The organism is Rhizobium sp. WYCCWR 11146 (assembly GCF_013591995.1).
Lineage (GTDB): Bacteria > Pseudomonadota > Alphaproteobacteria > Rhizobiales > Rhizobiaceae > Rhizobium > Rhizobium indicum.
This window is the reverse complement of record NZ_JACCEY010000016.1, coordinates 256,981-368,369: the sequence shown is the minus strand read 5'-3', so window position 1 is coordinate 368,369 and position 111,389 is coordinate 256,981. Positions and strand designations below refer to the sequence as shown.

The following is a 111,389-nucleotide window of genomic DNA, read 5'->3' as shown; positions in this document are numbered from 1 at the left end:
GCTGCAGCCGAAGTTGGGCGATGTGATAGCGACCGTGCTTCCACACCAAGTCTTTGTCGGTGACCCCGGGGAAATCCAGGCCTTCGAACTTCGTGGCATTGGCTTCGGTGTATCCGTCGTCATAGACGACGCGCTCATCGTTGAGATAGCCATTTTCCCGATTGATGAACGACACCCGGAAGCCGTGCGGCATGTCGACGTAAGCGCGAACAGACGAGAAGTTAGCTGAGTTCCGTGGCGAGAAGTGCTGAACGATCGTCGAGTCCGAGACATCCCACACTACGCCCCATCGCCCGTCACGGAACGAAACCGCGGCGCGGCCAGCGGCAGCAATCTCCGTCAGTCGGTCATAGACTGACTTCTGATCGGTCGCGACGAGATCGAAGGTGAACCCTTTCGCTTCGCAATATGCGTGCCAGTCCTGTAGGCTTTCGAGATCGATCGAGGCTCCATCGACGGGGCGCGCATTGCCGTTGCCCTGCAACACCTGTCGGAAGTGGTCAGCCGGGTTGCGCGTTACCTGCCCAGACGACCATGTCACGCCATTCCATGCCCTGATTTTGGGGCTGGCGATGCAGTTCAGAGTGTTGACGGTGCCGTTAAGCTGGCCCGTTGCCCTGATCCGCATTGCGATCACTGTCAGTGGCTTCGTAAAGCTGATGACAGGCTCATTGCGCCGGCCGCGGACTGCGGTCCAGTAGACCGTCTCGGCGACCGTGTCCTTGCCATCATAGTCCGGCGAAGACTTGCTCAGCCTGACATCGTATTTCCCTCGCGGCACAGACTTTGAAAGGGTCCGGCGAATCGCTTGCGGAGAATTCGATGTTAGGTCGAATGTGCCGAGCGACAACCACGTGCTGCTGCTTGTGAGTTTATACTGGGCATCGATCGTGACGGTGTAGTTGACACGAGAACCATCTTTCGCCTTCAGCCGATAAATCCCGTTCGGGGCGCTCACGTCGACCGATATTTCGTCGACATTGTCTGCGGTCGTCCGCTGTACCCACCCGGTAGCAGCGTCCGTCTCAACAGAGACGTCTTCTTGAAAAACTGGCTTCGTGTAGAGCGTCACTGGCGTGACGGTGTGATCCTGAATGACTTCATATTTGACGTCCTCGAATTTCGAGATCTCGGTCTCGCCGATCTTCAAATCCGAAACGGCGATCGGCCCGTAGCCGACCACGAAGAGCATGCGTAGATACTGGTCGTCCCCGACGAGCTCGGTGTACGCGCCAGCCGCATAGGGCGGCGAAATTCGGTGAGTTCCGAAGATTTCCGGAATGGCGCCGTATTGCGCCGCCTGGTTCTGCGCGCCGCCGATCGAATAAAGCGTTGTCGTGTTGGGCAGCGACGCGGGCTTGGCCACCGGAAACAGCGCGTTGAGGGCCATGGAGCCAGCAAGCGAGATGCCAGCGCCGATAAGGCCTGTCGCGACAGAAAATGCCGTCGTCCCGGCGGTTAGTCCAAAAAGCGCTCCTGCCAACCATGGAGCGGCGACTGCTGCTACAAGAGCCACGACCAAGCCGGCGATTGCTTTCAAAGCGCCCTTCCCCGGCACCTTGACGATGGTGACAGAAACGCCCGGCTTGACCCGAACGCGCGGCCAGTTCTTCGGCTCGATGACGTGGCCACCGATCGTGACGTGCAGGCGAACAGGCTTCAGATCGCAGAACGCGATGATTTCCTCGATCGACAGGCAGGCCGGAACTTCAAAGTGCTCGCGCTGCTTACGAAGAGGAGAGCGGCGCAGATAGACGTCCACCATCTCGTTCGGCCCGATGATCTGGGGCGTCACGTTTCGGGCTATCAACATGGATTGTCCTGTAGAACCCGGTGATCCGGTCGCGCCATCGCACGTCGGCCATCCGTTCAATTTGTGAGGGGTGAGGCCCTTCGGAGTGCAGCATGCGACCGCCGCCGAGAAACACCCCGACGTGGCTGTCGTGCCGCCCGGCGCGCATCAGGACGCAATCGCCAATGGCAGGAGTTTCGACTTGAACCCAATCACGGTCGCGCTCCGCCCTCATCAGCGGCCCGATGTCGCGACGGTCGAACCGCCTCACCTCCATCTCCGCCACATAGGTGGGCACAAGGATGCCAAGAATGTCACGGTAATAGAGGTAGAGAACGCCCCAGCAGTCCGCCCCGTCGTAGCCTCGGCCGTGCGGGACGTATGGTATCCCGATGAACCGCTCCATCAGAACAGTCCAGGGAATGAGCCTGGGGTAAACTGGCCGGCCGGGTGCGGCTCATTGATCAAAGCATCCGCAACCAGCGTTGCCGAAACAGTGTGATCGTCAATCGAGACGTCGGACATCTGTAGCGCTGGCATGGTGATCTCAACCATATCGAGATCCGACGCCAACACGATCTCCATCAGGACGCTGGCCGGTGTTGCGAAGCTGCGTAGAACGGCAACGAGCGACCGCTCGATATTGTCCATCTTCAACTGAACACGAGGCGGGTTGTCGCTTTGATCATCAGGAAGCGTGAATTCGAACGGCAGATAGAAATATTGTTCGCCGCGGCTCTCAGTCCCGTAGACGAGCGGGTCTTCGGAAAGGCGGGTCGTGGCGTTGCTGGAGAGGTAGATCGGCGCTTCGAGGTCTTCGTGTGTCACCGTTAGGAGACAAATGACAACCTCATCTGTCTCCTGCGCATTTGCCGCGGCGATGAATGTCGTCGAGACGTTACGGCTCACGGAAGCACCTCAAGAGTTATCGAGACCTGCCAAAGGTTCCCATCAAGGGAGGCCTTCGGCGGCTCTTTGACGCGCACGAGCAAATCGGGACCGCCAAGCCTATCTGGAAACCAAAAGGCTGCCGCGCCATCGCTGAGCGTTTCGGAGAGGAAGGCCAGGAACGAACGGTATTGGCCATAAGTCATGACCATCGTGCCGCTCTGATCCCAGACGTTTGATGTGGTGCGCCGGCGAGCCTTTGCAGGCCCGACCGACACATCAGAGTAAATGACGTTGTCCGGCCGCGTCTCCTGATAGGAGGGAACCGTGAAACGCTTCGGCAGGTCGTATGGCCAAAAAGCTGTCATCGTCTTGCCAATCCACCTTGAAGACCAAACTGCGACTGCACCGCCGATCTCGATCGAGATCCTGGCGTCGACATTTTGTCGGCGACCATGTCGTCGATGACCATTTCAATGGTCTGGCCAGAACTGGTCTTTCGCTTTGTCTGCGAAACCTTCGACCCGTTGTTGTTGATAATTTTGATCTCAACGTTGTCGTTGCCGTACGCGCGACCCGATGGAGCTAGCGACGGCCCGGCCAGTCCACCCTTCGCCAACTTGGCGACAGAGCCTGAGTTGATGGCGTCAAGTAGTCGGCGATGCTTTCGCGTCGCCGAAGCGTTGATGACGTACTCGCCGTTGGAAAGCATTGCTGGGATAGCATCGTCAGTCGGACCACCTGCGCCGGCTACTTGGCCGCCGTCGGCCAGCCCTAGGAACGCCCCAAATGTCGTGTTCGGCTTGAATGACGGGCTAAAAAGCGATGCCCAATCGAAGCCGCCAGCGCCGCCGGCAAGTTGCCCCCATCCGCCCCCGCCCGAGCTAAGGTTGCTGCCAAACTTGTTCAGACCATTGCCAAGCTGGCCGAGGCCATCGATCGCTGTGCGCGAAGAACTGGTGAGCCCACCTAGAGAAGCGGCGGATTCGGTTGCGCGCCGCGCCTGGACTTCCATGGCGCTGACCCACTCCTTGCCAACGCCATCGCTGAGGTTGCCGGAAAGCATCTCAAGCTGCTGCTGGCCGCCGGAATACCGGGTCGCGCCCGTGGCGAAGCCGACGTGCCCACCGGCCTGATTGGCGCCGAGCCCACGGTTCTGCACCAGCACGTCACCCTTGAGGATCTGGCTTGGATCTACCTTCGTACCCCAATCAAGGAAGCTGTTTGCAACCTGCGAACCGCTTCCTTTGATGCCGACCTGCTCGAGCGAAGAGTTGACGAACGCCGCGCACCACTTCGTTTGTGCCGCATTAAGATCAACGCCGCCCTGCTTCAGGAAGGAGTTGATCGAAGACGTATTCGTGTTTTCGTTGGCGCCGAATAACGTAAAAGCCTTGTCAACCGCAGATCCGGCGCTGGAAACCACAGCTTTGCTTGCTGCCACTGCATTACCGGTGGACGAACCGCCACCTATGGCGCCAGTTATTGCCGCGCTAATGCCGTTTGCAGCGCCGCCGGGTTGCCCCGTGACACTCCCGATGATCCCGTTGATGATCTGGTCAATGAACCGATCAGCAATTTTCGAAATCTGGTTCAGCGCAGCATTCTGGATGGCGTCGCCAAAGGCCTTGCCGATGTCACCGCCATTATTGAGCAGAGCACTCTTGAAGTCGGACGCAAAATCCATGAGGTCGCCACGCAGATCTTCGGCTTTGACCGATTGCCTGATCTGGCTGGCCTGATCGCTATTGAGATCTTCCGGCAACCCGTATTGACGGAGCGTCGTCGTGATCTTCTGGTCTTCTTTCGACAGCGAATTGTATCGCATGTCGTTCAGCAGATCCTGCGAGAGCTTCGCCTTTGAGAGCGTCTCAGAATACTGCTTGTAAAGATCGACCTTCTTCTGGATCTCGGCGCGTTGCGTAGCCGAGAGCGACCGCCCCTTGTCTTCCGCCTGCTGGAACAGATCCAACGAAAAGCGTGCAGCATCCGCCTCGATGCCGTATTTGCCAAGCAGGTCTATTTCCTGCTTAACCTGGCCAATGCGATCATCTGCAGCCTTCTGCAGGTCACGGTAGGCGTTGGCGGCTTTTTGGGCGGCGCTTTCAGCGCTCTTCATCGCCTTGTCGGCGCCCGGCAAGCCTTCGAGCTCGATGTTTGGTCGGCTCTGTGGTGTCGGTCCAATCTCCGGCGTCATAAAGCCAGGGTTTTGGATGTTTTGGTCCCATGGCTGGGCGTTGGTTCCCGGCTTCCCGGTTTGCGGGTCAAAACTGCGCCACGTTGACTCTGGGATCGCGCGCAACGCTTCGTTGGATTCTCCGACCTTTTTAGCGGCCGTCTCAGCGCTTGCGGATAGTTCGTCGAATGCTTTTTTGAACTCTGAGACGGCGGGTATGCCGGAACTATTTATCGCCGCAGCAAGGGCATCCTGAACACGCTGAACGTCAGCGGCTTCCAGTTTGCCCTCGTTTGCTGCCTTGGCAAACTGCTGGTAGGCATCCTCGAACTGCTTGATAACTTCCGGTTCTTCACCACCGACACGCAAGTCTGCGACAAACGCAGCGTATGTGGCGCGTGTGTCATCTATACCCTTGCGAACCGACTCGAGCGTTTTCTCATTGACGAGGCTGACGCCCTGCCTAATGTCGGCAGCATCTTTCGCGCGAGCAAGCTCATTGGCGTACTCGCGAAGGGCTGGGATTACATCGCCCCAGCGCGTCGCAAGATCCTGAATAAGCTGCGCCTGCTCCTTGAGCCTCTCGGCGCTTTGGTCTCCACCAGTTGCGATCGACGAAAAATATTGGATCGCCGCAGCGCCACCGGCTATCAGGCCGATCGTCACCAGGGAAACCGGGCTCACAAGACTGGCGAACGCCGCAGCCAGGCCGCCGATTACCTGCTTGCCGTTGCCCATCGTGGCGAGCACGGATGAAAGCTGCGTGCCCTGCTGTAGGGCGATCTGCAGCGGGTTCATGCCCATCGCAGATGTTACTGCGATGTCCTGAAACTGTGCCGCAATGTTTGCAGTCTGAAATCCACCGCCGTTGCGTTGCGATGGCGTCGCCGCCAAGGCTGCATTGCGACCCTTGATGGCAGCCGTCGACGCGAGTGCAGCCTGCCGCTCTCTGCTGATCGCAGTCGCCATCTCGTTGGCTGAAATTGCACCGAGCGCATGTGCCTGCTTAATGTCGGCAACAGCGGTCTTGTATTGGTTGATTGTCGCAAATAGCGGAGAATAGCGAGCACGAAGCCGATCAAGCTCCTTGCCCTGATCCGCAAGCGCGCCGGTCCATTCCTTGGATGCCGCCTTGCCGATACCAACCATGCCGTTGATGCGGTTTTGAAGCGTCGAGGAGACGGAGTTGTCGATCGATTTGCCGACAGCCGAGAACTGTTTCTGAACACTTCCGGCAAGCGTGCCGAGATCCTGCTCAATGCGCTTGATGCTGCGGCGGAGTGTGGCCTGATCAGTCGAGATACTGATAATCAGATCATCGGTATTGTCAGCCATGCTGCGCGCATCCTAGAATTGAAAAAGCCCGCATGGTTGCGGGCCTTGGGAGGGGTTTTCGTGCCAAATTGCAGCAGCTGTGGGAAAAGCTTTTATTTGGGGTCTGGGTCTGCAAATACCCTCTGCATGGACTGCAGGGATCTCGCGGAGCAAGAGGCGAGAGCGAAACAACTCGCGGCTATCGTCTTGACAACTTCGATCGACGTTCCGAACCGCAAGGTAGAAAGCGTGATATCTATCATCGCCGCAGAGGCTGCTCTCGGAATGAACATCTTCCGCGACATCGCCAATAACTGGCGAGACTTTGTCGGCGGTCGGTCAAACTCCTCTCAGAAGTCTCTGAGGGAAGCACGACTTGCATGCTTGGAAGAACTGCGTCGAGAAGCGGCCGCGGTTGGCGCCGATGCTGTGATTGCAGTCGATTTGGACTATAACGAGCTCTCTACGTCCGGCAGTGGTGGCATCCTGTTCGTGGCCGCCAGCGGCACGGCTGTTAAACTCGCGCCGATCTAGCCATACTTCGCGACCAGAGCCGCGACTTCATCTTCACTGGGTGCCGCCGCTTCTTGCTCGCCGCCCTGCGCCTCGTTGTGGCCGTTTATGGCCTCAAAGAACTCGGTCAGTGTGGCAGACCAGAAGTCTGCTGGCCGCCAGCCCAATCCTCCAAGACCTGTCCGCATCCATTGGCGGAAAGGCATTTCTTCATCCGACTTGTGGTCTACGCCGTCTCGCCGACGGCTTCCGCGTTTCCCTCGTCACCATCGAAGTGATGCGCCAGGATCGTTGAGAAGGTCGCGGCACACGCCGGGAAATGCTTCAATTTGATCTTGGTGATGGCCTCGAGCGCATTGCCCTTAACCGTCAGAAGCTCGATGCCGGCCAATGTGGCGGCTGCCTCGACGCCAGACAGGCGCATGAACAAGTCGTTCAGTGACTTGCACTGCAGACGGCTGGAAACAGCCGACAGGCGCCCCATTTCGGCGGCAAGAACGAGCTCTACGCCGTCGATAATGAGGCGCGCTTCTCCGCGCGCCTCATTGACTGCGTGTTTGTAGATGGCGTCAGCCATGGTCTTCTCCTCTTCAGCCATGATTAAACTTCGGCCGTGAACGACAGGACGTCAGCGGCAACGAAGGTCGCGCTGAACTCCATGTTGGGTTCGACGTCACCGCTGAACGAAAAGTCGGTAACCATCCATGAGCCAGTATATGTGCCGTCGCCGGGTACGATGACCTTGGCGTTGAATGCCTCGGCCGCGCGCACGTGGTTCATGAAGATGTCAGATGCCGAACTGGACACGAAGTTGCCAGAGCCGCTGAAAGTGCGGTTCGAAATGCCTGGCCGGCTGGTCTTCTGAACCGGGCCGCCGGGGTTGGAGCAGCTCGGGATCGTAGTGTCGATCTCGGATGCCGACATGTTGAAGCTGCGGGTTTTGAGACCGCAAAGGTTGGTGAAAATTTCCGTCGGGCTGCCGCCGTCGCCGATTTGAATCAGCAGGAGGCGTCCAAGCTGCTGGCCGTCTGCCATGTGCTAGTCTCCAATGTGGTGTGGTTGGTTGGTGGCCGGCGCGAAAGCTACGGCTTTTCGGTGTTGGCCACGAATTCGATAACCGCGTGGCTGGTCAGCCCGTCAGCATCGCGGAAAGTCCGCGTCTGTCGGTGCATGATTGAGATCAATCGATTGGTCGGCAGCGTGATCGGCGCCATATGCAAGCTTTCGACAACAGCATCGGCTATCGCCTTAACCTCCGGAAGGCCCGGCTTCGTCGACCAAGCGTGCAGCGTCAGGTAAACCTGCGCGCCGCTGACGCACGTTGCGTCGTCGCGTAGCGTCTGCGCCTCGCCGAGCGTCACGTACGGATAAACGACAGGCGACGGAGGCTGGTCGTACACCCTGCCCTGCACAAGCGCCGTCAGTGGCGAATCCGCCTTCAGGCGAGCAACAAGAGCACCCTGTAGTTCAAGTTCTGCGGAGGCCATCGGTTATTTCCCCATGGCCTCGCGAACGGCCTTATTGACTGCCGCACGTATCTTGGCGGAGGCTTTCTTTTTATAACTGCGCCAAGTTGGAAAGATGTGAGGCTGCGCAGCGGTGCCGGGGTGAATTCCCTTGCCGCTTGCGGCAGCAGTCTTCTTGCCAAGGACCGTGCCGCCGCCCTTTGCGGTACTGTGCGGAGCGGTCCCAAACTCCAAGAAACGCCAAATGTATTCGGCGAACACGCCAGCGGCCGACGGATCTTTCGTCTGCGAAAGTCCGACCTGCTTCTTGTTTGGATTATTGGCCAGTAGTTCGCCGCTGAAGCTCTCACGATATTCCAGCGTTGCGCCCGTGGGTGCTCGCTCGCGCATCATTTCGGCGGCCTCTTCAGCCACCTCTAATTTCGCCTGCGCGGCATACTTCTCGACGTTCGGCGCCAACTGGTTCAGCCGCCGCATCAGCGCGTCTCGCCCTTTGAGTTCAGCCATAACTGCCATCAGGTCGCAACTCCCTGCGTGGCCATGATATCAAGCCAGGCATTCTTATTGTCGGGATCGATAGCCGCCGTGATATTGAACGTTCTGCTCTGCTGCCGGGCATCAACCGCACGCCATGCTGGCGTCACTTCGCGCGCGGCAGCGCACGAGCGGATTCGGATGATGTATGGCTGCACGCCAGACAAACGCGCGGCCAGAACCGGCTCGCCGCCCTTTAGCGGGATTAGTTCGGCTGCCGCAGTGAAAACCGTAGCGAAGTCACCAGATTGCTCGTTTCCCATTCCGTCGTCGACGATCGCGCGGCGCTGGAAAAGCAGCTTTTCGCGCAACTTGCCTGCACCACGCGTATCGGTCATTTGCTGCTGTCCTTCGGACGTTGACACGCCTCGGCGTGGCCAGAGGCTTTCGCCGCAGCAGCGCATGGAGTGGTCACGTTGGCGACCGTATCGGCCTTGTAGGCGATAGTGACGGCGGGCGTGGCCCGCCAGTCATAGTCCGCCAGAAAGCGCACCCACATTAAAGCGCTACGCCGGGGTACTGGAAGCTCAGTTGGAGAACCGACGTCGACTTAGCGATGCCTATGAGAACGACGTATTCGCCGGAGCCGACGTCTGCGAGGGCACAGATGCCGCCGGGCGTGTCTGAGAGGTAATATGCCGTACCAGCGACAAGCGTGGCGCCGATCGTGATGTCGCCGGACTTCTGGAATGACACGGGCTGGCCAACCGAAGCGCCGTTGAGCGCAACCGCTTTTGGCTGCCGTGCTTCGGCTGTGGCCGAGTTGCTGTCTGCCAGCATCCATCGGTTTGTGGTGGAGGCCAGATAGATAGGTTTGCCGGCGACTAGAGTCTCTCCGGCGATACCGTTGTCGCGCTCAGCATTGCTGGCGGCGAGAACGGCGGTGGATGTAATTACGATGTCTGCCATGGAGTTTCTCCTGCGGGTTAGCCGCGTCTATGATTGCAAAGCAGCGCGTCAAACGCGGTCCAACTTGGAGGCGCGTCGTTTTCGCGCTTCTCGTAGGCTTCAGCGATCCAAAGCAGCATTGCGTGTTTGATGGATGGAGGCAGCGACTCGTATCCCACAACGGCTGTCATGGTGATGCGTGATCCGTTGCGAGGAACCGGCCACTGCTTGCCGTATTCCGGAACAACCGAAGCTTCGAAGCCGTCGAAGCGCTCCTCGATATCAGCGATGTCGACTTCGGCATCCGTGCCATCCGCGGCCACGTACGCAATCGATGTGACAGACTGGGCCGGCGCCAAAGGAAGTCGATCGAAGTCGCAAAAGGCATCGCACTTCAGCTCGACGGTCTGCGTTGCCAATGGCGTATTGCAGTACCGCTCAACGTGATCGCGGACGGCAGAAATCAAAGCTTCGAAAAGAGCGTCATCGTCATCGTGAAGCACGACACACTGACGCTTTGCTTCCTCTTTCGAGATTGGCTCACTCGGCGCCTGGGTTACCTTCGGTGGATACCACATTCGCCTTGCCTTTCTTGCGCTTCTCAGCCGGTGCCGCATCGGGCACGTCCGCCTTTTCGGCGAAGGCCGCCTCAATCAGGCGACCAGCTTCGTCGTCGTCAAATTCGTGCGTGTCGCCGGGGGCGAGATTGAAGTCGGGACCGGAAATGCCCGTTGTCATTTTCAAAAGCATGTCGCCTCCTGAGGCGGGCCAGCCCGAAGGCCAGCCCGCGCTTCACTACGCCTGGATGAGATGTTTGATCGCCGCAGTGTCAGCGAGCTCTCCGTCGAAGCGGATCAGGCCGGCAATGCCGAGATCCGGCCAGAAGCGTTCGCGCAGAACGCCGATCACCGGGGAACCGACCTTTCTGACGAAATACTTGTTGAAGTCACCGAAGAGAACCGTCTTCTGCCCCGTGGCAATATCGGCCATCGAGTCATTTACGTTCAGCTTGTAGCCGAGCAGCGTAGCCGGTCGGCCCTGGGTGACGTCGCCGGCCGACCAGATATAATCGCCGTCGGAATTTTTCAGCTTCCTCACCGCCTTGACCGTCAGATCGTTCATCATGAACGCTGCCTTCGGCGACTTGCGGTATGCTCGGTTCACCGAGTGCTCCAGATCAATCAGCTCGTCGCAGGTCAGTGCCGTGGCCGAAGCCGCGGTCTTGCCGAGCGTTGATGCGGTAACGACACCGTTGGGTGCCGACGAACCGGTGCCGGTCGTGAGCTGTGCGTTGGCAATGCGGCCAAGGCGTTCACCAAGCAGATCCGCCAGAAGAGCTTCCATGGAGAAGATCGAGTCGGATTCGAGTTCGAACGACCACCGGATGAACTCAGTGTCGAAGACGTATGCGTCGAGCGACTTCTGACCGAACGTAACGTCTTCAGAACCATCATCGGTCAGCGCGGCGCCTTCAGTATGTGCCCCAGCCGACTTCGCAGTGTCGTTGACCGTCGGCACCTTCATGGGGTTGCCGGCGGAGGACGTGATGACGCGTGCGACATCGCCGTCGTACATCGGACCCCAAGCCAGCATAGACTTGACTATCTCGTTCGCCAGCTCTGTCGGAACCGTGAAACCACCTGCAGTCGTCGTGCCGGCGGTCTGAGTACGCTGCTCGAACTTGGCGGCACCCTGCCTCAAAACTGTGCGCTCTTCAGCGCTCAGATCGTCGAGACCGCCGCAGACCACCTTCGCAAATACATGGCGGTAGGAAAGCTGGTCGTCAGCATCCTGGCCACGAGCTTCGCCGTCGCCGGATATCGGGCGTCGCTCTACGCGCCGCTCTTCGAAGCGCTTCTCGATCTCCGCGAGCTTCTGCTCTCTTTCGATCAGCTTTTCGACCCTGTCGAACTCAGCCATGATTGTGTCATGCCGGGTATCGAGCTCAGATGCGCGGGCTTGGTCGGTATTTGCCGTGATGGCGTCGAGTGCTTCGCGAGCGTCGTGGACGAGCTTGCTACGCTTCTCATTCAGGTCCTTAAGGGACATGCGTTTCTCCAATAAAAAAGCCCGCCGCGGCGAGCTGTAATCAGTTGTGGTGAATGGCAGGACGTGTTGTCCGGCCCTCCGGCTGGTGCCGGGTGACTACGAAGCGTCCTGCCGGATGCCCCGAATTCTCTGCTCCATCGCCGCGCGCTTCTCGGCTACACGCCTGGCGGCTGCGGTCGCGTTGCGGCTCGCCAAATCGCCATCAGCCCGAGCCGCATCAAGCGACCGGAGGCCAATCGTGGTGTCTTCGTATGCGGGCCACGCGACCGCGGAGACCTCGAAGAGCTCCACGGCTTGAATCGTGCGCACCGGAACATCGCCGGTTTCGTCCCAAGTTTCCTTGGTGACGCGGAACCCAAAGCTCATCCCGGAAATGTCGCCGCGTTCAACGAGTACCCAGAGATCATTGCCGTCAGTAGTGTCCGGCACATCGATCTCAACGCGCAGGCCGGTGCCGTCCTCGGACAGCCGGAGCGTGCCGCTCTTTGTTCGACCCACGACCCGGCCTGGGTCGTGATCGACCAGAGCCCGAATGTCGCCGCCGATCGCCGTGGAGAACGCGCCAGGCGCGATCTTCTCTTGGAAGTAGCTGCCGATCATGGCCAGCCGTTCGAACTTGGCGGCATAGCCAATAAGCGTGCGCTTGCCGTCGTCGGCACGGTGCTCGACTGCGCCGACGTAACTGCGCTTTTCAATGTTGGTTGTCATGCCGCAACGGCCTCATCATCGGTATTGTTGTCGTTGGCAGCCGCCGCAGCCGGTGATGTGCCGAGCGGCACCGTTGCGCCCTGAATGTAGAGCTTGTCAGCCGGCCCGCCTTCTGCTGGGAGGTTCTCCAAGGCACGGATCTCGTCGGGCTTTCGGATGCCATTTTGAATGGCAATTCCATAGCCTTCCATTCGGGTCTTAAAGTCTCCTCTAAGGAGACCATCGAGCGCATGCTCTATGTACCGGCCGCCGGACCGCCCGAAGAACTTCAGGTTCATCTCGTCCTCGAGCGCCTTTGCCCACTGGCTTATTAGGTGCTTGACTAGGTGCAGATCCTGCTGCTCGGCGTTGCTGAATGTGGCGCGCGTAAGATCCTGCAGAAATACCGGAGGCAACTGCCACGCACGGGCGATCTCCTCGACTTGGAACCGGCGTGCCTCGATCATCTGGCCTTTGGCAGGATCGATCCCGACGGGTGACAGTTTGTAGCCTGCCGGAATCGGGAAGATTGGCTCGTCCGCGTTCTTAGCCGCATCCACAGACCGCTTGATATCGGCCTGCGCTCGCTTCATCGCTTCGGCGCCAGCCGGCAACGGACCTTCCAAGGCGAGCGGAGGAACACCACCGCCGGCAAAGAAGTTGCTGCCGTAATCATTCATCGCGAGCGCAAGCTGGATGGCCTTCGACGCTTTGTTGATCGGGCCGTAATGCCGAAGCCCGCAAGGTTTCAGCATGAATGGCACGTCAATCACATCGGCCGCGTCGTAGGTCTTACCCTCGTATTCATAGGTGACTTTGAATCCGACACGCTTGATGTTGGTTTTCGTCGGATCCATCGGCCATAGCGAGTCGATGCCCTGCGGCGTACGCTCGATGTAGGCCAATCCGCGGCCGCCGGTGAAAACCTGCTGCCAGAACCATTGAAAGAACTTGAATGCGCCCACTGTGTCGTTTGGCGCGGAGTTCACAACTGTCTCAAGCCTGCCGCCGATACGCTCTCCGTTGCCCTTGCGCGTCCGATAGGCGTGCCGCGGCAAGGCCGCCAGCGTGCGGGACATGAACGCCACCGCCGCCATGACGGCCGGCACGTTCAGCGCATTGTCGATGGTGACGTGAGGCAGATTTGCGCTCTGCACGCCGAAGAATGCCATGAAATTTTCGGCACTCACCGGCACTGTCGGATTTTCGATACTCGCGCGCGTTTCGGGCGCCTTCACCGCATTCTGGCGGGAAAACCATTCTTTGATAGCCATTACGCCGCCATTAGTTGGAAGTTCGGGTCATCCCATGGGGACGCGATCGGTGCGATTTCAACGCCGCCGTCCGCTGCGGCTCCCGCCGCCATAGCGAGGGCCACAGCAGAATCTATACGAACCGAAGCCCGCGTCTTGACGAACCAGCGATTGCCGTGTGGGTCGGGTGGATGATTGAAGGTCGCACCCATGAGAGCCGACATGAGGACTGGACTGCTGCGAAGTCGGATGCGCCCATCGATGATGAGGTTTTCGAGTTCGGTGACAGAGCCGGGCATCCACAGGCCGAGCGGCGCTTTTTCGCCGGCGGCCTTAGCTGCCTCGACGCGCGCATCAGATGGCCTGGCCCTCACCTTCCCGCCTTGGGGATGTGGCAGGGTCTCAGCCTCTACGCCGAACGCATCTAGCTCATCTTTGAACTTGGCGAACGCGTAATTGTCATAGGCGATCGCCTTGATGTTGTAGGTGCTGTTGATCTCGGCCACTCGAGCCGCAATGATATCGAAGCGGATGCGTGGACCTGGTGGAGCGTTTAGAAAACCGTCACGAACCCAAAGATCATACGGCTGCTTGTCTGCCGCGGTCCTGGCCGCCAATGTATCGCCCGGCGTCCATGCCTCGATCCAAGCATCATAGGTCGGCAGAATTGCCAGGCTGCTGTCGGCTCGGACGACTTCGACCGTGCCAGTCGGCACGGCACACGCAACAACAGCCATGTCCTTGGTGCCGGCAAGGTCGATGCCCAGGTAGACATCCTTGCCTGCGTGTTCCTCTGGATCAAACGGTGCCATGACCGTCTCAACCGTTTCGCGGGACATCCACGCTTTGTCGGCGTCGGTCCAGACGCAGAAATGCAGGCGAAGAACGTTGTTCAGTTTGCCAGGGACTGCCCTTGCCTCGGCAACCACCCCAGCCAGGTAATCGGCCGTCAGAATGGTTCCGAGAAGCGGATTTGCCTTCACCCAGCAAGACGGATCCGTCATCGGATCATCGTCTTTATCGAGCCCGCAGATAAACGCGAAGACGCTGTCGCTACCCTCCCACGCCTCACCGACAAATGTAAAATCGTCGTCTGGCGTCTGAGTGCCGGCCACAACCTTGACCGCGCGCTCGCGCTCCTCCCAGCAGACAGAATTCCTGTCGCTGCCGGAGTTCGTGATCATCAGGAGCAGAGGGTTCTGCCGAAACTTGAAGCCGCGCTGCAGCATTTCCATGATGCTGCGGTCAGGATGTTCATGGACCTCATCGCAGAGCGCGAAGTGAGGCCGCGGGCCTGAGCCAGTCTTGCCGGCCTCCTTGGAGATCGGGCGGAAGAACGACTGCGACCGGTGATGGGCAATATTGAATTCCTTGCCCAGGCCGCCGCTGAATTTCAGCCGATCGTTCAAGGCTGGTGCCTGCCGGACCATCTTGCATGCGTCCTGAAACAGGATCTGCGCTTGGTCTTTCTTGGCGGCGGCCGCATAAATCTGCGCGCCTGGCTCAGCGTCTGCCATGAGACCATAGAGGCCAATGCCGCCGGCGAACGGTGACTTGCCGTTGCCTTTACCTTCCTCGATGTAGACCGTGCGATAACGCCTGGTGCCGTCTTCTCTCTTCCAGCCGAAGATGGAGCCCAGTTTGAAAGCCTGCGACGGATGCAGCTTGAACGGCTTTCCGTCGAACTGGCCGTCGCTCAGTCTCAGCCGCTCTTCAAAGAACCGGAAAACTCGTGTGGTAGCCGCGTCGTCCCAGTACAGCCCGCGCTCATGACCGTTGGTCAGATCAGCTAGGTGTCTGCGGCAGGCGTTTCGAACGTGAGGACCGGCAACTGTCTTGCCGTCTAGGACCGATCGCGCATAAGCGGACACGCGATCCAGCGCACTAGTCGAGGAGGTCGTCTTTCTCTTCGTCGCCATCCGGCACCGCAACCTTTGTGGCGTCAGCCGGGGTTGCCCCCATCTGGCCGAGGCATTGCCTGAGAAGGTTCATCGCCTGAACGCCAACATCTTGATTGGCCATGATTCGACCCTGAATGTTCGCGGCCATGCCGACGAGCATTCGGTGCGATTCCATCAGCCAAGGAATCTCTTTTTGGAAAAGGAGCCACGCCGAACGCTGCTTATTCGTTTCAGTATCAGTCAGCCATTTCGGCGGAGCCCCGAGCGGGCCATTGCCTTTGGGCTCTTTGCGTCCCTTGAACCGGCCCGCATTGATCGTTTCCCGCCCCTCGGCTTTGGCCTTGCCGAGCGGATTCCTCGGTCTTGCCATGGAAGTAAAATCCTCAGTCAGGGGTCATATTTTGAAATGCAGATGCGTACGCGATGCGGGGACACCGGTAAGGCGGCGGCGGTATTCCATAACAATGGACCACCCCCTGCCCGTCAGAGGGGCCAGCCGTCCGGCCCAAACCGGACCACGGTCTTGCCATTGTCCTCGAGCTGCCCTCGGGAAGCGTGACATGGCCGGCACGTCGAGATGAATGGACCCGACCAAAAGAGTTCAAGGTCGCCTCTGTGAGGCAAGGCATGGTGCACCTCGGTCGCCTCGGTGATGGTCTCCGATTCAAGACACCATTCGCAAAGGGGTTGGGTGGCTAGCTGGTGGTGACGGATGCGACGCCAGCGGGCTGATTGGTAGAGCCGCCGATACTGTTTCGCCTCTTCTGAGCGCCGATCTGGAACCGTGGATTCCGCCATGCGTTGTGGCCCATGCAATAGAGGAGATTACAGATGGCCGACGACAAATCGAAGCGTGGCGCAGCAGACCGCAATAAGGTCGCAGCAGGCGAACCATACGAAGTGAGCTACTTCGCGAAGAAGCACGGGATTAGCCCGGATCAGGCTCAGGAGATCATCGATAAGCACGGTCCGGATAGGGACGCGGCGAACAAGGCTGCGGAGCGCCTGAAATAGCAAAAGCGGCAGGGAGACGATGAAGCCTCAACCTGCCGCAGGACTACCGCGTCGCGAGAGGAGGCGCGCCGCGGTAATGGGGAATGAGGCTGTCCTGTCTGCACTCGCGAGTTAAAAACGTCCGCGGCTCGACAGCGCCTCAAATCAAAACGGCCGCACATGGCGGCCGCTGGGGAATTCATCCCTTCATAAATATACGCTGCGGCGCTAGCGCCGACCGGACATCAGGCGGCAATTTTCTGTTCTGATGGTGCGAATTCCCGCCGCGCAGTCTCGTCGACCTCGATTAGCGCGTCGATCGCCGCATCGATCACCGCCGTCCCGCGCTTCTCGGCATACGCTGGTGCAAGTCCCATAGCGACGCCGATATCCTTCGCAGAGGCATCAGTGATTGCCATGTCGAGAACCTTGGCGTTCCGACCAAGCCTGCTTCTGAGATGTTCGACATAGTCGATCGTCTCGACTAGGCGCACGAATTCAGGCTCTCGGCCGGCTGGCGCCGATATTTCGCCGGTCGGCTTCGGTTGCTTCACTCCTCCGATCCATTGTTCCCCAGCGATGAGGCCGTCTGGGCAGCGAGTAGCCTTGATTGGCAACTCATCAATGCGCACGCTCCCGTCGACACCGAACTGTTGCAGCAACTGGCGAGCTTCGGCGGTTCCGTACCGACCATGCCTGTCTTTCGCGTTTGGAGCCTCTCGCGGCAATGGTGAGTAGCAATCATGGATCGCTGGTTCACTTGATATGGGCTTGGCATACGGTATCGCGGTAAGTGGCGAAACGGCGCCACGCAGTTCAATGTAGGACCATATTGCGCTTTCCGACCGGGATGACTTGCCGCCGCCTTTGATGCCCCGAGAGCGTTCAACCGGCTGCAGGGCCGCACCCTTCCTCGTCGAGCCCCATTGCTTGAGATCGCCGTCCCGAAACAACAGATCGCCAAGACGCGCCTCCAGAGAGCCATTCCTGTTGGTGCGATATTTAGGCGAGACCTCCTGCGTCGGCTCATACGTATTGACCATCTCACCCGTGAAGGCCCAGCGCTCGCGATCGATAACTTTCCAGCCGGCCGCGCCAAGAAGCTCGGCCTCCGACGGCCGGATTTCAATTCCTGTCTCCGGATCGTATTGCCCTTCATCGGCAACCACGATTTCTCGCGGAAAGATCATGTCACGCCAATGCCGAAGAGCATACAGGCGGACGACGTCACCGCGATGAGCCAGGCGCTCGAATGCCGGCCAAGCCAGTAGCGCGCGGGCTGGCTTGTTGTCGTTGGCAGGGGCGACGAGTTTAGGCGCCTTCTTGGGTTTGGCGCTCACTGGGGCGGTGTGGGTCGCCAGGAGCTCAGAAAGTCGGGAAAGGTCGCGGTGCTTTTCGGGTGCTGACATCACTTGCTCCACTTCGGTTTCGGGTCGGGAATGCAGTCGATCTCCTCAGACAGCATGGTCGGTACGCCGTGCGGCCATTCGGCCAGGATTGCGGCCTTTCGTCGGGCAAGTCGGAAAGCATCTTGCCGAGCATCCTCAGCCGCTGTCCGGGTGACGCATAAGGAAAGATCGTATTCGCGAGCCTGCTTAATCTTATCCCGCTCCTGCTCCAGATCTGTGATCCGCAACTGCAGTATTTCGATCGTCCGGTGCGCATCGACCAAGTGCCTGCGATAATGATCGCCGCGCATCCGAGGGTCACGGGGCGCCGTGCTGTCAGCTAACAGCGTGTACATCGCCGACTTGGCTATTGCGCTCTCGCGGCGCGCGGATTCCTCCGCGGTTCGAATCCGTCTACTCATATGCTCTGCCAATTCGGATGTGGATCATGGCTGCGTACACCTATCAAGGATCAGCACTATATATAGTGGTTTTTCGCCAGAATCACAAAGGCGCACACTGCATATTGCGTCACCTCAGACCTTGATCATCAGCAAGTCTCGGCTGGATCTCGTGACCGCGCTATAAAGCCACCGCGATCGGTGGTCGCGAAAAACGTCGCTCTCGTCGAACACGCAGACCCTGCCCCACTCAGACCCCTGCGACTTGTGCGCGGTGATCGCCCATGACCATTGCGCGTATACTAGAGGCGCTGCCGCGTTCTTCTCAACGCGTTCGCGGGCCTCGAACTCGGCATGCCCCTCGAAGGGGAGCTTCCAAAGTGAAGCGCCACCGATGCGAACTGGCTTGCCGTCCAATGACGTGATCGTTACAGGGTGATCTATGGAGCGATCGTCTCGGCTGTATGGCTTAATCTCCCCTTCGCGCGTCCTGTCTTCTTCCACGCGAATTTCGGCGCCATTTGCGATGAAATGCTCGTCGATGAAAATGTTCCGATAGACAATCAGCTTCTCAACCCTTTCTCCGACGGGGAATATATGCCGGATGCCGTGCCTGCGCTTCATGTAATCGTTAATAGCAAAGCGGGTGACGTTCCTGCCGCATATGATCTGATCGAAATACTCGGGATATTCTACACCGGCCTTCTCGAATATCTTCTCGATGTTTCCCCGACACCCTCTTGCGTCCTTGTAAACAACGTGCTCGCCATCTCTCTTGGATTCACCGAACTCCGGAATCTCGCCCCGCCTAACTATTGTTGCTAACTCAAGTATCGACGAGTTGCCGTGCTGACGGACGACATTCTCCAGCATCACGTCCGCTTCATGGGTATCTGTGACAAGAGAAGGTGGCGGATTGCTGCCTTCGACTGCCGGAAGCTGACCAGGGTCGCCAACCAACATGATAGGCAACTCGAGCGACAGCAGATCACTATAAGTGTCGTTTCTTATCATGCTGCACTCGTCGATGATGACGATCTTCACGCCAGAGCCGATCGCTGTTGTCCCCCTGAAAGAAAACTGAGGTTTCGGTCGAGATGATGAATCGTTCATCTGAGCCTCAACTGCGGCGAGCCGCCGCAAATACGCGGAACGGTTTTCAAGCGAAATCGCCGTTAGCTTCGCGCGAATGCTGAGTGCCTCACGCTCAAGGGCTTCGTAGACAGAATCATCCTCGCCGGTCTGAGTGTAGAGGGCCTTGTGGATCGTTTTCGCGTCGTGACCCTTGCTGATCAGCACTGACGCCGCCTTACCAGTTGGCGCCAAGAACAGCACCTCTGATGGGTCGACATTGAGCTCTTGAAGGAGAGCCTGCTGGACGGTGGACTTTCCGGTGCCCGCATATCCGAATAGCCTGAATACCTGTTGTGTTTCTCGGCCCTTGACGAACCATGCCTTTGCCTTGGCGATGGCCGCCTTTTGATCCATCGATAGGACGATCGAATTTCTCACTACGCTCTCCCTCACTTGTTCGCTGTTTCCGAAGTTTCCCAATTTCCCACACAGTGTGGAAAGGGCTAGGATTTTGGTGGGTGAAAACTGGTTTTTCGAGAATTTGGGAATTTGGGAACTGAGAGAAAAAAACACATACATATAGGTATTATCTATATGATATTATTATGTATTTTCTCTAAATTTTCAGTTCCCAAAGTTTGGGAACTTGCCGTACACTTGGGAACTGAAAGGCCGTTTTATGCCACTTCAGTTCCCAAGTTCCCGTCACTCCTCGTTGCCTTGGGAACTGTTCAGCATCAGCTTTGAGCCGTCCCCATCCTCTGAAATGTCGATGACGTCGCCGGAGGCATACAGCCAAGCCATTGCCGAAGTGTAGTCTGACATAGTTGCGTGTTTAATATCCGCCAGCCTCATCAATCGGCTTCGGTACAGTACTCCGTTCTTTGCCTTTCCGAGCGCCGCCAGTATGGCGTTTCTCAGTTCCTCCTGTTCGGAGCCAGCCATGTTTTTGACCCCGGCTTCCATGATGCTTATCGACTTAAACACGATGGCCCAGCCCCACTGCACGTCTTCGACGGTTACGAAAGGTCTCCATGGATTGCGGCTGATGGCGCGCAGCGTGGCGAGACGGATTGTATTCTCCGCCGCACGACCGCGGATCTTGCTTTCCGTGTCATCCCATGCTCGGCTGTGCTGCCAGAGGAAGACCTCCTCCCAAGCCCTATGGGCGGTACTTCCAATGCCATCATCAAATGGGACACGGTGCTTCACCTTCGCTGACCTTCCGGGCATCTCTACTTTCACGGGAAAGCTCGTCACAGCTTTCTGTAGGTCATGGACAATCGAAGCCGGCGGCGAACTGTCGGCACTGAGGTCTGGTGGCTTTACACCGTCAGGGTGCAATGAGGACTCGACGAAGACGAACCGATTCAGGAACCCGTCACTGACGCTTTCCTTTGATACCCCCTTGTAGAGCGTTTCTGCCGTCGTCATGCTGAGCACGGTCAAAGCAGGGCCAATGATGGGTGTGTCGTCCTTTTTGGTGTCGGCTGAGGCATATGCCTTGCCGTCGAACACACCGTCGGCCTGATCGTAGACGCTGAGCAAGAACTTCCGTATTGATGAAGCCGCAGGGTCTTGCTTCTTGGAGTTGACGCCCTGGAGAGTGAGACCAAACTCGTCCATCACAGCCACAACGGATGAGTTCCTGCGCAGTATTCGTTCGAAGGCAGCGAATGACGTCGGATCAGAATTTGAAACAACACCTCCCGGAACAGCCTTATCCGCCAAAGCTCGGATGGCGCTCGGAGGCCTGCCCTTACCGCCAGCAGTCCTGACGATCGTTGTTGCAAAGATATTGACGCCCGAACGGGTTGGTGTAAGCGCGCGACTGCCAAAGATCCCAGCCATGAGTGCCACAGATGAGGCCAGGGATAGTTCCGCTACCTTCACGACCGACGTCGATGTTATCCACTTTGCAATATCAGCGATCAAGCCACCTGCGGCCGATGGATTGTAGGGATCTGGGTGCATCGCTGGCGTTGCTGGCAACAGACTGTTGTTGTCGTTTGCTGGCACCATCTCTCGCACCGGCGCCGCAGCCACCCCAGCCTCTGGGCGCTTGTGCTTGTTCCCACTGAGAGCCCTGGCTATGAGCCCTGAGTACCTTTGTGAATCTGCTGGCGGCCGCTCATCCCCTACCTTTGAACGCAGCCAGTCGGCCGCCTCCGTTGGGCTCACTCCGAGAGCGACGGCGGATATGTCGATCGGGTTGAAACCCTTGTTTCCGTCGGCGTAGTCGACGATGCCCTCAGGCGAAAAGCAAAGAGACAGACCGCGCTTGGAACCTGTTTTGCCAGTTGACGAGGTCGACGGCCGGAAGTCCGCGCGGGCCAAATATCCTTGCTCATATGTGCGCGTGCCAGACAGACCGAGTGCAGGCACCCAAACGCCAAGGTTGGCCATCGCCTTTGCCTTTAACTCTGCCCAGATCCCATCACCTGCGGGTGCACGCGGTTCCGTAGGCTGGTATTCGTGTTGAGTGGCCCCCTCCCTCGGCTGGATCAGCGGCACACCATGAGCGGCCAGATATTGGCCAGCCGCGGAAACAAAGGCGTCGATCGCCTCTGCCGTAATTTCGGGAAGGTCATCAATGTGAATATCGAGCGGCGATGAGCCGATCCACTGATATGGAAGGCCCGTTTCGGGGTGATCGCCAAACCCCAGTACCTGCTGACCATCGCCCATCACTTCGACTTGGCATTTTATCCCGTCCACCATGTACGCCTTCGTGGTGCACTTCTTCCTCACCTCGGTCGCGCGGAAAAACAGGCAGATTTTGGGAGCCTTGCCGACTCGGCGTAACGCGCGATCGGCGCCAGGAATAGCCTCGGCCATGGCCAGCAGGGCTGCGGCCGTTTCAGGATCTGGGGCGTCGATGTCCAGCGCAACTAGAGCGCCGCACAACAGGCCGGTGTTTTGATATGCCGGATTGGAAGCTGTAAGGGCCGCTATGTCTTTTACCGATGCAACTGGAGTTCTCCATCCGGTGACATCAGAGATCTTGCCTCTGGCGAGAACAGGGTGATAGCCGTTTTCGAACAGCGCTAGGCGAATTTCCAGGGGAGAAAGATCAGGCTGTCCGGCTGTAGAGATGCTGTTCACTATGAAGTTCCTTTACAACGAGATGAGCGATGGCCTGGCGGGCCGATGGGGCAAGCGCGGCCGTGAGCGATCCGTTGCCGGATTTCGGTGGATAGACGTTTAGACGTCCATCCACCGCCTCGATTAGTTGCAGGTCGAACAATTTGATTTCCGGATTTACTTCCAGGCTGAATGCTGCCAGGGCGCGAAATCCTTGGCGTGACGGCGGGCCATACAATCGGCGGATATCTGAGATTTTCACTTCGTCGCGCCTGTATTGCGTGCCGCAACAGCCAAGCGCTGCCACTCAGAAAAGATCCGATCGCCTCTCCCGTTTTCTGGCAGGTAGGAATGCCAGTCCTCGCCATCGGGAACCTTCAGTTGTTTTCTCAGGTCAGATACAAAGGCATCCAACGTTGCCTGTTCGTTATTGCGCAAAAAATCCTCCTTTCCGGCAAGAAGCCGGTCGGCAAAATGTTCAATTGTGATGCGTTCTGTATTGTCGGCAGATGCTCGACAAATGTCCAGAAATTGGGCTCAAATAACCGCCGTGGGCGGGGTTGGGTGCAAGCTGGCGCTGAAGCGCGGGGGCGGCAAGAAGGGTTCGGTGGGACTTTGGCGCCGAAAAACATAAGAAGCAGGCGGAGTAATTTCCGGTCCCACTTTCTGCCAACTCATTGATTTTCGGGATTAGTGGTTAGCCCTCCGGGCCCACCACTCCGCTGCAATGCCCTGTGTAGCCGGACGCGAAATTCCGGAATTTTGACACTAGGTTTCGGAATTTTGAGGTTTCAAAAGACGGGCATGGCGAGCGTTTGAAGCCCTGTCCTGAGCCGCACAAACCGCCCTTCGCCGGGCGTACTCATTTTTCGTGCAGATCTGGATGCGTCGTTCCCGGCACGCTCGTTCGCAAGGAATCCTGCAGAAACCCACAGGTCTTCTCAAACTTTCCCCGATGGTCGAAAGGATTGTCGGATGCACGCCATCCGCTTCCAGACTTCAGCTCCGAGTTCGGTGAACGATTCCACAAGTGCATTAGGCCTTCGGCGTCCGGCCCGGTAATCGCGAAGTCCATATATGTAAGTTTGTCGATCAACCTTGTCACGTCGGGATGGTCAAATGAATGTATCTCAAGCTTGTGGGCAAATTTGTTCCGGATCTGAGCTATTAGCTTCAAGGCTTTGCAGGCGCCCGATCCGACTATGCCCAATGCAAAAGCGATATCCACTCGTGCAGTGAAAGTGCTGAGCGGCCCATATCGCATCGGGTCGAATAGACGATCAATTGCCTGTGGATCAGAATGCATTCCAGGGAAATAACGTTCAATTGCTGATCGCAACTGCTCCTCGACGACGGTCACGTGAACAATGGCAATCGAGCGGTCCGCCTCGCGGCGAGCCTGCCTCACCGCTTCGCCTTGAGCGGTAACAGCATTGTATATTGCCTCTCCTCCGTAGGCCTCGATCATTGTGTTTCTTACTTTGGCTTGAAGTGCTTCAGACCAAGCTCTTTGCTCTTCGATCGACCAGGTTGGCGGCTGAGGCTGCTCGCTTTCTTCACCACGCGCTAAACGCTCTGCGTGCTCTAATAGACTGCCTGCAGGCGTACTATCTCATCGTCCAGTTCGGCAAGCCGTGCAGCGGTAACCTCTGTCATCTAAGCAACCCGAGCGACTTAGCTGTAGCCTTTGTGATCGTGCGCAGCGACGCGTTCGATTTCGCCATCAACGGCACACTTGTGCCAATGAACTGAGCATTCTGGTCGATATCGTAAGCGCAGGGATCAGCATAAGCGATGATCTGCACGAGGCCGCCAGCAAGTTCCTGTCCGTTAAGGTCCATATCGGCCGCTGCCTCACCGCCCCATACTGATAACGCGACGGCCAAAACCCCATATCCCGCGCAACGCATAATTACCCCCAACGATCAACGCTTTCGCGTTGGTACCAACTCCGCTGGAAATAGAATAGGTCAATTCGACGGGCGTAATTTGGCATCCGCTGAATAGCTGCCGAATTTCCCTGTCGCAGGTTGTTCTCCCCATAAACTTAAGTTCTCTACTGGTTGGAAGGACTTGCGACAGGACTTCTGCCTTGTTTTCCAAAGCCCTGTTCGTTGCCGCTTGCTGTTCTTTTGCCGTGGAACCCAAGCGTTTCAATGCGACCTGACCCGGTGTGCGCAGGATATGGCATCCGCGCCTCAAGGCGCCTTCTTCCAATGCAAGCTGCTGGCGCAGATGGCGGATGTCCTGGAGCAGTGTGCCTATTCGGCCGCCTTATCTCCTTTGCGAAAGGCTACCACCTCGGCGAATTCGTCGCCGACCGGGCTTGACCTTCGCTCTGGATTCATGGCCGCACCCATGAGCCTCCTACCTACTCCAGATCGGCAATCGAGCAGGGTAAATGGGACCTCTTCGACAGGCTGCGGCTCCCCATATCGTCGATGTCCAAACAAACATCTGTAGGCGTGGCCGTGGCAACCTTGATCGTGGCAGCGAGCGCTGGCGAAGGAGTTTTCAGCAAATAACAAAATCTTGATCGACAACGACAGTTATCAGGTCCCTCATCGGCACTACTTGCCAGGATTATAGGGACACTTTGGACAGTGAGGGGTGGGGAGATGCTTCAAACTCGCAAATTATCGGCAGCCATAGCAGCCGTCTTCGTCATTGCCATGTCGGCATCGGCCTGCACCACGAGCCCAAACGACTCAGTGCAGACGGGTTCGGTCGGCTATACCGCTCAGAGCGCCGACTTTGCCCTTCGGCCTGCCTGCCGCAATGGATTCGGCAACGATCGTCCGTGCAGCTATTAGCGCTGGAGAATTAGAAGTCTGATTGCCGCGATAGTTCGCCTCCGGCGATGGCCAGTATCACGCGACTTCGTCCGGCGGCATCATGCCCGATCGGCGCACATTCCTAATAGCTACAAGAGCGTCCATCGCTCGGCCTGAATCCACCCCCACACGCCGGATTAAGCGGCTGACGCTCATAATAACCGCCATAACCGCCGCCGATCGACGAGGTTTGATCGGGGCTTGTTGATGTGCAGGCCGAGATGATCGAGGCAAGGCTGATCAGCGTTCCGGTCGCGATAAATGCGAAAAATCGGTTCATCTGAGCTTCTCCTTCGGAGGGGATGGTTTTACCCCAAGCGGGCAATCTACCATGCCACGGCGAATACAGACGAGGATTTATAGCGGCCGACCGCTCTCGGCGGCCGCTTCTAACGCCAATGTGATCGCCCTTTAGGCCAGTTTCGCCCAAGCCATGCACCGTCACATAACTGTCATGCAAAATTGCCCATTGTTATGGCAGCCTGGGCAAAATATATGCTGCCGGCTAACAAAAAAAAGAATGAGTGAACTGCCATGAGTGCCATACATAAACTTTTCAACCGCAATCTCCTGACCCGCTTCGTCGCTGGTCTCGGTGCGGTTCCCCAGCGCATTCGCAACGCACGCGAAGAGCGCAAGCCCGCCATCCACCCATCCTTCATGGACGATTTCGGCGCCTAGTAGGACAATTCGCGAGTCAACCGACTCGTCTGCCCCCGCAATTACGTCCTCCAATGTCATTTCAGTTGATATCTGATGGGAAGCCGCCAGCGGCTTCTGATCAAGTTGCGGCGGAAAATTCCTTCCGGAACCAGATCCGGTCAACGGGCCGGCATCCCGCATGCCCGCTGACCCTGCCGAATTCGACATATCCGAGCTTCGGGTAAAAATCCGGGGCCTGGGTCGAGAGCGTGTCGACGCAGGCCGTGACGGCGGCGCGGCGGCGCCCTTCTTCTTCCGCCGCCGCCATCAGCTTCCTGCCGATGCCGCTCAGGCGCAGCGATTTTTCGACCCACAGATTGCCGATGAAAAGAACAGAGAAGGAAACGGACGCCGTTATTCCGGCGATAAGCCTTCCATTTTCCCGCCAGACGATGGCGAAGGCCTCGCGTCTGATCTCAGCGCTCTCGTTGAAGGCGTTCAGGCCATCGGAAATCGCGGTGGCGATCTCTGACGGGACGGGATCGAGCGTTTCGAACATTGCTTCCTCGTCGTCGATGATCGCCATATGATAGCGAGCCGTCGGTTCCGGTCCAGCCGTTTCGGCTCTTAAGGGTCGGCGGACGTCCTCCGGGTTCAGCTCCAACGCATGCGCCCCTTAGATTTTTTTCTCGCTACGCATGCGCCTGTCTTTTCCGCCGTAATAGCTTCACAATCAACCGACAGAAAGCTGTTCCGGGAAACGACAACCAAGGAATGAAAACATGGCGCCGATCTATACCAGAACTGTCCTGATGACCGCCCTTCTGGCCCTGCCGCTCGCCGCTGCAGCGCCCGTCTTCGCGCAGGATGCAAAGCCGCGCGAGCCGGTGATTTCGGTGACCGGCGATGGCGAATCCTCCGTCGCTCCCGATATGGCCATCGTCAATCTCGCCGTCGTCAAACAGGCGAAAACCGCCCGCGAAGCGCTCGACGAAAATAACAAGGCGATGAACGACGTGCTTGCCGCGCTGAAGAGCGGCGGCATCGCTGAGCGCGACCTGCAGACCTCCGGCTTTTCCATCCAGCCGCAGTACAATTATCCGCAGCCGGTCGACGGCCAGCAGCCGCCGCCGCAGCTGATCGGCTACCAGACCATCAATTCGGTCACCGTCAGGCTGCGCGATCTCGCCAAGCTCGGCGCGGTGATCGACCAGTCCGTCACCCTCGGCATCAACCAGGGCGGCGAAATCCAGTTCACCAACGACAAGCCGGACGCCGCGATCGAAGAGGCACGCAAGGCCGCGGTCGCCGATGCCGTCAAGAGGGCGAAGACGCTGAGCGAAGCCGCCGGCGTCAAGCTCGGCCGCATTCTTGAGATCAACGAGAATGTGCCGCGCGCAATGCCGCAGCCGGTCTATCGCGCCACGATGATGAAGGAGGCCTCCGACGCCGCCGTTCCCGTCCAGGGCGGCGAGAACAATTACAATGTCAGCGTCACCGTGACCTTCGCGATCGAACAGTAAAATGAAAGCGCCGCGCGTCTTTTCAGATGCGCGGCGCTGTAAAAAGATTTTCACAAAGAAAACCGCCCTTGCCGATCCGGGGAGACGGGCAAAGGCGGTTCTTGGCCGCCACATCGGGGAGACGGGGCGGCATTTTCTTCTAACGATTAGCGGCGCAGGGCGGGGCAACCGCGCACATTGCCGAAGCTCATTTCACCGGGACCGCGACGCGTCCAGCCCTGGACGATCACGCGGCGCGGCGTGATGTCGACGACGCGCGTGCGGCGAAAGCCGTAATCCCGGGCGAGGTTTTCGGCGAGCCGCGGATCGCAACCGCGCGACGGCCGGCCGTAGCCCTGCCCCGGAGGCGGGCGGCGGTAATCCTGCGGCGGACCACGGTCCGGCTCGCCAATAATGATATTCAACTGGGCGGCGGCCGGGACCACCGTGCCGGCAAGCGTACCGGCTGTCAGCATGACGGCAAGACCCGCCTTTGCCAGAAACTGCATCATCGAAAAACCTTTCGTTTGAAAGTCGGTGCGGTCGAGCCGCCCTCCCCATTGGTCCGCATCACGCCGAAGCGTCATTTGGGAATCACTCATACAGGTCAGAGAAGAGACGGCTGAAAGTGTCACCGTCAAGGCAAAACAGACCGGAAGCGCCGCTTCGGCGCCTCCGGCTGCAGTCCTCAGCGCCGGATCAGCGGGCAGCCGCGGACATTCGCGAAGGTGATCCTGTCCCAGCCGCGGCGGTCGCGCCCGGCAACGACGACGACGCGCGGCGACATGCGGGTGATGTGGGCTCTCCGCAGGCCGAAATCACGCGCCTTGCGCACCGCGTGCATCGGCGAGCAGCCGCGGATCGGACGATGATATTGCGCCTCGACGACAAAGCTCGTCTGCGGCCCTGCGGCTGCCGCCGTCGAAACAGTGGCCGGAATAGTGCAGAGGGCGAGCAGAGCGGCAAGCGAAGCCTTGGTCAGGAAATGCGTCATGTTGTGTCTCCGTCGATTGGTATTCCCAAGCTCTCCCTTCAGGGATTGTCTCGACAGTAAACGTTGCAAAATGAATGGTGTTCGAACCGGGCATTCAGTTTGCATTCACGAGCATGATGCCGAAAAGTGTCAGCGGTTTTCGGACGACATCATGCTCGCCTTCTTCGATTTAGATCCGGATGATCATCCGGATCTGGAATTAACCGATTTCAACCGCTGAGATGCAGCACGATTTCGCGCCGGTGCGGCCGGTCGCGATGTTCGAAAAGATAAAGGCCCTGCCAGGTGCCGAGCATCAACCGCCCATCGGCAACGGGAATGCTGATCGAGACCTGCGTCAGCACCGCCTTGATATGCGCCGGCATGTCGTCCGGCCCCTCGGCCCTGTGCACGACCCAGCCCATGTCAGGATCGGAGGCCGGCGGCACGAGGCGGCGGAAGAAGGCGAGGAGATCGGTGCGCACGTCAGGATCGGCATTTTCCTGGATCAGCAACGAGCAGGAGGTGTGGCGCACGAAAACGGTGAGAAGCCCCTCCTCCCGCCCCGACGCTCTGACGAAGGCCTCCGCCTGGTGGGTGAACTCGTAAAGGCCCTGTCCGCGTGTGGACAAGGTGAGGATCGTCTGGGGCAAGGCGCTCTCCTGCTTCGAGATGACATCTCTCGCGAGTTGGCGCGCTGCTTGGCACGAGTCAAGCTCGGGCAAAGTCAAGCTTGCCCGGGCAAGTCAATGCTTGCTTCGGGCGATCAGAGCTTGAGCAGCGTCTCAAAGCCGCCGTAGATCATCCGCTTGCCGTCGAACGGCATCTGCCACTGGTCGCCCTTGAGCCTGGCATCGGCCATCACCTTGGCATTGATATCGTCCCGCTCCTGGCGCGAGCCGTAGACGATCCAGGAAAACACCACCACCTCATCCTCCTTCGCCTGCACGGCGCGGGGAAAGGAGGTCAGCTCGCCATAGGGCACGTCATCGCCGATGCATTCGACATATTCGAGCGCGCCATATTCCTTCCAGATCGAGCCGGCGAAGGTCGAGAATTCCTTGTAGGCCTCGATATTCCCCTTCGGAACCGCCACGATGAAACCATCGACATAGGACATCTCGCTCCTCCTCTGCGCGTCTGCGCCTTGTTATGGCGGAGGAGATAGGACGGCGGCCAGGCAGGTCCAGGGACGAAGCGCTCAACCGCCTTTTCATCTCTGATTGCGCCGCTGTCGATCGTCCATTCGACTCGTGAGGTTTGACCCCGATCCGGTTTTCCGCTTTACCGGCTTTGCGGAACAATCCTTTGAGCGAGCATCGGGCGGGACACCATGATTAGAGCGGTCCTTTTTGATCTTGACGAAACCCTCATCGACAAGACCGCTACCGTCTTCACCTTCCTGCCGCTCCAATATCAGCGATTTCGTCTTGGCGAGCACGGTGTCGAGGAACAGCACTACATTGCTGAATTCCTGCAACTGGAGAAGGCCGGCCTGGTAAGAAAGCGCGATCTTTATCCGCGCCTGGCGGAGACATTCAGTCTTCCAAGCGAGCTTGCTGAGGCCCTCTTCCACGACTTCGAGACAGTGTATCCCGGCATGGCTGTTCCCATGTCAGGAGCAAAACAGACCATTTCGGCGCTGAAGCAATCCGGCGTTCTAGTCGGCGTCGTCAGCAATGGCGAAGGCAATGTGCAGCGACCGAAAATCGCGGCGGCGGGACTGAACGAAGGGCTCGACCTGGTGGTCATTTCAGGAGATATCGGCCTTCGTAAACCGGCACGGGAAATTTTCGAGCTGGCTGCTGGCCGTCTCGACCTGCCCGTCGACAACTGTCTCTTCGTCGGCGACAATCCCGAGGCCGATATTCTTGGAGCAGAGAACGCCGGCATACATGCCGTCTATTTCGGCCCGAAAAACGCCTGGCCCGCTTCGCTGCCCTCGCCGCGGTATCGAATAGAGCTGCTGCCGCACCTGATAGCCCTTGTCCGCGATCTGAACGCACCCACCGAGACTTGATAGGGACGAAGCGCCCGCTCCGAAAGGGGATGGCCATGCATCTGGCTGCGGCCTGATAGCCGCACCGGAGCTTTCTGGCTATACCGCTTTGAGAACGTCGCCCGTTATCCGCTTCGGCCCACTCAGGGCCCATTCACCAGCTTGAGGATGAGCTGCTGGATATTGCCGCCGTCACCCATTTCGATCTTGTCGAAGTCGCGGCCGCGCTGGCGCTGTCTTTGGGAGATCTCGCCGAGGCGCCGGGTCAGCTCGATCCTGATCTTCTTGCAATCGGGATCGTCGGCAACGGTGAGGCCGATGCTCGTCACCTCGATCTCCTTGACCATCTCCTTGATGGTCTCGCCATGCACCCGCTCATGCGCCTGCATGCCTGATATGAAGGCCTGCCAGCTGCTCTTCACGGCGGCTGGCAGCTCAGCAGATGGTTTCGGCAGCGTATAGGTGATGATGAGCTTCGGCCGGTTGGTCACGATAACGCAGGCATTGCCCTGCGGTTCGTATTTCCGGGTCCAGGTCAGCTTGAACGTGGTATGCGCGATTGCCCGGCCGAAGCCGCCCGCCTTCGGCCCACGCTCGCCGATCGATGCATAGAGCCCGGCCCCCGAGGTACCTGATATCGAATAGGGCCGCACCTCTTCGACCGCCTGCCACTCGGCCAGTGCCACGGCCGGCACTAAGGCGAAAAACGCGGCCAGCACGCAAGATAGAAAACTTTTCGTCACGCCGATCCCCACCGAATGATGTTTCGGGCCGAACCTAACGGGAGCGGTCGCCGCTTTCAACGCGTCATGCATGTGCTAGCCCTGCAGCGTCTTGACCTTGCTGAGATCGGGGAAGAGCCGCATCCACAGGAGCACGACGACGATCGTGCCGAGCCCGCCTACAACACCTGTGGCGACGGGTCCGAGGGCTGCCGCCATCATGCCGGATTCGAATTCGCCGAGCTGGTTGGAGGTGCCGATGAACAGCGAGTTGACGGCGCTGACGCGGCCACGCATCTCGTCCGGCGTCAAAAGCTGCACCAGCGAGCTGCGCACGACGACACTCACCGTATCGGACGCGCCGATGACGAACAGTGCCAGCACGGAAAGCGCGATATTGGTGGAGAGCGAGAAGATGATGGTGGCGACGCCGAACACGGCGACGGCGGCAAGCATCTTGCGGCCGACATTGCTGCTCAGTGGCCGGCGAGCGAGCATGATCGACATGGCAAGCGCGCCGACCGCCGGGGCCGCGCGGAGAAAACCGAGGCCCCAGGGACCGGCATGCAGGATATCGCTGGCAAACATCGGCAGCAGCGCAGTCGCGCCGCCGAGCAGCACTGCGAAGAGATCGAGCGAGATCGTCCCGAGCATCACCGGCCGGCTGCGGATGAAGGAGACGCCGGCAAAGACCGAGGCGAGCGTCACCGGCTCACGCTTGGCAGGGCTCCATTGCATCCGGATCGAGATGACGTTGAAGCTTGCGACGGCAAAGAGCAGCGCGGATATAGCAAAAGGCGCAACGGGGTGGAGGCCATAAAGCAGGCCGCCGAGCGAGGGGCCGATGATCATCGCCGTCTGCATCAACGAGGTCGAGGTTGCGACCGCCTTCTGCAGCATCGAGGCCGGCACGATGTTCGGCAGCAGCGCCGCCATGGTCGGACGCTCGAAGGCGACGACGGCGCCGAGCACGGTGACGGCGGCAAGGATGCCGGCCGGCGTCAGCCATTGCTGCCAGGTGGCAACCGCCAGCACCAGCGCCGTCACCGCCTCGATCAACTGGCAGACAAGTCCGATGCGCCGCCGATCGAACCGGTCGGCGACATGGCCGACGACGAAGGTCAGCACCGCCATCGGCAGAAACTGGCACAAGCCGACGAGGCCGAGCGCAAAGGCGCTATGCGTCTGGTCGTAGATCATCCACCCCATGGCGATGCCAATGGACTGGAAGGAAAGCGAGGAAAAGACGCGGGAGGCAGCGAAGTTCAGATAGCCGGGGTGGCGAAGAACGCTCCCCGGGCTTTGGGATATGTCCATTGCGATGTCACCGGCCGGCAGCGGTCGCCGGCCTTTAGGAGAGTTTTCAAGATCGGAGCGGTGTTCTGCCCGAATGGGCGAATTGTCAATCGCAATGAAGCGCCGTCACCGGATTGTGTGATGCCTCCAGCCCTGTCCTACCGCGGCTCCCTGAAGATGCTGAGATAGCCGGGATCGAATTCGGCGATTTCCTGCAGGCGTTCCCAGTCGACGATGGTGATCGTCCGGTTCTCCCAGGTGAACACGCCCTCGCGCCTCAGCGCCTGCAGCGTCTTGTTGAGGTGGACGACAGAAACGCCGAGCACGTCGGCCATCTCGATCTGCGTCAACGGAAACTGGAAGCTTGCGCCGCGCGTCCGCTTCACCACCTGCAGCCGCACGAAGAGTTCGCAGACGAGGTGAGCGATATGGGCACGCTTGGAGCGCCGGCCCATGGCGACGATCCACTCGCGGTGGATGGCGCCATCGACCAGCGTGTCGAGCCAGAGCAGCCGGGTCAGGTGCGGCATGCGTTCGGTGATAGCCTTGAGATCGGCATGATCGGCGAAGGCGACATGACAGGACGACAGCGCCACGATGCCGTGATCCATCTTCTTGATCGGGAAAGCATGCAGATCGACGAAATCGCCGGCAACATGCAGTGCGGTGATCTGGCGGCTGCCATCGGCCATCACCTTGTAGCGCGCCGCAAAACCATCGAGCAGCAGCGTGCTGTAGCCAGGCCTGCTTCCTTCGGAGACGAGATCCTCCCCGGCAGCAAAATACCTGTCTTTGACGATGATCGCTCTGAGATGGCTTTCCTCTTCGGCCGACAGCAGATCACGGCTTCCAAGGTTGAGCAGCAGGGATTCAATCACGGGCATGCCCACCGATATCGCTGGAAGCCGGCCCCATTTCGATGCGACCTATATTTTCTATAAGAATCAATGCCTAGCCTCGGGAACAATTGTCTTCATCTGTGATTTCTCCCTGTGACGCGCAGGAAAAAACATGGCTCGCTACTATTTCGATCTACACAACGGGGAAGGTCCCACGCGCGATGAGCACGGCACCGAGCTCAGATCTCGTGAAGACATTCCAAAAGAAGTGACCCGCATCCTGCTGGATGTGGCCCGTGACGAATTGCCTGCGGGTGATCGCATGACCATCGCCATCACCGTCCGCAACGAGAAGGGCGATCCGGTCACGGTTGCCAGTCTCGTCTTCAACAATGAATGGCTCGACGTCTTGCGATAGCGGCGGCCGTTAGGGGCTGCCGCCAGTCACACATACGCATCAATCCGACTCGGTCGATTGCGCGACGCTAAGACCCGCCTTCATAGCCGGCAATTAAATTTGACATAGTCGTTCGATTGCTTGGCGCGATCGACAGGCATTCAGGGCCGGGACGCCCGCGTGGCTATTTCGCAATTTCCTCGAGAATCAGCCGGATTTCCGCAAGCGGTCGCCGGCTTTCATCGAAGAGCTCCACCGACATCATATTCAACGGTGCAGTCGGCAGGCCTTCGGCGGCCATCTCCGCGAGAACGCGCCGCGCCTCCGCTTTGGCAGCCTCGATAGAGTCGAAATCATATCCCGTCTCGGTCGCCCCGGCACCATCCCGATCGAAGAGCTGAAAGTAGAATTTCGGCACGACACATCCCCCGCTAGATGACCCTAACGGCCCGGAAGCAAACATGTTCCGCCGGAACGGCTGCAATGCGTGTCGTCAGAAGGTGCCGGCTTCCGGAGAGGCCATTTCCTCGATGCCGTCGACGCGATCGGGATAGAAGGCGAGATGGTCTTTTATGTTGATGACCGCGGCGTTCGGCGCCTCGTAGGTCCAGACGGCATTCTTCGAGCGGTCGCCGCCCGCAATGATGCTGTAATAGGAGGCAACGCCCTTATAAGGGCAATGGCTGGTGTGGTCGGTGCGCTGAAGCAGCGACATATCCACATCCCTCCGCGGAATATACTGCACCGGCGGATAGGAGGCCTCGCGCAGCGTCAGTGCGTCATGGGTATCGGCGATGGTCTTGCCGCCAAGCGTGACGACGACACGGGAGGGATTGTGCTCGACCGTGATCGGATGGTCCGGCCCCGGAATCTTGATCGACTTGTCTGACATGGTGGTTCGTCTCCAGGAGATATCGGCCCCATGGAGATAGGGCGGCCATGCCGCCGGCCCAAGGCCTCGAATGCCACCTTCGTTTAGAATTCGAAACGCGGCGATTCCACGCTCAGCACCGCCGTTTTGGGTGCCACCGGCCAATGCCCCGCGAGCGCATCCGCAACTGTGGCGACCAGCTTCCCCATATCCTCATCGGCGGAAACATGCAGGGCCTCCGCAACAATCAGCACCGAGCGCGTCGTCTCCCGCACGGCCGAAAGCCCGCTCTGCCGGTTCGTCCAGCGCCGCGCATGCGCGTTTCCCGCACCGTCTGCGAAGATCACCTCGTCCGGCTCCGGATGTTCGATTTCGCCAGCGAAGGTCAGATAGGTCTCGTCACCCCTGGCTCGCCGGACTTCGAGATCGCCGGCGATCTTATCTGTGTCGAAGACGGCGACCGGAATGGCGAAGGCGAGTGAAACCGCATTGCAGAGATCGATGAGCGGATGCAGGCGCGGCAGCGCATGTTCCTGGCGGAAGCGGCGCAGCAGCGCCTCGGACGCGCAGCGATATTGTGTCGGCTTCAGCCCCATACGGGAAAAGCCGCGCCGCCAGGCCTGGATTTCGGGGAATTCGCCTTCCTGGGCTTTGGCCAGCCGGGCCTCGGCAATCGCGCTGAAGCCTGCGATCGCCGCCTCGACATCGGCATCCGCATCGATCCCTTCCGCATGAAGCGTGCCGGCGCGAAGCTCCGGAAAGGCCTGCCATATGGCATCGGAATGGCTGAACTGCATGGTCTATCTCCCTCCGGCAAGTTTCACGGTACGGCTCCCGGCAAAGGCAAGCCCGAGCACGGCCGCAAACACGCAGGCGATACCGGCGATCTGGCTGAACCCGACCGGCTCTCCAAGGATGATGAAGGCAAGGATGACGGCGGAAACCGGAGCCAGCGCCGTAAAGAGCGCGGCTTCCGTACCGCTCACCCTTTCTGCCCCCGCATACCACAGCAGAAATCCGCCCACGGTCGGCACGAGCGCATAATAGACGACGGCGGCGACAGCGCTTGCGGAAATACCATGTGCGAAAGGCGCTTCGAAAATAGCCGGGATGGCGGCAACGATGAAGCCGATGCCGGCCATCAGCGTCGACTGGGCAAGCGGCGCAATCTCCGTCTTCAGTCTTTTGTTGAGCAGGATGAACAACCCCTCGCAGACGACGGCCAGGAAGATCAGCGCATTGCCCGAGAGCGAGCCTCCGGCGGCATCCGGCGTGACGGCGATCGACAGCACACCTGCCGTCGCCAGCGCCACGGCAAGAAGCAGGGCACGCTGCGGCCGTTCGCGCAGCAGCAGGATGGAGATTGCCGCCGACACCACCGGCAGCGTGCCGATGATGACGCCGGCATCGGCCGCCGAGGTCAGGCTGAGGCCGGAGATCAGCAGCGTCGTGTAACCGACACTGCCGGCCCCCGCCTGAATGACAAGGATGAGGCGGTCTTGCCTGGAGAGTTTCGGCAGCCGCGCGCCGGTCGCCCACATCAGCAGAAGAAAGACGGGAAAGGCGATGGCGAAGCGCAATGCGGTGGCGCCGAACGGCGGCAGGCTTGAGGCGATGAGTTTGCTGGCAACGACCGTGCTTCCCACAGTCAGCATCGCCAGCGCCAGATAGACATAACCTTGAACCTGCCTCGACATTCAGCGTCTCCTGTTGGATGCGCCGAGAAAACAGCAGGAGCCTGTCAAGGTCTTGAACGAAATTGCAGGTGAGAGCAGCGGCTCAGAGAAAGGCGCCGGCATAGAGGCGCGGCGACAGACCGTATTTGCGCACGAAGACACGCGTCATGTGGCTCTGGTCGGCAAAGCCGCTCGCAAAGGCCGCTTCCGCAAGCGGCATGCCCTGAGCGATCAGCCGCCGTGCGATATGGATGCGGGCCTGGACGAGATAGGCATGCGGCGTCAATCCGGTCGCCTTGGCAAAACCGCGCAGCACCTGGAAACGGCTGAGCCCGCTTTCCCTGGAGAGATCGGCGAGCGAGACGGCAGCAAGCGGGTCGTCGTCGATCAGGTTTCGAGCCGCGCGGATCGACGCCGGCACCGGTGGTCTCTCTTCGGTACCACAGCGCTCCCGCATGACCTCGGCGACGAGTTGCAGAAGCAGTTCCTCGCAGAACAACCCATCCGCCGCCCTACCGCCGGTCACCGCGCCAAACAGCGTTTCGAAGCGGGCGGCGATCGCCGCATTGCGGATGACAGGATGCGGGATTTCCGATCGCCCTGCCCCACTTTCGCTGATCTCTCGCGACAGACCGGTGACGATGGCGGGATCGAAATAGAGGATGCGCCACGACCGCCCCTCGCCGATCGGCGCGCCGTCATGCACCTCGTTCGGATTGACCGTGATGATGTCGCCGGCCTCGGCCTCCACCATGCCGCGGCCGCTGAGCGATGACTGCGCACCGGCGGAAATCAAGCCGATGCCGAATTGCTCATGGGTGTGGCGCGCGAAGCTGTGATGCGTTTCCGCCGCCACCGCTTCGACGCCTGATAGCGCCGAGCGCAACATCCTGAACTGATTTCTCGCCATCACCTGTCCGCAGGTCCGATCGCCAGCCACTCTGCCAGCCGCAGTGAGATGACGCAATCGTGGCGGCGAGAATGCCTGCCTAGAAGAATTCGTCGAGCAGCTGATAATAATCGAGCCTTGCCGGATCTGGTGCCGTCAATCCGTAACGTTCGAGGAAGGGCTGCACCAGCGCCTCGCCGAAATTATGGGTGACGCTGCTGCAGGCGAGCGCGATATCCTGATAGCGGTCGGCGACGCCGAGACGACTGCAGTCGATATAGCCCGAAAATCCCCTTTCCGACGCGATGAAATTCGGCAGGCAGGCGTCGCCATGGGTGACGACGAGATCCTCGCCATCCGGCCTCTGGCGCTCAAGTTCGGCAAACAAGGCCTCAGCACTCTTTCCAAGCCGCGTCTCGTCAAAATCGGTCTCGTCGACGATGCCGGCCTGCATCCGCGCTTTTGCCGCCGCGATACGCCTCTCCAGCCGATGATCGAACGGGCAGGATGCGATCGGCAGGCGATGCAGGTCAAGAAGTGCCGCAGCCAGCAGTTCAACCCGCGCAAGCGGCGTCAGCACCGGTGCGCTGGCGAGATCACTTCCGGGCAGCGCGCTGATCAGCAACCGGTTGTGCACACTGTCACTATCCTCTGCAATGACACCAGGACAGGGCAGACCAGAAGCCTTGACCCAGCGAAGCCTGGCTGCTTCGTCAGCGAGTTCGCCGAAATCACCGACCTCTTCGACCTTCAGATAAAGCGTCGGCAATCCGAGAGCTTCCAGCCGGAAGACACTTGCGGCGGAGCGGCCGAGCGCATCGCGTTCGAACCGGTAACCGGCCAGACGGGCATCAAGCGCGCCCGCCGACGGCGGTTGATCCTCTTGGAAAATCGACATGATATCTAGAGCCATTGATGCTGGCGCATTATCCCGGCAAAACGGGACAGCGCAAGCGGCGCGATCGCTCTGCGCACATTGGCAGACCGAACGATCCTTCTGCGACCTCAGTGAACGGTTTCGGCTGGTGCGGCTTCGAGAAGGATTTCGAAAGCCTCTTCCAGAGCCGCCACCAGAATATCGGTCAGCTCGTCGCCTTTGTTTTCCAGGAACACCGCGCTCACGGCTTCGTCCTGACGCTCAAAGAAACGCTCGATCTCGTTCGACATATCATCTGTCCTCTACTTCACCGGAATCATCACGGCCATGAAAAGAGGCTAGGTGCGGTTCCTTGCGCGTGGCTTGTTCCCGATGAGACGCAATCCGGGATCGCTAGGACTAGTCACGAATTTCATATTTCGCATACTGACTGCGGGGGATCAATCCACCAACTTCGTAGGCAAACGACACGACTTTCGTGGCGTCCTCATCCAACTCGCAACGGAAGCGAACCTGGTACCAGCCTTTAGCTGTGCCAAAGGCTGCATCCGGCACATCAAGGACGGTCCCGCTTCGCAACCCGAAACTAGGCAATGCGGACGGGAAATAACTCGGCGAACCATGAACCAGTTGGCCCTGAAGTTCGGTAGTGCAAAGCGTGGCCACTCGCTCTTTGCGCGGAAGGCCATCGATCGCAGTCTGCGCAAGCAAATTACCATCTCCCATGCGCGAAAACAGCGTTTTTGCCTTGGGCAGGTCGTTGTTTTTAGCGACCGCTTTCGGCTTTTCAGCGGTCTTCTGCTCCGGCGGCTTGGCCTGCTCGATACTGGTCGTGGCTTCGCCAGACACGTCTGTCAGCGGCCCGTTGGGCTTCGGAGAAACGTCTGTTGTCGCAACCTCTGGAAGCTTCACATCATCTGGCACGGGCTTTGAAGCAGGCGTTTCAGTTTCAGGTTTTTCCGCAGCAGCCTGTGTCGGCATCTGCTCAGGTTCGGCATCGTGCTGCGGCGGAGTTGTTGCGGGTTTGGTTTCGCCTTGAGAAGAATTTCCCGCGAACGATTTTTCGGGGCCGCTATTCCTGTCACCAAACTCGATGACAGGGTTCAGGGTCGGCATAGGCCTCGGCTTAGCTTGCTCGGGAGTCTTGCTGGCCGGCGGAGGTGGCGGAGGTGGTGGTGGCGGCGGAGGCGGCTCCTTCTTGGCCTCTTCCGGTGGCTTCGGCTCCGGTGGCTTTTCCTTGGGCTTGGGCTCCGGCTTTTTCTCCTCCGGCGGCGGGACGAGTTCCACCTTCACGCTCTCGTCTTCGACAGGCTTCGGCTCGATCTTCGGCAGCCCGAAAATGAGAAGAGCAATGATAGGAATATGCGCAACAACGGACGCAACGACGCCCCAGCGGATTTCAGGCCGCTGCTTTCCCGTTTCGTGCTGCGCTTGCGCCGGTTCTACGTCTTCTTCTGTCACAGCAGCGATGTGGCCTCTAAAGCCGGCAGCATCAAGCCACAAAAGAAAAAAACCGCGTGATCGAGCAGCGATGAGGGTTATTGGTCGGCCGCGCCATCGTCGGCCACCAGATTGTGCTCCTGCCATTCACCTTGCGGAATGGCATCGCCGACGAGAAAGGCGAAGGACGCGACCTTGCCGGAGCCGGCATCGAGCTCGCATTTGAACTGGATGTTGTACCACTTGCGTTTGCTGCGGAAGGCGCCGCCCCTGACCTCGACGCTATTGCCGCTGACCTTCTCCGCCGCCATCGCATAGGGCGCAAGCGCATCCGGCGCCATGGCCGGCTGCGCCCGGCGGACCTGTTCCAGCGCCTCCAGGTCACAGAGCTGCAGATTGCGCTCGCTGCCAGCAAGGCCACGCAGCGACTCACGGGCGCGGCGGCTGCGCGGATCGGCAAGGATCTTGTCGGAAAACAGCTGCCTTGCCTCGATGAACTCCGCCGGCTTTGGCGCCGGCAGAGTGATCGGTGCCACAGAAGGCATTGCCGCAGCTGGCGGATTATTTGTCACCGGCGCCGCCGGCTCGGCTTCGGGTTTTGCCGCCTCAGCCTTTGCCTGTTCCGGCGAAGGTGTCTTGGCGGGCTCGGGCATTTTCAGCTGCTCCACGGCCTGCGGGACGATCTCCACCGAGAGACCGTCATCCGGCAATAGCAGCGGCGGCTCCGCCTTCGGCAGCAGTAGCAGCAGAAGCAGGATCGCGATGACATGCAGCGCGAACGACGCCGCAGCGCCTCGCCGGATCCCGTCATCCCATTTGTCCGCCGCCAGTTCCATCGGTCAGGAAGCGGCTGTCGAACGACCGGTGACGATCATGAAACTGAGGAGCGCTTTCATCATGAGCTTGCCGAAAAGTCGGGCCGGAGCCTGCCGCGGAAATTGAAGCACGCCACGACACTGCCAGCGCAGCGAGTGCTCCGCAACATCTAAGATCGACGATCTCCGGCTCCGGCTACCCGAGCGAGCCGATGAGATCCCGGTAGGCGGCCTCCGGGAATGCCTTCAGCGTCTCCGTGCGGACATTGCCGCCCATCGCCAGCGAAAGGGTAAAATGCGCCATGACGGCATCATCGGGCGCCTCGCAGACGGCGACCATGTCATGCCCGCCCATCGTCAGGTAGAATTGGTTGATGGAGCCTCCGACGCTGGTGAGCAATTTCTTCGCGGCATCGAGCCGTTTTGCCGAGTCGCGCACATTGCGGATGCCCTGATCCGTCCAATTGATCAAAAGAATGTAACTGGTCATGTCGCACCTCCTGACGGAGGATTGGCCCACGCAGGTAACGTCGACCCTCGCTCGCGCGTCGCGAGTGATCCCTTCCCCCGTGGCCGGATTATAATCCTGTCACCGCAGAGAGACAAGAAAGGCGCCGGGATCATTGGTATTAATCACGAAAAGCAAAAGCCGGGCATGGAGCCCGGCTTTTCCAATGAGAGCGGCGGCGAAGCCTTAGCTGTCGAGGAAGCTTCTAAGCTTCCTGGAGCGGCTCGGATGCTTCAGCTTGCGCAGCGCCTTCGCCTCGATCTGGCGGATACGTTCGCGAGTGACCGAGAACTGCTGGCCGACTTCTTCGAGCGTGTGGTCGGTGTTCATGCCGATGCCGAAGCGCATGCGCAGAACGCGTTCCTCGCGCGGCGTCAGCGAGGCGAGAACGCGGGTCGTCGTCTCGCGCAGGTTCGCCTGGATGGCGGCGTCGATCGGCAACAGCGCGTTCTTGTCCTCGATGAAATCGCCGAGATGCGAATCCTCTTCGTCACCGACAGGGGTTTCGAGCGAGATCGGCTCCTTGGCAATCTTCAGGACCTTGCGGACCTTTTCGAGCGGCATGGCGAGCTTTTCGGCCAGTTCTTCCGGCGTCGGCTCGCGGCCGATCTCGTGCAGCATCTGGCGCGATGTGCGGACGATCTTGTTGATCGTCTCGATCATGTGCACCGGAATGCGGATCGTGCGGGCCTGGTCGGCGATCGAACGGGTGATCGCCTGACGGATCCACCATGTCGCATAGGTCGAGAACTTGTAGCCGCGGCGGTATTCGAACTTGTCGACCGCTTTCATCAGGCCAATATTGCCTTCCTGAATGAGGTCGAGGAACTGCAGGCCACGGTTCGTGTACTTCTTGGCGATGGAGATGACCAGGCGAAGGTTTGCTTCGACCATTTCCTTCTTGGCGATGCGCGCTTCGCGCTCGCCCTTCTGCACCATATGGACGATGCGGCGGAATTCCGAGATCGAGATACCGGTTTCGGTCGCCAGATTCTGGATTTCCTGGCGAATGTCGCGGATCGTCGTGTTTTCGCCCCTGGCGAATTCCTTCCAGCCGCGAGCGGCCAGATTGCCGATCGACTTCATCCAGTTCGGATCGAGCTCAGCGCCCTGATACTGCTCCAGGAAGCTATCGCGCTTGACGCCGTAGGATTCGGCCAGACGCAGCAGGCGGCCCTCGTTGGAAACGAGGCGCTTGTTGATGTCGTAGAGCTGCTCGACGAGGGCGTCGATGCGGTTCTGGTTCAAGGACAGAGATTTGACGGCCTTGATGAGCTCATCTTTGAGTTCCTTGTAGCGGCGCTCCTGGGCAGTGGACAGCGTGCCGGAAGCCGACAGCCGCTGCTCGACCTGCTGGTCCTGCAGCTTGCGCAGCTTCTTGTAGGTCTCGGCGATCGTATCGAGCGTCTCCATCACCTGCGGGCGAAGCTCGGCTTCCATCGCCGCCAGCGAAAGGTTGGATTCGTCCTCGTCCTCTTCCTCCTCCTCGGGAGGCAGGCCTTCGCCGCCGACATCGGTGATGTCGTCGTCGCCGGAGCGGGCGCGACGGGTCTTTTCCTTCTCTTCTGCGAGCTTGCGATCGGCTTCGATCTTCTCGGGGCTCTGGAACTGCGGCGCAGCCTTGGCTTCAGGACCGGAATAGGTCGTTTCGAGATCGATGATCTCGCGCAGCAGCGTCGTGCCTTCGTTGAGTTCGTCGCGCCAGATGATCAGCGCCTGGAAGGTCAGCGGGCTCTCGCAGAGACCCGCGATCATCGTCTCGCGGCCGGCCTCGATGCGCTTGGCGATCGCGATTTCGCCCTCGCGGGAAAGAAGCTCCACCGAGCCCATCTCGCGCAGGTACATGCGAACCGGATCGTCGGTACGGTCGGTCGGTTCTTTTTTCTTGGCGGTCGCAAGCGCCGTGCCGCTCGAAGGCGCGAGTTCGCCGCCTTCGCTCTCCTCGTCGCTGCCGGCGTCGTCGTCATCGCTGCCGCCGGAAGCACCGGCTTCCTCGGCTTCCTCGTCTTCGATGACGTTGATGCCCATGTCGGACAGCATCGACATCGTGTCTTCGATCTGCTCGGACGTCACTTCTTCGGACGGCAGGACCGCGTTAAGCTCGTCCATGGTCACATAGCCGCGCTTCTTGGCGGCTTTGATCATCTTCTTGACCGCGTCGTCGGAAAGATCGAGAAGAGGGCCGTCGCTTGCGCCGTCGCGTTCGACTTCCGCGTCTTCGTTCTCTTTGACCTTGGTTGCCATTTATATCGTCGCCTTCCTGACGCTATCCAATCTCGCTACGGTGAACGGGTTGTCTCAGGGCCTGACGCGCCGCACGCGCCGCCCTCGAATCACCTTTGCCCACCTAACGGGATGACATTTAAAGCCTGATTAACCACGATTACCGGCACCGGACAGCAAAGCATTCTTGCTTTTGGATTTCCGGCCATGGTTGCGCGATCCGCCTTGACCCAGTTCACCATTCAACAAGTCGAACGGTGATTCCCACATTTTTTGTTCTCGTCAAGCTTTTCCCGAAAAAAAGCCCACAAAAATACGGAAAAAGCCTTATCCACAGGCTTTGAACCGCGGCAGCGATTGCGAACCCTTATTTAAGATGCGGCGAACAAAAGACAAGGGCAGCAAATATTTTGCCCGCCGCACCAGTCGTTTCCACCATTTTTGCAGTCACGCCGAGGAACTATTCGCCATTGCCTGACGGATATCGGCTAACGCGCCGCGCCGTCATACGCCTTCACCGTCAGCGCCCCGATATCGACCGCGGGAATGCAGCGCAGATTGATCGAAGCCATGGCCGCGCCGTTCGGACCCACGGCCTCGCCGAACGGCGCGATGCCGCAATTGGCGCAGAAGTGATGCTGAATGACATGCCGGTTGAAAGTATAGGTCGAGACATTGTCCTCCGGCGTTGTCAGCACCAGTTTCTCGCGCGGCACGAAGGCGAGAAGTCCGCCGCGCCTGCGGCAAAGCGAACAATTGCAGTCGAGCGCCTCGGTGAATTCGCCTTCGACCTCGAAAGCCACATTGCCGCAATGGCAGCTTCCTTCATAGAGCATGTCGTCTCCTCACATCCAATCCATCACAACCTTGCCGGAATTGCCCGACCGCATCGCCTCGAAGCCGTCGCGGAAATCGTCGATGCCGATCCGGTGGGTGATGATGGGCGCGAGATCGAGGCCGCCCTGAACGAAGGCGATCATCTTGTACCAGGTCTCGAACATCTCGCGGCCGTAGATGCCCTTGAGATTGAGCATCTTGAAGATCACCTTGTTCCAGTCGATTTCGAAGCCCGCAGGCGCGATGCCGAGGATGGCGATCTTGCCGCCATTGTTCATCTTGTCGATCATATCGCGGAAGGCAGGTGCGGCCCCTGACATTTCCAGCCCGACGTCGAAACCCTCCGTCATGCCGATCGCCTTCATCACGTCGGCGAGGTTTTCCTTCGATGCGTCGACGACGTGATCGATGCCGAGCTTGTGCGCCAGCTCCAGCCGGTGCGGATTGATATCGGTGATGACGACCTTGCGGGCGCCGGATCGCTTGGCGACCAGCGCGCCCATGATGCCGATCGGCCCGGCGCCGGTGACAAGCACGTCCTCGCCGACGAGATCGAAGGAGAGCGCGGTGTGCACGGCATTGCCGAACGGATCGAAGATCGCGGCGATCTCGTCGGAAATATCATCCGGGATCGGCACGACATTGCTTTCGGGAATGCAGACAAACTCGCCGAAGGAGCCCGGACGGTTGACGCCGACACCGAGCGTGTTGCGGCAGAGATGGCCCCTGCCCGCCCGGCAGTTGCGGCATTTGCCGCAGACGATATGCCCCTCGCCGGAAACCCGCTCGCCGACATGATAGCGGGTGACCGCCGAGCCGATCTCGGCAATCTCGCCGGAGAATTCATGGCCAACCACCATCGGCACCGGAATGGTCTTCTGCGCCCACTGGTCCCAGTTCCAGATATGGACGTCGGTGCCGCAGATCGCCGATTTCTTCACGCGGATCAGCACATCGTTCGGCCCGACCTCGGGCACCGGCACATTCTCCATCCAGAGCCCGACTTCCGGTTTCGCTTTGACCAGCGCCTTCATCATGTTCGACATCAACGATATCCCGCCCTTGTTCTGGTGCTCGACTTTGCTATCCCCTCTTCTCCCCAGCGGGGAGAAGGTGCCCGTAGGGCGGATGAGGGGGCGGCACGGCACGCCGTCAATCTCAAATCACACCCAATTCCCGCCCTGCCTCGGCAAAGGCCGCAATTGCCCGCTCCACATCCGCCCGCGAATGCGCCGCCGACATCTGCGTGCGGATGCGAGCCTGGCCTTTCGGCACGACGGGGAAGGAAAAGCCGATCACATAGATCCCTTTCTTCAGCATCAGACCGGCCATATCCTGGGCGAGTTTGGCATCGCCCAGCATGACGGGAATGATCGGGTGGCCTTCGCCGGCAAGCGTGAAGCCGAGCTTGGTCATTTCGGTGCGGAAGAGATCGGCATTGTCCGAAAGCCGCTTGCGCAGGGCATCGCCGTTTTCGATGAGGTCGAACACCTTGAGCGAGGCGGCGGTGATGACGGGCGCCAGCGTGTTCGAAAACAGATAGGGCCTCGAGCGCTGCCGCAGCCATTCGACGACCTCCGCCTTGGCGGAGGTATAGCCGCCCGAGGCGCCGCCGAGCGCCTTGCCGAGCGTGCCGGTAATGATGTCGATCCGGCCCTCGACGCCGCAATGTTCCGGCGACCCACGGCCGTTCTTGCCGACGAAGCCGACCGCGTGGCTGTCATCGACCATGACCATCGCGCCGTATTTCTCGGCAAGATCGCAGGCGCCGCCGAGATTGGCGATGATGCCGTCCATCGAGAAGACGCCGTCGGTGGCGACCAACTTGAAGCGGCTGCCTTCGGCCTTCTTCAGCTCCTCTTCGAGCGCTGCCATATCGTTGTTGGCGTAGCGGAAGCGCTTGGCCTTCGAAAGCCTGACGCCGTCGATGATCGAGGCGTGGTTCAGCGCGTCCGAGATGATCGCGTCCTCTTCCGACAGCAGCGTCTCGAACAGGCCGCCATTGGCGTCGAAGCAGGAGGAATAGAGGATCGTGTCTTCCATGCCGAGGAAGGAGGAGATGCGCGCTTCGAGCTGCTTGTGCTCTTCCTGCGTGCCGCAGATGAAGCGCACCGAGGCCATGCCGTAGCCGTATCGGTCGAGCGCCTGCTTGCCGGCCTCGGCCAGCTCCTCGTTGTCGGCAAGGCCGAGATAGTTGTTGGCGCAGAAATTCAGCACCCGCTCGCCGGTGGAAATCGCGATCTCGCCCGCCTGCTTGGAGCTGATGACGCGCTCGGATTTGTAGAGGCCGGCATCCTTCAGCGCTGAGATCTCGTTGCTGAGATGGGAGAGAAATTGCGAGGTCATGGACGGCCTTTCCCAGAGATTTCCGTTTGCCCGCCGGGTTAGCATATTGCCGCCGGCTTGTCTTCTCAGCGCTGTACCGAGATCAGCAGGAACATCGGCCGGTCCAGCTCCTCCGCCCAATCGGGATTGTCGCGCAATTCCTGATCGTTCGGGCTCCACTCCTCGACATAGTGAAGGGTAAAGCCCGCCGCAATCAAGGTGTTGAGCGTCGTGCCGAGCTTGCGGTGCTGCTTGACCACGCCCTTGGTGAGCCAGTCGGTGGTGCGCGGACCTTCGACGGAGTAGCGGTCGAGCGGCCAGATGCGCCGCCCCTCGGCATCGGCTGCCCAGGCGGGATTGGTCGGCGCCATGAAGACCGGATGCTCGATGGTGAAGACGAAATGCGATCCCGGCAAAAGCGCGCGATAGACCGTCGCGGCGAGACCGGCGAAATCCTCGATATAATGCAGCGCCAGCGAGCTGTAGGCGAAATCGAAGGAGGCTTGAGCAAGCGTGAGATGCTCGAGATCGGCGATCTCGTAAGTGATCGCTGCTTCAACTGTATCGGCCCTTGCTCTGGCGATCATCTTTTCCGAGATGTCGAGCGCCAGCACGCTTGCAGCACCCTGGCTCACGGCAAAACGCGAAAACCAGCCGAAACCGCAGCCGAGATCGACAACACGCTTGCCGGCAAGATCGGGCAGCAACGCGCGCACCGCCGGCCACTCCGATGCTCCGTCGAGCCCGTGCAAGGATCGTCTCATGCCGCTATATCCGGCGAAGAATTCCGGTCGGTCGTAGATATTCTGGGCCATCGGCGCTCCTCCCTTAAGAGCGGGAATACCATGCCCCCTCGCCCGATCTCAACGATCAGGCCGCGCAGCTCAGCCGTTGTCTTGCGCCAGGATAATATCCAGAAAGGCATCGCCGTAGCGTTCGAGCTTCGCCTGCCCGACACCTGATATGGCGAGCAATTCCTTGCGGCTGCGAGGCCGCTCCGTGGCGAAGGCGATCAGCGTCGTATCGGGAAAGACGACATAGGGCGGCACGCCGAGCGATTTCGCGATCGCCATGCGCTCGGCCCGCAGCGCCTCGAAGAGACTGCCGTCTGCGCCTGATAGTCCCGATTTGCGCTCGCTGCGCTCCGCCTTCTTCGTACGCCGTTCCGAGGCCGGCCGGTCCTTGCGGAAGAACACCTGCCGCTCGTGCTTGAAGACGGAGCGCGCCTCCGGCTCGAGCTTCAGCGCCCCGAAGGCCTCGTGGTCGACGCGGATCAGCCCCATGGCGAGCAGTTGGCGGAAGACCGACTGCCAGACGCGCGCTGGAATATCCTTGCCGGCCCCGAAGACCGGCATTTCGGCATGGCCGAAGCGTTCGGTCTTTTCGTTGACGTTGCCCAGGAGCACGTCGACGACATGGCCAGCGCCGAAACGCTCGCCGGTGCGGTAGACGGCGGCAAGCGCCTTGATCGCCGCCTCCGTGCCCTCCCAGGTCTCGACCGGCTTCAGGCAGGTGTCGCAATTGCCGCATTGTCCGGCATGCGCCTCGCCGAAATGGGCAAGGATTGCCTGGCGGCGGCAGGAGGCGGTCTCGCAGATCGCCAGCAAAGCGTTGAGCTTGGCGCGTTCGACCCGTTTGATCTCGGCGGCAGCATTGCCCTCGTCGATCATCCGGCCGCGCTGGATGACGTCGGCCATGCCATAGGCCATCCAGACCTCGGACGGCAGACCGTCGCGCCCGGCGCGCCCGGTCTCCTGATAGTAGGCTTCCACAGAACCCGGCAGGTCGAGATGGGCGACATACCGCACGTTCGGTTTGTCGATGCCCATGCCGAAGGCGACGGTGGCGACCAGGCAAAGATTCTCTTCTTTCAGGAAGGCATCCTGATTGGCGTCACGAACCGCCCTGTCCATGCCGGCATGGTAGGCACGCGCGCGAATACCCTGCCCGTTCAGCCATTCGGCCGTATCTTCGACCTTGGCGCGAGACAGGCAATAGACGATGCCGCTGTCGCCCTTGTGGCCGGACAGGAACCGCAATAGCTGCTGGCGCGGCTGGTCGCGCTCGACGATCTCATAGGCAATATTCGGTCGGTCGAAACTGGTGGTAAAGATCTCGGCAGTATCGAGCCCCAGCCGCTCGATCATGTCGTCGCGCGTATGCGGATCGGCCGTCGCCGTCAGTGCCACTCTGGGCACACCGGGATATTGCTCGCCGAGCCGCCCGAGTTCGCGATATTCCGGCCGGAAATCATGACCCCATTGCGAGACGCAATGGGCCTCGTCAATCGCAAACAGCGCAATCTTCTCGTTGGCGATCAGCTCGCGGAAACCATCGGTCAGAATACGCTCGGGCGTCACGTAGAGAAGATCGAGCTGGCCCGCCGAAAGCGCGCGGCGAACCTCGACGAATTCCTCGCGCGACAGAGACGAGTTGAGTGCTGCGGCGCGGATGCCGAGCTGCTTCATCGCCTCCACCTGATCGCGCATCAGCGCAATCAGCGGCGAAACGACGATACCGACACCGTCGCGGCAGAGCGCCGGGATCTGGAAGCACAGCGACTTGCCGGCGCCTGTGGGAAAGAGCACGACCGCATCGCCGCCGGAAACCACGTGCTCGACCACCTGCTGCTGCTTGCCGCGGAAGGAGGAATAGCCGTAGACCTGCTTGAGGATATCGAGCGGCGAGCGGCCGGAAGAAAATAGCGCGCCGGAAGCGGAAAAGCCCGGTTCGTTTCGTTCGGTCAGCGACATCAGTGGTTCGCCGCCCCTTTGACGCGGCCGGAAAGCACGCCGAAGCCATCGATGATGGCCTCCTGGTTCTCAAGGCGCACCCCTTCGAAATGCACTTCCTGCTGCGCTCGCATCAGCTGAACGATCGCCTCGCCGTCGCCGGCTTCGGTTGCCAGCGCGATCTCGCGCTCGAGCTCGATCTTCTGCCGGCGCAGCGCCTTCGCCCGCTTGTGGGAGGCCAGCGCCTGGCGGTATCCCTCACGCGCATCCTCCATCGCCGCCTGCTCGGTCGCGATCCACAGCCGGGCATTGCGCACCTGCTGGTCGAGGCTCTTGATGAGCGGGCCGAAGCCTTCGAATTCCAGCCTTTCGGTCAGATATTCGCGCGTCAGATGCGGGGCGGCGACGGAAGCCGCTGCTCCCAGCATCGCCGACCAGAGCCGCTGCAGCTCGCGGCTGTCATATTCGATCGCGGCAATCTCGTCATAATCGTCGATCATCAGCGAGGGGTGATTGACGACGGTCAGCGCCAGCACGCATTCGCGCAGCGCCGTATTGTTCTGGTGGCCGCGCACGGGACCCGAGCGGGCGAGCCTTTCTGAAATGACGCTGGGGCTTTTCGGCCCGGCCTTGCCGGCATTGTCGCGGCCCGTCCGGTAATTGCCATTGCCGTTGAAGCCGCCGCGGCGATCGCCATTGTTGCGGTTCTGGAACTGCGGCTGGAAGAAGGCGTTCAGCCGATCGCGAATATCCTGCTGGTAGTGACGGCGGACGTTTTCGTCGGCGATGACGGCGACCAGTTGCTTCAGCCGCGCCTCGAGCTCGGCGCGCGCCTCAGGCGTGTCGAACTTGCCGGTGTTGACCTCCCGACTCCAAAGCATCTCGGAGAGCGGCTTTGCCTGGCTCATCACCTTGTCGAAAGGCGCGCGCCCGTCATCGCGCACGAGATCGTCGGGATCCTTGCCGTCGGGCAGAAGCGCGAAGCGAACGGAACGGCCGGGCTTCAGATGCGGCAGCGCCAGTTCGGCGGCGCGATTGGCCGCGCGGATGCCGGCACCGTCGCCGTCGAAGCAGAGCACCGGCTGCGGCACCATTTTCCAGAGCAGCTCGAGCTGGTTTTCGGTGAGCGCCGTGCCGAGCGGCGCAACGGCATTCTCGATGCCCGCCTGATGCAGCGCGATCACGTCCATATAGCCTTCGACGGCAATAATGGTGCCGGTCGCATTGTCGTCCTGAGAATCACCGCGGCCAGGTCCCTGGATCGCCCGCCGCGCACGGGCAAAATTGTAAAGAACATTGCCCTTGTGGAAGAGTTCAGTCTCGTTGGAGTTCAGATATTTCGCCGGCGCGTCGGCCGACATGGCGCGTCCGCCGAAAGCGATCACCTTTTCCCGCGACGACAGGATCGGGAACATGATGCGGTCGCGGAAACGATCGTAGGAAACCGGCACGTTTTCATGGACGACCAGACCGCAGGCCTCGATCTGCTCCTTGAGTACGCCCTTGCCAGCGAGGAATTCCTTGAGCGCATTGCGGCTGTCGGGCGCATAGCCGAGACGGAAGGTCTCGATGGTGCGCCCCGTCAATCCGCGGTCGCGCAGATAGGCGCGCGCCCTCGCCCCATTCGCCGTCTGCAGCTGATCCTGAAAAAATTGTGTCGCCATTTCCATGACGTCGATCAGCGAGCCGCGCTCCTTCTCGCGCTTCTCCATCACAGGGTCGGCAAGCGGCATCGGCACGCCGGCCATATCGGCGATCTGCTGTACCGCCTCGGGAAAACTCAGACCTTCAAGTTCTGTCAGGAAACGGAAATGGTCTCCTGTCACCCCACAGCCGAAGCAGTGATAGCGGCCCTTTCGGTCCTCGCAATGGAAGCTCGGCGATTTCTCGCCGTGGAACGGGCAGCAGGCCCAGTAGTCGCCGCGGGACACGTTGGTCTTGCGCTTGTCCCAGCTCACGCGGCGCGCAATCACGTTCGAAATCGGAACGCGGTCGCGAATATCATCGAGAAAGGTGTTGGAAAAGCGCATTTATACCTCTTGGCCAGCTCCCATATAAGCTGCTTTTCCGCTCCATGCCACGAAACTTGTCATGAAAACCCGCTATTCACAGGCTATGCGGCCGTCATCGGCGGCTCCGGTTATCCAATCAACAACGCGTTATCGCCCCCTGCGACAGGGTGCGACATTATTGTCTCTTCGGAGCAGGAATTCCGCCGTCAGAAAAGCTTCCGCGAGAGCGTGGACCTCCAACACAGTTGAGAAAAAATCTTTTTGAAACAAATGGTTATTCCATCAGGTGATTGCGCCTCATCATCCCTCGCGCCACCTCCCGAGAAGCCGCCTAGGCGCCTCCCAAACCGCCGATTCCGGCAATTATTATTTTTTTGTAATTTGAATACGCCGCCGCACCGCAATAGGTTCGATCTCAACAAAGCGATCCCCGAGCGAAGCACCATCCCTACCCCCGGCGCCGCTTCGCAAGGGTGCCTTTGCAAATACCCTCCGGCTTGGGCTTCGGCCCTGCGTGCCGGAGGAAGCAAAGAGCAAGAAGGCAGGAGCGCCCCCAGCTCCTGCCTTCTTAAATTTTGGGCTCTGCTGCGACAACTCTCCCTTTGAAATTAACCGCTTATCGATAAAACCGTTGACAGGCGGCGCTCGCATGAAAGATGTATGCGCCGAACTCCCTGGACCTCTCCAAATGGCTTTTACCGCGGACAACCTTGCAGCAGACGATCGCTTTCTCGCTGCCATCCTGCATTGCGCCGATCAGATGCTCGCCATCTATCGCGAGAGCCCGCGCATCGCCTCCATCTTCGCCGCGCAGCAGCGCTGGCTGATGGCCCATGCCGGCTTCGCGCTTCATTACGGCTATTCCGACGACGGGAAGAGCGGCGGCCTCTATTCCGGCCGCTTCATCGATTTTGCGGTCAGGAACGACATCGCCAGCCGCAACACGGCCGCAGCCTTCATGCAGGAAATGCTGGCCTATCGCTTCCTGCGGCCGGTTCCCGGCCCCGACAAGCGCACACGCTACCTGGAGCCTACCGAAATCGCCGAGCAGCATTTTACCCGATGGCTCGTCGCCCATATGATGATCCTCGACGGTCTCGACGGCGGTGAGCGCGCCGATAAGATTGCCGCCGATCCCTCGGCAATGATGGCAGCGATCCAGCCGCTGATCGCAAGGGCGATCATCGGGAGTGAAGCGGTCCGCAATCCGGGCGCCACCTTCAACCTCTTCAACTGGGCGAATTCCGGCGGGCTGGTGATGGACTACCTGATCTCGCGCCTTCCCGAATTTCCAAGGACGGCCGAACGCGTCGTGCTCGGCCCTCTGTCGCTCAGGGAAATCCGCGAACAGTTCATGATCTCCAATACCCACCTGAAGCGGCTTCTGATGCAGGCAGCAACCATGGAGAGCATTGGCTGGACCGAACCCTCCCGCAAGGGCGACTTCTGGCTGTCGGCCCATTTCATCCGCGAATACTGGAATTATCAGGCGGCGAAATTCGCCATCATCGATGCCGCCGCCGAAGCGGTGCTCGGGCCTGCGGTCCGTGACGAACCGCAGGCAAGACAAGTTGTCTGAGGCTTATCCGTTCAACAGTTCCTTGACGGTCGCCGACGCCTTGGCGAAATCCATCTGGCCGGCATAACGCTCCTTCAGCGCCGCCATTACCTTGCCCATGTCCTTGCCGCCTGCGGCACCCGTTTCAGTGATGATCGCCGAGACGTTGGCGCGCACTTCGCCGTCCGAAAGCTGCTTCGGCATGAAATCCTGGATGACGATGATTTCGGCGCGCTCCTTGGCGGCAAGCTCCGGCCGGGAATTCTCCTCGTAGATCTTGGCCGATTCGTCACGCTGCTTCACCATTTTGGCGAGGATCTGCAGAATCTCGTCGTCGCTCGCCTGCTCCTTGCCGGTGCCGCGGTTGGCGATATCGCGGTCCTTGACCGCGGCCTGAATCAGCCGGACGGTGGAAAGCCGCTCCGCATTCTTGGCCTTCATCGCCTCTTTCAGCTGGGTGGCGAGTTGATCGCGCAGCATAGTCTTCACTCCTGTTTTGATGCCGCTTCATAAACCACGCTGATGCAGCGGATCAAATAAATTGCGCGGTCAGTGCGATAAAGCGCAGGAAAACGGCCGCGATCTCGGCTACAAAGATTGACGCTAAGCGATTGCGTGGCTATTTACCGCCACCTGCACCAAAATTCGTGATCAGGCCTGAAGCGCGCGGCATTGCCGTGTCCACACGCCTACGAAATCAAATGGCGACGAGCGCGGCAACGCGCCCACCTGCCGGAAACGGGATGAAGATGACCGCGACAGCACCCTGGACAATCGAAAAGCCGACCGCCCTGCTCGTTCTTGCCGACGGCACGGTCATCGAAGGCAAGGGCATCGGCGCCACCGGCAAGGTGCCGGCCGAAGTGGTCTTCAACACAGCGCTCACCGGCTATGAGGAGATCCTGACGGACCCCTCCTATCTCGGCCAGATCGTCACCTTCACCTTCCCGCATATCGGCAATATCGGCACCAATGATGAAGACATCGAGGACCTGACGCCTGCCGCCCGCCACGGCGCCGTTGGCGTCATCTTCAAGGCCGACATCACTGAGCCCTCGAACTACCGCGCCGCCAAGCACCTCGACCAATGGCTGAAGGCCCGCGGCGTCATCGGTCTCTGCGGCATCGACACGCGCGCACTGACCGCCTGGATCCGTGAGAACGGCGCTCCGAACGCGGTCATCGCCCACGATCCGAACGGCGTCTTCGACATCGAGACGCTGAAGGCCGAAGCCAAAGCCTGGAGCGGCCTCGAAGGTCTCGACCTCGCCAAGATCGCCTCGTCGGGCCAGTCCTCGCAATGGACCGAAACGCCGTGGGTGTGGAATGAAGGCTACGGTGAACTCCAGGCGACAGACGCGAAATACCACGTCGTCTGCCTCGATTACGGCGTCAAGCGCAACATCCTGCGCCTGTTTGCCGGCCTCGACTGCAAGGTGACTGTCGTGCCGGCAGCAACGAGCGCCGAAGACGTGCTCGCCATGCAGCCGGACGGCATCTTCCTGTCGAACGGCCCGGGCGATCCGGCGGCAACCGGTGACTATGCCGTGCCTGTGATCAAGACGCTGATCAATACCGATATCCCGGTCTTCGGCATCTGCCTCGGCCACCAGATGCTGGGCCTGGCACTCGGCGCGAAGACCGAGAAGATGCATCAGGGCCATCACGGCGCCAACCACCCCGTCAAGGACCATACAACCGGCAAGGTCGAGATCGTCTCGATGAACCACGGCTTCGCGGTCGACTCGAAGTCGCTGCCGGATGGCGTTGAAGAGACTCATATTTCGCTTTTCGACGGCACCAATTGCGGCCTGCGCGTCCTCGGCAAGCAGGTCTTCTCGGTCCAGCACCATCCGGAAGCCTCTCCGGGCCCGCAGGACAGCCACTATCTCTTCCGCCGCTTCATCAACATGGTGCGCGAAAAGAAGGGCGAACCGGCGCTCGCCGAACGCTGATTTCAAATAATGCACACTTCTGATCAAGGCTCATCTGATCAAGGCTCACACAGGTGGGCCTTTTTCTTCGTTCGTATATTGACCTCAACTTAACTTGAGGAATTACAGAGCTACCTGCAAACATATGATGCAGGAGAGAATGGATGAACGGCGTTTTCTACAGGATCGACAAATTCGCCGTGCCGCGCCCGGCGCGCGACGAGTTCCTGATGCATATGGTGTGCACACATACCTTGCTGCAGGCGCAGGAAGGCTTCACCCGTCACTCCGTCCTGGAACAGGTCGCCGGACCCGGCGAATTCAACTTCGTGGCGATCGCCGAATGGGAAAATGCCGAGGCGTTCGAGCAGTCGCAGGCAGCGGTCGCCGCCGCGCAGGCGACGGCGAACCTTAGTCCGCAGGAAATGTTCGAACGGCTCGGCATCCGCGCCGATATCGCCGGCTACAAGCCGGTCGCAGCCTGATCAGGAGATATCAGGCGCCGGCCGTCACTCCCTCCCGGCGAAGAAGAAGGTAGAAGCGCGCGCAGAGCATGACGGCAGCCGCCGCCAGCCCGACGAGGAAGCCGAACCAGATGCCGATGCCGCCGAAACCCAGCGGGAAGGCAAAGGCCCAGGCGAGGAAGAAGCCGATCGGCCAGTAGGCGATCAACGCCATGATCATCGGCACGCGGGCGTCCTTGAGGCCACGCAGCAATCCATTGGCGATCACCTGCAGCCCGTCGACCAGCTGGAAAAGGCCGGCAACGACGATCAGCGGCCCGGCATAGGCAAGCACCTCGGGCGCCTCGGGCGAGTTGACGTCGAGGAACCAGCTGCCGAGGAATTGCGGCATGGAGGCAAAGAGCACGCTGCCCACCGCCGAAATGGCGCAGGCGAGGACGAGCACGGTGATCGAAGCGCGCACCAGCCCCTGATAATCGCCCTGCCCGTGGGCGACACCGACGCGCACCGTTGCCGCCTGGCTGAGGCCGAGCGGAATCATGAAGGCGATCGAGGCCCATTGCAGGGCAATGCCATGAGCCGCAAGCTCGATGGTGCCGATATAGCCCATCAGCAGCGAAGCCACCGTGAACAGGCTGACCTCGGCAAGGATGGTGACGCTGATCGGGAAACCGAGCCGGATGACCTCCAGCAGCGCGTGCCAGTCGGGTTTCCAGAACCGCACGAAGATCTCGTAGCGCCGCGTCTCTTCCCGCCGCTGCACGAAAGCCAGGATGAAGAGGAAGCCGGCCGTCTGCACGGCGACCGAAACGATCGCCGCGCCCTCGAGCCCCATCGCCGGAAAGCCGAAATGGCCGAGCACGAGGATATAGGCAAAGATCGCGTTCATCACCAACGTGGCGATGGTGACGTTGAGGATGATGCCCGCCTTGCCGATGGCGCTGACGAGCGAGCGCATGACGTTGAAGAGCAGCGCCGGCAGCACGCCGAACTGACCGATCATGATGTAGCCGTGTGCGAGCTTGGCCACCTCGGGCTTCTGCTGCGCAAAAAGCAGGATCTGTTCCGCATTGAAGAAGGCCGGTTGCATGATGATCCAGAATCCGATCACCACCCAGAGACCCATGCGCAGCGATCGGCGCACCGAGACGACGTCGCCGCGGCCATAGGCCTGCGCCACCAGCGGAATGACGGCGATCGCAAAGCCCGAACCGAAGATCAGGATCGTGAAAAGGAACTGGGCCGACAGCACCATCGCCGCCAGCTGCTCGGCGCCGAGACGTCCGATGATCATCACATCGGTGGTGTGGATGCCGAGCTGAGCGAGCTGGGCGCCGATCAGCGGAATGCCGAGCGCCAGCGTGGCACGGAAATGTGCGCTCCAACGATTATCTTTTGTCGGCGCAAGCCTGCGCGCGTCGATCGGCGTGTCCATGACACCAGTCCTGTGATTGAAATATGCGTCGCCGCAGCTTGCGGCGAAATATAATCCGGGCTTAGATCAAAGCCCTGCAAAGAACTACCCCAAATGAGGCAGATGATGAAAAATTCATCATCGCATCAGCGTTTCTGATCGATCAACCAGCCGCTTCCAGCGCCTCGGCCGGCTCGCGGACCCGGACCCGCAGGAGGAACACGCCGGCGGCCACCAGGATGAACAGGGCGGCGGCAAGATAGGGCGCGCCGGCAAAAGTGACCGGCGCCTCGGGCCGCGTGAAGTAACCGAACATCTGCGTGAAGATCAGCGGTCCGGCGATGGTGGTGACGCTGCTGAGGCTGGTAAGCGCGCCCTGCAGCTCACCCTGCGCCGAAGGCGGCACCATGCCGGCGGCGATGCTGCGCAGCGGCGGATCGGCGACGTTTTCCATGACAGTCGCAACGATGATGACATAGACGACCCAGCCCTCCCAGGCGAAGGCATAGCCGGTGAGACCGACGGCCGAGAAGCACAGGCCGAGAAGAGCGGTCTTCCACTCGCCGAGCACCGGCACGATCCGCGGCAGAACCAGCCCCATGACGATCACGGCGCCGATGCCGTAAATGCCGAGCGACAGGCCGATCTGTCCCTCGCTCCAGCCGTAGCGATAGGTCGAGACGAACGACCAGACTGAGGGATAGACGGCATGCGCCAGGAAGAACAGGAACATGACGAGGCTGACCCAGCCGATGCCGGGATAATGGCGCATCTGGCGCAACGCGCCGAGTGGATTGGCGCGTTTCCACTCGAACCGGCGGCGGTTCTTCGCCTCCAGCGTCTCGGGCAAAAGGAAACAGGCGGCGATGAAATTCAGAAGCGACAGCGCAGCCGCGCCGAGGAACGGCACACGCGGGCCGAATTCGCCGAGGACACCGCCAACGACGGGGCCGATGGTGAAGCCGACGCCGAAGGCGATGCCGATCAGCCCGAAATTTTTCGCCCGGTTCTCCTCCGTGCTGATATCGGCGATATAGGCCGAGCAGGTGGCGAAACTGCCGCCACTGATACCAGCAAGCACGCGGCCGACGAACAGCATCCAGAAGCTGGTGGCGATGCCGCAGATAAAATTGTCGATCGCGAAGGTCAGCACCGAAAGCAAAAGGATCGGCCGGCGGCCGAAACGGTCGGACAGGTTTCCGAGCAGCGGCGCGAATAGGAATTGCATGCCGGCATAGACCAGCATCAGCCAGCCGCCGTCGATCGCCGCATCGCTGACGCTGCCGCCGGTCAGTTGCTCCAGATAGGCGGGCAGCACCGGCATGATGATGGCGATGCCGATAATGTCGAGGAAGAGGATGATGAAGACCAGGAAAAGGCCGCGACGAACGAATTTCGGGTCAAGCATGAGGCATCTCTACAGCGGTTGGTTCTGAAAAGACGATCTCGTCGCCGAGAAAGTGACATAGCTCAGAAAAGAAACCGAAACAATCCGTGAACATTTCAAAGTTTTTGATAATGCGCAACGGGAAATTTATGAGAGGCCTCAACCGGTGGGCGCGCGCCGTAGTCCCAGTTTCAGAAAATCGCCAGCCGCCCAGCGGATCGCCGGGCAATGCGTTCCCTTGCAATCGCCGCGACGGCATCCAGATCACCAGAGAAGACCGGTTCAACAGAAGACCGGTCATTGTGCATTTCCCCGCACAGCCTGTTCGATGTCGTCCGATTATCGCCCGAATGCGAAAGCGGTAAAACGGCGTCCGGCAACGCCGCCCGGCGCGGATGCTCGATCGCACCGCGCGGAGCAGAAATAGGAGAAAACTATGCAGACCTATCGTTTGGGAAAGACCGGACCCGATGTCTCGGCCATCGGCCTCGGCTGCATGGGCATGTCGGGCATGTACGGCCCCTCCGATCGCGCAGAAAGCATCGCAACGATCCATGCCGCGCTCGATGCCGGCATCAACCTGCTCGACACCGGCGATTTCTACGGCATGGGCCATAACGAAATGCTGATCGGCGAGGCATTGAAGGGTCGCAGGCGCGAAGACGCCGTCATCAGCGTCAAGTTCGGCGGCCTGCGCGATCCCGTCGGCGGCTGGAGCGGCATCGACGCCCGCCCGGTCGCGGTGAAGAACTTCCTCAGCTATACGCTGCAGCGCCTCGGCGTCGACTATATCGACATCTACCGTCCTGCCCGCCTCGATCCGAACGTGCCGATCGAGGACACGGTCGGCGCCATCGCCGACATGGTCAAGGCGGGTTATGTCAAGCATATCGGCCTGTCGGAAGTCGGCGCCGACACGATCCGCCGCGCCGCCACTGTGGCCCCGATCGTCGACTTGCAGATCGAATATTCGCTGATCTCGCGCGGCATCGAGGAGAAGATCCTGCCGACGACACGCGAACTCGGCATCTCGATCACCGCCTACGGTGTGCTCTCGCGCGGCCTGATCAGCGGCCATTGGCAGAAGGGCCAGGGCGGAACGGCCGGCGATTTCCGCGCCTACAGCCCGCGCTTCCAGGAAGGCAATATCGATCAGAACCTCGCTCTGGTGGAGAAGCTGCGCGAGATTGCCAAGTCAAAGAGCGTCTCGGTCGCCCAGATCGCCATCGCCTGGGTCGCCGCCAAAGGCAAGGACATCGTCCCGATCATCGGCGCTCGCCGCCGCGACCGGCTGACCGAGGCGCTCGGCTCACGCGCAGTCGATCTGTCGCCAGAAGACTTCGCCGTCATCGAACGCGCCGTGCCGAAAGACGCGGCGGCGGGTGGGCGTTATCCCGAGCATATGCTGCAGCATATGGACAGCGAGAAGTAAGCAAGGAGTGGAAGGGGCTGCGATGTGCTTCGTGCCATGCGCCCCTTCATCTCTCTTCAAACCGGTCCTGAGAAGGTATCGCAGGCCGACAGCTGGCCGCTGTCGAAGCCGCGCTTGAACCATTTGACCCGCTGCTCCGAGGTACCGTGGTTGAAGCTTTCCGGCACGACGTAACCCTGTGACCGCTTCTGCAGCGAATCGTCGCCGATCTGCTGGGCTGCGTTCAGCGCTTCCTCCAGATCGCCTGACTCGAGCAGGCCCTTCTGCTGGGTATATTTGCCCCAGATGCCCGCAAAGCAATCGGCCTGCAGCTCGACGCGCACCGACATCTTGTTGGCGTCGGCTTCGCTCATGCGCTGGCGGGCCTGGTTGAACTTCGGCAGGATGCCGAGCAGGTTCTGCACGTGATGACCGACCTCATGGGCAACGACATAGGCCTCGGCGAAATCGCCCGACGCGCCAAAGCGGTCGGAAAGCTCCTGGAAGAATTCGGTATCGAGATAGAGCTTGTGGTCACCGGGGCAGTAGAAAGGACCTGTTGCAGATGATGCGGAGCCGCAGGCCGATGCCGTCGAGCCCGAGAACAGCACGAGGCGCGGCTCCTCGTAATTTTGGCCCTGCGCCTGGAAGATGCCCTGCCAGGTATCCTCGGTCTCGGCAAGAACGGTGCGCATGAATGCAGTCATCTCGTCATTGGCGGGTGTGCGTGTTCCGCCGGACTGGCTCTGCTCGTAGCCCGGGCCACTCGTCGTGCCGCCGGTGTCGAGCACCTGCAGCAGATCGATGCCCATCATCTTGAAGATGAAATAGATGACGACGAGGAAGATGATCGTGCCGATGCTGAGGCCGCCGCCGGCGCGGCGAACGCCGCCGCCGGAAGGAAAGTTGAAGCCACCGCCGCGGCCGAAACCGCCGCCGGTCGGACCGCCACGGCGATCCTCGATATTGTCGGACTGACGCCGGCCTCTCCATTCCATCTTCGCTCTCCCCGGCAATGCCTGTGCTTGCACTCAAGGAATCTATATATCCGTCGGCGGCCGGAATTCCAGCGACTTCATCGAGCAATCAGGCGCCCGCGTCGGCGACGCAGCACGATTGCGATCAGGATCGAGCCGATCACCGCCGCAGCAAGGACAGCCGGCCATTCCGCGCCGGTGAAGATGACCGCATGCATGATCCGGCCAGGCACGAAAGTGAACAGGCCGGCAAGGACGATGCCGCCGAAATAAAGGCCGGCGACGATGCGCTTATGCAGACGGATATCGCCGCGACGAGCCGCAGCGATCGCATTCCAGCTGCCGAACAATGTTGCGATCGACAAAAGATGGATCGGGCTGAACCCGTAGAAGAGATCGAGCTCATGAATGAAGAAACTCGATATCGCCGTCACGACCATCAGCACCATCCAGATCCTGCCGAGCAGCCGGTGCAGCGACGTGCCCTTGGGGCGCAGCAGGATATAGGCGCCGAGAAGTGCCGCCGGCGTAACAGCAGTGACATGGATCTGAACGGCGAGCGGGGCGCCGAGGAGCGGTTCGAGGGTCATCGGCGACATCCGGTTGAATTCGGTCCTTCTTTCCGCCAAGACTTCATCCGCCTCAATCCGAACCGCGCGAACGGCAGGAAAACTTCGTGATTCACCTCTTCTTGCAATCCACGCTTCGCGAATTGCAGGTCTTTCTCCATTCCTGGCGCTTCTGGGGAACCTTTGCCGCGATCGTCCTGCTCTTTGCCGTCACCGGTCCCTACGGCACGATGGAAAGCATGGCCTTCGGCGAACGCCTCGCCTACTGGCTGACGCTGCATGCCGTTGCCTGGACGATCGCCATTCTCTGCGCAGTCACGGCCGAAAGACTGCTTCGCGGAACGATCGCCTCGATGTTCGCCCGCATGATGGCGGGCTCGCTCATAGCCGCCCTGCCGATCGGTTTTACCGTCGGCCTCGTCGACCATGTCTTCACCGGCGAAGCGAACACGCTTGAAAGCGGCCTGCAGCGCGCGCTTTTTGCGGTGCCGCTCTGCGCCCTCTTCTGCCTTTTGACCTACATGGCGATGAGCCAGAAAATCGCCGAAGCCGCAGCACCTCAGGAAACCAGCCCCGCAACCTCTATCCTCGACCGGCTGAAGCCTGAGAATCGCGGCGCGCTGCTGCGCCTTTCCGTCCAGGACCACTATACCGAGGTGGTGACCAGCCGCGGGCGCGAACTGGTGCTCTTGCGTTTCGCCGACGCGCTGAAGGAAACCGCCGCGACGCCAGGTCTTCGCGTCCATCGCTCGCACTGGGTGGCCGACGCCCATGTCGAAAGCCTGAAACGCGACAATGGCAGGCTGCTGATCCTCACCCGTGACGGCACGGAAATCCCGGTCAGCCGCAGCTATGCCGAGGATGTGCGCCACCGCTTCACGTAAAGAAGACGCGCGGCGCTGTAGGTGCTTGACGGGACTCCCGCTTTCGCTCTTCCTGAAGCAGCGCGGCGAAATTCGGGTGCTCGTCGTGCCTGGCGAGAAATAGCCCTTCGCGCCGTGTTGGATTCCTGTCGATTCCGCGATTTATGGGGTTCCGTTTGCAAATACATTTGCCTATAAGCCGCTTCTAGCCTGAAAAGACCCAGCATGCGCGACCCGACCCGGTGATTTCCCACCCTGGCCGGCTTTCTGCGCAGCCAGAAAACGGAAGCACTCATGCCGAAGCGCCAAGACATCAAATCGATCCTCATCATCGGCGCGGGACCGATCGTCATCGGCCAGGCTTGCGAGTTCGACTATTCCGGCACCCAGGCCTGCAAGGCGCTGAAGGAGGAAGGCTACCGCGTCATCCTCGTCAACTCCAACCCGGCGACGATCATGACCGATCCGGGCCTTGCCGACGCCACCTATGTCGAGCCGATTACCCCCGAAGTCGTCGCCAAGATCATCGCCAAGGAGCGCCCGGATGCGCTGCTGCCGACCATGGGCGGCCAGACGGCGCTGAACACCGCGCTTTCGCTGAAGCGCATGGGCGTGCTCGACCGCTACAATGTCGAGATGATCGGCGCCAAGCCCGCCGCCATCGACATGGCCGAAGACCGCGCGCTGTTTCGCGAGGCGATGGCCCGTATTGGGCTGGAAACGCCGCGCTCGATGCTGGCGAACGCCACCGACATCAAGGACCTCGACCGCAAGACGCACGAGGCCGAGCGCGTCAAGCTGCGTGAAAGCCTCTCGGGATCCGATCTCGACAAAGCGCTGGACGAGCTGGAAAACCAGTGGAACCTCGGCGAGAGCGACCGCAAGCAGCGTTACATGAGCCATGCCATGGCGATTGCCGCCCAGGCGATCGACCATGTCGGCCTTCCCGCGATTATCCGTCCCTCCTTCACGCTCGGCGGCACCGGCGGCGGCATCGCCTACAACCGCTCGGAATTCTTCGAGATCGTCGGCGGCGGCCTCGACGCCTCGCCGACCACCGAAGTACTGGTCGAGGAATCGGTGCTCGGCTGGAAGGAATATGAAATGGAGGTCGTCCGCGACAAGGCGGACAACTGCATTATCATCTGCTCGATCGAGAACATTGATCCGATGGGCGTCCATACCGGCGATTCGATCACCGTCGCGCCGGCGCTGACGCTGACGGACAAGGAATACCAGATCATGCGCAACGCCTCGATCGCGGTGCTGCGCGAGATCGGGGTAGAGACCGGCGGTTCGAACGTCCAGTTCGCCGTCAATCCGAAAGACGGCCGTCTCGTCGTCATCGAAATGAACCCGCGCGTGTCGCGCTCGTCGGCGCTCGCCTCCAAGGCCACCGGCTTCCCGATCGCCAAGATCGCCGCCAAGCTCGCGATCGGCTATACGCTCGACGAACTGGATAACGATATCACCGGCGGCGCAACGCCCGCCTCCTTCGAACCGTCGATTGACTACGTCGTCACCAAGATCCCGCGTTTCGCCTTCGAGAAATTCCCCGGCGCCTCGCCTGTTCTGACCACCGCTATGAAATCGGTCGGTGAAGTCATGGCGATCGGCCGCACCTTCGCCGAATCGCTGCAGAAGGCGCTGCGTGGCTTGGAAACCGGCCTGACCGGCCTCGACGAGATCGAGATCCCCGGCTTTGAAGAGGGCGAATCCAGCCAGAACGCTATCCGCGCCGCAATCGGCACACCGACGCCCGATCGCCTGCGCATGGTCGCCCAGGCGCTACGCCAGGGCATGAGCGAAGCCGAAGTCCACGAAGGCTGCAAGATCGATCCCTGGTTCATCGCCGAATTGAAGGCGATCGTCGAGATGGAGACTCGCATCCGCGAGCACGGCCTGCCGCAGGATGCCACAAACCTGCGCATGCTGAAGGCCATGGGCTTCTCCGACGCGCGTCTGGCGACGCTGACCGGCAAGCGCCCGAAGGAAGTCGCCGAATTCCGCAACAGCCTGAATGTCCGCCCTGTCTTCAAGCGCATCGATACCTGTGCGGCCGAGTTCGCCTCGCCGACCGCCTATATGTATTCGACTTATGAGACGCCTTTTGTCGGCGCCGCCCGCTCCGAGGCTGAGGTCTCCGACCGCAAGAAGGTCGTCATCCTCGGCGGCGGCCCGAACCGCATCGGCCAAGGCATCGAGTTCGACTATTGCTGCTGCCACGCCGCCTTCGCGCTGAAGGATGCGGGTTATGAAGCGATCATGATCAACTGCAACCCGGAAACCGTCTCGACCGATTACGACACGTCGGACCGCCTCTATTTCGAGCCGCTGACGGCCGAGGACGTGATCGAGATTCTGCGGGCAGAACAGGAAAAGGGCGAAGTCGTCGGCGTCATCGTCCAGTTCGGCGGCCAGACGCCGCTGAAGCTTGCCGAGGCGCTGGAAAAGAACGGCATCCCGATCCTCGGCACCGCGCCCGATATGATCGACCTTGCCGAGGACCGCGACCGCTTCCAGAAGCTCCTGATGAAGCTCGACCTCAACCAGCCGAACAACGGCATTGCTTATTCGGTCGAGCAGGCCCGCATGGTCGCCACCGAAATCGGCTTCCCGCTGGTCGTGCGTCCCTCTTACGTGCTTGGCGGCCGCGCCATGCAGATCCTGCATTCGGAAGGCCAGTTGCAGAGCTACCTGCTCGATACCGTGCCTGAACTGGTGCCTGAGGATATCAAGCAGCGCTATCCCAACGACAAGACCGGCCAGATCAACACTCTGCTCGGCAAGAACCCGCTGCTCTTCGACAGCTATCTCAGCCACGCCATCGAAGTCGACGTCGACTGCCTCTCGGACGGCACCGACGTCTATGTCGCCGGCATCATGGAGCATATCGAGGAAGCCGGCATCCATTCCGGCGATAGCGCCTGCTCGCTGCCGCCGCGCACGCTCTCCAACGAGATGCTCGACGAGCTGGAGCGCCAGGCCAAGGCGATGGCCAAGGCCCTCAATGTCGGCGGCCTGATGAACGTCCAGTTCGCCATCAAGGACGGCACCGTCTACGTTCTCGAAGTCAATCCGCGCGCCTCGCGAACCGTGCCCTTCGTCGCCAAGACCATCGGCGCGCCGATCGCCAAGATCGCCGCCCGCGTCATGGCCGGCGAAAAACTCGATGCGACCTTCGCCGCCTACGGCGAAAAGCCCGATCCGCGCAAGCTGAAGCACATCGCTGTCAAGGAAGCCGTCTTCCCCTTCGCCCGTTTCCCCGGCGTCGACACGCTGCTCGGCCCGGAAATGCGCTCGACCGGTGAAGTCATCGGCCTCGATACCGATTTTGCACTGGCCTTCGCCAAGTCGCAACTCGGCGCCGGCGTCGAGCTGCCGCGTGACGGCACGGTCTTCGTCTCCGTCCGCGACGCCGACAAGCCGCGCGTGCTGCCGGCGATCAGCATCCTCGTCGAACAGGGCTTCAAAGTGCTGGCGACCGGCGGCACCGCCCGCTTCCTCGCCGAAAACGGTATCACCGCCACCAAGATCAACAAGGTGCTGGAAGGCCGTCCGCACATCGAGGACGCGATCCGCAACCGCCAGGTCCAGCTCGTCATCAACACCACCGATGGCAACAAGGCGATCTCCGACTCCAAGTCGCTGCGCCGTGCGACGCTGATGCAGAAGGTGCCCTATTACACGACGATGGCAGGCGCCGAAGCCGCCGCCCAGGCAATCAAGGCGCTGAAGGCCGGCAATCTGGAAGTGCGGCCGCTGCAGAGCTATTTCGCCTGAGATACGGAACGCCATCGCTCGATGAGCGATGGCGCCAGCCTTGGCATTGGGGCACCACCGGAGGCTTCTGAATCAGTTTATGCAGCGGCCACCATAAGGCGCTGAACCATCAGCATATCTTCGCGAAATCGTGCCAGTTCCTCCGCTCTCAGCCGCTCATCGGGAATACGCAGCAGATAGGATGGATGCACCGTCACGAAGAGCGTTCGCTCCTCATCGATCGCGATCGCTTTCCCCCTGACATCCTGAAGCCGCTGTTTCGTATCGGTCAGCGCCGCGAGCGCCGTCGCCCCCATCGCAACGATGAGCTTCGGCTTGATCAGTGCCATCTCCAGATTGAGCCACCAGCGGCAATGCTTCACCTCGCCCATATTGGGCTTCTGATGGATGCGACGCTTGCCGCGCGGCTCATATTTGAAATGCTTGACGGCATTGGTGACGTAAAGCGTTGAGCGATCAATGCCCGCTTCAGTGATCACCTGATCCAGCAGCCTGCCGGCCGGACCGACGAAGGGGCGCCCGGCAATATCCTCCTGGTCGCCCGGCTGCTCGCCAACGAACATCACCTCGGCATCGCGTGGCCCCTCCCCGAATACGGTTTGCGTGGCCTTCGCATGAAGCGGACAGCGGGTGCAGGCGGCAGCTTCCGCGCGCAGTGCTTCCAGCGTGCCCGCCGGCGCTTCGGGCTCGGCCGGAATGCTGCGCGCGGCTTCCTGCAGGCGATCGTGAAAGGGCAGCGACTGGGTCGCCTCCCGTGCAGCCATGGCCCGCACCTGGCTCTCCGCCGATGCGATCAGCCCAGGGATGAGATCGGCTTCCGGCAGGTTCTTCCAGTATTTTTTCGGCATCTCCGCCTGCATCGCCTTCAGCTTCAACCGCGCCGGATTGAAAATGCTGGCGTAGTAGGTGCGCCAAAGTTCGTCGGTAGCATCGGTGAGATTGGGTTTTTCGCACGGCGCGTCGCTCATCGTCAGCCGCTCGCCGTCCCAGGCGGCCGATCCCTTGGGCGTCGCGATCAGCCAGTCCATGTCGGTGAAGCGCCGTTGAAAGAAGGGCGCTGTGCGCCTGACGATATGGTGATCCGGCTCGAACCAGGCGAGGAATTTTCGACGGCCCACCGACACCGCACCAACCTCCTTGAAGCGAACGAAGGCCGTCATCTTGTGCGCGTCGCGCCGAACGTTTTTCGCCATCAGCCCGGCACGGGCGACGTCCTCGTCGGAAGCCACTTCAAGCAGTTGGCGGTCCAGTTGCAGCCGCCAGAGCAGACGGTAAAGCAGGGAAAAACGCGCCGCGTCGGAATGGCAGAGAACTGTCTCCGCGAGATCGATGAAGGCGGGCGGCACCGTCATCGGCTTGCGTGCCATGATAGGCGCCGGCGGCATGGCGTCGCATTGAAACGCAAGGTCCGCCTCCTCGCTTTTTTCGCGCCAATCGATCTCTTCCGGCAGGATGCCGGCGACCGCGAAAGCGCGCGCGGCGTCACGCCATTCGGCAAGCTCCCCGCGTCCTGCAAGCACGACCCGGCGCATCACAACAACGACAATTGTTCGGGTTGCGGTTCGAACATGGCGCGAAGGTCGGGGCGCTCGATCAATCGGCGCGGCGACCAGCCTTCCGCCGAGATGAAAGACTGAACCTTCTTGATCGAAATGCCGAGCCGCTGGAGATCATCGAGCCGCAACCGGCGAAAACGCCGCGCCGAAACGATCGCTTTGACGGTCTTGGTGCCGAGACCGGGCACGCGCAGCAACCGCTCACGCTCGGCCTTGTTAATATCGACGGGAAATTCGGCCCGATTGGCGAGCGCCCAGGCAAGCTTGGGGTCGAGGCTGAGATCGAGCATGCCGCCCGCCTGGTTTGCGGTGATCTCGTCGATGCCGAAACCGTAGAATCGATAGAGCCAGTCGGCCTGATAGAGCCGGTGCTCGCGCATCAGCGGCGGCTTGATCAGCGGCAGGTTTTTCGACGAGTCCGGAATCGGGCTGAAGGCGGAATAATAGACGCGCTTCAGCCCGTAGCTGCTGTAAAGCCGGCCGCTGGTCGCAAGGATGGTCGCATCGTTCGCGCCATCGGCGCCGACGATCATCTGTGTGCTCTGGCCGGCCGGCACGAAACGCTGACGCTTCTTCGTCTGCAGCGTCGGTTCGCCGGCGGCCTCAATCTTCAGCCGCAGATCCCCCATCGATCGCCGGATATTGGCAGGCTTCTTTTCCGGCGCAAAGCGGGTGATGCCGTTATCCGTCGGCAACTCGATATTGAGCGACAGCCTGTCGGCATGAAGCCCCGCCTCCTCGATCAGACGCGGCGACGCCTCGGGGATCGATTTCAGATGGATATAGCCGCGGAAATTATGGGTCACACGCAGTTCGCGGACGATGCGGACCATCTCTTCCATCGTGTAATCGGACGAACGAATGATGCCGGAGGAAAGGAACAGGCCTTCGATATAGTTGCGGCGGTAGAATTCCAGCGTCAGCCAGATGACCTCTTCGGGCGTGAAGCGCGCCCGTTCGACATTGCTCGACGAGCGATTGACGCAATAGGCGCAGTCGTAGATGCAGAAATTGGTCAGCAGTATTTTCAGAAGCGAAATGCACCGCCCGTCCGGAGCATAGGCATGACAGATACCGGATCCCTCGGTCGAACCGAGCCCGCCACTAGCCCGAGAATCACGCTTCACCGTTCCACTGGAAGCACAGGAAGCATCATATTTCGCGGCATCGGAAAGGATGGCCAAGCGTTCTGTTAGCGACTTCTTCATTAGTATGTTCACTATATGTTCCGGCATGCAGAGTCAATCGGGACGATCCGATTTCTGCCCATTTTCAAGTCGCACCACCTGATATCGGGGCGGGCCGCGTTTCTTTTATGCGAATTTTCTGGAAATCGGCCTTGGCGATCTGCTATAAGCGTCCGACTAAGATTGTGGCACGGTTCCGAAGCTCCCCTTCGGGACCTGTTTTCTTTTGTGTTCGCCGCTAATTGTGCGGATACGAGGATTGAAGGACAGAAAAATGGTTGAAAAGGTACCGATGACACCGGGCGGTTTCGTCAAGCTGCAGGAAGAGCTGCGCTGGCGTCAGCAGGAGGAGCGCCCTCGAATCATCGAGGCGATCGCCGAAGCCCGTGCCCATGGCGACCTTTCCGAAAACGCCGAATACCACGCCGCCAAGGAAGCCCAGAGTCACAACGAAGGCCGCATCAGCGAGCTGGAAGACCTGACAGCGCGCGCCGAGGTCATCGACCTCACCAAGATGTCGGGCGACAAGATCAAGTTCGGCGCCAAGGTGAAACTCATCGACGAGGACACCGATGAAGAAAAGACCTACCAGATCGTCGGCGACCAGGAAGCCGACGTCAAGGCCGGCCGCATCTCCATCTCCTCGCCGATCGCCCGTGCTCTGATCGGCAAGGAAGTCGGAGATTCCATCGAGGTCAATGCGCCGGGCGGCTCCAAGGCCTACGAAATCCTCCAGGTTTCCTGGGGCTGATCGCCCGCCAGCCGCGAGACCCCTCCCTTGCCCGATATCCGTGACGTCGAGATCATTGCGCCCAATTTCAAGCGCCGGCTCTCCGGCGTCACATCGACTATCGTCCAGCTCATCCCATGCCAGATCCGGCTCGGCATCAAGATCGCGACACTCGGGCCCGGCCTGCCGGAGGACCTGCCGAAACTTAAGGGGCGGCAGCTCCTCGGCCTCTGGCGCCCGCCGGCGCGCCGGCGCCAGCGCGTCTGGCACGCTCGCCGCAACAACGAGATGGCGGTCGGCATCCTGCTGCGCCATCTGTTGCGCATGCCGCTGAAGCTTCTCTTCACCTCGGCCGCGCAACGCCGGCACACCGCCTATACGAAATGGCTGATCCGTCGCATGGACGCCGTCATCGCGACTAGCGATCGATCCGGCTCGTTCCTCGAGGTGCCGCACACGGTCATCCAGCACGGCGTCGACCTTGCTCTGTTCCATCCGCCGGAAACGGCGGAGGACGGCATCGCCGCCACCAGCCTGCCGGGCCGCCATCTCATCGGCTGCTTCGGCCGCGTGCGCCATCAGAAGGGCACCGATCTTTTCGTCCAGGCGATGATCGAACTGCTGCCGCAGCACCCCGACTGGACGGCGGTCGTCTCCGGCCGGGTGACGACCGAACACACGGCATTTGGCGACAAACTCAAGGCGGATGTCGCGGCCGCCGGGCTCAGCGACCGTATCCTCTTCCTCGGCGAAGTGCCTGACATCAAGGTCTGGTATCGCCGCCTGACGCTTTACGTCGCCCCTTCCCGCAACGAGGGTTTCGGCCTGACGCCGCTCGAAGCCATGGCCTCGCGCACTGCGGTGGTGGCATCGGACGCCGGCGCCTATGCCGAGCTCATCGTCACGGGCGAGACGGGCTCGGTCGTCGCCGCCGGCGATGTCGAGGCGCTGACGCGGGCAATCGCGCCCTATATCGCAGATCCCGCGCTGGCGATCGCGCATGGCGAGAATGCGCTGCGGCATGTCAGGGCGAATTTCGCGCTGGAGAAAGAAGCGAGCGCGATCGGCGCCATTTACAACAGCCTTTTCGGCGACAATCGCAGCTGAGGCAGAAAAGAGAAACGGCCCGCTGGATGACGGGCCGTTGAAAGAATTTTAGGACTGCGGACAGTTCGGTCAGTTATTCAGCCGGCTGCAGCCCGGCAGCGGGAGCACTCTCCCCGGTCTGGCCGCCCAGTGCGGCGGCGAGCTGCACCGTATCCAGCTCGTTTTCCCAACGTGCCACGACGATCGTCGCAACCGCATTGCCGACGAGGTTGGTCAGCGCCCGGCATTCCGACATGAATCGGTCGATGCCGAGGATGAGCGCCATGCCGGCGACCGGTACGGAGGGCACGACGGAGAGCGTCGCGGCAAGCGTGATGAAGCCGGCGCCGGTGATGCCTGCGGCACCCTTCGAGCTCAGCATCGCCACTAGCAGCAACAGGATCTGATCACCCCAGGAGAGATGGATGCCGGTTGCCTGAGCAATGAACAAGGCAGCCAGCGTCATGTAGATGTTGGTGCCGTCGAGATTGAAGGAATAGCCCGTGGGGATGACGAGGCCGACGACCGAGCGCTTGCAGCCGGCCTTTTCCATCTTGTTCATCAGTCCCGGAAGGGCAGCCTCCGAAGACGAGGTGCCGAGGACCAGCAGCAGTTCTTCCTTGATGTAGCGCAGCAGCGCCACAATCGAGAAGCCGTTGTAGCGGGCGACAGCGCCGAGAACGACGAGGACGAAGAGCAGAGAGGTGATGTAGAAGGTGCCGATCAGCATGGCGAGGTTGGCGATCGATCCGACGCCGTACTTGCCGATGGTGAATGCCATGGCGCCGAAGGCGCCGATCGGGGCAGCCTTCATAAGGATGGCGACGAGCTTGAACACGGGCGCCGTCAGGGCATTGAGGAAGTTGACGACCGGTTCGCTCTTTTCGCCGACCATGGCGAGCGCGATGCCGAAGAGCACCGAGAAGAATAGCACCTGCAGAATGTCGCCATCGGCGAAAGCGCCGACGATCGTCGTCGGGATGATGTTGGTCAGGAAACCGACGATGCTTTGCTCATGCGCCTTTGCGGCGTAGCCGGCGACGGCGGCCGGATCCAGCGAGGCCGGATCGATGTTCATGCCGGCGCCGGGCTGGACGACATTGGCGACGATCAGGCCGATGATGAGCGCCAATGTCGAGAATGTCAGGAAGTAGAGCATCGCCTTGCCGGCGACGCGGCCGACCTTCTGCAGGTCGCTCATGCCGGCAATGCCGGTCGCAACCGTCAGAAAGATGACCGGCGCGATGATCATCTTGACGAGCTTGATGAAGGCATCGCCGAGCGGCTTCAGCTGGGTGCCGAATTCAGGATAGAAATGGCCGAGAAGGATACCCGCAGCGATAGCCGCGAGAACCTGAACGTAAAGATGGCTATAAAAGGGCTTCTTGCCCTTGCTGCCTGCGATTGCATCGAGTGGTGCTGCGATCATGATGTCCTCCTAATGGCTCGTCCGGAACGAACTCCGGCCTCCCGAGCCGTTCGCTTCAAGTCCAACAGCTCAGCCGTTGTTGCCCCATTCTTCGCAATCGCCGTGCCAGTTTTGCGCCGACTAGCCAACAAGTTGAATTTATTAATGAAAAATTTATTTTGCTGCTGACGGGTCATTAAGTAATGCGGAAATCCGCACAAATCCATTTGCGTCTCGTGCAGAAAAATGCACAAATCCGCCATGTCCGTGTCGCAGAAATTGTGGCCTCCCCTACCCGTGCAACACCGCATCCGCCGGATGTGGTGGGCCTATGCCGTGCTCGCCCTTGTCGCTGTCGTCGCAAGCCTCTGGGCCAGCGGCGAGATCGGCCGGCACCGGGCGGAGGCTGCCCTCGAGGAACAGGCCCGCATGGATGCGAGGCTGAATGCGGCGTTGCTGCGCACGGTTCTTGAAAAATACCGGGCGCTTCCCTTCGTGCTGTCGCAGGATACCGCGATCGCCGCGGCACTGGCAGGCAGCGATGTCGGCACGTTCGAGCGGCTCAGTCAGAAGTTGGAAATGCTGGCAGCGGGCACCAAGGCCGCCGTCATCTATGTCATCGACAAGGACGGCATGGCGGTTTCGGCCAGCAACTGGCGCGAGCCGACGAGCTTCGTCGGCAATGACTACCGCTTCCGGGAGTATTTTCAGGGGGCCGTCGAACGAGGACAGGCTGAGCACTTTGCGCTCGGCACGGTCAGCAAGAAACCGGGTCTCTATATCTCCCAGCGGATTTCGGGCAGCAATGGCTTGCTGGGTGTCGTTGTCGTCAAGGTCGAATTCGACGATGTCGAGGCGGATTGGAACGCCTCGGGGACCCCGTCCTACGTCGTTGACGAGCGCGGCATTGTCCTCATAACCAGTCTTCCGTCATGGCGGTTCATGACGATCGGCCGGATCGCCGAAGACCGGCTGACAGCGATCCGCGAAAGCCTTCAATTCGGCGCTGCGCCACTTCAGCCTCTACCGCTCGACCCCATCAGGAACCTCGGCGACAGCCTTGATGTCGTTGAGATCGTCATGCCCGGCGATGCAGGGAAAACCAGGTTTCTCGATGTCGGGATGCCGGTTCCCGCAACTGGATGGCAGTTGCAGCATCTCGTGGCGCTCGGGCCATCCGTCGATGCGGGAATTCGCGAATCCCGCATGCTGGCATTGCTCATACTCCTGCCGCTGTTAGCCGGAGCAGCCTTCCTGTTGCGCCGTCGCCATGCGATCACCCTGCGAATCTCTCGAGAACAGCAAGCGCGGGAGGAACTGGAACGGCGTGTGAGCGAGCGCACACTGGATCTCAGCCAGGCGCGGGATCGGCTGCAGGCTGAAATCATCGGCCACAAGAGCACGGAGCAGAAGCTGCAGGCGGTGCAGCAGGATCTGGTGCAGGCCAATCGGCTGGCTATCCTGGGGCAGGTGGCCGCCGGTGTCGCCCATGAGATCAACCAGCCGGTGGCAACCATTCGTGCCTATGCGGATAACGCCCGCACCTTCCTCGAGCGCGGCCAGACGACGCCTGCCGGCGAAAATCTCGAGAGCATTGCGGCGCTCACGGAGCGCATAGGTTCGATCACCGAGGAGCTGAAGACCTTTGCCCGCAAAGGCCGCGGCAGCGCCGAACCAACCGGATTGAAGGACGTCATTGAGGGCGCGGTGATGCTGTTGCGCAGCCGGTTTGCCGGTCGCATGGATACGCTCGACATCGACCTGCCGCCCGACGAACTGCAGGTGATGGGAAACCGGATTCGTCTCGAGCAGGTGCTCATCAATCTGTTTCAAAACGCTCTGGAGGCGGTGGCGCCGAAGGCCGGAGACGGTCGCGTCGAGGTCAGAACATCCACCGATGCAGGGATGGTAACGGTGACGGTCGCCGACAACGGCCCCGGCATCCCGCCTGATATTCGCAAGGGCTTGTTCACGCCGTTCAACACCTCGAAGGAAAGCGGCCTCGGCCTTGGCCTCGTCATCTCCAAGGATATCATCGGCGACTACGGCGGCCGGATGGAGGTTGCAAGCGACAGCGACGGAACCCGGTTCATCGTTCAGCTGAGGAAGGCTTAAGGTCATGGACATACCGATGCCCGTTGCGCTGATCGATGACGACAAGGATCTGCGCCGCGCCACCACCCAGACGCTCGAACTCGCCGGATTTTCCGTTTCCGCCTATGACGGTGCAAAAGCCGCGCTGGCGGACCTGCCGGCGGACTTTGCCGGCCCCGTCGTCACCGATATCCGCATGCCGGAGATCGACGGACTGCAACTTTTCGCCACGCTGCAAGGCATGGATGCCGACCTCCCGGTGATATTGATGACCGGCCACGGCGATATCCCCATGGCCGTTCAGGCGATCCAGGATGGTGCCTATGATTTCATCGCCAAACCCTTCGCAGCCGATCGGCTCGTCCAGAGCGTGCGTCGCGCAAGCGAGAAGCGGCGGCTTGTTCTGGAAAACCGCATGCTGCGGAAGGCAGCCGAAGATGCGCAGGAGAATTTGCCGCTGATCGGCCAGACGCCTGTCATGGAAAACCTCAGAAACATTCTTCGCCATATTGCCGATACCGACGTGGACGTGCTCGTCGCCGGGGAAACGGGCAGCGGCAAAGAAGTGGTTGCCCAGCTCCTGCATCAATGGAGCCACCGCCGGAAGGGCAATTTCGTGGCGTTGAACTGTGGCGCGCTGCCCGAAACCGTCATCGAAAGCGAACTGTTCGGCCACGAGGCCGGCGCCTTTACCGGCGCCCAGAAGCGCCGCACGGGCCGCATCGAACATGCAAGCGGCGGCACGCTTTTCCTCGACGAAATCGAAAGCATGCCGGCCGCCACGCAGGTCAAGATGCTGAGGGTGCTGGAGATGCGCGAGATCACGCCGCTCGGCACCAACGAGGTGCGTCCGGTCGATCTTCGCGTCGTCGCGGCGGCCAAGATCGACCTCGGGGATCCCTCGGTGCGCGGCGATTTTCGCGAGGATCTCTATTACAGGCTGAATGTCGTGACGATCTCCATACCGCCGCTGAGAGAACGCCGCGACGATATTCCGCTGCTGTTTTCGCACTTCGCCGCGCGCGCCGCCGAGCGCTTCCGTCGCGATGTCCCACCGCTTTCACCTGATGTGCGGCGGCATCTCGCCTCGCACACATGGCCGGGCAATGTCCGCGAGCTCTCGCATTATGCCGAACGCGTGGTGCTTGGCGTGGAAGGCGGTGGAGCGGCAGCGGTCCCTCCGCAGCCGACGGATGCGACGCTTCCCGAACGGCTGGAACGCTACGAGGCGGAGATCATTCGCGACGCGCTGTCGGCCAATGACGGCGACGTCCGCCGCACCCTCGAGGCGCTCGGCATTCCGAGAAAGACGTTTTATGACAAACTTCAGCGCCACGGCATCAACCGGGGCGGCTATATCTCGCGCAAGTAGTTGGCGATGACGGTCTATCTGCCGAGTGGCTTTAGACTTCCACTAGGCCCAGCTTCTTCACCTGCCGGATCGTCAGCATGGTGCGCACGGTATCGACATGTTCGTTCGCCGTCAGCACCTCGATAACGAAATCCTGGAAGCGAGTGAGATTCTCCGCCACGCAATGCAGCAGGAAATCGCTGTCGCCGGAAACCATCCAGGCCTGGCGCACCAGCGGCCATTCGGCGGTGGCAGCGGCGAAGGCTTTGAGATTGCCTTCCGACTGGTGCTTGAGGCCGACCATGCAGAAAGCGACGAGGTCGAAGCCGAGCTTCGGGCTGTTCAGCATCGCGTGGTAGCCCTCAATGATGCCGGCTTCCTCGAGCTTGCGCACCCGGCGCAGGCAAGGCGGCGCCGAGATGCCGACGCGATCGGCGAGCTCCACATTGGTCATGCGGCCATCGGCCTGCAGTTCCCGGAGGATCTTTATATCGATGACGTCGAGTTCCGCACGACCCACATCATTGCCTTTCTTTAATTCTCCGCGGGGAGCTTCTATATAAAGCCGCGGAATACGCAAGAAAGTTTCACGCCGCTGACGGATTCTTGCACATCCGGGTGATTTGCCTTGTTGGTAACGCAAGGCTGCCCTTGAATAAAAGCATTGGACGTTCATAAATGGCGCAGGGACGCGAAGCGGCCGCAATTGCTATCTAGCTGCCGCCCTCCTGCCAGTCGAAAGGAAATGACATGCCCGCCCGCCATACGAAGGTGCTCATCATCGGTTCCGGACCTGCAGGCTATACCGCCGCGGTCTATGCCGCGCGCGCCATGCTGAAACCGGTTTTGATCGCCGGTCTCGAACAGGGCGGCCAGCTGATGATCACCACCGATGTCGAGAACTATCCGGGCTTTGCCGATCCGATCCAGGGTCCCTGGTTGATGGAACAGATGCTGCAGCAGGCAAAACATGTCGGCGCCGAGATCGTCAACGACTTGGTGACCGAAGTCGACATGAACCAGCGCCCCTTCGTCGCCCGCACCGACAGCGGCCAGGTCTGGACCGCCGATACGCTGATCATTGCCACCGGCGCCAAGGCCAAGTGGCTCGGCATTGAGAGCGAGCAGCATTTCCAGGGCTTCGGCGTTTCGGCCTGCGCCACTTGCGACGGTTTCTTCTATCGCAACAAGGATGTGATCGTGGTCGGCGGCGGCAACAGCGCCGTCGAGGAGGCGCTCTATCTCTCCAATATCGCGAAGTCGGTGACAGTAGTGCATCGCCGCGACTTTTTCCGAGCCGAGAAGATCCTGCAGGAACGCCTGTTCTCCAAGGAGAACATCAAGGTTCTGTGGAACACCGAAGTGGCTGAGATTACCGGCACGCCGGCCAAGCCGCCGATGCCGCAATCCGTATCCGGCGCGCGCCTGCGCGACGTCAGAACCGGCACGATCACGGACATGGTGATCGATGGCGTCTTCGTCGCCATCGGCCATGCTCCGGCAACCGAGCTCTTCAAGGACAAACTGAAGCTGAAGGACAATGGTTATCTCTGGACCGCGCCGGATTCGACTGCGACCAGCCTGGACGGCGTCTATGCTGCGGGCGACGTGACGGATGATACGTTCCGCCAGGCGATCACTGCCGCGGGCCTCGGGTGCATGGCAGCACTTGAAGCCGAGCGATATCTGACGGGCCACATGCCCGTCGCCGTGGCCGCGGAGTAAGATCGGCATGAGGGGTGGGGGAATGCCATTGGATTGGGACAAGCTGCGTATTTTTCACGCAGCTGCCGAGGCGGGTTCGTTCACGCATGCGGCGGATAAACTGCATCTGTCCCAATCCGCCATCAGCCGCCAGGTCAGCGCGCTGGAGCAGGATGTCGGCACCAAGCTGTTTCACCGCCATGCGCGTGGCCTGATTCTGACGGAACAGGGCGAACTGCTTTACCGCACCGCCCATGACGTGCTGCTGAAGCTCGAAACCGTGAAGATGCAGCTCACCGAGACGACCGAGACGCCATCCGGCAAGCTGCGCGTCACGACGACGGTCGGCCTCGGCCAGGGCTGGCTGACCGACAAGATCCAGGAGTTCCTGCAGCTCTATCCCGATGTGCAGATCCAGCTGATCCTCGACAATGAGGAAGTGGATGTGAACATGCGTCATGCCGACTGCGCGATCCGTCTGCGTCAGCCGCAGCAATCCGACCTCATCCAGCGCAAGCTCTTCACCGTGCACATGCACGTCTATGCGGCCCCGTCCTACATCAACCGTCACGGCGAGCCGCAGAAGGTCGAGGATCTCGACAATCACCGCATCATCACCTTCGGCGAACCGGCGCCGAGTTACCTGCTCGATGTCAACTGGCTTGAGGTCGCCGGCCGCTCCTCCGACAACAAGCGCATCCCGCATCTGCAAATCAACAGCCAGACCTCGATCAAGCGGGCCGCGCTGCTCGGCATCGGCGTCGCCTGCCTGCCGGATTACATCGTCGGCCGCGACCCAGGCCTGATCCAGCTGGCGATCAATGCCGACGTCCCCTCCTTCGACACGTATTTCTGCTATCCCGATGAGATCAAGAACGCCGCCAAGCTGAAAGCCTTCCGCGATTTCATCGTCAGCAAGGCCAGAAACTGGAACTTTTGAGCCCGGTTTTATTGATGAATTGCCGACTATGCAGAACACGCATGACTGGCATGCACAAATGAGGGTTGCCGTTTGCCCAATAAACCACCATATCGCTCATAGCTGATGCACATGGTGGCTTTTCCTCCCAGTTCCACCGCATTAGCTGTTCCCCTCTGGAGGTTTTTGACCTTCACACTTATAAGGGCCCTGGTTTTCCAGTGGCCCTCTTTTTTTGCCTTTCTTCCTCAGCGAAATGCCGCACCGCAAAAAATTTGTGCGGCGCATAGCAGACATGCACAAAAAAGCATTGAAACCTGCTCAAGGAAGCACCATATCCCTCTCAGCTGATGCATCTTGTGGTTTCTCTCCCAGTACCACCGCATTAGCTGTTCCCCTCTGGAGGTTTTTTGACCTTCACAATTATAAGGGCCCTGGTTTTCCGGTGGCCCTCTTTTTTTGCCCAAATTTTGCTCATTCAAGAAAATCCATCGCCTCACGCCTCCGTGATTTGCATATCGAAGCCTGACGATCGATATATCGGCCAGACACGATTTATAGTTCGGCGAACCACGATGGACAAAGACGAAATTATCAAGGCGCTCGCCCATCCCACCCGGATGGACATTCTGAACTGGCTGAAAAATCCCGAGGCGCATTTCCCCTCGCAGGAGCATCCTTTCGAAATGGGCGTCTGCGCCAGCCAGTTCGAGCGCTGCGGCCTGTCACAGTCGACGGTCTCGGCTCATCTCGGCACGCTGCATCGCGCCGGCCTCGTCACTACCAAACGCGTCGGCCAGTGGATCTTTTACAAGCGCAACGAAGAAACCATCGCCGCTTTCCTCAAGCAACTGACGCAGGACCTTTAGAATGCCCCTCGCCCTCCTCGTTCTTGCCTTGAGCTCGTTTGCGATAGGCACCACCGAATTCGTCATCATGGGTCTGTTGCCGGAGGTCGCCGCCGATCTCTCGGTCAGCATCCCGCAGGCCGGGTGGCTGGTGACCGGTTATGCCCTGGCGGTCGCGATCGGCGCACCTGTAATGGCGATTTCGACTGCGAAGCTGAAGCGCCGCACCGCCCTGATTGCGCTGATGGCCTTCTTCATCGCCGGCAACCTGCTGTGCGCTCTGGCGAGCGACTACTGGGTGCTGATGATCGCCCGTGTCGTGACAGCACTCTGCCACGGCGCCTTCTTCGGCATCGGCTCGGTGGTCGCCGCCGGCCTCGTTGCCGAAGACCGCAAGGCCCGCGCCATCGCGCTGATGTTTACCGGCCTGACACTTGCCAATGTTCTCGGCGTGCCGCTCGGCACTGCGATCGGCCAGGCTTATGGCTGGCGCGCCACCTTCGGCGTCGTCACCGTCATCGGTATCGTCACCATTCTCGGCCTGATCGCCATCCTGCCCAGGGACAAGCAGCAAGAAAACGGCAGCATCCTGCGCGAGATCGCAGCACTCAGGAATGGCGGCCTGTGGCTGGCACTTTCCACCACCGTCTTCTTCGCCGCCTCGATGTTTACCCTCTTCACCTATATCGCGCCGCTACTGCGCGACGTCACCGGCGTTTCGCCGGAAGGCGTCACCTGGACGCTGTTCCTGATCGGCCTCGGGCTGACCATCGGCAACCTCGTCGGCGGCAAGCTTGCCGATTGGCGGCTCGGCGCGACGCTTGCCGGCGTCTTCGCCGCGATCGCCATCACTTCGATCGCCTTCAGCTATACGAGCCGCTTCTTCATCCCGGCTGAAATCACCCTCTTCCTCTGGGCGATGGCAAGCTTTGCTGCCGTACCGGCGCTGCAAGTCGGCGTCGTCGGCTTCGGCAAGGGCGCCCCGAACCTCGTCTCGACGATCAATATCGGCGCCTTCAACACCGGCAATGCGCTCGGCGCCTGGGTGGGTGGCCTGGTCATCGACGCCGGCTTCGATCTCACCCGCGTTCCGCTCGCCGCAGCCTTGATGGCCCTGATCGGCCTTGGCGCGACAGCGCTCACCTATCTCTCCGCCAGGGGCCGGGCCGCCCTTGCCCCTGCCGAGTGATCCTCCGCAAAAGAAAGGACCATCATGGCCAAGCTTTTCGAACCCACGAAAGTCGGCGACATATCCGTCAAGAACCGCATCGTCATGGCGCCGCTCACCCGCAACCGCTCGCCGGGCGCAATCCCCAACGACCTCAACGTCGAATATTACCGTCAGCGCGCTACCGCTGGCCTGATCATCACCGAAGCAACCGCGATCACCCATCAGGGCCAGGGTTATGCCAACGTGCCTGGTCTCTACAGCAAAGAGGCTCTCGACGGCTGGAAGCGCGTGACCGACGCCGTTCACGCAGCCGGCGGCAAGATCGTCGTCCAGATGTGGCATGTCGGCCGCATCTCGCACACGACGCTGCAGCCGAATGACGGCAAGCCGGTTTCTTCGACCAACCGCGTCGCCAAGGCCAAGACCTATCTGGTCAATGCCGACGGCACGGGCAGCTTTGCCGACACCTCCGAGCCGCGCGCGCTCGAAACGGCCGAAATCCCCGGCATCATCGAGGATTACCGCAAGGCTGCCCGGGCGGCGATCGACGCCGGCTTCGACGGTGTCGAGATTCACGGCGCCAACGGTTACCTGCTCGACCAGTTCATCCGCGACGGCGTCAATGACCGTACTGATGCATATGGCGGTTCGATCGAAAATCGCACCCGTCTGACCTTCGAAGTCGTCGATGCCGTCGTGAAGGAAATTGGCGCCGGTCGCACGGCGATCCGCATCTCGCCGGTGACGCCGTCCGGCGAAAGCTACGATTCCAATCCGCAGGCGACCTTCGCAAATGTCGTCGAAGGACTGGCCAAATACGACCTCGCCTATATCCATATCGTCGAAGGCCAGACCGGCGGCGACCGCGACTACAAGCAGGGCGACAATCCCGCCTTCGATTACAAGGCACTTCGCCAGACTTATGAAAAGGCCGGCGGCAAAGCCGACTGGATGGTCAACAATGGCTACGATCGCGATCTGGCGATTGAAGCCGTCGAGGGCGGCCGCGCCGATCTCGTCGCCTTCGGCAAGCCTTTCATCGCCAATCCCGATCTCGTCGAGCGCCTGGTACACAATCTGCCGCTCAACACGCCCGAACAGTCGACCTTCTATGGCGGCACCGGCAAGGGCTATATCGACTATCCCATTCTCGAAAAGGTCGCCTGACCTTTCACACGCCAACGCGAATCCCGCCGAAAGGCGGGATTTCCATCTTCGACGCGTTTTTGTAGGGTGCCGCCATGTTTGCTCCCTATCTTGATCGCTGGTCGCTGATATCAGACGGCGACCCCATCATCACCCACTCCAGCCGCCTCCTGCCGGTCCTCTGGCAGGACAGGCCTGCCATGCTGAAAGTGGCGGCCGATATCGACGAACGATACGGCGCGCTTCTGATGCAGTGGTGGGACGGTGACGGCGCAGCCTATGTCTATGCCCATGAAGGTGATGCCGTGCTGCTCGAAAGGGCGACGGGAAAACGCTCGCTGCTTGCCATGGCCATGAACGGCGAGGACGACGAGGCAAGCCGCATCCTCTGCGGCACGGCGGCACGGCTGCATGCGCCTCGCGAAAAACCCCTTCCCGATCCCATCCCCCTTACCCGCTGGTTCCGCGATCTGGAGCCGGCAGCAGGCAAGCATGGCGGCACGCTTGCCGATTGCTCGGCGATCGCCAACATCCTCCTTGCCGATCAGCGTGATGTGACCATCCTCCACGGCGACATCCACCACGACAATATCCTCGATTTCGAGGCACGCGGCTGGCTGGCGATTGATCCGAAGCGGCTGTACGGCGAACGCGGCTTCGATTTCGCCAATATCTTCGCCAACGAGGAATTGCCTGTCATCACCGATCCCGCCCGTTTTCGCCGCCAGCTCGCCATCGTCTCAGCGGAGGCGAAGCTGGAGCCGAAGCGGCTGCTGCAATGGGTCGCCGCCTATTCCGGTCTTTCCGCCGCCTGGTTCCTCGGCGATCCGAATATTCAGCAGGCAGAAACGGCCCTGACGGTCGCCCGGATCGCGCTGGCCGAACTCGAGAGCTAACCCGCGTTCTGCGACGGGTGGCCGATAAAGGCAACTGCCGTGTCACGATGCGGTTCGGGCAGGCAGCCGAGCGCCACGAGCGAAGCCCTGACCGCCTCGTCGATCGGTGTCTGCGGTTCGCTGGCGAGTTCCGCCGTAAGCCTGGTATTCCGCATCCGCACCGGCACCTTCCAGAGATAGCGCATCTCCTTGATCTCCCGCATCACAGGAATAAAGGGCGCCGCCAGCGGCACGATCCACCAGGGAAAGCCACCGATCTTCGCCTTGCCGCCGGCGACGCGCTTGATTGCTTCGGCCATCTGCATACCGTCCGCATCCCAGAAGCCCTCCATGTGATAGACGGCGAAGGCCGGCAGCCGATCGGCCCGCTCGACGAGCTGGGCGATGGTTTCCGCCATGTCGGGCAGGTAGACCCATTGATGACCGATGCCGCGCCGACCCGGGTTCCTGATCGTGCCGACCGGCTTGCCTGGGGTCACGAGACCGGACGAAAACCAGCTATTGGCCGTCGTGCCTGGGCCGAAGAAATCCCCCGCCCTGACAATGATGACGCCGGCGCCGGACTGTGACGCCGCCTTCAGCCGCTTCTCCATTTCGACCCGGATCGCCCCCTTCTTCGTCACCGGATGCTGCGGGCTTTCTTCCGTCGGCGCCGGCAGAGCATCGGGCCCAAAATTATAGACGTTGCCCGGCAGCACGATGCGCACGCCGACAGCGCGAGCAGCGGCGATGGCATTGTCGAGCATCGGCAGCACCAGCGTTTCCCAGTCGCGGTAGCCGGGCGGATTGACGGCATGGACGATCAGGCCGACGCCTTCAGCCGCCCTCAGGACGTCACCGGCATTCATCGCATCGCCCTGCACCCATTCGAAAGCCGACTCGCTCCTCGACGCCTTGGCAGCATCACGGTTAAGCGCCCGAATGCGCCAGCCGCGCGCAAGCAGCTTGCGGGCAACCGCGCTGCCGATACCGCCGGTTGCGCCGAGAACCAGGGCCGTCGTCTTCATTTCACTGCTCATGACAATCATCTCCTTCGATCGGATGAGAGGATCATGCCATCAGAGCGGTATAAACGAAATTGACGAAAGAAATACATCTGCTATACAAAAATATATGAGCGAGGAACCGAGCTGGGATTTCTACCGCAGTTTTCTGACTGTGCTTCAGCAGGGGTCGCTTTCGGCCGCCGCCCGCGAACTGGGGCTGACCCAGCCGACCATAGGCCGCCATGTCGATGCACTGGAACTGGCGATCGGCGCCGAACTCTTCACCCGCTCACCGAATGGCCTGCTGCCGACCGACGCCGCACTGGCGCTGAAGCCCTATGCCGAAACGCTGGCGGCAACCACCGCCGCCCTTTTGCGCACCGCATCCGGCCAGCGCGAGCGCGTGGCGGGAACGGTCAGGGTCAGCGCCAGCGAAGTCATCGCCGTCGAAGTGCTGCCGGCGATTCTCGGACCGCTGCAGGAGACCTATCCCGAACTGCAGATCGAACTCTCGGCATCCGATATGATCGAGGATCTGGTGAACCGCGAGGCCGATATTGCCGTGCGCATGGCCGAGCCGCAGCAGGCTGCACTCGTCGTGCGCCGCATCGGCGATATCCCCCTCGGCTTTCATGCCCATCGCCGCTATCTCGAACGACACGGCATTCCGCAAACCCTGGCCGACCTCGCAAACCACCGGCTCATCGGCTTCGACCGGCAGACGGCCTATGTCCGCATGGCGATGAAACGCTATGCGGTGCCCGGCATCAATTTCTCCTACAGAACCGACAGCAATCTTGCCCAGCTTTCGGCGATCCGCGCCGGCGTCGGCATCGGTCTCTGCCAGATCGGACTTGCCCGAGGGAACCCTGACCTTGTCCACGTCCTGCCCGATGCCTTCGCCATTCCGCTCGGCACGTGGGTGGCGATGCATGAGAGCCTGAAGACTTCGCCGCGCTGCCGTGCCACCTTCGACGCGTTGGTCAAGGGCCTGCAGGACTATCATCGATATTCGACCTGGCGGGAACGAGATGGCAACGCACAATCCGGTTGAACTCGCGCCCTATGATCCGCAATGGCTGCAAGCCTTCCAGCGCATCCGCGGCAGGCTTCTGGCTTTGCTGCCGCAGGCGCTCGCCATCGATCACATCGGCAGCACGTCCATACCGGGCATGATGGCCAAGCCGCTTATCGATATCGACATCGTTCTTCCTGGCCTGGGGCATATCGAGGACGCCACACGCGTGCTTCTGGCCGAAGGCTACGAGCCGCGCGGCAACCGCTATGACGACGATGTCTGGGCTTTTCTATCGAAAGGTTCGGTGCCGGCAGAACGGGTCTACCTTTGCCCTTCCGGCAACGGCACGCATCGAAACAGGCTGGCTTTCCGGGATTATCTCATCGCGCATCCACATGCGGCGGCCGATTATGCCGCACTCAAACGCAGGCTGGCAGCCGAATTCCGGATGGACGGCGACGGCTATACTGCGCATAAGCGCGAATTCGTCGATGCGATCGTCACGCGGGCATTGGCGGGAGATGGTTAGCTTCCGATGCCTTGCGAGGCCTCGGCCGTGCGATCCTTCCACTGGCCGTCCACCACCTCGGTTTCCGGCCGGTCGCCGCCTTCGGCATATTCCTCATGCCACTTGCCGTTCTCGTCCTGCCAACTGATCTCGGCGGAATCGCCGCCGACCTGCTGTTCGGCCGCGACGATGCGCGCAGCTTCGAGCGCCTCGGCATGGGTCGGGAATGCCTCGGAATAGACACCTCCCAGCCTGTAGGCCCAGCCGCCGTCATGCGGCACGACTTCGTAGACCACCTTGATCATGCATCCGTCTCCTCATCTTCTTGTTGCGCATTCGCACGCTTCCGGAAAAGATCCGGATCATCGCGGCCGCTTGACGAGAATTCGAGGACGCCGCGATCTGCTTTTCGGCCCCGATGACGTTCAGTATTCCATTAAACGCCGAAGACTGCAAATGGCACTCGACCGGAGCTTTCTTGATATGCGAAATCAGTGACTTAGATAGAACGCATGAATCGGGACAGGAGCTAAGGCTTGGGGATCGCGTCACGCCTTAAAGAGGAAAAGTTTTTGGTCGCCGCACTTGTCGTTGCAGCGATCGCCTATTTCTTGGAACACGCGGTGATCGAGATGGGGCGCGGCGTCGCACTGATTGCCGCCGCTGGCCTGGTCGGCACCATCGTACTCGCCTCGATCCGCGTGGCCCATCATGCCGAGCTGCTCGCCGTCAAGGTCGGCGATCCCTATGGCACGATGATCCTGACGCTCTCAGCCGTCGCCGTCGAAGTCATCATCCTCGCCATCATGATGGGCAGCGAGAGCTCGCCGACGCTGGTGCGCGACACTATCTATTCGGCCTTGATGCTCGATATCAACGGCATTCTCGGCCTGGCCGCTCTGCTCGGCGGCCTCAAGCACGGCGAACAGCCCTACAACGACAATTCCGGCAAGACCTACGGCGTGATGATCCTCACCGCCATGGGCATTTCGATGATCGTGCCGGAATTCGTGCCCAGCGACAAATGGCACTATTATTCCGCCTTCACCATCGTCGCAATGATCGCGCTCTACGGCCTCTTCCTGCGCATGCAGGTTGGCCAGCACAGCTATTTCTTCAGCTACAGCTATCCGCGCTCCGAACGGAAGAAAGAAAGCCCGGATGCGCATGGCCCCGACGGGTCGGCCGCGATCTCGATCGCCACCATTCTCGCCGGCGTCGTCATCATCGGCCTGCTCGCGGAGTTCATGGCGGCCTTCATGACCGAAGGCCTGCGCGACAGCGGCGCGCCGATCGCCGTGACCGCCGTCGTCGTCGCAGCGATTTCGGCCGCCCCCGAGATCCTGACCGCGTTGAGAGCAGCACTCAGGAACCGCATGCAGGCGACGGTCAACATCGCCATGGGCGCCTCGCTGTCGACGGTCATTCTGACGGTGCCCGTCATGGAGGCGATCGCGCTCTATACCGGCCAGCCCTTCATCATGGCGATGACCCCGGTACAGACGGTGATGGTGGCGATCACGCTGATTGCCGCCGCGATCAACCTCAACGACGGCGAGACCAACGCCATCGAGGGCATGACGCATTTCATCCTCTTCGCCACCTTCGTCATGCTGACTGCGCTGGGGCTTTGAAGGCTGCGCCTCCCCGACAAGAGCAGCTATCCGTGCACGTAGCGTCAACTCACAGAGCGGCCTGCCAGCCCCACCTTTTGAGGAGAGCTTCGACAGTCATTCCTTCGACTTTTCGAGGAAACGCTGCTTGCGGGTTTTCGGCTTGAAGCGCCGGAAGAAACCCTCGATGGCGCGGATGGATTTGGTGACGGACATGAGCCTGTCGATCTGGCTATTTGCGTTGTGGAGCCGCTCCGACAGGACTTCGGCCGCCGTCATCGCGATCTCGATCGGCGGCACCTGTGGAAACCGTCTGGCAATTGCCGCATAGGGGCTAGCGTCCACGCCGCCCATCATCGAGATCGTGCCCATCCGTGCAAAGAGACGCAGGAAGATCTGCTCGAACGTCCAGTCGTGCACGTCGAAGACCTTCCACTTCTCGCTCCTCTTCGCCGAAAAGCCGGCAAGCAGGATCTTGCCCGGCAGTTGCAGCTCGGCGAGCCACAGCGCCACCGCAAAACCACTCGTCGCGATCTTGCCCACCGGGTAGAGATCGACGAGCATTTTCGTCAGATCAAGGTGACGGGTTTCAGCGCCTTCGAAGCGGCCCTCTTCGCTGAAGTTTTCCTCCGGGGAAACGCGAATGTTGACGACGCCCAAAAAATCGTCGCCGGCAAAGAAGCGCAGGACATCCGCCGCCTCGCGCCTGTGGACGATATTGGCGCCCATCACGCCGCTGCGGGCAAACAGCACCGCATGGCCGGCGAAGGGTTCGTCGAGCACCTTATAGACATTGTTGAAGAAGACGTAGAGCGCCGTCTCCGGCAATTCGCTTCGCAGCCGTTTGAAGTCGACGGCTTCGCTGTTTGCCACCAGCACGACGTGGGAATAATGCGACAACAGCGCCTTCCACGCCTCCGGCGTCAGAAAATTGAAGCCGCTATCCGGGGCGGCCATTGTCTGCGTGTCGCTGGGGATTGCTTCCATATCGGCTCACATGCACTTTCCAAGGACGATGCGCTTTGCCGCCCCACTAGCTGTTGCTGAAATAAGCGCGTGTCCGTGCCAGCCGCGCCAGCCCGCCGATCCGCTTTCCCAAATGCGAAAGGAACCCCGCGATCCGGCCCGTCATCGACGGCTGCCTGCAGAAGGAAGCCCATGGCGTATTGGCGAGATCCTCGGCATAACGCTTGGCCATCCGGCGATGCACCCACGGCACAGTCGCCTGCCACGGCTTTTTCCGGCCGGTGAAATGGATGATCGCCGGCTGGCCGACGAAAGGCAGGAGGCCGGTCTGCGTGTTCCAGCGCGGATCGAGCACCAGCCAGTCGCCATCGAAAGTGACGTTCAGCGCATCCTGGTCGTTATTCTCGAAAAGATGCGACCGCTCCTCGAAAATCTCCCGTGTCCTGGCAAAAAGCCCCCTCGACCGACAGGCCGACCAGTCGAACAGCAGCACGCCCGCATTGAAATAGCGGCCGCCCTCGCCCATGCCGATCTTCCGCTGCCGTGCGCCGGCCTTCTCGGGAAAGGCCATGACATAATCGTCTATGGCGGCAAGCGCCTTGCCCTGCAAATCCATGGCGAAGATGTCGTCGACCGGCGCAACCGCAAGCACATCGGCATCGAGATAAAGCAGGCGCTCGACATGATCGGGAATGTGCAGATCCATGTAGAGCCGCGCGAGCGTCGCGCCCGACCAGCGACCCCGCGCCTGCAGCGCCGTATCCGGCGTATTGTAGGGCAGCACCTTGATAGCCATGCCGTGCAGCCGAGCGAAATTTCCGACCTCGGCGATCTCGTTCGGCTTGAGGTCGATGCCGAGAAGCAGAAACTCAACAGTGGAACCTGAGAGATTGCGCTTGACGGAAAGCAGGGTGCAGCAGGCGGCCGGCAGCATGTTGACATCCGAACAGACGATCACGGCACTCTGCTGCAAAATCCCGGCCTCCCGAAGCGGCGACTTAAACTGATGCCGGATATCTAGTTGGTTTGATGCCAACCCGCAACCGCAGATCACCCGCCAAAACGTCCCTCTGCGTCACGTTTTGAATCGGAATTCAACGACTTGCGAGGTAAAGCGGATTCAGATGAGGAGCATATTGAATCGGAACGTGAACTTAGAGCCGCAGCGCCAATGGATGATCAACGAGCAGCCGGTCGACTGTTGCAAGCTGCAGCCCCTCGACCTTGCATTGCGCAAGCAGCAGGCGATCGAAGGGATCGCGCGTCTCCGGCTCGGAGTCGGCGGCGGTGATGACGTGCGCGATATCGATGGGCAGGATCGTCAGCCCGGTGCCCTGCAGGTAGGCTGGAATAACGTCCAGGGTTAGTCCCGGCTGCAACTTGCCAAGTCGTGTCTTGATCGCGATTTCCCAAAGGCTTGCGACGCTGACGAAACCTTCGGTCGCAGCGTTCAAAAGCACGCGTTGGACATCAGGAAAACGGTCCGTCAGCTTTCGTTGGACGATTGCGATGACCATATGCGTGTCGAGTAGCACACGCATGATCACGGCAGCGGCTTGAGAAGGAAATCTTCCGGCAACGGATCGTCGAAGTCGTCGGCGATATACATCTCCGTCCGCGTGATACCCTTGGAACGAAGATAGGCTTCGCCGGCCTCCAGGTTCAAACCGCCGCGTTTTTGATGCGGCACGAGATCGAACACCGGCCGGCCGTTGCGTGTCACGACAATGGTTTCACCTTCCTCGACCTCACGGGCGAGTTCGGTCAGGCGGTTCTTCGCATCACGGATCGAAACGGTCTTCATGAGGGTAAATGTAGCTACATGCAGCTACATCGTCAACGTCGCCGTAAAGAAAAAGGCCCGCCGTCGCCAGCAGGCCTTCGATTGGTGTTTTTGAGAACCGCTTACTTGCAGGCGCCGCAGAAGCGCTGGATGCGGCGGCAAGCTTCCTCGAGCAGCTCTTCCGAAGTCGCGTAGGAGATGCGGAAGTTCGGGCCGAGACCGAAGGCCGAACCGTGAACGACGGCGACGCCTTCCGTTTCCAGAAGCTCGGAAACGAAATCCTCGTCCGTCTCGATCACCTTGCCCGACGGAGCCGTCTTGCCGATCAGGCCCCTGCAGGACGGATAGACGTAGAAAGCGCCTTCCGGCACCGGGCAAACAATGCCCTTGGCCTGATTCAGCATGGAAACGACGAGATCGCGACGGCCCTCGAAGATCTTCTTGTTCGCAGGGATGAAGTCCTGCGTGCCATTCAGCGCTTCGACAGCCGCCCACTGGGCAATCGATGTCGCACCCGAAGTCTGCTGACCCTGGATCATGTCCATGGCCTTGATAAGCTGGATCGGACCGGCGGCATAGCCGATACGCCAGCCGGTCATCGCATAGGCCTTGGAGACACCATTCATCGTGAGCGTGCGGTCGTAGAGCTTCGGCTCGACTTCCACAGGCGTGACGAACTTGAAGTCGCCATAGGTCAGGTGCTCGTACATGTCGTCGGTCAGCACCCAGACCTGCGGATGTTTCATCAGCACATCCGTCAGCGCCTTCAGCTCGTCCTGCGTATAGGCCGCCCCCGTCGGGTTGGACGGTGAGTTGAAGATGAACCACTTGGTCTTCGGCGTGATCGCCTTTTCGAGATCGGCGGCCTGGAGCTTGAAGTTATGCTCCTGGGTGGCCGAAACGAAAACCGGTGTGCCGCCGCACAGCGCCACCATCTCAGGATAGGAAACCCAGTAAGGCGCCGGGATGACGACTTCGTCGCCGGGGTTCAGCGTCGCCATGAAGGCGTTGAAAAGGATTTGCTTGCCGCCGGTGCCGACGATCGTCTGCTCCCAGGAATATTCGAGGCCGTTCTCGCGCTTGAACTTGGCGGCGATCGCCTTGCGCAGTTCCGGGATACCGGAAACCGGCGTGTACTTCGTCTCGCCGCGGTTGATCGCGTCGATGGCGGCCGTCTTGATATTATCGGGCGTATCGAAATCCGGTTCACCCGCGCCAAGGCCGATGACATCACGTCCTTTTGCTTTCAGCTCGCGCGCTTTCTGGGAGACGGCGATGGTGGCTGAAGGCTTCACACGGGAAAGAGCATCGGCAAGGAAAGCCATGATAACGGTCCTAATGGTTGAAACGGGCAGAAAGCCGGGACCGGAGTTCTGCGGTTAGCTCTATGTCCAATGTATGACGGCATTTCAAGCGGAAAGGCGTCATGGTGGCATGATTCTTATTGATCGGTTCGCCACGCCGCCCACCCGGCGTGCCGTGCCCTTCGGAGAGGCTTGCTTCACGAGGTCGAAACGCCATGCGAAGATCTTGAATCAATCTCTGAAGTCATCCGGATTTATCCCCTGAAATCAGTGGCATCGTCGGATTCGGCCATTGCCACGAATAAGCCGCAACAAATGCCGCGCCACGCCGCAATTCGGTCGCGAGCGCGCCGAGATCAAAGCCGCATCATCCGGCATCCGAAATTGGTTATTGAGGGTATGCCAATGTTTCTGGAAGATGAGTTTGCCATAGGGCGCATTCGTGCGCGCCGAATTTCCGTTTCAGTCCTTGTTGCCGTCACCGCCTTTGCCGCCTGCATCGCCGCGATACTGGGGCTTGCCTCCGCCGCCCGCGCCGCCGAGACGCCGCAGGCATCCGCCCAGCTCGCAGCGCTTGTCCGGCCGAACGACGTCAATAGCGGCTCGCTGCTCTTTCCGTCGAAAGAGCCGGGCTTCTATGTCGAAGCGCCGCGGCTGAAAACCGATGTCGCCATCGATGTCTCCGGCCCGATCGCCAGGGTGAAGGTGACGCAGCGCTTCCAGAATCCGAGCCAGGGTTGGGTCGAAGGCACCTACGTCTTCCCGCTACCGGACAATTCCGCCGTCGACGCGCTGAAAATGCAGATCGGCGAACGCTTCATCGAAGGCCAGATCAAACCGCGCCAGGAAGCCCGCGAGATCTACGAACAGGCCAAGGCCGAGGGCAAGAAGACGGCTTTGCTCGAGCAGCAGCGGCCGAACATCTTCACCAACCAGGTCGCCAATATCGGTCCCGGCGAAACCATCGTCGTCCAGATCGAATATCAGCAGACCATCCACCAGTCGGGTGGCGAGTTCTCGTTGCGCTTCCCGATGGTCGTCGCTCCGCGCTACAATCCGGCGCCGATCGTCCAGACTGTCGAGTTCAACAACGGCGCCGGTTTCGCCACGCCGCGCGACCCGGTGGAAAACCGCGACAAGATCGAAGCCCCCGTGCTCGATCCGCGTGAGAACGCCAGGATCAATCCGGTTTCGCTGACCGTCGACCTCCGGGCCGGTTTCCCACTCGGCGATGTTAAGTCGTCCTTCCATGCGGTCGATATCAGCCAGGATGGCGACCAGGCGAGGACGATCAGCCTGAAGGCGGACACCGTTCCCGCCGATAAGGATTTCGAACTCACCTGGAAGGCCGCTCCCGGAAAGATGCCGAGCGCCGGCCTCTTCCGCGAAGTGATTGATGGTAAGACCTATCTGCTCGCCTTCGTCACCCCGCCCACGGCCCCGGATACGGCAGCGCCGCCGGCAAAACGCGAAGTGGTCTTCGTCATCGACAATTCCGGCTCCATGTCCGGCCCGTCGATCGAGCAGGCGAGGCAGAGCCTGGCGCTTGCCATCTCCAAGCTGAACCCCGACGACCGCTTCAACGTCATCCGTTTCGACGATACGATGACTGACTATTTCAAGGGTCTCGTTGCTGCGACGCCTGACAATCGCGAAAAGGCGATCGCCTATGTCAGGGGCCTCACCGCTGACGGCGGCACGGAAATGCTGCCTGCTCTTGAGGATGCGTTGCGAAACCAGGGACCGGTTATAAGCGGCGCGCTGCGTCAGGTCGTGTTCCTGACGGATGGCGCGATCGGCAACGAACGGCAGCTGTTCCAGGAAATCACCGCAAACCGCGGCGATGCCCGCGTCTTCACCGTCGGCATCGGCTCGGCCCCGAACACCTATTTCATGACCAAAGCTGCCGAGATCGGCCGCGGGACCTTTACGGCGATCGGCTCGACCGACCAGGTGGCAAGCCGCATGGGCGAGCTTTTCGCCAAGCTGCAGAACCCGGCCATGACCGATATCGCCGCGACCTTCCAAGGCATAAAAGTCGAGGATATCACGCCGAACCCGATGCCGGACCTCTACAGCGGCGAACCCGTCGTGCTGACCGCGCAGCTGCCTGACGATAAGCCCGCCGGCAAGCTGCAGATCATCGGCAAGACAGGCGATCAGCCCTGGCGCGTCGAGATGGATATCGCCAATGCCGCCGACGGCAACGGTATTTCCAAGCTCTGGGCACGGCGCAAGATCGACGATTTCGAGGCCCGTGCCTATGAACGGCAGGATCCGGCCGCGCTCGACAAAGATATCGAGACCGTGGCGCTCGTCCACCATCTCGTCTCCCGCGTCACCAGCTTGGTCGCCGTGGATGTCACCCCGTCGCGCCCGGCCGATCAGCCGCTCGGCTCGGCCAAGCTGCCGCTCAACCTGCCGGATGGCTGGGATTTCGATAAAGTCTCCGGCGAAAACGCTGCTCCTCTTGGCGGCGTAGAACGTCGTGGCTCGGCTACGCCGGCAGGAAACGCCGGACCGGAGCAGGCTGCAGCCGAAACACAGGCACTTGTCGCATCGCCTGAGATCGCAAACATGATGGCCGCAGCCCCGACCGCCAAGGCAGCCACCATAATCGCGCAAAAAAGCACGACCGTGAACCTGCCGCAGACGGCGACGCGCGCCGACGAGCAGATCATCCGCGGGCTGACCATGCTGCTCCTGGCGCTGACGGCGGCAAGCGGACTGGCCGTCTGGCGCCGCCGCCTCAAGCGCATGATCGCGGTCGGAGCCAAGCGCAATGGTCTCTAGGCTCTCCGCAAGCCAGAACGAGGAAGCGGCCGAATTCGAGCCGCTTCCGACCTATCTGGAACTCGCCATGGCCGCCGCCACGGCCCACGACATGCCAAAGCCTCGCCAGCGGAAGGGTTTCTTCCTCTGGCGTCTTTCCTCGATCGAAAAGGCGATCGCCTTTGCCATCGCCGGCCTTGCCTTCTATGGCTTGGCGCTGATCGGCGACGGTTTCCTGCTAAAGGCGAAAGCGGAACTCTCCCAGATCCTGCTGAAACGCGCCTTCGCCGCGGAGCTTCAGGGGAAAGAGACAAAACCCTGGCCCTGGGCGGATTTCACCACGGAGGCCAAGGTGCGCGCCCCGCGCCTCGGCAAGGAGGCGATCGTGCTCTCCGGCGCCTCCGGCGAGGCTCTGGCCTTCGGTCCGGCCTGGCTCGCCAACACGCCGCAGCCCGGCGAGGAAGGCACCTCCGTCATCGCCGCCCATCGCGACACGCATTTCCGCTGGCTGCAATATATAAGGCCGGGCGATACGATCGAGGTCACTCGCCGCGACGGCAAACTATTGACCTTCAAGGCCGGCGAGGGCCGCATCGCCCCGTGGGATGCCAACGGCATCGATCCCTCCTCCGATGGCCACCGCCTGGTGCTGACCACCTGCTGGCCCTTCAATGCCACCGAACGCGGGCCGCTGCGCTACATCCTTGAGGCAGAATTGGTCGACGACCAGGCGACGGGCTCGGTTCAGCCGCCGAACACAAAGCCGTTATTGCAGACCGAATGAGGTTGAAGCTCTCCCCTGCCCGCTCCACGTTCAGCCTGAAGAGACGACGGGGAAGCAAGATGAAGAGAATGCCCGCCTTCCATTTCGCCGCAGCGCTGGTCCTGTTCGGCGCCGTGTCCGCGGATGCAGCCGATACCATCAACACTCAGGATCTCGCGGTTCGTGTCGACAAGCTCGCCGACGGCCTCGAACATCCCTGGGCGGTGGAGGTGTTGCCCGATGGCGCCTATCTCGTCACCGAGCGGCCGGGCCGCATGCGCATCGTCCGCGACGGCAAGGTCTCCGACCCGATTGGGGGCGTGCCCAAGGTCAGCGCCCGTGGCCAGGGTGGCCTGATGGACGTGGCGCTCGCACCGGACTTTGCCACATCTCGCAAACTCTATTTCACCGCCGCCATCGCCAACAGCCAGGGCTCCGGCACTCAAGCCTTCAGCGCCACGCTTTCCACTGACGAAAAGGCACTCGATGCCGTGACGCCTATCTTCACGATGCGGCGCTTCACGTCAGGCAATATCCAGTACGGCTCGCGTATCGCGATATCAGGTGACGGCTCGCTGTTCATCAGCGTCGGCGATCGCGGCAATCGCGACCGCTCGCAGAACTGGCAGGACGATGCCGGCTCGATCATCCACATCAATGCCGATGGCAGCATTCCTGCCGACAATCCGTTCAAGGACGGCGGCAAGGCGTTGCCGGAAATCTGGTCGAAAGGCCACCGCAACCCGCAGGGCATCACCTTCGACGCCAAGGATGGCAAGCTCTATACCGTCGAACACGGCGCGCGCGGCGGCGACGAGATCAATCAGCCCGAGGCCGGCAAGAATTACGGCTGGCCGATCATCACCTATGGCCGAGACTATTCGGGTGCCGAGATCGGCGAAGGCACCGCCAAGGAGGGGCTGGAACAGCCACTGCATTATTGGGATCCTTCGATCGCGCCGGGCGCGCTCGTCGTCTATCGCGGCGCCATGTTCCCGGAATGGGACGGCAATTTCCTCGTCGCGGCGCTGAAGTTCCAGCTGCTCTCGCGCATGCAGCGTGACGACGGCGGCGCCTTCGTTACCGAAGAGCGCCTGTTCAAGGGCGAATACGGCCGCGTCCGCGACGTCGTCGTTGCACCCGACGGAGCGCTGCTGATGGTTACGGACGAGGATAACGGCGCGCTGCTCAGGATCTCGAGAGCCCAAGCCCGTAACGGCTGAGACGTCACAACGCGCCGCGCAGCTCCTTGCGGATGACAAACTTCAGCCCGGACCAGATCTCGTCGACGGCGCAGACTTTGACGTCGACCAGACCGATTGGGAGCAGAACCTCCCGCAGCACGTCCTCGGTGATGTCGGTCGGCACGCGGGAACTCTTCTTCGGCCAGGAAATCCAGACCATCCCATCCCGCCTCAGGGCATGGAAAAGCGCAAGCGCGGCCGCCTCCAGCGCCGCCCGTTCTGTCGTAAACAAATGCACATAGTCGAACATGCGCTGAGGCGTCTCGGGAAGCGCGCGGACGACCGACGCAAAACCGTCGAAACCATTGATGGCGACGATCGTTTCAGGAATGCCGAGAAGAGCAGCCGCCTGCCCGTGTGCAAGGCCGAGTTTCCTGACGAGCGGCGTGCCGGAATAGCCTGCCGTTCTGGGCGAGGCATCACCGGCCGGCTTCCATTCTTGGTGTCGCATGGCCTCACCTCCGTCGTCAGGCATGAAATCTTCACCCTTGCCTGGAGGAAACGCAACTGCTAACCGCCGGGGCACATCTCCCTTCCCATTGAGGACGACATGACGCGCGTTCAGGCGAACCTTCTCCTATTGCTCGCAGCCGCCATCTGGGGCGGCGGCTTCGTCGCGCAGTCGACGGCGATGAAGGCGATCGGCCCCTTCTGGTTCATTGGCCTGCGCTTTGCCGTCGCCACGCTGGCCGTGCTGCCCTTCGTCCTTTTTGAAGCGCGCAAGGCAAAGGAGAAGACCAGCGCACGCCATGCGAAGCTCTATATCCTGATCGGCCTTGCCCTTTTCGGCGGCGCAGCCACGCAGCAGGTCGGCCTGCAGACGACGACGGTGACGAATTCCAGCTTCATCACCGGCCTCTATGTCGTCTTCGTACCTGTTATCGCCGTGTTCTTTCTGCGCCGTGCCCCGCATTGGATCATCTGGCCAGGCGCGCTGATGGCGGTCACCGGCATCTATCTCCTGTCCGGCGGCCACCTCTCGGCGCTGACACCTGGCGATCTGCTGACCGTCGTCTGTGCCGTCTTCTGGGCGATCCAGATCACCCTTGCCGGCACGACCGTTTCGGAGACCGGAAGGCCGCTCGCGCTCTCCGCCACGCAATTTGCCGTTACCGCAGTCTGTGCGCTGGCCGTTGCCGCAGCCGTCGAACCTGTCAGCCTTTCGGCAATACAGGCCGCGGCGCCGGAAATCCTTTATGTCGGCATCTTTTCCTCGGGCGTGGCGTTCGTGCTGCAGGTGATCGCCCAGCGCTACACGACGCCTTCGCAGGCCGCGATCTTTCTTTCTTCCGAAGCGCTCTTCGGTGCCTCGCTTGCAGCCCTGCTGCTCGGTGAGACGATGCCGGTAACAGGTTATGCAGGTTGCGCGCTCATGTTTATCGCTATGCTTGTGGTCGAACTCGTGCCGGGATTGACCCGCCGACGCCTGCCAGCCACGTGAACACGCGTCCAAATATGGGTGGGTCACCCATCGGGAAAAAAATTTATCGAATGCGGGAGACGCGTTCACGTTGCATTTTTGGGAAAATCTGCTCGGAACTTATATTGCCGACGATATAAAACGTTAATCATTCCCTATCGGCGAAGGAAATTTTGCGTTTTTGCGCAAATTGGATATCGGCAGGGGTGTGCCCGCAACGACACGTTAAAAAACTTTTGCTTGCCAAAATCCTTTAAACGCAGCACTCTCAGCGCGTTCGGGCATTTTGCGAGCATGGGAAGTCCTTAAGTATTTGCGCGCCGGGAACGCTAATATCCCGGTCAGCCGGTTCCGAAAATGGCGGGCGAAAGTCCTGCCTGGAACAGGCCGAGGTAGAGGGGACCTTTTTCTCAAATTTCAAGAATTGCCTGCCAACACCTCCCGCAAGGAGGCAATGCTATGATGCTGCCCGTGTGGATGGCGGGCAGAGAGAAAAGGACCTGAGGCATGGCAGAGACTGGCACTGTAAAATTCTTCAATACCGACAAAGGCTTCGGCTTCATCAAGCCGGACCGGGGCGGCGCCGATATCTTCGTTCACATTTCTGCCGTTCAGGCCTCCGGCCTGGCCGGTCTGACGGAAAACCAGAAGGTAAGCTTCGACACGGAGCCAGATCGCCGCGGCAAGGGCCCGAAGGCCGTCAATCTGCAGATTGCGGGCTGAACCCTTAACAAGGCTGGCGAATTCGAGTTGAAGCCCGGCAGCAATGCCGGGTTTTGTCGTTCAGCCTTCGTTCAGCTAAAAATCTGTACGACTGCGACCATCGAGAAAGGGACCGGCGTTCGGTTCCCGGGATTAGGATTTATGCTGATGAACAGGCTCGCCAAGACCCTTCTGCTGACGGCAACCGCTGCCGCACTCACGCTTTCCGCCATCGGTGAAGCGTCGGCCCGCGACCGCCATTGGCGCCATGGCAATCACGGCAACGACGATGCGTGGGTCGGCGGCGCCGTCGGCCTTGCGACCGGCCTGATCGTCGGCTCTGCCATCGCCAATGCCAATAACGGTCCGGTTTACGAAGAGCGCCGCTACATCGACCCGGCCTACGAGCCGGATTACTACGAGCCGGCTCCGGTCTATCGCGCCCCGCGCCGCGTCTATGTCGATCAGCCGCAATATTACGAGCCGGTCCGCACGGCGGTGGAGCCCTGGTCGCCGCAATGGCAGCGTTACTGCTCCTACCGCTACCGCACCTTCGATCCGCGCAGCGGCACTTATATCGGCAATGACGGTCGCAGCCACTTCTGCACCGCCGGCTGAATCGTCGAATATCCCTGATGCAAAGCGCCGCTTTTCAGCGGCGCTTTTGTTTTGCCTGGGTCAACCGGCCTTCTTTTTCCAGGGTAGCGACTCGGCCTCAGCATCAAAATCGGTCGAGACGCTGACGGTGCGCCACATCCGATCGGCTTCGATACGCGCCGCATCCGCCTTTTCGACATTGTGGACCGCATCGCTGCCGAGCAGCAGCCGGAATGGCGGCTCGTCGAGATCGGCGATGTGGATGACGACCGCAGCCGCTTTGGCAGGATCGCCGGGCTGCCGACCATCATATTCACGCTGGAATCGCACCGTAGCGCCGACCGTCTCCGCATAGTCCTGTCGCCCTTCGGCAAGCACCGTCGAAGAGCCGGCGAAATCGGTCCTGAAGCCGCCGGGCTCGATCACCGTTACCCTGATGCCGAACGGCGCGACCTCCTTCGACAACACCTCGGAAAAACCCTCGACACCGAATTTCGCCGTCGAATAGGCGCCGCGGCCGGCAGGTCCGATCCGGCCGCCGACGGATGAGAACTGGATGATGTGCCCCGCCCCCTGCCCGCGCATCAGGGCAATGACTGCCTTGGTCATGATGACCGTGCCGAAGAGGTTGGTCTCGATCTGGGCCCGGAAATCGGCAAGGCTGGTATCCTCGATCGAGCCGATATTGCCGTAGCCGGCATTGTTGACAAGCACGTCGATGCGCCCGAACCGCTTCACACCAGCCTTGACTGCCGCCGCTGCCGCTGCCTCGTCTGTCACGTCAAGCGCCAGCGTCAGGACCTGATCGCCATACCGTTCGGAAAGATCGGCAAGCTGGCCGGGATCGCGCGCCGTCGCCACCAGATTGTCGCCGGCGGCCAATACCGCCTCCGCCAGCGCCCGGCCGAGACCGCGTGAACTCCCTGTTATCAACCAGACTCTGAACATCGGAAACCCTCCTTGTTTGGTTCCCGGTTCATGTATGATCTATTGTATCCGATCGAAAGAAGGTACCCAGACGATCTATACACACCTTGAGGTAACTGAGTTGACCAGTGACATGTTCGATTTCTGCAGCAGTATGACGGACGAACAAGATGGGCGGGCCCGTGAACTGATCGAACGGGCGGCGGCGAAATGGCCGCTGCGCATCCTGCATGTGCTCTCCGATGCCGGCGCTCCTCTGCGCTTCTCGCGCCTTATGGAGAGGGTCGAGGGCATCAGCCAGAAAGTGCTGACGCAGACGCTGCGCACCCTCGAAAGGGATGGCCTCGTCATCCGCACGCTTTATCCCCAAGTGCCGCCGCGCGTCGAATACGAGTTGACGCCGCTCGGACGCGACCTCCTCATGCAGGTCGTCTCGCTATGGCGCTGGATCGTCGAACACCTCGACGATTTCGATGCGCGCAAAGCCGTCAAGCTGGCGGCTACCGCCAACGCTTAAGCCGGGATGCGGATCGTCGCCCTCAGCCCGCCGAGCGGGCTGTCACTGAGCGTGACGTTGCCGCCGTGGCTACGGGCAATGTCGCGGGCGATCGCAAGGCCGAGCCCGGTGCCTGATGCATCGAGGTTACGCGCCGTATCCAGCCGGAAGAATGGTTTGAACACATCCTCACGGTTCTTTTCGGGAATGCCAGGCCCGTCATCGTCGAAGATGACGGTCAGCCATTTGGCGTTGTGCTTGGCCTCGATGTCGAGCCTATCGGCATATCGGCGCGCATTCGAGGCAAGGTTGGTGACGAGCCGCATGAAAGCGTTCGGCCGGACGGATATATCGTCATCGCCTTCGATGGAGTAGCTGAATTTTTTGCCGTGCAGGGCGAAATCGGATTCCAGCTTCGCGAAGATCTCACTGAGTTTCAGCTCGCCGACATCCTCTTCGACCTCGCCGCGTGCAAAGGCCATATAGGCCTCCAGCATGGTCTGCATATCATTGACGTCGTCGTTCAGCCCATGCAGGTCGGGATTGTCGCCGGCCAGCGCCAGCTGCAGCTTGAAGCGGGTGAGGATGGTGCGCAGATCATGGCTGACGCCGGAGAGCATCGCGGTGCGCTGCTCGATCTGTCGTTCGATTCGCTCGCGCATCAGGATAAAGGCAAGGCCGGCGCGCCTGACCTCGTCGGCGCCCCGCGGATAGAAATTATCGGGCTTCTGCCCCTTGCCGAAGCTTTCGGCCGCGCGCGCCAAGGTCAGGATCGGCCGGATCTGCCCGCGCAGGAAGAGGATCGAGATGCCGATCAGCACTAGCGAGGTGCCGACCATCCAGACGATGAAGATATGCGTGTTCGAGGCATAGGTCTGGCTGCGTTTGGTCAGTACCCGCAGGATCTTGTTGTCGAGTTTGATGCGGATCTCGACGAGGTTCGAGTTGCCGACCGTGTCGATCCAGAAAGGCCGATGGATCTCGTCGGTGATCTCGTCGCTGAGGATGCCGTCGAGGATCGAGAAGAACGGCTTGACGCGCGGTGGCGGCAGGTCGCCGTCCGGCTCGATCGAGATCTGCAGGCTGAGCTGGTCGCGGGCGATGCGGATGATCTCGCTATAGTCCGAATTCTGCGGATAGGTCTCGATGATCTCGATGATCGCGGCGATGTCACGGGTGACCGCAAGCGACAGCCGCTCCGTTACCATCTGCCAGTGGCGCTCCATGAAAACGGCGGCGACGACGGATTGCAGGAGCACCATCGGAATGATGATGATCAGTAGCGAACGCGCGTAAAGTCCGGTCGGCAGCCGCCGGCGCAGCCAGCGGACGATCGAGCGCCAGCCCGGCGCAGAAGTGCGGTCTTCCCGCCGCAAGCTGTCGATCGTCACCATCAGCGCCGGTCCCGAACCTTGAGTTTAGTCGATGCTCAGCCTGTATCCGATGCCGCGCACGGTCTGCAGCCAGACGGGATTGGCGGGATCGTCCTCGATCTTACGCCTCAGCCGGTTGATCTGCACGTCGATCGTCCGCTCGCCGACTTCGGTATCGTTGCCGATCAGTTCATGGCGGGGGATCGTGTCGCCGGCGCGCCGCGCAAAGAGCAGCATGATCTCCTGCTCGCGGTCGGTGAGCCGGATCACCTCGCTGGCTTTCTTCAGCTCCTTGCGGGTCAGCGAGAAGGTGTAGGGGCCGAACATCACCTGTTCGATCTTCGGTCCCTCGCCGCCGGCGTTGCGGCGCAGGATGTTGTTGATGCGCAGCACCAGTTCGCGCGGGTCGAAGGGCTTGGAAAGATAGTCGTCGGCGCCCGCCTCGAGGCCTTCGATGCGGTTGCCCGATTCCGCCAGCGCCGTCAGCATGATGATCGGGACGTTCTTGATGGCGCGAAGCCCGCGGGTAACCTCGATGCCGGATTCGCCGGGCATCATCACATCCATGATGATCAGGTCGAAATCGAGACCCGTAAGCTTGCGCTGCGCCTCGGCGCCGTCGGCGGCGACGGTGACGCGGAAGCCGTTCTCGGCGAGATAACGATTGAGCAGCGCGCGGATGCGGGAGTCGTCATCAACCACAAGCAAGTGCGCCGCATCGTCGGAAATATCTGTCTTGACCGCCATTCAATCCGCCTTCTGTCTGTCCCGCATGCCGCTGAGGAAAGCTTTTACGCCCTCCCGCGCCTCCGCAGAAGCCCCTTCGAATGCCCGCTCAATGCGGCGCGATTGCGGCTCGGCAAGGGCAAGCGCCAGCTCTCGCCCCGATTTCGTCGGATAGAGCTTGCGCTGCCGCCGGTCTTCAGGACCTGCCACCTGGCGAATATAGCCTGAGTCGATCAGCTGTTTCAGCACCCTTGCAAGGCTCTGCTTGGTGATCTTCAGCGTTTCGAGAAGATCCGCTACCGTCATGCCGGGATTGCGGTTGACGAAATGCACGACGCGGTGATGCGCCCGGCCGAAGCCGCTCTTTTCAAGGATAGCATCAGGATCGGAAACGAAGTCGCGATAGGCGAAGAAGAACAGCTCGATGATCTCGAAATCGATGATCTCAGTGTCTTCCATCGGCGTGGCCAGCGGCTCTGGCTTGCCTGCTTTCGGGCCGGTCTGTCGTGACAATCGGCATTTCCTTTCTCTTCCGCGCGCCGTGGAAAACTTTCGCGAAGATATGTCAGCTTTATTGACATAAATTTGCGTCGCTTAGCTTTCCGCGAACTCTGCGGGAGACCTGCACGGCCTCTCATTTCCCTGGCATTTCCCCGGAAACCAAGGCCTGTCCGGCACTCCGACGCAATACGCGATTTTCCCCTCGCGTCTGTGGATAAAACGTAATGGGGACAACAATCAACAGGCATGGCGCGTGAAGGCCGTAGGAGTTAGGGATGGCTTCAGTTCCTTTCGACCAACTGGACGGCAAATATGGTCCAACGGTGAGTTCGTCGCCTGGAAAGACACCAAGATCCATGTGCTGACCCACGGCCTGCATTATGCCAGCCCCGTCTTCGAAGGCGAAGCGTGCCTATGGCGGCCGGCGGCGCAGACCAACCGCATCAACGTCGCCATGGCCATCGCCATCTGGCAATGGGGCAGCTATTTCAACCCGACCGAAAAGCTGAAGGGCATCCGCCTCGATATCGCCGAATACCGTCGTCCCGATCCGAAGACAGCGCCCTGCGCCTCGCACGTCGCCGAAGCCAAGGGCTACGCCGACGCGATGACTCTCGATTATCTCGATCAGGTCACTGAGGCGACCGGCGCCAACATCTTCTTCATCAAGGATGGCGTCATTCACACGCCGACCCGGATTGCTTCCTTAACGGTATCACCCGCCAAACTGTCATCGACCGGGTTTCCGAAATCGGCCCGTATCGCTTCACGCCGTCGACGATCTCCGAAACACCGATGAACGACTACATGAAGGAAGTCTATCCGGCGGCGATCGCCGCCGAATAAGGGCCTCACGCAATCGGTCCGGCCACTGCATAATTCCTTAAATCGGAATCAGTTTAAGGATGAAATTATGCAGCGGTTCAAAGTGCTACAGCGTCCTTTGCGCGTCTGAAAAGACGCGCGGCCTGTACATACAGACCAGTCGGGCCTTTATCTATGCGCCCGCGCCATGACCAGTCCGGCGAGCGTCGAGAGAATGCCGCCGCCGATCAGGCCGCCGATGCCGTCGGCGATCAGGCCGGTCATAGCCGCTTCCCCACCGACCATGCTGAGCAGCATGCCGCCGGCGACGCCGCCGATCGCACCGGCGATCGTACGGGCAACGACGTTGATCGCCTGCTGCTTCAAAGCGGCGCTCGCGGCGTTGCCGCCGATTGCGCCGGCAATCAATTGTGTGATGAGCGGAAGTAGGGCTTCCATGATTTCCTCCTCTGGCGATCCCCCCGATCGCCGATCCATGCCGAATCTTCGGCATATTAGTATTTTATCATATTTTGGAGGAAAGCGTTAAGAAAAATCAACCGATGCGGGATTAAGGCAGGGAGAAGCGCCCCGGAACGAGGCGGTCCGATGTCCGCCTCGCCTCAGTTCCTGTCGATCACGTCATTGATAGACGTAGACAATCCGGCGCGTACCGGGATCGACCAGCACCGGCCGATCATTGATCCTCGTATAGCGGTACTCGTAGTCGGGAATCGTCTGGAAGGTGACATCGCCGGGCACTTCCGCGCCGACGACGACGTCGCCGCCAAGCTGCACCGTCTGGCCCGGATTGGTGTCGATATAGGTGCGGACCGTCTCCGGCGGGGTGATGGTCTCGACCGCTCCGACGGGGCCGAGCAACTCGTCGCCCGGTGCCGGCTGCGGATCGGCCGGAACGACACTTGCGGTGGACTCGTAAGTCACGCTGGGAACGCCGATCTCGGCGCGGTGCTGTTCGACGATGACAGAGCTGCCGCCATGATCGACCTGCAGATAATCGGCATAGACCCAGCCGCGCATGCCGTTGACGTCGACACGGCACCAGCGGCTGCCTTCGATGCAGCCATCAAGCACCGCGGTCGAACCGCGGGTGGCAAGGCCGACCGTCGGATATTGCGGCCCCGGGCCGGCGCGAACGTTGAGATCATTGACCGTCGTGGCCATCATCTCCGCCTGCGCAAAACCACTGCTTGCCAGGAGCACGGCTCCAGCCAACAGAATGTTTCTCTTCAAGGTCATGTGAGCGTCTCCTTGGTTTCGATGGGCTGACAACGCGCGGGGTTCCACGATGTTCCCCGGCACTCCGCCCAGCGAAATGCCGCTTGTGGGAGATTTCATCCAAGTGCCTTGAAGAATTGAAGAAAATTCGATTTTTCCGCTCTACGGCAATGGCGAAGAGAGGCATAAACTCTTGTTGCAGTCCGTCTTTTTGCCGTGAGGCAGGCCGCAATGGCGGAAGATTCCGGCTGTCCTTGCCGTGGTTTCGGACTATACCCGAAGCAACAGAGACACGAAGCGAGGCACATATGGGCATGCTCCAGGCCGGCATCATTCCGGTGACACCCTTCCAGCAGAACTGCACGATCTTCTTCGATCCCGATACCAAGGAAGGCGTCGTCGTCGATCCCGGCGGCGACGTGCCGCTCATCCTGCAGGCGATTGCCCAGAACGGCCTGACCATCAAGGAAATCTGGCTGACACACGGCCATCTCGACCATGCGGGCGGCGCCAGTGAATTGAAGGAAGCCCTCGGCATCGACGTGGTCGGCCCGCATCAGGACGATCTGCCGCTGCTGCAGCGGATCGAAACACAGGCTGAAAAATACGGCATATCAGGATTGCGCGACGTCGTACCCGACCGCTGGCTGAAGGACGGCGACAAGATCTCTTTCGGCACCCATGAATTCGAAGTCTACCACACGCCCGGCCACGCCCCCGGCCACGTCATCTATTTCAACCGTGCGCAGAATTTCGCTCATCTCGGCGACGTACTTTTCAACGGCTCGATCGGCCGCACCGACCTGCCCGGCGGCAATCATCAGCAGCTTCTCGATTCGATCCGCGACAAGGTATTGCCGCTCGGCGACGACGTCGGCTTCATCTGCGGCCACGGCCCCGGCGGCCGCATCGGCGACGAGCGGCGAAGCAATCCATTCCTGCAGGAGATCAGGCCTCGTGGAGGATCCGATGCGACCACGTCAGGCGAAGCTCCGAACAACTAATGCATGTCGCCCAAAAGTGCGCAGCGGTTTTGGGATAACGACTTGCATAAAATAAAGACTTGAAGCGCGTCGCGTGAATCCGATTCGACGCGACGCGCTTTAGTGCGAGCTCGCGCTCACATCATCTTTTGGCCGTTCGGCACCGGCTGTTCGACCGCAGCAAGCACGATCGCGCCGTTCTCATCCTCGAAACCCAGCGTCAGTACTTCCGAGCGGAATGGCCCGATCTGGCGCGGCGGGAAATTGACGACGCCGAGCACCTGCCGGCCGATCAGGCTTTCCGGCGTATAATGCACGGTGATCTGCGCTGAGGATTTTTTAATGCCGATGTCAGGACCGAAATCGATCAGGAGTTTGAACGCCGGCTTGCGCGCCTCCGGAAAGGGACTGGCTTCGATGATCGTTCCGACGCGGATATCGACACGCTCGAAATCGGCGTAGGTGATCTCTTCGGCCATATGGTCTCCGTCAGCCAGCCAGTTCCTCGGCCCGCTTGCGCGCCGCCGCAAGGGCTGCGTCGAACAAGGGCTGCATGCCGTCTTCGGCCATCAGCACGGCGAGCGCCGCCGCCGTGGTCCCGCCGGGAGAGGTCACGTTCTCGCGCAGCCGCGAAGCGTCGTCGGGGGACTGGTGCATGAGTTCACCAGCCCCCGCGACTGTTTCCCGCGCAAGACGCATGGCGAGGTCCGCCTGCAGGCCGAGTTTACGGCCTGCCTCCGCCATACATTCGACGAGATAGAAAACATAAGCCGGACCGCTGCCCGAAAGCGCCGTCACGGCATCGATATCGGCTTCCGCCGGCACCCATTCGACCGGCCCCGAGACGCTGAGAAGCGAATGGACGCGTTCGCGCTGCGGATCGCTGACTCCTGAATTCGCAAAAGCGCCGGTGACACCACGCCCGACCATGGCCGGCGTGTTCGGCATGGCCCGCACCATGGCGGCCTTACCAAGATGCTTCTCGAGGAAACCGAGCGTCTTGCCCGCTGCGACCGAGACGACGACCGTATCCGGCCCGACGGCGCTCTTCACCGCCGGCAGCACCGTCTCCATCACCTGCGGCTTGACGGCGAGGAACAGCACGCTTGCCTTCAAATCCGTAGGAAGCGCGGTCAGATGGGTCGCACCAGCCTCGCTGATCGTCGAAAGCATGGCCGGCGACGGGCCGGGATCGACAACGATGACGGCCGAGCCCGGAACGCCGCTTTTCAGCCAGCCGGAGAGCATCGCCCCGCCCATGTTTCCGGCACCGATCAGGACGACGGGATGTGTCGAGGGAAAAGGGGTCGTCGGCATCTTATGCCTCGCCGACCGTTTCAAACAGCACGGCTTCCATCGCCTTCGTCGCTTCCATGCCGGACCAGACGACGAACTGGAATGCCTGGAAATAGGCTTCGCAGGTATCGAGCGCGCTGGAAAGCAGCACCTCCACCTGGCGATTGGTAGGCTCCGCACCGCCGGCAAGCAGCAGCGATTGGCGGAAAATGACGACATCTTCCTGGCGCCAGAGGTCGAAATGACCCATCAGCACCTGCCCGTTGATCGCCGAGAGCAGCTTGACCACCTCGTTGACCCTGATGTCGGGAACTTTGATATCGAAAGCGCAGCCAAGATGCAGCGCCTCGAATTCCTCCATCCAGGAGAAGGAGACGTGGTAGTCCGTCCAGCGGCCCTCGACCGTCATCGCGATCTCGTCCTCGCCGGACCGTTCGAACGACCAGTCGTTGTTGGAGGCAACGTACTCGATCATATCGACCGGGTTCGACTGACGCTCGACTTCCAATTCCATCAGGTTCATGCAGCACCTTCTTGACCGGAACGAATGCGACCTAACTTGGTGTACGAACACAAGAAAGACACACGCAAAATACCGGAACCACCACTCGGATGATCGTTGAACCGCTGCCAGACTTAACGCAGATAACCTGCCCGGAGCTTACCAAGTCGCTTCGAATCATCATTTAAAATCAGTGTATAGCGCCCCTTGCCCCCTGCCAGCCCCCTGAAGGGAAAATAGGACCGGCCACTGTGGAAAGGCTCTTCGAAATTCAATTCAGAAGGGAGAATAAGCGACTCTGCGAATTGGCTTTTTTGGCAGTGTCCACAGGTGGAAAACTCACCTGGTTTTTTTACGGAAGATGCGGCGTGTGGCATGAAGGCAACGCCGCATCTGTGTCGTATCGGGACTTAAGCGCCCTCGCCGGCAAGCTTCGCCTCGAGTGCTGCGATGCGGGCGGCAAGCGCCTCGTTCTCGTCGCGTGCCTTGATCGCCATCTCGCGCACGGCCTCGAACTCCTCGCGCTTGACGATGTCCATGCTGTTCAGCCAACGCTCGGCCTGGGCGTTGAAGGCGGTTTCGATCTCCTTGCGGACGCCCTGGGCGGCACCGGCCGCATCGGTCATCAGCTTGGCGAATTCGTCCATGATGCGGTTCGTTCCGGTCGTCATGGCGTTTTTCTCCCTTGGCATGAGGTGAATTCAGCCCTTCAGGGCCTCGAGGATTGAGGTAGGGCTTCGCCATCGACGATGCAAGCGCTTTACACGGGATAAGCTTGCCGGAACCGGCCGGGAACGGGCCATCACGAACAATGGACTTGACCGTCCGGGATCGCGGCGGCATGTTCCGCGCAACTCAACGGGTGGAAAACCTTGCCGACAGCAGCCGATCTCCTTGCCATCATGCCTTTCCCGGATATCGATCCGATCGCCTTTTCGATCGGTCCGCTGGCGATTCACTGGTACGGTCTCGCTTACGTCGCCGGCATCCTGCTCGGCTGGGCCTATGCGCGTCGCCTCGCCGCCAATGACAGTCTCTGGCCTGGCAACACCTCGCCGATCACAAAGGTGCAGCTCGATGATTTCATCGTCTGGGCAGCGCTTGGCGTCGTCCTCGGCGGTCGTCTCGGCTATATTTTCTTCTATGATCTCCCCGCCGTCCTGCGCAGTCCCGTCCGTGCGCTGGAGATCTGGAATGGCGGCATGTCCTTCCACGGCGGCCTGACCGGCACGACGATCGCCATGATCCTCTTTGCCCGCCGCAACGCCATCCCGGTCTGGAGCCTGTTCGACATCGTCGCCGCCGTCGTTCCCTTCGGCCTGTTCTTCGGCCGCATCGCCAATTTCATCAATGGCGAGCTCTGGGGCCGGTTGACCGACGTGCCCTGGGCCGTGGTCTTCCCGACAGGCGGTCCCTTCGCCCGCCATCCAAGCCAGCTTTACGAAGCCGGCCTCGAAGGCATCGTTCTGCTCCTGGTGCTGGCCGCCTTCGTCTATGGCATGCGCGCGCTGAAAAGCCCCGGCTTCATTACAGGCGTCTTCGTTTGCGGTTATGCGCTGTCGCGCATCTTCGTCGAATTCTTCCGCGAGCCTGATGCCCAGCTCGGTTACCTCCTCGGCACGAACTGGCTGACCATGGGCATGGTGCTCTCCTCCCCGATGATCCTGCTTGGCCTCTGGGCGATGCTGCGGGCCCGCCGCCAGGCTGCGCTGCAGCTCTGAAACGGCAGGACGCGCGACATGACCACCGCTCTAGGCGAAAAGATCAAGGCGATTATCCAGGCCAACGGCCCGATCAGCGTCACCGATTATTTCTCGCTCTGCCTGGCAGACCCCGAACACGGCTATTATCGCACCCGGGAGCCCTTCGGCCGTTCCGGTGATTTCGTCACCGCGCCCGAGGTCAGCCAGATTTTCGGCGAGATGATCGGCGTCTTCATCGTCCATGCGTGGCAGCGCCACGGCACACCGACAGGCGTCCGCCTCGTCGAGATCGGCCCCGGCCGCGGCACCATGATATCAGACATGCTGCGCGTCATCTCCCGCATCGCTCCACCGCTTTTCGACGCCATGACCGTGCATCTCGTCGAAACCAGCGAACGGCTGCGCGACGTCCAGCGCCAGACGCTCGAACCCCACGGCGAGAAGATCACCTGGCACAATGGCTTCGACGAAGTACCGCCCGGCTTCACGCTGATTGCCGCCAACGAACTCTTCGACGCCATCCCGATCCGCCAGTTCGTCCGCATGCCGACGGGTTTCCGTGAGCGCATGGTCGGTATCGACGCCGATGGCGAGCTGACTTTCGCCGCCGGCGTCGCCGGTCTCGATCCCACGCTTCTTCCCGAACCGGTGCAGAACGTGCCGGTCGGCACGCTCTTCGAGATCTCGCCTGCCCGCCAGGCGGTGATGATGGCGATCTGCGAGCGGCTGCGCGCCTTCAGCGGCACGGCGCTTACGATCGACTACGGCCATCTCGTCACCGGCTTCGGTGATACGCTGCAGGCTGTGCGCATGCATGAATTCGACCCGCCGCTCGCCCATCCCGGCGAAGCCGATCTGACGAGCCATGTCGACTTCCAGCAGCTCGCCGAAACGGCGCTTGCGGCCGGCCTCCATCTGAACGGCGCCCTGCACCAGGGTGATTTCCTGACCGGCCTCGGCATCCTCGAACGTGCCGCCGCCCTCGGCCGCGATCGCGAGCCGCAAACCCAACAGGTCATCCAGGCGGCGGTCGAAAGGCTCGCCGGCGCCGGTGAAGGCCGGATGGGCGAACTCTTCAAGGTGATGGCGGTCTCCTATCCCGCCCTCGATCTCATGCCCTTTCGTCCGGTGGATTGACAGGGCGCACGCGGCTGGTTCAACATCCGCCCGAAACAAGAACTTGAAGCGCGCCGTATATGCGATGCGCTTGGGATAATACCAAACCCCTCGAAAACCCCGGAATCACAGATGCAGGACGCGGCCTCTCCCGCACCGATCGAAAGCGCGCTGCTGAACGAAGCGGCGGGCGCCACGATCCGGCACGGTTATTTCACTCGGGCCGGCGGCGTTTCCGAAGGGCTGTATCGTGGCCTTAATGTCGGCCTCGGCTCCAGCGACGAACGCGACAAAGTCCTGGAAAACCGTCGTCGCGTCGCCGCCTGGTTCGGCTTGCCGGTCGAGCGGCTGGCAACCGTGCATCAGGTCCATTCCCCCGATGTCGTGACGATCGGCGCCGATTACGACGGCGCCCGCCCCGATGCGGATGCGATGGTAACGCGCACCCCTGGCATTGCGCTTGGCGTGCTCGCCGCCGATTGCGGACCCATCCTGTTTGCCGACCCCGACAATCGCGTCATCGGCGCTGCCCACGCTGGCTGGAAGGGTGCGCTGACGGGCGTGCTCGAAAACACCATTGCCGCCATGGAGGCACTGGGTGCGGACCGCGCTCGCATCGTCGCTTGCCTCGGCCCCTCGATCAGCCAGGCGAGCTATGAGGTTGGCCCTGAGTTCGTCGAGCGTTTCGTCGCCGAAAACCCGGAGGACGAGCGCTTTTTCGTGCCTTCCGAAGCGCCCGGCCACGCCATGTTCGACCTGCCGGCGCTGACGGTCGACCGGTTGACGAAAGCCGGCGTGCGTGCCGAAAGCCTCGGCCTCTGCACCTATCCGGACAATGAGCGCTTCTTTTCCTACCGTAGGACGACACATCGCAAGGAGCCGGATTACGGCCGCCAGATTTCCGCGATATCAATCAGGGAGACTTGAGCAGAATGGCACTGCATTTCGAAAAGGCCGAATTCGCAAGCCGGCTTGCGCGCCTCACCGAGAAGATGAAGGAAGAAAAGCTCGACGCCTTGCTGCTCTTCGCCCAGGAAAGCATGTACTGGCTGACCGGCTACGACACCTTCGGCTACTGCTTCTTCCAGACGCTGGTCGTCAAGAGCGACGGCACCATGGCGCTGATCACCCGCTCGGCCGATCTTCGCCAGGCCAGGCATACCTCGATCCTCGAGGACATCCATATCTGGGTCGACCGGGTCAATGCCGACCCGACGCTCGACTTGAAGAACCTGCTGGTCGAGATGGACCTGCTCGGCGCCCGCATCGGCATCGAATATGATACGCACGGCATGACCGGCCGCGTCGCCCGGCTGCTCGACGCACAAATGACCACCTTCGGCCAGATCGTCGACGCCTCCTACCTCGTCAGCCGCCTGCGCCTGATCAAGAGCCCGACGGAGGTCGCCTATGTCGAGCGCGCCGCCGTTCTCGCCGACGATGCGCTCGATGCCGCGATCCGGCTGACAAAACCTGGCGCCGACGAGGCCGATATCCTCGCCGCCATGCAGGGCGCGATCTTTTCCGGCGGCGGCGACTACCCCGCCAACGAGTTCATCATCGGCTCCGGCGCCGATGCCCTGCTTTGCCGCTACAAGGCCGGCCGCCGCAAGCTCGACGCCAACGACCAGCTGACGCTCGAATGGGCCGGCGCCTATGCGCATTACCATGCCGCCATGATGCGCACGATCGTCATCGGCGAGCCGACGCATCGCCACCGCGAGCTTTATAACGCTTGCCGCGAAACCATCGAGGCGATCGAGACCGTGCTCAAGCCCGGCCAGACCTTTGGCGATGTCTTCGACATGCATGCCAGGATCATTGATGAGCGCGGCCTGGCCCGCCACCGGCTGAATGCCTGCGGTTATTCGCTCGGCGCCCGCTTCTCGCCCTCCTGGATGGAGCATCAGATGTTTCATGTCGGCAATCCGCAGCCGATCGAGCCGAACATGTCGCTCTTCGTGCACATGATCATCGCCGATTCCGATACGGGCACGGCGATGACGCTCGGCCAGACCTATCTGACGACAGCGGACGCGCCGCGCGCGCTATCCCGCCATCCGCTCGATTTCATCGGGCTCTGACCGGTGAGAATCCGGAATTGACAGATGACCGTCCCCACCCGCATAAATTCGGGTGGGGCTGATTGCGATTGCGGGAAGGACAGACCAAGGGATGACGCGAGCTGCGATTGTGCCCACGCTCCTGTTCGTCATGGCTCTATTGACAGCCTGCAATACGACCGATGCGCTGACGCCCCAGGTCGATATCGGCAATTCCTCCGGGGGAGCCCCGTCGAGCCCGGTGACGCAGAGCGAAGCCGAGCGTTTGGCGGGCACCCGCCAGCCGCGTTTCTCGGGAAGCTCGCAGCAGGGCGGCTACCATCCAGCCTATGATCAGTCGCAGCGGGCCTATCGGCCCGGCACCGGCGCGGCGCCGACGACGATGCAGGAACAGGCAGACGCCCTGTCGAGAAGCGGCTCCTCACCGGCCGCCTCTGCTCCGATCGACGGACAATCGCTGCCCCCGCCGGCGGCCAGTGGTGAGCTTGCCGCACAACCGGCTCCGCCGGCCGAGGCGCAACAGCCGCAGCAGACCGCCGCCCTCCCCCCCAGTTCCTCCTCCGCCCGCGGCAATACCGTGCGCTTCCTACCGATCATCGGCGCGCCGGTGCAGGCCGTGACACCGCTCTCGCGCCAGCTCGGTGCCGAGGCGCGCGCGCACGGCCTTTCCATCAAGAGTTCGAACGACGCGAGCAGCGACTACATCCTCAAGGGCTAC

The 111,389-nt window shown here is 60.8% G+C and carries 120 protein-coding genes and 1 pseudogene (1 of these 121 running past the window's edge); 40 read left to right on the top strand and 81 right to left on the bottom strand.

The annotated features are described in order from the left end of the window. The 5 genes in view from HX899_RS11755 to HX899_RS11735 are tightly spaced (each overlapping or abutting the next) and all read right to left on the bottom strand, a layout consistent with a single transcriptional unit that may run on beyond the window. On the bottom strand, positions 1–1,813 hold the start of the coding sequence (locus HX899_RS11755) for a host specificity factor TipJ family phage tail protein (RefSeq protein WP_181292517.1). Its footprint begins 1,829 nt before the window's first position; 1,813 of the gene's 3,642 nt are visible here — the first part of the coding sequence; the start codon lies at positions 1,811–1,813; its stop codon lies beyond the left edge, outside the window. After that, the gene (locus HX899_RS11750) at positions 1,728–2,198 is read right to left on the bottom strand and encodes a C40 family peptidase (RefSeq protein ID WP_181292516.1); all 471 of its coding nucleotides are present in this window, start codon (positions 2,196–2,198) and stop codon (positions 1,728–1,730) included. The genes HX899_RS11755 and HX899_RS11750 overlap by 86 nt, the downstream gene beginning before the upstream one ends. Beyond that, a complete protein-coding gene (locus HX899_RS11745) occupies positions 2,198–2,701 on the bottom strand; it encodes a DUF1833 family protein (protein WP_138387005.1) in 504 nt (167 codons plus the stop codon). Before HX899_RS11745 ends, HX899_RS11750 begins: the two co-directional genes overlap by 1 nt. Then, on the bottom strand, positions 2,698–3,048 hold the full coding sequence (locus HX899_RS11740; protein WP_181292515.1) for a hypothetical protein: 351 nt from the start codon (positions 3,046–3,048) through the stop codon (positions 2,698–2,700). Before HX899_RS11740 ends, HX899_RS11745 begins: the two co-directional genes overlap by 4 nt. Further along, positions 3,045–6,191, bottom strand: coding sequence for a phage tail length tape measure family protein (locus tag HX899_RS11735; RefSeq protein WP_181292514.1), 3,147 nt, complete (start codon positions 6,189–6,191; stop codon positions 3,045–3,047). The genes HX899_RS11740 and HX899_RS11735 overlap by 4 nt, the downstream gene beginning before the upstream one ends. A 186-nt stretch (positions 6,192–6,377) precedes the next feature. Between HX899_RS11735 and HX899_RS11730 the strand changes: the two genes are divergently transcribed. Then, positions 6,378–6,704: a YbjQ family protein gene (locus tag HX899_RS11730; protein ID WP_246697091.1), complete on the top strand. Its 327-nt coding sequence runs from the start codon at positions 6,378–6,380 to the stop codon at positions 6,702–6,704. On the opposite strand, the gene HX899_RS11725 is transcribed toward HX899_RS11730, so the two are convergent. From HX899_RS11725 to HX899_RS11660, 14 genes are all read right to left on the bottom strand, one after another. Continuing rightward, positions 6,701–6,889, bottom strand: coding sequence for a phage tail assembly chaperone (locus HX899_RS11725; protein ID WP_181292512.1), 189 nt, complete (start codon positions 6,887–6,889; stop codon positions 6,701–6,703). The genes HX899_RS11730 and HX899_RS11725 overlap by 4 nt on opposite strands. Before the next feature lie 20 nt (positions 6,890–6,909). After that, on the bottom strand, positions 6,910–7,260 hold the full coding sequence (locus tag HX899_RS11720) for a hypothetical protein (protein WP_181292511.1): 351 nt from the start codon (positions 7,258–7,260) through the stop codon (positions 6,910–6,912). A 23-nt stretch (positions 7,261–7,283) separates the two neighbouring features. After that, the gene (locus tag HX899_RS11715; protein WP_181292510.1) at positions 7,284–7,718 is read right to left on the bottom strand and encodes a phage tail tube protein; all 435 of its coding nucleotides are present in this window, start codon (positions 7,716–7,718) and stop codon (positions 7,284–7,286) included. Positions 7,719–7,765: 47 nt separating this feature from the next. After that, on the bottom strand, positions 7,766–8,170 hold the full coding sequence (locus HX899_RS11710; RefSeq protein WP_181292509.1) for a DUF3168 domain-containing protein: 405 nt from the start codon (positions 8,168–8,170) through the stop codon (positions 7,766–7,768). A 3-nt stretch (positions 8,171–8,173) separates the two neighbouring features. Next, entirely contained in the window at positions 8,174–8,665 is a 492-nt protein-coding gene (locus HX899_RS11705; RefSeq protein WP_181292508.1) for an HK97 gp10 family phage protein, read from the bottom strand. Beyond that, positions 8,665–9,021 (bottom strand): head-tail adaptor protein, encoded by a 357-nt coding sequence (locus tag HX899_RS11700; protein WP_181292507.1) that lies wholly within the window; start codon positions 9,019–9,021, stop codon positions 8,665–8,667. The genes HX899_RS11705 and HX899_RS11700 overlap by 1 nt, the downstream gene beginning before the upstream one ends. Before the next feature lie 160 nt (positions 9,022–9,181). Further along, positions 9,182–9,592 carry a hypothetical protein gene (locus tag HX899_RS11695; protein WP_181292506.1) on the bottom strand — a complete coding sequence of 137 codons (411 nt, stop codon included), beginning with the start codon at positions 9,590–9,592 and terminating at the stop codon, positions 9,182–9,184. A gap of 17 nt (positions 9,593–9,609) precedes the next feature. After that, the gene (locus HX899_RS11690; protein WP_181292505.1) at positions 9,610–10,149 is read right to left on the bottom strand and encodes a head-tail connector protein; all 540 of its coding nucleotides are present in this window, start codon (positions 10,147–10,149) and stop codon (positions 9,610–9,612) included. Continuing rightward, positions 10,112–10,321 (bottom strand): hypothetical protein, encoded by a 210-nt coding sequence (locus HX899_RS11685; protein WP_181292504.1) that lies wholly within the window; start codon positions 10,319–10,321, stop codon positions 10,112–10,114. The genes HX899_RS11690 and HX899_RS11685 overlap by 38 nt, the downstream gene beginning before the upstream one ends. 45 nt (positions 10,322–10,366) lie before the next feature. Continuing rightward, positions 10,367–11,620, bottom strand: a complete 1,254-nt coding sequence (locus HX899_RS11680; RefSeq protein ID WP_181292503.1) for a phage major capsid protein — start codon at positions 11,618–11,620, stop codon at positions 10,367–10,369. Positions 11,621–11,716: 96 nt separating this feature from the next. Then, positions 11,717–12,328 (bottom strand): HK97 family phage prohead protease, encoded by a 612-nt coding sequence (locus HX899_RS11675; protein ID WP_181292502.1) that lies wholly within the window; start codon positions 12,326–12,328, stop codon positions 11,717–11,719. Beyond that, positions 12,325–13,581 carry a phage portal protein gene (locus HX899_RS11670; protein WP_181292501.1) on the bottom strand — a complete coding sequence of 419 codons (1,257 nt, stop codon included), beginning with the start codon at positions 13,579–13,581 and terminating at the stop codon, positions 12,325–12,327. Before HX899_RS11670 ends, HX899_RS11675 begins: the two co-directional genes overlap by 4 nt. Then, a complete protein-coding gene (locus HX899_RS11665) occupies positions 13,581–15,479 on the bottom strand; it encodes a terminase large subunit (protein ID WP_181292500.1) in 1,899 nt (632 codons plus the stop codon). The genes HX899_RS11670 and HX899_RS11665 overlap by 1 nt, the downstream gene beginning before the upstream one ends. After that, positions 15,445–15,831: a hypothetical protein gene (locus HX899_RS11660; protein ID WP_181292499.1), complete on the bottom strand. Its 387-nt coding sequence runs from the start codon at positions 15,829–15,831 to the stop codon at positions 15,445–15,447. The genes HX899_RS11665 and HX899_RS11660 overlap by 35 nt, the downstream gene beginning before the upstream one ends. 461 nt (positions 15,832–16,292) lie before the next feature. Between HX899_RS11660 and HX899_RS11655 the strand changes: the two genes are divergently transcribed. Next, the gene (locus HX899_RS11655; RefSeq protein WP_181292498.1) at positions 16,293–16,475 is read left to right on the top strand and encodes a DUF3606 domain-containing protein; all 183 of its coding nucleotides are present in this window, start codon (positions 16,293–16,295) and stop codon (positions 16,473–16,475) included. Between the two features lie 224 nt (positions 16,476–16,699). On the opposite strand, the gene HX899_RS11650 is transcribed toward HX899_RS11655, so the two are convergent. The 8 genes from HX899_RS11650 to HX899_RS11615 form a co-directional block, all read right to left on the bottom strand. Beyond that, the gene (locus tag HX899_RS11650; protein ID WP_181292497.1) at positions 16,700–17,863 is read right to left on the bottom strand and encodes a hypothetical protein; all 1,164 of its coding nucleotides are present in this window, start codon (positions 17,861–17,863) and stop codon (positions 16,700–16,702) included. Then, entirely contained in the window at positions 17,863–18,264 is a 402-nt protein-coding gene (locus HX899_RS11645) for a hypothetical protein (RefSeq protein ID WP_181292496.1), read from the bottom strand. The genes HX899_RS11650 and HX899_RS11645 overlap by 1 nt, the downstream gene beginning before the upstream one ends. 114 nt (positions 18,265–18,378) lie before the next feature. After that, positions 18,379–19,755 (bottom strand): AAA family ATPase, encoded by a 1,377-nt coding sequence (locus HX899_RS11640; RefSeq protein WP_181292495.1) that lies wholly within the window; start codon positions 19,753–19,755, stop codon positions 18,379–18,381. Positions 19,756–20,022: 267 nt separating this feature from the next. Further along, positions 20,023–22,422, bottom strand: coding sequence for a bifunctional DNA primase/polymerase (locus HX899_RS11635; RefSeq protein WP_181292494.1), 2,400 nt, complete (start codon positions 22,420–22,422; stop codon positions 20,023–20,025). Continuing rightward, positions 22,391–22,663, bottom strand: a complete 273-nt coding sequence (locus HX899_RS11630; protein ID WP_181292493.1) for a hypothetical protein — start codon at positions 22,661–22,663, stop codon at positions 22,391–22,393. The genes HX899_RS11635 and HX899_RS11630 overlap by 32 nt, the downstream gene beginning before the upstream one ends. After that, the gene (locus HX899_RS11625; RefSeq protein ID WP_181292492.1) at positions 22,660–22,839 is read right to left on the bottom strand and encodes a hypothetical protein; all 180 of its coding nucleotides are present in this window, start codon (positions 22,837–22,839) and stop codon (positions 22,660–22,662) included. The genes HX899_RS11630 and HX899_RS11625 overlap by 4 nt, the downstream gene beginning before the upstream one ends. 424 nt (positions 22,840–23,263) lie before the next feature. Beyond that, entirely contained in the window at positions 23,264–23,869 is a 606-nt protein-coding gene (locus tag HX899_RS11620; RefSeq protein WP_181292491.1) for a hypothetical protein, read from the bottom strand. A 184-nt stretch (positions 23,870–24,053) separates the two neighbouring features. Continuing rightward, entirely contained in the window at positions 24,054–24,287 is a 234-nt protein-coding gene (locus tag HX899_RS11615; RefSeq protein ID WP_173883609.1) for a hypothetical protein, read from the bottom strand. A 732-nt stretch (positions 24,288–25,019) separates the two neighbouring features. Here HX899_RS11615 and HX899_RS35010 point away from each other — a divergent pair. Next, entirely contained in the window at positions 25,020–25,214 is a 195-nt protein-coding gene (locus HX899_RS35010; RefSeq protein ID WP_138386981.1) for a hypothetical protein, read from the top strand. Between the two features lie 103 nt (positions 25,215–25,317). Here the strand turns inward: HX899_RS35010 and HX899_RS11610 are convergent, their stop codons facing one another. After that, the gene (locus HX899_RS11610; RefSeq protein WP_138330460.1) at positions 25,318–25,515 is read right to left on the bottom strand and encodes a hypothetical protein; all 198 of its coding nucleotides are present in this window, start codon (positions 25,513–25,515) and stop codon (positions 25,318–25,320) included. A 254-nt stretch (positions 25,516–25,769) separates the two neighbouring features. On the opposite strand from HX899_RS11610, the gene HX899_RS11605 reads away from it, so the two are divergent. After that, positions 25,770–25,916: a hypothetical protein gene (locus tag HX899_RS11605; protein ID WP_171598428.1), complete on the top strand. Its 147-nt coding sequence runs from the start codon at positions 25,770–25,772 to the stop codon at positions 25,914–25,916. A gap of 100 nt (positions 25,917–26,016) precedes the next feature. On the opposite strand, the gene HX899_RS11600 is transcribed toward HX899_RS11605, so the two are convergent. Then, positions 26,017–26,463, bottom strand: a complete 447-nt coding sequence (locus tag HX899_RS11600) for a GNAT family N-acetyltransferase (protein ID WP_138330459.1) — start codon at positions 26,461–26,463, stop codon at positions 26,017–26,019. A gap of 196 nt (positions 26,464–26,659) precedes the next feature. Here HX899_RS11600 and HX899_RS11595 point away from each other — a divergent pair, with 196 nt between their 5' ends. Continuing rightward, on the top strand, positions 26,660–27,400 hold the full coding sequence (locus HX899_RS11595; protein WP_138330458.1) for an SIMPL domain-containing protein: 741 nt from the start codon (positions 26,660–26,662) through the stop codon (positions 27,398–27,400). 146 nt (positions 27,401–27,546) lie between these two features. Here HX899_RS11595 and HX899_RS11590 read toward each other — a convergent pair whose 3' ends face one another. From HX899_RS11590 to HX899_RS11575, 4 genes are all read right to left on the bottom strand, one after another. Next, positions 27,547–27,891: a hypothetical protein gene (locus HX899_RS11590; RefSeq protein WP_138330690.1), complete on the bottom strand. Its 345-nt coding sequence runs from the start codon at positions 27,889–27,891 to the stop codon at positions 27,547–27,549. Positions 27,892–28,067: 176 nt separating this feature from the next. Continuing rightward, a complete protein-coding gene (locus HX899_RS11585; RefSeq protein WP_105006826.1) occupies positions 28,068–28,373 on the bottom strand; it encodes a hypothetical protein in 306 nt (101 codons plus the stop codon). Between the two features lie 209 nt (positions 28,374–28,582). After that, positions 28,583–29,005: a secondary thiamine-phosphate synthase enzyme YjbQ gene (locus HX899_RS11580; protein WP_181292490.1), complete on the bottom strand. Its 423-nt coding sequence runs from the start codon at positions 29,003–29,005 to the stop codon at positions 28,583–28,585. Positions 29,006–29,118: 113 nt separating this feature from the next. Further along, a complete protein-coding gene (locus HX899_RS11575) occupies positions 29,119–29,472 on the bottom strand; it encodes a DUF1428 domain-containing protein (RefSeq protein ID WP_138330456.1) in 354 nt (117 codons plus the stop codon). Between the two features lie 213 nt (positions 29,473–29,685). Here HX899_RS11575 and HX899_RS11570 point away from each other — a divergent pair, with 213 nt between their 5' ends. Further along, positions 29,686–30,372, top strand: coding sequence for an HAD family hydrolase (locus HX899_RS11570; protein WP_138386978.1), 687 nt, complete (start codon positions 29,686–29,688; stop codon positions 30,370–30,372). A gap of 122 nt (positions 30,373–30,494) precedes the next feature. Here the strand turns inward: HX899_RS11570 and HX899_RS11565 are convergent, their stop codons facing one another. From HX899_RS11565 to HX899_RS11555, 3 genes are all read right to left on the bottom strand, one after another. After that, entirely contained in the window at positions 30,495–31,166 is a 672-nt protein-coding gene (locus HX899_RS11565; protein ID WP_171598429.1) for a DUF922 domain-containing Zn-dependent protease, read from the bottom strand. Between the two features lie 3 nt (positions 31,167–31,169). Further along, complete coding sequence (locus HX899_RS11560) at positions 31,170–32,390, bottom strand: MFS transporter (RefSeq protein ID WP_138386977.1); 1,221 nt, start codon at positions 32,388–32,390, stop codon at positions 31,170–31,172. A 137-nt stretch (positions 32,391–32,527) separates the two neighbouring features. After that, complete coding sequence (locus HX899_RS11555) at positions 32,528–33,247, bottom strand: Crp/Fnr family transcriptional regulator (protein WP_138330689.1); 720 nt, start codon at positions 33,245–33,247, stop codon at positions 32,528–32,530. 133 nt (positions 33,248–33,380) lie between these two features. Here HX899_RS11555 and HX899_RS11550 point away from each other — a divergent pair, with 133 nt between their 5' ends. After that, on the top strand, positions 33,381–33,626 hold the full coding sequence (locus HX899_RS11550; protein ID WP_129419782.1) for a DUF6894 family protein: 246 nt from the start codon (positions 33,381–33,383) through the stop codon (positions 33,624–33,626). Positions 33,627–33,789: 163 nt separating this feature from the next. Here the strand turns inward: HX899_RS11550 and HX899_RS11545 are convergent, their stop codons facing one another. The 17 genes from HX899_RS11545 to dnaG all read right to left on the bottom strand — a co-directional run bounded on the left by HX899_RS11545 (position 33,790) and on the right by dnaG (position 50,828). Beyond that, positions 33,790–34,023: a DUF6894 family protein gene (locus HX899_RS11545; RefSeq protein WP_129419781.1), complete on the bottom strand. Its 234-nt coding sequence runs from the start codon at positions 34,021–34,023 to the stop codon at positions 33,790–33,792. A 75-nt stretch (positions 34,024–34,098) separates the two neighbouring features. Continuing rightward, entirely contained in the window at positions 34,099–34,497 is a 399-nt protein-coding gene (locus HX899_RS11540) for a DUF427 domain-containing protein (protein WP_138330452.1), read from the bottom strand. Between the two features lie 83 nt (positions 34,498–34,580). Beyond that, entirely contained in the window at positions 34,581–35,273 is a 693-nt protein-coding gene (locus tag HX899_RS11535; RefSeq protein WP_180193709.1) for a B3/4 domain-containing protein, read from the bottom strand. A 3-nt stretch (positions 35,274–35,276) separates the two neighbouring features. Beyond that, complete coding sequence (locus tag HX899_RS11530; RefSeq protein WP_181292489.1) at positions 35,277–36,173, bottom strand: DMT family transporter; 897 nt, start codon at positions 36,171–36,173, stop codon at positions 35,277–35,279. A gap of 82 nt (positions 36,174–36,255) precedes the next feature. Next, a complete protein-coding gene (locus HX899_RS11525; protein WP_181292488.1) occupies positions 36,256–37,062 on the bottom strand; it encodes an AraC family transcriptional regulator in 807 nt (268 codons plus the stop codon). 79 nt (positions 37,063–37,141) lie between these two features. Beyond that, entirely contained in the window at positions 37,142–37,939 is a 798-nt protein-coding gene (locus HX899_RS11520) for an APH(3') family aminoglycoside O-phosphotransferase (RefSeq protein ID WP_181292487.1), read from the bottom strand. A gap of 107 nt (positions 37,940–38,046) precedes the next feature. Then, positions 38,047–38,208: a hypothetical protein gene (locus tag HX899_RS11515; protein ID WP_018074046.1), complete on the bottom strand. Its 162-nt coding sequence runs from the start codon at positions 38,206–38,208 to the stop codon at positions 38,047–38,049. Between the two features lie 109 nt (positions 38,209–38,317). Then, positions 38,318–39,421 carry a DUF930 domain-containing protein gene (locus HX899_RS11510; RefSeq protein ID WP_181292582.1) on the bottom strand — a complete coding sequence of 368 codons (1,104 nt, stop codon included), beginning with the start codon at positions 39,419–39,421 and terminating at the stop codon, positions 38,318–38,320. A gap of 35 nt (positions 39,422–39,456) precedes the next feature. Beyond that, a complete protein-coding gene (locus tag HX899_RS11505; protein WP_181292486.1) occupies positions 39,457–40,194 on the bottom strand; it encodes a DUF930 domain-containing protein in 738 nt (245 codons plus the stop codon). Positions 40,195–40,369: 175 nt separating this feature from the next. Beyond that, entirely contained in the window at positions 40,370–40,663 is a 294-nt protein-coding gene (locus HX899_RS11500) for a GYD domain-containing protein (RefSeq protein ID WP_181292485.1), read from the bottom strand. A gap of 204 nt (positions 40,664–40,867) precedes the next feature. After that, positions 40,868–42,925: an RNA polymerase sigma factor RpoD gene (gene rpoD / locus HX899_RS11495; RefSeq protein WP_181292484.1), complete on the bottom strand. Its 2,058-nt coding sequence runs from the start codon at positions 42,923–42,925 to the stop codon at positions 40,868–40,870. Positions 42,926–43,392: 467 nt separating this feature from the next. Beyond that, positions 43,393–43,740, bottom strand: a complete 348-nt coding sequence (locus tag HX899_RS11490) for a GFA family protein (protein ID WP_138386969.1) — start codon at positions 43,738–43,740, stop codon at positions 43,393–43,395. A gap of 9 nt (positions 43,741–43,749) precedes the next feature. Further along, complete coding sequence (gene tdh / locus HX899_RS11485) at positions 43,750–44,787, bottom strand: L-threonine 3-dehydrogenase (protein WP_138330444.1); 1,038 nt, start codon at positions 44,785–44,787, stop codon at positions 43,750–43,752. A 112-nt stretch (positions 44,788–44,899) separates the two neighbouring features. Continuing rightward, positions 44,900–46,087: a glycine C-acetyltransferase gene (locus HX899_RS11480; protein WP_181292483.1), complete on the bottom strand. Its 1,188-nt coding sequence runs from the start codon at positions 46,085–46,087 to the stop codon at positions 44,900–44,902. Positions 46,088–46,152: 65 nt separating this feature from the next. Then, a complete protein-coding gene (locus HX899_RS11475) occupies positions 46,153–46,881 on the bottom strand; it encodes a bifunctional 2-polyprenyl-6-hydroxyphenol methylase/3-demethylubiquinol 3-O-methyltransferase UbiG (protein ID WP_138330442.1) in 729 nt (242 codons plus the stop codon). A gap of 69 nt (positions 46,882–46,950) precedes the next feature. Continuing rightward, entirely contained in the window at positions 46,951–48,819 is a 1,869-nt protein-coding gene (gene recQ, locus HX899_RS11470; protein ID WP_181292482.1) for a DNA helicase RecQ, read from the bottom strand. After that, positions 48,819–50,828: a DNA primase gene (dnaG, locus tag HX899_RS11465; protein WP_138330440.1), complete on the bottom strand. Its 2,010-nt coding sequence runs from the start codon at positions 50,826–50,828 to the stop codon at positions 48,819–48,821. Before dnaG ends, recQ begins: the two co-directional genes overlap by 1 nt. A 670-nt stretch (positions 50,829–51,498) precedes the next feature. Here dnaG and HX899_RS11460 point away from each other — a divergent pair. After that, positions 51,499–52,389: a hypothetical protein gene (locus HX899_RS11460; RefSeq protein WP_138386963.1), complete on the top strand. Its 891-nt coding sequence runs from the start codon at positions 51,499–51,501 to the stop codon at positions 52,387–52,389. A gap of 3 nt (positions 52,390–52,392) precedes the next feature. On the opposite strand, the gene HX899_RS11455 is transcribed toward HX899_RS11460, so the two are convergent. After that, a complete protein-coding gene (locus HX899_RS11455; protein ID WP_138386962.1) occupies positions 52,393–52,848 on the bottom strand; it encodes a GatB/YqeY domain-containing protein in 456 nt (151 codons plus the stop codon). 269 nt (positions 52,849–53,117) lie between these two features. Here HX899_RS11455 and carA point away from each other — a divergent pair, with 269 nt between their 5' ends. Together carA and HX899_RS11445 are read left to right on the top strand one after the other, a co-directional pair. Further along, a complete protein-coding gene (gene carA, locus HX899_RS11450) occupies positions 53,118–54,323 on the top strand; it encodes a glutamine-hydrolyzing carbamoyl-phosphate synthase small subunit (RefSeq protein ID WP_181292481.1) in 1,206 nt (401 codons plus the stop codon). A gap of 143 nt (positions 54,324–54,466) precedes the next feature. Then, complete coding sequence (locus HX899_RS11445; RefSeq protein ID WP_181292480.1) at positions 54,467–54,787, top strand: antibiotic biosynthesis monooxygenase; 321 nt, start codon at positions 54,467–54,469, stop codon at positions 54,785–54,787. Between the two features lie 10 nt (positions 54,788–54,797). Here HX899_RS11445 and HX899_RS11440 read toward each other — a convergent pair whose 3' ends face one another. The 3 genes from HX899_RS11440 to HX899_RS11430 all read right to left on the bottom strand — a co-directional run bounded on the left by HX899_RS11440 (position 54,798) and on the right by HX899_RS11430 (position 57,868). Further along, a complete protein-coding gene (locus HX899_RS11440) occupies positions 54,798–56,201 on the bottom strand; it encodes an MATE family efflux transporter (RefSeq protein WP_130787412.1) in 1,404 nt (467 codons plus the stop codon). Between the two features lie 142 nt (positions 56,202–56,343). Next, positions 56,344–57,588: a TCR/Tet family MFS transporter gene (locus HX899_RS11435; protein WP_138330436.1), complete on the bottom strand. Its 1,245-nt coding sequence runs from the start codon at positions 57,586–57,588 to the stop codon at positions 56,344–56,346. Then, positions 57,581–57,868: a hypothetical protein gene (locus HX899_RS11430; protein ID WP_181292479.1), complete on the bottom strand. Its 288-nt coding sequence runs from the start codon at positions 57,866–57,868 to the stop codon at positions 57,581–57,583. The genes HX899_RS11435 and HX899_RS11430 overlap by 8 nt, the downstream gene beginning before the upstream one ends. 135 nt (positions 57,869–58,003) lie before the next feature. On the opposite strand from HX899_RS11430, the gene HX899_RS11425 reads away from it, so the two are divergent. Next, complete coding sequence (locus HX899_RS11425) at positions 58,004–58,999, top strand: aldo/keto reductase (RefSeq protein WP_181292478.1); 996 nt, start codon at positions 58,004–58,006, stop codon at positions 58,997–58,999. A 56-nt stretch (positions 59,000–59,055) separates the two neighbouring features. Here HX899_RS11425 and HX899_RS11420 read toward each other — a convergent pair whose 3' ends face one another. Both HX899_RS11420 and HX899_RS11415 read right to left on the bottom strand, forming a co-directional pair. After that, the gene (locus HX899_RS11420; RefSeq protein ID WP_181292477.1) at positions 59,056–59,976 is read right to left on the bottom strand and encodes a neutral zinc metallopeptidase; all 921 of its coding nucleotides are present in this window, start codon (positions 59,974–59,976) and stop codon (positions 59,056–59,058) included. 77 nt (positions 59,977–60,053) lie between these two features. Beyond that, positions 60,054–60,584: a DUF2306 domain-containing protein gene (locus HX899_RS11415; RefSeq protein ID WP_181292476.1), complete on the bottom strand. Its 531-nt coding sequence runs from the start codon at positions 60,582–60,584 to the stop codon at positions 60,054–60,056. Between the two features lie 47 nt (positions 60,585–60,631). Here HX899_RS11415 and HX899_RS11410 point away from each other — a divergent pair, with 47 nt between their 5' ends. Further along, a complete protein-coding gene (locus tag HX899_RS11410) occupies positions 60,632–61,408 on the top strand; it encodes a LytTR family DNA-binding domain-containing protein (protein WP_181292475.1) in 777 nt (258 codons plus the stop codon). 273 nt (positions 61,409–61,681) lie between these two features. After that, positions 61,682–65,170: a carbamoyl-phosphate synthase large subunit gene (gene carB, locus HX899_RS11405; protein ID WP_181292474.1), complete on the top strand. Its 3,489-nt coding sequence runs from the start codon at positions 61,682–61,684 to the stop codon at positions 65,168–65,170. A 77-nt stretch (positions 65,171–65,247) separates the two neighbouring features. On the opposite strand, the gene HX899_RS11400 is transcribed toward carB, so the two are convergent. Both HX899_RS11400 and HX899_RS11395 read right to left on the bottom strand, forming a co-directional pair. Then, positions 65,248–66,702 carry a UdgX family uracil-DNA binding protein gene (locus HX899_RS11400; protein ID WP_181292473.1) on the bottom strand — a complete coding sequence of 485 codons (1,455 nt, stop codon included), beginning with the start codon at positions 66,700–66,702 and terminating at the stop codon, positions 65,248–65,250. Further along, positions 66,702–67,934: a putative DNA modification/repair radical SAM protein gene (locus tag HX899_RS11395; RefSeq protein ID WP_181292581.1), complete on the bottom strand. Its 1,233-nt coding sequence runs from the start codon at positions 67,932–67,934 to the stop codon at positions 66,702–66,704. The genes HX899_RS11400 and HX899_RS11395 overlap by 1 nt, the downstream gene beginning before the upstream one ends. Before the next feature lie 253 nt (positions 67,935–68,187). On the opposite strand from HX899_RS11395, the gene greA reads away from it, so the two are divergent. Both greA and HX899_RS11385 read left to right on the top strand, forming a co-directional pair. Next, the gene (greA, locus tag HX899_RS11390; protein WP_012758398.1) at positions 68,188–68,664 is read left to right on the top strand and encodes a transcription elongation factor GreA; all 477 of its coding nucleotides are present in this window, start codon (positions 68,188–68,190) and stop codon (positions 68,662–68,664) included. A 27-nt stretch (positions 68,665–68,691) separates the two neighbouring features. Then, a complete protein-coding gene (locus tag HX899_RS11385) occupies positions 68,692–69,750 on the top strand; it encodes a glycosyltransferase family 4 protein (RefSeq protein WP_138330428.1) in 1,059 nt (352 codons plus the stop codon). 73 nt (positions 69,751–69,823) lie between these two features. Here the strand turns inward: HX899_RS11385 and HX899_RS11380 are convergent, their stop codons facing one another. Next, complete coding sequence (locus HX899_RS11380) at positions 69,824–71,158, bottom strand: dicarboxylate/amino acid:cation symporter (protein WP_181292472.1); 1,335 nt, start codon at positions 71,156–71,158, stop codon at positions 69,824–69,826. A gap of 225 nt (positions 71,159–71,383) precedes the next feature. Between HX899_RS11380 and HX899_RS11375 the strand changes: the two genes are divergently transcribed. Together HX899_RS11375 and HX899_RS11370 are read left to right on the top strand one after the other, a co-directional pair. Further along, a complete protein-coding gene (locus tag HX899_RS11375; protein WP_181292471.1) occupies positions 71,384–73,252 on the top strand; it encodes an ATP-binding protein in 1,869 nt (622 codons plus the stop codon). 4 nt (positions 73,253–73,256) lie between these two features. Next, a complete protein-coding gene (locus HX899_RS11370; RefSeq protein WP_180193696.1) occupies positions 73,257–74,603 on the top strand; it encodes a sigma-54 dependent transcriptional regulator in 1,347 nt (448 codons plus the stop codon). Positions 74,604–74,634: 31 nt separating this feature from the next. On the opposite strand, the gene HX899_RS11365 is transcribed toward HX899_RS11370, so the two are convergent. Next, positions 74,635–75,102 carry an Lrp/AsnC family transcriptional regulator gene (locus HX899_RS11365; RefSeq protein ID WP_003541645.1) on the bottom strand — a complete coding sequence of 156 codons (468 nt, stop codon included), beginning with the start codon at positions 75,100–75,102 and terminating at the stop codon, positions 74,635–74,637. 230 nt (positions 75,103–75,332) lie between these two features. Between HX899_RS11365 and trxB the strand changes: the two genes are divergently transcribed. The 6 genes from trxB to HX899_RS11335 all read left to right on the top strand — a co-directional run bounded on the left by trxB (position 75,333) and on the right by HX899_RS11335 (position 81,266). Next, positions 75,333–76,307, top strand: a complete 975-nt coding sequence (gene trxB, locus HX899_RS11360) for a thioredoxin-disulfide reductase (RefSeq protein WP_181292470.1) — start codon at positions 75,333–75,335, stop codon at positions 76,305–76,307. 22 nt (positions 76,308–76,329) lie between these two features. Next, positions 76,330–77,226 carry a LysR family transcriptional regulator VtlR gene (locus HX899_RS11355; protein ID WP_018446649.1) on the top strand — a complete coding sequence of 299 codons (897 nt, stop codon included), beginning with the start codon at positions 76,330–76,332 and terminating at the stop codon, positions 77,224–77,226. Positions 77,227–77,780: 554 nt separating this feature from the next. Beyond that, the gene (locus HX899_RS11350; RefSeq protein ID WP_138330423.1) at positions 77,781–78,074 is read left to right on the top strand and encodes a helix-turn-helix transcriptional regulator; all 294 of its coding nucleotides are present in this window, start codon (positions 77,781–77,783) and stop codon (positions 78,072–78,074) included. A gap of 1 nt (position 78,075) precedes the next feature. After that, on the top strand, positions 78,076–79,242 hold the full coding sequence (locus tag HX899_RS11345) for an MFS transporter (RefSeq protein ID WP_138386949.1): 1,167 nt from the start codon (positions 78,076–78,078) through the stop codon (positions 79,240–79,242). Positions 79,243–79,266: 24 nt separating this feature from the next. Further along, complete coding sequence (locus HX899_RS11340) at positions 79,267–80,391, top strand: alkene reductase (RefSeq protein WP_180193695.1); 1,125 nt, start codon at positions 79,267–79,269, stop codon at positions 80,389–80,391. Between the two features lie 74 nt (positions 80,392–80,465). Further along, complete coding sequence (locus tag HX899_RS11335) at positions 80,466–81,266, top strand: aminoglycoside phosphotransferase family protein (RefSeq protein ID WP_138386947.1); 801 nt, start codon at positions 80,466–80,468, stop codon at positions 81,264–81,266. On the opposite strand, the gene HX899_RS11330 is transcribed toward HX899_RS11335, so the two are convergent. Beyond that, positions 81,263–82,285, bottom strand: a complete 1,023-nt coding sequence (locus tag HX899_RS11330; protein WP_138386946.1) for an NAD-dependent epimerase/dehydratase family protein — start codon at positions 82,283–82,285, stop codon at positions 81,263–81,265. The genes HX899_RS11335 and HX899_RS11330 overlap by 4 nt on opposite strands. Before the next feature lie 94 nt (positions 82,286–82,379). Here HX899_RS11330 and HX899_RS11325 point away from each other — a divergent pair, with 94 nt between their 5' ends. Together HX899_RS11325 and HX899_RS11320 are read left to right on the top strand one after the other, a co-directional pair. Then, positions 82,380–83,306: a LysR family transcriptional regulator gene (locus HX899_RS11325; RefSeq protein WP_181292469.1), complete on the top strand. Its 927-nt coding sequence runs from the start codon at positions 82,380–82,382 to the stop codon at positions 83,304–83,306. Beyond that, on the top strand, positions 83,284–83,799 hold the full coding sequence (locus HX899_RS11320; RefSeq protein ID WP_181292468.1) for a GrpB family protein: 516 nt from the start codon (positions 83,284–83,286) through the stop codon (positions 83,797–83,799). The genes HX899_RS11325 and HX899_RS11320 overlap by 23 nt, the downstream gene beginning before the upstream one ends. On the opposite strand, the gene HX899_RS11315 is transcribed toward HX899_RS11320, so the two are convergent. After that, positions 83,796–84,083 carry a DUF2188 domain-containing protein gene (locus tag HX899_RS11315; RefSeq protein WP_003541669.1) on the bottom strand — a complete coding sequence of 96 codons (288 nt, stop codon included), beginning with the start codon at positions 84,081–84,083 and terminating at the stop codon, positions 83,796–83,798. The two genes, HX899_RS11320 and HX899_RS11315, sit on opposite strands and share 4 nt — an antisense overlap. A 231-nt stretch (positions 84,084–84,314) precedes the next feature. Between HX899_RS11315 and HX899_RS11310 the strand changes: the two genes are divergently transcribed. Then, positions 84,315–85,412 (top strand): calcium:proton antiporter, encoded by a 1,098-nt coding sequence (locus HX899_RS11310; RefSeq protein ID WP_181292467.1) that lies wholly within the window; start codon positions 84,315–84,317, stop codon positions 85,410–85,412. A 96-nt stretch (positions 85,413–85,508) separates the two neighbouring features. Here the strand turns inward: HX899_RS11310 and HX899_RS11305 are convergent, their stop codons facing one another. The 5 genes from HX899_RS11305 to HX899_RS11285 form a co-directional block, all read right to left on the bottom strand. Beyond that, on the bottom strand, positions 85,509–86,378 hold the full coding sequence (locus HX899_RS11305; RefSeq protein WP_138330415.1) for a 3-deoxy-manno-octulosonate cytidylyltransferase: 870 nt from the start codon (positions 86,376–86,378) through the stop codon (positions 85,509–85,511). 46 nt (positions 86,379–86,424) lie between these two features. Further along, a complete protein-coding gene (locus HX899_RS11300; protein ID WP_138330414.1) occupies positions 86,425–87,411 on the bottom strand; it encodes a glycosyltransferase family 8 protein in 987 nt (328 codons plus the stop codon). A 100-nt stretch (positions 87,412–87,511) separates the two neighbouring features. Next, positions 87,512–87,898: a type II toxin-antitoxin system VapC family toxin gene (locus HX899_RS11295; protein WP_138387481.1), complete on the bottom strand. Its 387-nt coding sequence runs from the start codon at positions 87,896–87,898 to the stop codon at positions 87,512–87,514. Positions 87,899–87,900: 2 nt separating this feature from the next. Next, complete coding sequence (locus HX899_RS11290; RefSeq protein ID WP_011652922.1) at positions 87,901–88,161, bottom strand: type II toxin-antitoxin system Phd/YefM family antitoxin; 261 nt, start codon at positions 88,159–88,161, stop codon at positions 87,901–87,903. A gap of 101 nt (positions 88,162–88,262) precedes the next feature. Next, positions 88,263–89,465, bottom strand: coding sequence for a pyridoxal phosphate-dependent aminotransferase (locus HX899_RS11285; protein WP_181292466.1), 1,203 nt, complete (start codon positions 89,463–89,465; stop codon positions 88,263–88,265). A gap of 384 nt (positions 89,466–89,849) precedes the next feature. On the opposite strand from HX899_RS11285, the gene HX899_RS11280 reads away from it, so the two are divergent. The 3 genes from HX899_RS11280 to HX899_RS11270 are packed head-to-tail and all read left to right on the top strand — an operon-like array spanning position 89,850 to position 94,202. Beyond that, entirely contained in the window at positions 89,850–92,237 is a 2,388-nt protein-coding gene (locus HX899_RS11280; protein ID WP_138330412.1) for a marine proteobacterial sortase target protein, read from the top strand. Then, positions 92,227–93,000 (top strand): class GN sortase, encoded by a 774-nt coding sequence (locus HX899_RS11275; protein WP_168257729.1) that lies wholly within the window; start codon positions 92,227–92,229, stop codon positions 92,998–93,000. The genes HX899_RS11280 and HX899_RS11275 overlap by 11 nt, the downstream gene beginning before the upstream one ends. A 59-nt stretch (positions 93,001–93,059) precedes the next feature. Next, positions 93,060–94,202, top strand: coding sequence for a PQQ-dependent sugar dehydrogenase (locus HX899_RS11270; RefSeq protein ID WP_181292465.1), 1,143 nt, complete (start codon positions 93,060–93,062; stop codon positions 94,200–94,202). A gap of 4 nt (positions 94,203–94,206) precedes the next feature. Here HX899_RS11270 and HX899_RS11265 read toward each other — a convergent pair whose 3' ends face one another. Next, positions 94,207–94,674, bottom strand: a complete 468-nt coding sequence (locus HX899_RS11265) for a DUF3052 domain-containing protein (RefSeq protein ID WP_138386941.1) — start codon at positions 94,672–94,674, stop codon at positions 94,207–94,209. Between the two features lie 99 nt (positions 94,675–94,773). On the opposite strand from HX899_RS11265, the gene HX899_RS11260 reads away from it, so the two are divergent. From HX899_RS11260 to HX899_RS11250, 3 genes are all read left to right on the top strand, one after another. After that, positions 94,774–95,664 (top strand): DMT family transporter, encoded by an 891-nt coding sequence (locus HX899_RS11260; RefSeq protein WP_138386940.1) that lies wholly within the window; start codon positions 94,774–94,776, stop codon positions 95,662–95,664. A 486-nt stretch (positions 95,665–96,150) separates the two neighbouring features. Then, complete coding sequence (locus HX899_RS11255) at positions 96,151–96,366, top strand: cold-shock protein (protein WP_003561293.1); 216 nt, start codon at positions 96,151–96,153, stop codon at positions 96,364–96,366. A 141-nt stretch (positions 96,367–96,507) separates the two neighbouring features. Further along, the gene (locus tag HX899_RS11250; RefSeq protein ID WP_181292464.1) at positions 96,508–96,963 is read left to right on the top strand and encodes a BA14K family protein; all 456 of its coding nucleotides are present in this window, start codon (positions 96,508–96,510) and stop codon (positions 96,961–96,963) included. Between the two features lie 60 nt (positions 96,964–97,023). Here HX899_RS11250 and HX899_RS11245 read toward each other — a convergent pair whose 3' ends face one another. Further along, positions 97,024–97,890, bottom strand: a complete 867-nt coding sequence (locus HX899_RS11245; RefSeq protein ID WP_138386939.1) for an oxidoreductase — start codon at positions 97,888–97,890, stop codon at positions 97,024–97,026. A 34-nt stretch (positions 97,891–97,924) separates the two neighbouring features. Here HX899_RS11245 and HX899_RS11240 point away from each other — a divergent pair, with 34 nt between their 5' ends. Next, a complete protein-coding gene (locus HX899_RS11240; RefSeq protein WP_138386938.1) occupies positions 97,925–98,386 on the top strand; it encodes a helix-turn-helix domain-containing protein in 462 nt (153 codons plus the stop codon). Here HX899_RS11240 and HX899_RS11235 read toward each other — a convergent pair. From HX899_RS11235 to HX899_RS11225, 3 genes are read right to left on the bottom strand one after another with little or no spacing between them, the layout of a single operon-like run. Continuing rightward, a complete protein-coding gene (locus tag HX899_RS11235; RefSeq protein WP_025395442.1) occupies positions 98,383–99,759 on the bottom strand; it encodes an ATP-binding protein in 1,377 nt (458 codons plus the stop codon). The two genes, HX899_RS11240 and HX899_RS11235, sit on opposite strands and share 4 nt — an antisense overlap. A 24-nt stretch (positions 99,760–99,783) precedes the next feature. After that, the gene (locus HX899_RS11230) at positions 99,784–100,485 is read right to left on the bottom strand and encodes a response regulator (protein WP_181292463.1); all 702 of its coding nucleotides are present in this window, start codon (positions 100,483–100,485) and stop codon (positions 99,784–99,786) included. Further along, on the bottom strand, positions 100,486–100,977 hold the full coding sequence (locus HX899_RS11225; RefSeq protein WP_181292462.1) for a MarR family winged helix-turn-helix transcriptional regulator: 492 nt from the start codon (positions 100,975–100,977) through the stop codon (positions 100,486–100,488). Positions 100,978–101,240: 263 nt separating this feature from the next. On the opposite strand from HX899_RS11225, the pseudogene HX899_RS11220 reads away from it, so the two are divergent. Further along, positions 101,241–101,811: pseudogene (locus HX899_RS11220) on the top strand (aminotransferase class IV). Between the two features lie 147 nt (positions 101,812–101,958). Here HX899_RS11220 and HX899_RS11215 read toward each other — a convergent pair. Continuing rightward, positions 101,959–102,228: a hypothetical protein gene (locus HX899_RS11215; protein WP_003541697.1), complete on the bottom strand. Its 270-nt coding sequence runs from the start codon at positions 102,226–102,228 to the stop codon at positions 101,959–101,961. Between the two features lie 183 nt (positions 102,229–102,411). Beyond that, positions 102,412–103,029 carry a DUF1236 domain-containing protein gene (locus HX899_RS11210; protein ID WP_181292461.1) on the bottom strand — a complete coding sequence of 206 codons (618 nt, stop codon included), beginning with the start codon at positions 103,027–103,029 and terminating at the stop codon, positions 102,412–102,414. A gap of 287 nt (positions 103,030–103,316) precedes the next feature. On the opposite strand from HX899_RS11210, the gene HX899_RS11205 reads away from it, so the two are divergent. Then, positions 103,317–104,012, top strand: a complete 696-nt coding sequence (locus tag HX899_RS11205; protein WP_138330404.1) for an MBL fold metallo-hydrolase — start codon at positions 103,317–103,319, stop codon at positions 104,010–104,012. Between the two features lie 116 nt (positions 104,013–104,128). Here the strand turns inward: HX899_RS11205 and HX899_RS11200 are convergent, their stop codons facing one another. The 4 genes from HX899_RS11200 to HX899_RS11185 form a co-directional block, all read right to left on the bottom strand. Then, positions 104,129–104,470 carry a tRNA-binding protein gene (locus HX899_RS11200; protein WP_138386935.1) on the bottom strand — a complete coding sequence of 114 codons (342 nt, stop codon included), beginning with the start codon at positions 104,468–104,470 and terminating at the stop codon, positions 104,129–104,131. Positions 104,471–104,480: 10 nt separating this feature from the next. After that, complete coding sequence (gene proC, locus HX899_RS11195; protein WP_138330403.1) at positions 104,481–105,308, bottom strand: pyrroline-5-carboxylate reductase; 828 nt, start codon at positions 105,306–105,308, stop codon at positions 104,481–104,483. A gap of 1 nt (position 105,309) precedes the next feature. Next, positions 105,310–105,810, bottom strand: a complete 501-nt coding sequence (locus tag HX899_RS11190; RefSeq protein ID WP_003541709.1) for a YbjN domain-containing protein — start codon at positions 105,808–105,810, stop codon at positions 105,310–105,312. A gap of 389 nt (positions 105,811–106,199) precedes the next feature. Continuing rightward, positions 106,200–106,460 carry an accessory factor UbiK family protein gene (locus HX899_RS11185; protein WP_003541711.1) on the bottom strand — a complete coding sequence of 87 codons (261 nt, stop codon included), beginning with the start codon at positions 106,458–106,460 and terminating at the stop codon, positions 106,200–106,202. A gap of 201 nt (positions 106,461–106,661) precedes the next feature. Between HX899_RS11185 and lgt the strand changes: the two genes are divergently transcribed. From lgt to HX899_RS11160, 5 genes are all read left to right on the top strand, one after another. Further along, entirely contained in the window at positions 106,662–107,510 is an 849-nt protein-coding gene (gene lgt, locus HX899_RS11180) for a prolipoprotein diacylglyceryl transferase (protein WP_181292460.1), read from the top strand. 18 nt (positions 107,511–107,528) lie between these two features. Next, positions 107,529–108,629: a class I SAM-dependent methyltransferase gene (locus HX899_RS11175; RefSeq protein WP_181292459.1), complete on the top strand. Its 1,101-nt coding sequence runs from the start codon at positions 107,529–107,531 to the stop codon at positions 108,627–108,629. A 111-nt stretch (positions 108,630–108,740) separates the two neighbouring features. Further along, positions 108,741–109,535, top strand: a complete 795-nt coding sequence (gene pgeF / locus HX899_RS11170) for a peptidoglycan editing factor PgeF (protein ID WP_138330401.1) — start codon at positions 108,741–108,743, stop codon at positions 109,533–109,535. 5 nt (positions 109,536–109,540) lie between these two features. Continuing rightward, positions 109,541–110,692, top strand: coding sequence for a Xaa-Pro peptidase family protein (locus HX899_RS11165; protein ID WP_181292458.1), 1,152 nt, complete (start codon positions 109,541–109,543; stop codon positions 110,690–110,692). Positions 110,693–110,783: 91 nt separating this feature from the next. Beyond that, positions 110,784–111,389, top strand: a 606-nt coding sequence (locus tag HX899_RS11160; RefSeq protein ID WP_181292457.1) for a hypothetical protein, incomplete at its 3' end; no start/stop codon positions are given.

Excerpts from the sequence above, each read along its gene's own strand:
- HX899_RS11750 (WP_181292516.1), bottom strand. The coding sequence starts at position 2,198 with ATGGAGCGGTTCATCGGGATACCATACGTCCCGCACGGCCGAGGCTAC.
- HX899_RS11740 (WP_181292515.1), bottom strand. The coding sequence starts at position 3,048 with ATGACAGCTTTTTGGCCATACGACCTGCCGAAGCGTTTCACGGTTCCC.
- HX899_RS11735 (WP_181292514.1), bottom strand. The coding sequence starts at position 6,191 with ATGGCTGACAATACCGATGATCTGATTATCAGTATCTCGACTGATCAG.
- HX899_RS11725 (WP_181292512.1), bottom strand. The coding sequence starts at position 6,889 with ATGCCTTTCCGCCAATGGATGCGGACAGGTCTTGGAGGATTGGGCTGG.
- HX899_RS11720 (WP_181292511.1), bottom strand. The coding sequence starts at position 7,260 with ATGGCTGACGCCATCTACAAACACGCAGTCAATGAGGCGCGCGGAGAA.
- HX899_RS11715 (WP_181292510.1), bottom strand. The coding sequence starts at position 7,718 with ATGGCAGACGGCCAGCAGCTTGGACGCCTCCTGCTGATTCAAATCGGC.
- HX899_RS11710 (WP_181292509.1), bottom strand. The coding sequence starts at position 8,170 with ATGGCCTCCGCAGAACTTGAACTACAGGGTGCTCTTGTTGCTCGCCTG.
- HX899_RS11705 (WP_181292508.1), bottom strand. The coding sequence starts at position 8,665 with ATGGCAGTTATGGCTGAACTCAAAGGGCGAGACGCGCTGATGCGGCGG.
- HX899_RS11700 (WP_181292507.1), bottom strand. The coding sequence starts at position 9,021 with ATGACCGATACGCGTGGTGCAGGCAAGTTGCGCGAAAAGCTGCTTTTC.
- HX899_RS11695 (WP_181292506.1), bottom strand. The coding sequence starts at position 9,592 with ATGGCAGACATCGTAATTACATCCACCGCCGTTCTCGCCGCCAGCAAT.
- HX899_RS11690 (WP_181292505.1), bottom strand. The coding sequence starts at position 10,149 with ATGTGGTATCCACCGAAGGTAACCCAGGCGCCGAGTGAGCCAATCTCG.
- HX899_RS11685 (WP_181292504.1), bottom strand. The coding sequence starts at position 10,321 with ATGCTTTTGAAAATGACAACGGGCATTTCCGGTCCCGACTTCAATCTC.
- HX899_RS11680 (WP_181292503.1), bottom strand. The coding sequence starts at position 11,620 with ATGTCCCTTAAGGACCTGAATGAGAAGCGTAGCAAGCTCGTCCACGAC.
- HX899_RS11675 (WP_181292502.1), bottom strand. The coding sequence starts at position 12,328 with ATGACAACCAACATTGAAAAGCGCAGTTACGTCGGCGCAGTCGAGCAC.
- HX899_RS11670 (WP_181292501.1), bottom strand. The coding sequence starts at position 13,581 with ATGGCTATCAAAGAATGGTTTTCCCGCCAGAATGCGGTGAAGGCGCCC.
- HX899_RS11665 (WP_181292500.1), bottom strand. The coding sequence starts at position 15,479 with ATGGCGACGAAGAGAAAGACGACCTCCTCGACTAGTGCGCTGGATCGC.
- HX899_RS11660 (WP_181292499.1), bottom strand. The coding sequence starts at position 15,831 with ATGGCAAGACCGAGGAATCCGCTCGGCAAGGCCAAAGCCGAGGGGCGG.
- HX899_RS11655 (WP_181292498.1), top strand. The coding sequence starts at position 16,293 with ATGGCCGACGACAAATCGAAGCGTGGCGCAGCAGACCGCAATAAGGTC.
- HX899_RS11650 (WP_181292497.1), bottom strand. The coding sequence starts at position 17,863 with ATGTCAGCACCCGAAAAGCACCGCGACCTTTCCCGACTTTCTGAGCTC.
- HX899_RS11645 (WP_181292496.1), bottom strand. The coding sequence starts at position 18,264 with ATGAGTAGACGGATTCGAACCGCGGAGGAATCCGCGCGCCGCGAGAGC.
- HX899_RS11620 (WP_181292491.1), bottom strand. The coding sequence starts at position 23,869 with ATGATCGAGGCCTACGGAGGAGAGGCAATATACAATGCTGTTACCGCT.
- HX899_RS35010 (WP_138386981.1), top strand. The coding sequence starts at position 25,020 with ATGCTTCAAACTCGCAAATTATCGGCAGCCATAGCAGCCGTCTTCGTC.
- HX899_RS11610 (WP_138330460.1), bottom strand. The coding sequence starts at position 25,515 with ATGAACCGATTTTTCGCATTTATCGCGACCGGAACGCTGATCAGCCTT.
- HX899_RS11605 (WP_171598428.1), top strand. The coding sequence starts at position 25,770 with ATGAGTGCCATACATAAACTTTTCAACCGCAATCTCCTGACCCGCTTC.
- HX899_RS11600 (WP_138330459.1), bottom strand. The coding sequence starts at position 26,463 with ATGGCGATCATCGACGACGAGGAAGCAATGTTCGAAACGCTCGATCCC.
- HX899_RS11595 (WP_138330458.1), top strand. The coding sequence starts at position 26,660 with ATGGCGCCGATCTATACCAGAACTGTCCTGATGACCGCCCTTCTGGCC.
- HX899_RS11590 (WP_138330690.1), bottom strand. The coding sequence starts at position 27,891 with ATGATGCAGTTTCTGGCAAAGGCGGGTCTTGCCGTCATGCTGACAGCC.
- HX899_RS11585 (WP_105006826.1), bottom strand. The coding sequence starts at position 28,373 with ATGACGCATTTCCTGACCAAGGCTTCGCTTGCCGCTCTGCTCGCCCTC.
- HX899_RS11575 (WP_138330456.1), bottom strand. The coding sequence starts at position 29,472 with ATGTCCTATGTCGATGGTTTCATCGTGGCGGTTCCGAAGGGGAATATC.
- HX899_RS11570 (WP_138386978.1), top strand. The coding sequence starts at position 29,686 with ATGATTAGAGCGGTCCTTTTTGATCTTGACGAAACCCTCATCGACAAG.
- HX899_RS11565 (WP_171598429.1), bottom strand. The coding sequence starts at position 31,166 with ATGCATGACGCGTTGAAAGCGGCGACCGCTCCCGTTAGGTTCGGCCCG.
- HX899_RS11560 (WP_138386977.1), bottom strand. The coding sequence starts at position 32,390 with ATGGACATATCCCAAAGCCCGGGGAGCGTTCTTCGCCACCCCGGCTAT.
- HX899_RS11550 (WP_129419782.1), top strand. The coding sequence starts at position 33,381 with ATGGCTCGCTACTATTTCGATCTACACAACGGGGAAGGTCCCACGCGC.
- HX899_RS11540 (WP_138330452.1), bottom strand. The coding sequence starts at position 34,497 with ATGTCAGACAAGTCGATCAAGATTCCGGGGCCGGACCATCCGATCACG.
- HX899_RS11535 (WP_180193709.1), bottom strand. The coding sequence starts at position 35,273 with ATGCAGTTCAGCCATTCCGATGCCATATGGCAGGCCTTTCCGGAGCTT.
- HX899_RS11530 (WP_181292489.1), bottom strand. The coding sequence starts at position 36,173 with ATGTCGAGGCAGGTTCAAGGTTATGTCTATCTGGCGCTGGCGATGCTG.
- HX899_RS11525 (WP_181292488.1), bottom strand. The coding sequence starts at position 37,062 with ATGGCGAGAAATCAGTTCAGGATGTTGCGCTCGGCGCTATCAGGCGTC.
- HX899_RS11520 (WP_181292487.1), bottom strand. The coding sequence starts at position 37,939 with ATGTCGATTTTCCAAGAGGATCAACCGCCGTCGGCGGGCGCGCTTGAT.
- HX899_RS11515 (WP_018074046.1), bottom strand. The coding sequence starts at position 38,208 with ATGTCGAACGAGATCGAGCGTTTCTTTGAGCGTCAGGACGAAGCCGTG.
- HX899_RS11505 (WP_181292486.1), bottom strand. The coding sequence starts at position 40,194 with ATGGAACTGGCGGCGGACAAATGGGATGACGGGATCCGGCGAGGCGCT.
- HX899_RS11500 (WP_181292485.1), bottom strand. The coding sequence starts at position 40,663 with ATGACCAGTTACATTCTTTTGATCAATTGGACGGATCAGGGCATCCGC.
- rpoD (WP_181292484.1), bottom strand. The coding sequence starts at position 42,925 with ATGGCAACCAAGGTCAAAGAGAACGAAGACGCGGAAGTCGAACGCGAC.
- HX899_RS11490 (WP_138386969.1), bottom strand. The coding sequence starts at position 43,740 with ATGCTCTATGAAGGAAGCTGCCATTGCGGCAATGTGGCTTTCGAGGTC.
- tdh (WP_138330444.1), bottom strand. The coding sequence starts at position 44,787 with ATGTCGAACATGATGAAGGCGCTGGTCAAAGCGAAACCGGAAGTCGGG.
- HX899_RS11480 (WP_181292483.1), bottom strand. The coding sequence starts at position 46,087 with ATGACCTCGCAATTTCTCTCCCATCTCAGCAACGAGATCTCAGCGCTG.
- HX899_RS11475 (WP_138330442.1), bottom strand. The coding sequence starts at position 46,881 with ATGGCCCAGAATATCTACGACCGACCGGAATTCTTCGCCGGATATAGC.
- recQ (WP_181292482.1), bottom strand. The coding sequence starts at position 48,819 with ATGTCGCTGACCGAACGAAACGAACCGGGCTTTTCCGCTTCCGGCGCG.
- dnaG (WP_138330440.1), bottom strand. The coding sequence starts at position 50,828 with ATGCGCTTTTCCAACACCTTTCTCGATGATATTCGCGACCGCGTTCCG.
- HX899_RS11460 (WP_138386963.1), top strand. The coding sequence starts at position 51,499 with ATGGCTTTTACCGCGGACAACCTTGCAGCAGACGATCGCTTTCTCGCT.
- HX899_RS11455 (WP_138386962.1), bottom strand. The coding sequence starts at position 52,848 with ATGCTGCGCGATCAACTCGCCACCCAGCTGAAAGAGGCGATGAAGGCC.
- carA (WP_181292481.1), top strand. The coding sequence starts at position 53,118 with ATGACCGCGACAGCACCCTGGACAATCGAAAAGCCGACCGCCCTGCTC.
- HX899_RS11445 (WP_181292480.1), top strand. The coding sequence starts at position 54,467 with ATGAACGGCGTTTTCTACAGGATCGACAAATTCGCCGTGCCGCGCCCG.
- HX899_RS11440 (WP_130787412.1), bottom strand. The coding sequence starts at position 56,201 with ATGGACACGCCGATCGACGCGCGCAGGCTTGCGCCGACAAAAGATAAT.
- HX899_RS11435 (WP_138330436.1), bottom strand. The coding sequence starts at position 57,588 with ATGCTTGACCCGAAATTCGTTCGTCGCGGCCTTTTCCTGGTCTTCATC.
- HX899_RS11430 (WP_181292479.1), bottom strand. The coding sequence starts at position 57,868 with ATGACCGGTCTTCTGTTGAACCGGTCTTCTCTGGTGATCTGGATGCCG.
- HX899_RS11425 (WP_181292478.1), top strand. The coding sequence starts at position 58,004 with ATGCAGACCTATCGTTTGGGAAAGACCGGACCCGATGTCTCGGCCATC.
- HX899_RS11420 (WP_181292477.1), bottom strand. The coding sequence starts at position 59,976 with ATGGAATGGAGAGGCCGGCGTCAGTCCGACAATATCGAGGATCGCCGT.
- carB (WP_181292474.1), top strand. The coding sequence starts at position 61,682 with ATGCCGAAGCGCCAAGACATCAAATCGATCCTCATCATCGGCGCGGGA.
- HX899_RS11400 (WP_181292473.1), bottom strand. The coding sequence starts at position 66,702 with ATGCGCCGGGTCGTGCTTGCAGGACGCGGGGAGCTTGCCGAATGGCGT.
- HX899_RS11395 (WP_181292581.1), bottom strand. The coding sequence starts at position 67,934 with ATGAAGAAGTCGCTAACAGAACGCTTGGCCATCCTTTCCGATGCCGCG.
- greA (WP_012758398.1), top strand. The coding sequence starts at position 68,188 with ATGGTTGAAAAGGTACCGATGACACCGGGCGGTTTCGTCAAGCTGCAG.
- HX899_RS11380 (WP_181292472.1), bottom strand. The coding sequence starts at position 71,158 with ATGATCGCAGCACCACTCGATGCAATCGCAGGCAGCAAGGGCAAGAAG.
- HX899_RS11375 (WP_181292471.1), top strand. The coding sequence starts at position 71,384 with ATGCACAAATCCGCCATGTCCGTGTCGCAGAAATTGTGGCCTCCCCTA.
- HX899_RS11370 (WP_180193696.1), top strand. The coding sequence starts at position 73,257 with ATGGACATACCGATGCCCGTTGCGCTGATCGATGACGACAAGGATCTG.
- trxB (WP_181292470.1), top strand. The coding sequence starts at position 75,333 with ATGCCCGCCCGCCATACGAAGGTGCTCATCATCGGTTCCGGACCTGCA.
- HX899_RS11355 (WP_018446649.1), top strand. The coding sequence starts at position 76,330 with ATGCCATTGGATTGGGACAAGCTGCGTATTTTTCACGCAGCTGCCGAG.
- HX899_RS11350 (WP_138330423.1), top strand. The coding sequence starts at position 77,781 with ATGGACAAAGACGAAATTATCAAGGCGCTCGCCCATCCCACCCGGATG.
- HX899_RS11345 (WP_138386949.1), top strand. The coding sequence starts at position 78,076 with ATGCCCCTCGCCCTCCTCGTTCTTGCCTTGAGCTCGTTTGCGATAGGC.
- HX899_RS11340 (WP_180193695.1), top strand. The coding sequence starts at position 79,267 with ATGGCCAAGCTTTTCGAACCCACGAAAGTCGGCGACATATCCGTCAAG.
- HX899_RS11335 (WP_138386947.1), top strand. The coding sequence starts at position 80,466 with ATGTTTGCTCCCTATCTTGATCGCTGGTCGCTGATATCAGACGGCGAC.
- HX899_RS11330 (WP_138386946.1), bottom strand. The coding sequence starts at position 82,285 with ATGAGCAGTGAAATGAAGACGACGGCCCTGGTTCTCGGCGCAACCGGC.
- HX899_RS11325 (WP_181292469.1), top strand. The coding sequence starts at position 82,380 with ATGAGCGAGGAACCGAGCTGGGATTTCTACCGCAGTTTTCTGACTGTG.
- HX899_RS11320 (WP_181292468.1), top strand. The coding sequence starts at position 83,284 with ATGGCAACGCACAATCCGGTTGAACTCGCGCCCTATGATCCGCAATGG.
- HX899_RS11315 (WP_003541669.1), bottom strand. The coding sequence starts at position 84,083 with ATGATCAAGGTGGTCTACGAAGTCGTGCCGCATGACGGCGGCTGGGCC.
- HX899_RS11305 (WP_138330415.1), bottom strand. The coding sequence starts at position 86,378 with ATGGAAGCAATCCCCAGCGACACGCAGACAATGGCCGCCCCGGATAGC.
- HX899_RS11295 (WP_138387481.1), bottom strand. The coding sequence starts at position 87,898 with ATGCGTGTGCTACTCGACACGCATATGGTCATCGCAATCGTCCAACGA.
- HX899_RS11290 (WP_011652922.1), bottom strand. The coding sequence starts at position 88,161 with ATGAAGACCGTTTCGATCCGTGATGCGAAGAACCGCCTGACCGAACTC.
- HX899_RS11285 (WP_181292466.1), bottom strand. The coding sequence starts at position 89,465 with ATGGCTTTCCTTGCCGATGCTCTTTCCCGTGTGAAGCCTTCAGCCACC.
- HX899_RS11280 (WP_138330412.1), top strand. The coding sequence starts at position 89,850 with ATGTTTCTGGAAGATGAGTTTGCCATAGGGCGCATTCGTGCGCGCCGA.
- HX899_RS11275 (WP_168257729.1), top strand. The coding sequence starts at position 92,227 with ATGGTCTCTAGGCTCTCCGCAAGCCAGAACGAGGAAGCGGCCGAATTC.
- HX899_RS11270 (WP_181292465.1), top strand. The coding sequence starts at position 93,060 with ATGAAGAGAATGCCCGCCTTCCATTTCGCCGCAGCGCTGGTCCTGTTC.
- HX899_RS11265 (WP_138386941.1), bottom strand. The coding sequence starts at position 94,674 with ATGCGACACCAAGAATGGAAGCCGGCCGGTGATGCCTCGCCCAGAACG.
- HX899_RS11260 (WP_138386940.1), top strand. The coding sequence starts at position 94,774 with ATGACGCGCGTTCAGGCGAACCTTCTCCTATTGCTCGCAGCCGCCATC.
- HX899_RS11255 (WP_003561293.1), top strand. The coding sequence starts at position 96,151 with ATGGCAGAGACTGGCACTGTAAAATTCTTCAATACCGACAAAGGCTTC.
- HX899_RS11250 (WP_181292464.1), top strand. The coding sequence starts at position 96,508 with ATGCTGATGAACAGGCTCGCCAAGACCCTTCTGCTGACGGCAACCGCT.
- HX899_RS11245 (WP_138386939.1), bottom strand. The coding sequence starts at position 97,890 with ATGTTCAGAGTCTGGTTGATAACAGGGAGTTCACGCGGTCTCGGCCGG.
- HX899_RS11240 (WP_138386938.1), top strand. The coding sequence starts at position 97,925 with ATGATCTATTGTATCCGATCGAAAGAAGGTACCCAGACGATCTATACA.
- HX899_RS11235 (WP_025395442.1), bottom strand. The coding sequence starts at position 99,759 with ATGGTGACGATCGACAGCTTGCGGCGGGAAGACCGCACTTCTGCGCCG.
- HX899_RS11230 (WP_181292463.1), bottom strand. The coding sequence starts at position 100,485 with ATGGCGGTCAAGACAGATATTTCCGACGATGCGGCGCACTTGCTTGTG.
- HX899_RS11215 (WP_003541697.1), bottom strand. The coding sequence starts at position 102,228 with ATGGAAGCCCTACTTCCGCTCATCACACAATTGATTGCCGGCGCAATC.
- HX899_RS11210 (WP_181292461.1), bottom strand. The coding sequence starts at position 103,029 with ATGACCTTGAAGAGAAACATTCTGTTGGCTGGAGCCGTGCTCCTGGCA.
- HX899_RS11205 (WP_138330404.1), top strand. The coding sequence starts at position 103,317 with ATGGGCATGCTCCAGGCCGGCATCATTCCGGTGACACCCTTCCAGCAG.
- HX899_RS11200 (WP_138386935.1), bottom strand. The coding sequence starts at position 104,470 with ATGGCCGAAGAGATCACCTACGCCGATTTCGAGCGTGTCGATATCCGC.
- proC (WP_138330403.1), bottom strand. The coding sequence starts at position 105,308 with ATGCCGACGACCCCTTTTCCCTCGACACATCCCGTCGTCCTGATCGGT.
- HX899_RS11190 (WP_003541709.1), bottom strand. The coding sequence starts at position 105,810 with ATGAACCTGATGGAATTGGAAGTCGAGCGTCAGTCGAACCCGGTCGAT.
- HX899_RS11185 (WP_003541711.1), bottom strand. The coding sequence starts at position 106,460 with ATGACGACCGGAACGAACCGCATCATGGACGAATTCGCCAAGCTGATG.
- HX899_RS11175 (WP_181292459.1), top strand. The coding sequence starts at position 107,529 with ATGACCACCGCTCTAGGCGAAAAGATCAAGGCGATTATCCAGGCCAAC.
- pgeF (WP_138330401.1), top strand. The coding sequence starts at position 108,741 with ATGCAGGACGCGGCCTCTCCCGCACCGATCGAAAGCGCGCTGCTGAAC.
- HX899_RS11165 (WP_181292458.1), top strand. The coding sequence starts at position 109,541 with ATGGCACTGCATTTCGAAAAGGCCGAATTCGCAAGCCGGCTTGCGCGC.